The organism is uncultured Allobosea sp., from assembly GCF_945957345.1.
Classification (GTDB): domain Bacteria; phylum Pseudomonadota; class Alphaproteobacteria; order Rhizobiales; family Beijerinckiaceae; genus Allobosea.
In genome coordinates this window covers 1-112,412 of record NZ_CAMFKW010000010.1, presented here as the reverse complement: position 1 = coordinate 112,412, position 112,412 = coordinate 1, and the positions used below count along the sequence as shown (strand labels likewise).

The 112,412-nt window shown below is 67.2% G+C and carries 103 protein-coding genes, 1 tRNA gene and 1 pseudogene (1 of these 105 running past the window's edge); 44 read left to right on the top strand and 61 right to left on the bottom strand.

The features are described from left to right. A protein-coding gene (locus Q0Q36_RS07470) for an L-2-amino-thiazoline-4-carboxylic acid hydrolase (protein WP_293796875.1) crosses the window boundary here: on the bottom strand, window positions 1-162 show its beginning. 363 nt of this gene lie to the left of the window's left edge; only the first 162 of its 525 coding nucleotides appear in the window; the start codon lies at window positions 160-162; its stop codon lies off the left edge, out of view. Between the two features lie 256 nt (window positions 163-418). Here Q0Q36_RS07470 and Q0Q36_RS07465 point away from each other — a divergent pair, with 256 nt between their 5' ends. Further along, window positions 419-2,020: a gamma-glutamyltransferase family protein gene (locus Q0Q36_RS07465; RefSeq protein ID WP_293796874.1), complete on the top strand. Its 1,602-nt coding sequence runs from the start codon at window positions 419-421 to the stop codon at window positions 2,018-2,020. On the opposite strand, the gene Q0Q36_RS07460 is transcribed toward Q0Q36_RS07465, so the two are convergent. From Q0Q36_RS07460 to Q0Q36_RS07355, 22 genes are all read right to left on the bottom strand, one after another. Then, the gene (locus Q0Q36_RS07460; RefSeq protein ID WP_293796873.1) at window positions 2,017-3,855 is read right to left on the bottom strand and encodes an ABC transporter ATP-binding protein; all 1,839 of its coding nucleotides are present in this window, start codon (window positions 3,853-3,855) and stop codon (window positions 2,017-2,019) included. The genes Q0Q36_RS07465 and Q0Q36_RS07460 overlap by 4 nt on opposite strands. After that, window positions 3,852-4,742, bottom strand: a complete 891-nt coding sequence (locus tag Q0Q36_RS07455; RefSeq protein ID WP_293796871.1) for an ABC transporter permease — start codon at window positions 4,740-4,742, stop codon at window positions 3,852-3,854. The genes Q0Q36_RS07460 and Q0Q36_RS07455 overlap by 4 nt, the downstream gene beginning before the upstream one ends. Next, entirely contained in the window at window positions 4,739-5,677 is a 939-nt protein-coding gene (locus tag Q0Q36_RS07450; RefSeq protein ID WP_293796868.1) for an ABC transporter permease, read from the bottom strand. Before Q0Q36_RS07450 ends, Q0Q36_RS07455 begins: the two co-directional genes overlap by 4 nt. Window positions 5,678-5,865: 188 nt before the next feature. Continuing rightward, entirely contained in the window at window positions 5,866-7,419 is a 1,554-nt protein-coding gene (locus Q0Q36_RS07445) for an ABC transporter substrate-binding protein (RefSeq protein WP_293796866.1), read from the bottom strand. 71 nt (window positions 7,420-7,490) lie between these two features. Next, on the bottom strand, window positions 7,491-8,204 hold the full coding sequence (locus tag Q0Q36_RS07440; protein WP_293796865.1) for an SDR family NAD(P)-dependent oxidoreductase: 714 nt from the start codon (window positions 8,202-8,204) through the stop codon (window positions 7,491-7,493). Between the two features lie 14 nt (window positions 8,205-8,218). Beyond that, window positions 8,219-9,445, bottom strand: a complete 1,227-nt coding sequence (locus tag Q0Q36_RS07435) for an FAD-binding oxidoreductase (RefSeq protein WP_293796910.1) — start codon at window positions 9,443-9,445, stop codon at window positions 8,219-8,221. Next, complete coding sequence (locus Q0Q36_RS07430) at window positions 9,390-9,818, bottom strand: RidA family protein (protein ID WP_293796863.1); 429 nt, start codon at window positions 9,816-9,818, stop codon at window positions 9,390-9,392. The genes Q0Q36_RS07435 and Q0Q36_RS07430 overlap by 56 nt, the downstream gene beginning before the upstream one ends. Window positions 9,819-10,111: 293 nt before the next feature. After that, the gene (locus tag Q0Q36_RS07425; protein WP_293796861.1) at window positions 10,112-11,134 is read right to left on the bottom strand and encodes an Ldh family oxidoreductase; all 1,023 of its coding nucleotides are present in this window, start codon (window positions 11,132-11,134) and stop codon (window positions 10,112-10,114) included. Then, window positions 11,131-12,831, bottom strand: a complete 1,701-nt coding sequence (locus tag Q0Q36_RS07420; RefSeq protein WP_293796859.1) for a hydantoinase B/oxoprolinase family protein — start codon at window positions 12,829-12,831, stop codon at window positions 11,131-11,133. The genes Q0Q36_RS07425 and Q0Q36_RS07420 overlap by 4 nt, the downstream gene beginning before the upstream one ends. 11 nt (window positions 12,832-12,842) lie before the next feature. After that, window positions 12,843-14,891, bottom strand: a complete 2,049-nt coding sequence (locus tag Q0Q36_RS07415; RefSeq protein WP_293796856.1) for a hydantoinase/oxoprolinase family protein — start codon at window positions 14,889-14,891, stop codon at window positions 12,843-12,845. Between the two features lie 108 nt (window positions 14,892-14,999). Continuing rightward, on the bottom strand, window positions 15,000-15,794 hold the full coding sequence (locus Q0Q36_RS07410) for an ABC transporter permease (RefSeq protein WP_293796854.1): 795 nt from the start codon (window positions 15,792-15,794) through the stop codon (window positions 15,000-15,002). A 12-nt stretch (window positions 15,795-15,806) separates the two neighbouring features. Beyond that, window positions 15,807-16,691 carry an ABC transporter permease gene (locus tag Q0Q36_RS07405; protein ID WP_293796852.1) on the bottom strand — a complete coding sequence of 295 codons (885 nt, stop codon included), beginning with the start codon at window positions 16,689-16,691 and terminating at the stop codon, window positions 15,807-15,809. Next, window positions 16,688-17,731, bottom strand: a complete 1,044-nt coding sequence (locus Q0Q36_RS07400; protein WP_293796849.1) for an ABC transporter ATP-binding protein — start codon at window positions 17,729-17,731, stop codon at window positions 16,688-16,690. Before Q0Q36_RS07400 ends, Q0Q36_RS07405 begins: the two co-directional genes overlap by 4 nt. A gap of 22 nt (window positions 17,732-17,753) precedes the next feature. Next, window positions 17,754-18,800 (bottom strand): ABC transporter substrate-binding protein, encoded by a 1,047-nt coding sequence (locus tag Q0Q36_RS07395; protein WP_293796848.1) that lies wholly within the window; start codon window positions 18,798-18,800, stop codon window positions 17,754-17,756. A gap of 90 nt (window positions 18,801-18,890) precedes the next feature. Continuing rightward, window positions 18,891-19,559, bottom strand: a complete 669-nt coding sequence (locus Q0Q36_RS07390; RefSeq protein WP_293796846.1) for an RraA family protein — start codon at window positions 19,557-19,559, stop codon at window positions 18,891-18,893. A gap of 14 nt (window positions 19,560-19,573) precedes the next feature. Beyond that, window positions 19,574-20,380: a carbon-nitrogen hydrolase family protein gene (locus tag Q0Q36_RS07385; protein WP_293796844.1), complete on the bottom strand. Its 807-nt coding sequence runs from the start codon at window positions 20,378-20,380 to the stop codon at window positions 19,574-19,576. Between the two features lie 395 nt (window positions 20,381-20,775). Beyond that, window positions 20,776-21,672, bottom strand: a complete 897-nt coding sequence (locus Q0Q36_RS07380; RefSeq protein WP_293796843.1) for a LysR family transcriptional regulator — start codon at window positions 21,670-21,672, stop codon at window positions 20,776-20,778. Between the two features lie 50 nt (window positions 21,673-21,722). Then, a complete protein-coding gene (purU, locus tag Q0Q36_RS07375; protein WP_293796842.1) occupies window positions 21,723-22,607 on the bottom strand; it encodes a formyltetrahydrofolate deformylase in 885 nt (294 codons plus the stop codon). A 91-nt stretch (window positions 22,608-22,698) separates the two neighbouring features. Further along, window positions 22,699-23,343 carry a sarcosine oxidase subunit gamma gene (locus tag Q0Q36_RS07370; protein ID WP_293796840.1) on the bottom strand — a complete coding sequence of 215 codons (645 nt, stop codon included), beginning with the start codon at window positions 23,341-23,343 and terminating at the stop codon, window positions 22,699-22,701. Further along, the gene (locus Q0Q36_RS07365) at window positions 23,336-26,320 is read right to left on the bottom strand and encodes a sarcosine oxidase subunit alpha family protein (RefSeq protein WP_293796839.1); all 2,985 of its coding nucleotides are present in this window, start codon (window positions 26,318-26,320) and stop codon (window positions 23,336-23,338) included. Before Q0Q36_RS07365 ends, Q0Q36_RS07370 begins: the two co-directional genes overlap by 8 nt. Then, window positions 26,317-26,592: a sarcosine oxidase subunit delta gene (locus Q0Q36_RS07360; protein ID WP_293796908.1), complete on the bottom strand. Its 276-nt coding sequence runs from the start codon at window positions 26,590-26,592 to the stop codon at window positions 26,317-26,319. The genes Q0Q36_RS07365 and Q0Q36_RS07360 overlap by 4 nt, the downstream gene beginning before the upstream one ends. 159 nt (window positions 26,593-26,751) lie before the next feature. Beyond that, the gene (locus tag Q0Q36_RS07355; RefSeq protein ID WP_293796838.1) at window positions 26,752-28,002 is read right to left on the bottom strand and encodes a sarcosine oxidase subunit beta family protein; all 1,251 of its coding nucleotides are present in this window, start codon (window positions 28,000-28,002) and stop codon (window positions 26,752-26,754) included. Window positions 28,003-28,057: 55 nt separating this feature from the next. Between Q0Q36_RS07355 and Q0Q36_RS07350 the strand changes: the two genes are divergently transcribed. Continuing rightward, the gene (locus Q0Q36_RS07350; protein WP_293796837.1) at window positions 28,058-29,059 is read left to right on the top strand and encodes a GlxA family transcriptional regulator; all 1,002 of its coding nucleotides are present in this window, start codon (window positions 28,058-28,060) and stop codon (window positions 29,057-29,059) included. A 238-nt stretch (window positions 29,060-29,297) separates the two neighbouring features. On the opposite strand, the gene Q0Q36_RS07345 is transcribed toward Q0Q36_RS07350, so the two are convergent. After that, window positions 29,298-29,453 carry a DUF1127 domain-containing protein gene (locus tag Q0Q36_RS07345; protein ID WP_265055887.1) on the bottom strand — a complete coding sequence of 52 codons (156 nt, stop codon included), beginning with the start codon at window positions 29,451-29,453 and terminating at the stop codon, window positions 29,298-29,300. 264 nt (window positions 29,454-29,717) lie between these two features. Here Q0Q36_RS07345 and Q0Q36_RS07340 point away from each other — a divergent pair, with 264 nt between their 5' ends. Beyond that, on the top strand, window positions 29,718-30,371 hold the full coding sequence (locus Q0Q36_RS07340; protein WP_293796836.1) for a phosphatase PAP2 family protein: 654 nt from the start codon (window positions 29,718-29,720) through the stop codon (window positions 30,369-30,371). 116 nt (window positions 30,372-30,487) lie between these two features. Here Q0Q36_RS07340 and Q0Q36_RS07335 read toward each other — a convergent pair whose 3' ends face one another. Next, on the bottom strand, window positions 30,488-31,360 hold the full coding sequence (locus Q0Q36_RS07335; RefSeq protein ID WP_293796835.1) for a DeoR/GlpR family DNA-binding transcription regulator: 873 nt from the start codon (window positions 31,358-31,360) through the stop codon (window positions 30,488-30,490). A gap of 46 nt (window positions 31,361-31,406) precedes the next feature. On the opposite strand from Q0Q36_RS07335, the gene Q0Q36_RS07330 reads away from it, so the two are divergent. The 5 genes from Q0Q36_RS07330 to Q0Q36_RS07310 all read left to right on the top strand — a co-directional run bounded on the left by Q0Q36_RS07330 (window position 31,407) and on the right by Q0Q36_RS07310 (window position 36,964). After that, a complete protein-coding gene (locus tag Q0Q36_RS07330) occupies window positions 31,407-32,201 on the top strand; it encodes an inositol monophosphatase family protein (protein ID WP_293796834.1) in 795 nt (264 codons plus the stop codon). Window positions 32,202-32,272: 71 nt separating this feature from the next. After that, window positions 32,273-33,331 (top strand): ABC transporter ATP-binding protein, encoded by a 1,059-nt coding sequence (locus Q0Q36_RS07325; RefSeq protein ID WP_293796833.1) that lies wholly within the window; start codon window positions 32,273-32,275, stop codon window positions 33,329-33,331. Next, on the top strand, window positions 33,328-34,968 hold the full coding sequence (locus tag Q0Q36_RS07320; protein ID WP_293796832.1) for an iron ABC transporter permease: 1,641 nt from the start codon (window positions 33,328-33,330) through the stop codon (window positions 34,966-34,968). The genes Q0Q36_RS07325 and Q0Q36_RS07320 overlap by 4 nt, the downstream gene beginning before the upstream one ends. Before the next feature lie 74 nt (window positions 34,969-35,042). After that, entirely contained in the window at window positions 35,043-36,041 is a 999-nt protein-coding gene (locus tag Q0Q36_RS07315) for an extracellular solute-binding protein (RefSeq protein ID WP_293796831.1), read from the top strand. A gap of 317 nt (window positions 36,042-36,358) precedes the next feature. Next, window positions 36,359-36,964 (top strand): hypothetical protein, encoded by a 606-nt coding sequence (locus Q0Q36_RS07310; RefSeq protein ID WP_293796830.1) that lies wholly within the window; start codon window positions 36,359-36,361, stop codon window positions 36,962-36,964. Window positions 36,965-37,122: 158 nt separating this feature from the next. Here the strand turns inward: Q0Q36_RS07310 and Q0Q36_RS07305 are convergent. The 3 genes from Q0Q36_RS07305 to mnmA form a co-directional block, all read right to left on the bottom strand. After that, window positions 37,123-37,199 (bottom strand) — tRNA-Met (locus Q0Q36_RS07305). A 67-nt stretch (window positions 37,200-37,266) separates the two neighbouring features. Then, window positions 37,267-37,923 (bottom strand): class I SAM-dependent methyltransferase, encoded by a 657-nt coding sequence (locus tag Q0Q36_RS07300; RefSeq protein WP_293796828.1) that lies wholly within the window; start codon window positions 37,921-37,923, stop codon window positions 37,267-37,269. Between the two features lie 38 nt (window positions 37,924-37,961). After that, window positions 37,962-39,080: a tRNA 2-thiouridine(34) synthase MnmA gene (mnmA, locus tag Q0Q36_RS07295; protein ID WP_293796826.1), complete on the bottom strand. Its 1,119-nt coding sequence runs from the start codon at window positions 39,078-39,080 to the stop codon at window positions 37,962-37,964. On the opposite strand from mnmA, the gene Q0Q36_RS07290 reads away from it, so the two are divergent. From Q0Q36_RS07290 to Q0Q36_RS07255, 8 genes are all read left to right on the top strand, one after another. Next, entirely contained in the window at window positions 38,973-40,904 is a 1,932-nt protein-coding gene (locus Q0Q36_RS07290) for a flagellar hook-length control protein FliK (RefSeq protein ID WP_293796825.1), read from the top strand. The genes mnmA and Q0Q36_RS07290 overlap by 108 nt on opposite strands. A gap of 15 nt (window positions 40,905-40,919) precedes the next feature. Further along, window positions 40,920-41,591 carry a flagellar hook capping FlgD N-terminal domain-containing protein gene (locus Q0Q36_RS07285; RefSeq protein WP_293796824.1) on the top strand — a complete coding sequence of 224 codons (672 nt, stop codon included), beginning with the start codon at window positions 40,920-40,922 and terminating at the stop codon, window positions 41,589-41,591. A 107-nt stretch (window positions 41,592-41,698) separates the two neighbouring features. Next, entirely contained in the window at window positions 41,699-41,974 is a 276-nt protein-coding gene (locus tag Q0Q36_RS07280) for a DUF1153 domain-containing protein (RefSeq protein WP_038359348.1), read from the top strand. Window positions 41,975-42,176: 202 nt separating this feature from the next. Further along, a complete protein-coding gene (fliF, locus tag Q0Q36_RS07275; RefSeq protein WP_293796816.1) occupies window positions 42,177-43,874 on the top strand; it encodes a flagellar basal-body MS-ring/collar protein FliF in 1,698 nt (565 codons plus the stop codon). A gap of 14 nt (window positions 43,875-43,888) precedes the next feature. Further along, window positions 43,889-44,968, top strand: a complete 1,080-nt coding sequence (fliG, locus tag Q0Q36_RS07270) for a flagellar motor switch protein FliG (protein ID WP_293796815.1) — start codon at window positions 43,889-43,891, stop codon at window positions 44,966-44,968. A gap of 22 nt (window positions 44,969-44,990) precedes the next feature. Beyond that, complete coding sequence (locus tag Q0Q36_RS07265) at window positions 44,991-45,554, top strand: FliH/SctL family protein (protein WP_293796814.1); 564 nt, start codon at window positions 44,991-44,993, stop codon at window positions 45,552-45,554. A gap of 80 nt (window positions 45,555-45,634) precedes the next feature. Further along, window positions 45,635-45,916 (top strand): flagellar motor switch protein FliN, encoded by a 282-nt coding sequence (fliN, locus tag Q0Q36_RS07260; RefSeq protein ID WP_257731529.1) that lies wholly within the window; start codon window positions 45,635-45,637, stop codon window positions 45,914-45,916. Between the two features lie 41 nt (window positions 45,917-45,957). After that, window positions 45,958-47,322, top strand: coding sequence for a sigma-54-dependent Fis family transcriptional regulator (locus Q0Q36_RS07255; protein ID WP_293796813.1), 1,365 nt, complete (start codon window positions 45,958-45,960; stop codon window positions 47,320-47,322). 16 nt (window positions 47,323-47,338) lie between these two features. Here the strand turns inward: Q0Q36_RS07255 and Q0Q36_RS07250 are convergent, their stop codons facing one another. The 3 genes from Q0Q36_RS07250 to Q0Q36_RS07240 all read right to left on the bottom strand — a co-directional run bounded on the left by Q0Q36_RS07250 (window position 47,339) and on the right by Q0Q36_RS07240 (window position 49,636). Continuing rightward, window positions 47,339-47,647 (bottom strand): hypothetical protein, encoded by a 309-nt coding sequence (locus tag Q0Q36_RS07250; protein ID WP_293796811.1) that lies wholly within the window; start codon window positions 47,645-47,647, stop codon window positions 47,339-47,341. A 134-nt stretch (window positions 47,648-47,781) separates the two neighbouring features. Continuing rightward, on the bottom strand, window positions 47,782-49,230 hold the full coding sequence (locus Q0Q36_RS07245) for an MFS transporter (protein WP_293796809.1): 1,449 nt from the start codon (window positions 49,228-49,230) through the stop codon (window positions 47,782-47,784). Window positions 49,231-49,306: 76 nt separating this feature from the next. Continuing rightward, on the bottom strand, window positions 49,307-49,636 hold the full coding sequence (locus Q0Q36_RS07240; RefSeq protein ID WP_293796807.1) for a hypothetical protein: 330 nt from the start codon (window positions 49,634-49,636) through the stop codon (window positions 49,307-49,309). Window positions 49,637-49,860: 224 nt separating this feature from the next. Between Q0Q36_RS07240 and flhA the strand changes: the two genes are divergently transcribed. Both flhA and Q0Q36_RS07230 read left to right on the top strand, forming a co-directional pair. Next, window positions 49,861-51,990 carry a flagellar biosynthesis protein FlhA gene (gene flhA, locus Q0Q36_RS07235; protein ID WP_293796805.1) on the top strand — a complete coding sequence of 710 codons (2,130 nt, stop codon included), beginning with the start codon at window positions 49,861-49,863 and terminating at the stop codon, window positions 51,988-51,990. A gap of 83 nt (window positions 51,991-52,073) precedes the next feature. Beyond that, window positions 52,074-52,961 carry an EamA family transporter gene (locus Q0Q36_RS07230; RefSeq protein ID WP_265055843.1) on the top strand — a complete coding sequence of 296 codons (888 nt, stop codon included), beginning with the start codon at window positions 52,074-52,076 and terminating at the stop codon, window positions 52,959-52,961. 58 nt (window positions 52,962-53,019) lie between these two features. Here the strand turns inward: Q0Q36_RS07230 and Q0Q36_RS07225 are convergent, their stop codons facing one another. Both Q0Q36_RS07225 and Q0Q36_RS07220 read right to left on the bottom strand, forming a co-directional pair. After that, window positions 53,020-54,057 (bottom strand): YbhN family protein, encoded by a 1,038-nt coding sequence (locus Q0Q36_RS07225; protein WP_293796802.1) that lies wholly within the window; start codon window positions 54,055-54,057, stop codon window positions 53,020-53,022. Between the two features lie 159 nt (window positions 54,058-54,216). Then, on the bottom strand, window positions 54,217-54,591 hold the full coding sequence (locus Q0Q36_RS07220; protein ID WP_293796801.1) for a DUF305 domain-containing protein: 375 nt from the start codon (window positions 54,589-54,591) through the stop codon (window positions 54,217-54,219). A gap of 577 nt (window positions 54,592-55,168) precedes the next feature. Here Q0Q36_RS07220 and Q0Q36_RS07215 point away from each other — a divergent pair. Beyond that, entirely contained in the window at window positions 55,169-55,783 is a 615-nt protein-coding gene (locus tag Q0Q36_RS07215; RefSeq protein ID WP_293796800.1) for a GNAT family N-acetyltransferase, read from the top strand. A gap of 52 nt (window positions 55,784-55,835) precedes the next feature. On the opposite strand, the gene fliJ is transcribed toward Q0Q36_RS07215, so the two are convergent. After that, on the bottom strand, window positions 55,836-56,240 hold the full coding sequence (gene fliJ, locus Q0Q36_RS07210) for a flagellar export protein FliJ (RefSeq protein WP_047574070.1): 405 nt from the start codon (window positions 56,238-56,240) through the stop codon (window positions 55,836-55,838). Window positions 56,241-56,474: 234 nt separating this feature from the next. On the opposite strand from fliJ, the gene Q0Q36_RS07205 reads away from it, so the two are divergent. Then, the gene (locus tag Q0Q36_RS07205; RefSeq protein WP_293796798.1) at window positions 56,475-57,692 is read left to right on the top strand and encodes an MFS transporter; all 1,218 of its coding nucleotides are present in this window, start codon (window positions 56,475-56,477) and stop codon (window positions 57,690-57,692) included. 7 nt (window positions 57,693-57,699) lie between these two features. Here the strand turns inward: Q0Q36_RS07205 and Q0Q36_RS07200 are convergent, their stop codons facing one another. Both Q0Q36_RS07200 and fliI read right to left on the bottom strand, forming a co-directional pair. After that, window positions 57,700-58,053, bottom strand: a complete 354-nt coding sequence (locus tag Q0Q36_RS07200; protein WP_293796796.1) for a DUF1304 domain-containing protein — start codon at window positions 58,051-58,053, stop codon at window positions 57,700-57,702. Next, window positions 58,053-59,399, bottom strand: coding sequence for a flagellar protein export ATPase FliI (gene fliI, locus Q0Q36_RS07195; protein WP_293796794.1), 1,347 nt, complete (start codon window positions 59,397-59,399; stop codon window positions 58,053-58,055). Before fliI ends, Q0Q36_RS07200 begins: the two co-directional genes overlap by 1 nt. 435 nt (window positions 59,400-59,834) lie before the next feature. Here fliI and ctrA point away from each other — a divergent pair, with 435 nt between their 5' ends. Continuing rightward, window positions 59,835-60,536, top strand: coding sequence for a response regulator transcription factor CtrA (gene ctrA / locus Q0Q36_RS07190; RefSeq protein WP_056711445.1), 702 nt, complete (start codon window positions 59,835-59,837; stop codon window positions 60,534-60,536). A 320-nt stretch (window positions 60,537-60,856) separates the two neighbouring features. Here ctrA and Q0Q36_RS07185 read toward each other — a convergent pair whose 3' ends face one another. The 6 genes from Q0Q36_RS07185 to chpT form a co-directional block, all read right to left on the bottom strand. After that, window positions 60,857-61,744, bottom strand: coding sequence for a protein-glutamate O-methyltransferase CheR (locus Q0Q36_RS07185; RefSeq protein ID WP_293796790.1), 888 nt, complete (start codon window positions 61,742-61,744; stop codon window positions 60,857-60,859). After that, window positions 61,741-62,856, bottom strand: a complete 1,116-nt coding sequence (gene cheB / locus Q0Q36_RS07180; protein WP_293796788.1) for a chemotaxis-specific protein-glutamate methyltransferase CheB — start codon at window positions 62,854-62,856, stop codon at window positions 61,741-61,743. Before cheB ends, Q0Q36_RS07185 begins: the two co-directional genes overlap by 4 nt. Window positions 62,857-62,944: 88 nt before the next feature. Next, a complete protein-coding gene (locus Q0Q36_RS07175; protein ID WP_038359309.1) occupies window positions 62,945-63,310 on the bottom strand; it encodes a PleD family two-component system response regulator in 366 nt (121 codons plus the stop codon). A 31-nt stretch (window positions 63,311-63,341) separates the two neighbouring features. Then, on the bottom strand, window positions 63,342-63,845 hold the full coding sequence (locus Q0Q36_RS07170; RefSeq protein WP_293796784.1) for a chemotaxis protein CheW: 504 nt from the start codon (window positions 63,843-63,845) through the stop codon (window positions 63,342-63,344). Beyond that, entirely contained in the window at window positions 63,842-66,466 is a 2,625-nt protein-coding gene (locus tag Q0Q36_RS07165; RefSeq protein WP_293796782.1) for a chemotaxis protein CheW, read from the bottom strand. The genes Q0Q36_RS07170 and Q0Q36_RS07165 overlap by 4 nt, the downstream gene beginning before the upstream one ends. 92 nt (window positions 66,467-66,558) lie before the next feature. Beyond that, window positions 66,559-67,200, bottom strand: a complete 642-nt coding sequence (gene chpT, locus Q0Q36_RS07160) for a histidine phosphotransferase ChpT (RefSeq protein ID WP_293796780.1) — start codon at window positions 67,198-67,200, stop codon at window positions 66,559-66,561. Between the two features lie 126 nt (window positions 67,201-67,326). On the opposite strand from chpT, the gene Q0Q36_RS07155 reads away from it, so the two are divergent. Beyond that, complete coding sequence (locus Q0Q36_RS07155; protein WP_293796778.1) at window positions 67,327-68,160, top strand: 3'(2'),5'-bisphosphate nucleotidase CysQ; 834 nt, start codon at window positions 67,327-67,329, stop codon at window positions 68,158-68,160. 3 nt (window positions 68,161-68,163) lie between these two features. On the opposite strand, the gene Q0Q36_RS07150 is transcribed toward Q0Q36_RS07155, so the two are convergent. Next, on the bottom strand, window positions 68,164-68,715 hold the full coding sequence (locus Q0Q36_RS07150; protein WP_293796776.1) for a YHS domain-containing (seleno)protein: 552 nt from the start codon (window positions 68,713-68,715) through the stop codon (window positions 68,164-68,166). A 360-nt stretch (window positions 68,716-69,075) separates the two neighbouring features. Here Q0Q36_RS07150 and Q0Q36_RS07145 point away from each other — a divergent pair, with 360 nt between their 5' ends. The 4 genes from Q0Q36_RS07145 (at window position 69,076) to Q0Q36_RS07130 (ending at window position 72,880) form a co-directional block, all read left to right on the top strand. After that, the gene (locus Q0Q36_RS07145; RefSeq protein WP_293796906.1) at window positions 69,076-69,597 is read left to right on the top strand and encodes a DUF1134 domain-containing protein; all 522 of its coding nucleotides are present in this window, start codon (window positions 69,076-69,078) and stop codon (window positions 69,595-69,597) included. A 113-nt stretch (window positions 69,598-69,710) separates the two neighbouring features. Next, the gene (locus tag Q0Q36_RS07140) at window positions 69,711-70,955 is read left to right on the top strand and encodes a hypothetical protein (protein ID WP_293796774.1); all 1,245 of its coding nucleotides are present in this window, start codon (window positions 69,711-69,713) and stop codon (window positions 70,953-70,955) included. Window positions 70,956-71,081: 126 nt separating this feature from the next. After that, on the top strand, window positions 71,082-72,020 hold the full coding sequence (locus Q0Q36_RS07135; protein WP_293796772.1) for a sugar kinase: 939 nt from the start codon (window positions 71,082-71,084) through the stop codon (window positions 72,018-72,020). Further along, window positions 72,020-72,880, top strand: a complete 861-nt coding sequence (locus tag Q0Q36_RS07130; RefSeq protein WP_293796771.1) for a TIGR01459 family HAD-type hydrolase — start codon at window positions 72,020-72,022, stop codon at window positions 72,878-72,880. Before Q0Q36_RS07135 ends, Q0Q36_RS07130 begins: the two co-directional genes overlap by 1 nt. A 9-nt stretch (window positions 72,881-72,889) precedes the next feature. Here Q0Q36_RS07130 and Q0Q36_RS07125 read toward each other — a convergent pair whose 3' ends face one another. The 3 genes from Q0Q36_RS07125 to ribA form a co-directional block, all read right to left on the bottom strand. Further along, entirely contained in the window at window positions 72,890-74,422 is a 1,533-nt protein-coding gene (locus tag Q0Q36_RS07125) for an MFS transporter (protein ID WP_293796769.1), read from the bottom strand. A gap of 101 nt (window positions 74,423-74,523) precedes the next feature. Further along, window positions 74,524-76,917: a glycosyltransferase family 39 protein gene (locus Q0Q36_RS07120; protein ID WP_293796768.1), complete on the bottom strand. Its 2,394-nt coding sequence runs from the start codon at window positions 76,915-76,917 to the stop codon at window positions 74,524-74,526. A gap of 31 nt (window positions 76,918-76,948) precedes the next feature. Next, the gene (gene ribA / locus Q0Q36_RS07115; protein WP_293796765.1) at window positions 76,949-78,076 is read right to left on the bottom strand and encodes a GTP cyclohydrolase II RibA; all 1,128 of its coding nucleotides are present in this window, start codon (window positions 78,074-78,076) and stop codon (window positions 76,949-76,951) included. A gap of 255 nt (window positions 78,077-78,331) precedes the next feature. Here ribA and Q0Q36_RS07110 point away from each other — a divergent pair, with 255 nt between their 5' ends. Next, the gene (locus Q0Q36_RS07110; protein ID WP_293796763.1) at window positions 78,332-78,895 is read left to right on the top strand and encodes a cytochrome b; all 564 of its coding nucleotides are present in this window, start codon (window positions 78,332-78,334) and stop codon (window positions 78,893-78,895) included. Window positions 78,896-78,902: 7 nt separating this feature from the next. Here Q0Q36_RS07110 and Q0Q36_RS07105 read toward each other — a convergent pair whose 3' ends face one another. From Q0Q36_RS07105 to Q0Q36_RS07090, 4 genes are read right to left on the bottom strand one after another with little or no spacing between them, the layout of a single operon-like run. Beyond that, a complete protein-coding gene (locus Q0Q36_RS07105; protein ID WP_293796762.1) occupies window positions 78,903-79,742 on the bottom strand; it encodes a class I SAM-dependent methyltransferase in 840 nt (279 codons plus the stop codon). Then, on the bottom strand, window positions 79,742-80,806 hold the full coding sequence (locus tag Q0Q36_RS07100) for a glycosyltransferase family 4 protein (RefSeq protein ID WP_293796761.1): 1,065 nt from the start codon (window positions 80,804-80,806) through the stop codon (window positions 79,742-79,744). Before Q0Q36_RS07100 ends, Q0Q36_RS07105 begins: the two co-directional genes overlap by 1 nt. Further along, on the bottom strand, window positions 80,803-81,204 hold the full coding sequence (locus Q0Q36_RS07095) for a 6-carboxytetrahydropterin synthase (RefSeq protein WP_293796760.1): 402 nt from the start codon (window positions 81,202-81,204) through the stop codon (window positions 80,803-80,805). The genes Q0Q36_RS07100 and Q0Q36_RS07095 overlap by 4 nt, the downstream gene beginning before the upstream one ends. A 36-nt stretch (window positions 81,205-81,240) precedes the next feature. Further along, the gene (locus Q0Q36_RS07090; RefSeq protein WP_293796905.1) at window positions 81,241-82,173 is read right to left on the bottom strand and encodes a zinc-binding alcohol dehydrogenase; all 933 of its coding nucleotides are present in this window, start codon (window positions 82,171-82,173) and stop codon (window positions 81,241-81,243) included. Window positions 82,174-82,314: 141 nt separating this feature from the next. Here Q0Q36_RS07090 and mdoH point away from each other — a divergent pair, with 141 nt between their 5' ends. Both mdoH and Q0Q36_RS07080 read left to right on the top strand, forming a co-directional pair. Then, complete coding sequence (gene mdoH, locus Q0Q36_RS07085) at window positions 82,315-84,129, top strand: glucans biosynthesis glucosyltransferase MdoH (protein ID WP_293796759.1); 1,815 nt, start codon at window positions 82,315-82,317, stop codon at window positions 84,127-84,129. Beyond that, a complete protein-coding gene (locus Q0Q36_RS07080; RefSeq protein ID WP_293796757.1) occupies window positions 84,126-84,884 on the top strand; it encodes an FkbM family methyltransferase in 759 nt (252 codons plus the stop codon). Before mdoH ends, Q0Q36_RS07080 begins: the two co-directional genes overlap by 4 nt. Before the next feature lie 8 nt (window positions 84,885-84,892). Here the strand turns inward: Q0Q36_RS07080 and Q0Q36_RS07075 are convergent, their stop codons facing one another. Continuing rightward, entirely contained in the window at window positions 84,893-85,285 is a 393-nt protein-coding gene (locus tag Q0Q36_RS07075; protein WP_293796756.1) for a hypothetical protein, read from the bottom strand. A 190-nt stretch (window positions 85,286-85,475) separates the two neighbouring features. Between Q0Q36_RS07075 and Q0Q36_RS07070 the strand changes: the two genes are divergently transcribed. From Q0Q36_RS07070 to Q0Q36_RS07055, 4 genes are all read left to right on the top strand, one after another. Then, window positions 85,476-86,453 carry a hypothetical protein gene (locus Q0Q36_RS07070; protein ID WP_293796755.1) on the top strand — a complete coding sequence of 326 codons (978 nt, stop codon included), beginning with the start codon at window positions 85,476-85,478 and terminating at the stop codon, window positions 86,451-86,453. A 114-nt stretch (window positions 86,454-86,567) separates the two neighbouring features. Then, window positions 86,568-87,347, top strand: coding sequence for a 2-oxo-tetronate isomerase (otnI, locus tag Q0Q36_RS07065; RefSeq protein ID WP_293796754.1), 780 nt, complete (start codon window positions 86,568-86,570; stop codon window positions 87,345-87,347). Continuing rightward, window positions 87,347-88,351 (top strand): glucokinase, encoded by a 1,005-nt coding sequence (locus Q0Q36_RS07060; RefSeq protein ID WP_293796753.1) that lies wholly within the window; start codon window positions 87,347-87,349, stop codon window positions 88,349-88,351. Before otnI ends, Q0Q36_RS07060 begins: the two co-directional genes overlap by 1 nt. 34 nt (window positions 88,352-88,385) lie before the next feature. After that, the gene (locus Q0Q36_RS07055; protein ID WP_293796751.1) at window positions 88,386-89,432 is read left to right on the top strand and encodes an acyltransferase; all 1,047 of its coding nucleotides are present in this window, start codon (window positions 88,386-88,388) and stop codon (window positions 89,430-89,432) included. Between the two features lie 3 nt (window positions 89,433-89,435). On the opposite strand, the gene Q0Q36_RS07050 is transcribed toward Q0Q36_RS07055, so the two are convergent. After that, window positions 89,436-89,774, bottom strand: coding sequence for a hypothetical protein (locus Q0Q36_RS07050; protein ID WP_293796750.1), 339 nt, complete (start codon window positions 89,772-89,774; stop codon window positions 89,436-89,438). A 133-nt stretch (window positions 89,775-89,907) separates the two neighbouring features. Between Q0Q36_RS07050 and Q0Q36_RS07045 the strand changes: the two genes are divergently transcribed. Both Q0Q36_RS07045 and Q0Q36_RS07040 read left to right on the top strand, forming a co-directional pair. Beyond that, window positions 89,908-91,716, top strand: coding sequence for an ATP-binding cassette domain-containing protein (locus Q0Q36_RS07045; protein WP_293796904.1), 1,809 nt, complete (start codon window positions 89,908-89,910; stop codon window positions 91,714-91,716). 102 nt (window positions 91,717-91,818) lie between these two features. Beyond that, window positions 91,819-92,565 carry a glucose 1-dehydrogenase gene (locus tag Q0Q36_RS07040; protein ID WP_293796748.1) on the top strand — a complete coding sequence of 249 codons (747 nt, stop codon included), beginning with the start codon at window positions 91,819-91,821 and terminating at the stop codon, window positions 92,563-92,565. A 172-nt stretch (window positions 92,566-92,737) separates the two neighbouring features. On the opposite strand, the gene Q0Q36_RS07035 is transcribed toward Q0Q36_RS07040, so the two are convergent. After that, entirely contained in the window at window positions 92,738-93,628 is an 891-nt protein-coding gene (locus tag Q0Q36_RS07035) for a metallophosphoesterase (protein ID WP_293796902.1), read from the bottom strand. Between the two features lie 331 nt (window positions 93,629-93,959). Here Q0Q36_RS07035 and Q0Q36_RS07030 point away from each other — a divergent pair, with 331 nt between their 5' ends. Beyond that, window positions 93,960-94,469 (top strand): NUDIX domain-containing protein, encoded by a 510-nt coding sequence (locus Q0Q36_RS07030; RefSeq protein ID WP_293796746.1) that lies wholly within the window; start codon window positions 93,960-93,962, stop codon window positions 94,467-94,469. A gap of 13 nt (window positions 94,470-94,482) precedes the next feature. On the opposite strand, the gene Q0Q36_RS07025 is transcribed toward Q0Q36_RS07030, so the two are convergent. Further along, the gene (locus tag Q0Q36_RS07025; RefSeq protein WP_293796744.1) at window positions 94,483-96,021 is read right to left on the bottom strand and encodes a lyase family protein; all 1,539 of its coding nucleotides are present in this window, start codon (window positions 96,019-96,021) and stop codon (window positions 94,483-94,485) included. 344 nt (window positions 96,022-96,365) lie between these two features. On the opposite strand from Q0Q36_RS07025, the gene Q0Q36_RS07020 reads away from it, so the two are divergent. Continuing rightward, window positions 96,366-96,881, top strand: coding sequence for a GNAT family N-acetyltransferase (locus Q0Q36_RS07020; protein ID WP_291654345.1), 516 nt, complete (start codon window positions 96,366-96,368; stop codon window positions 96,879-96,881). On the opposite strand, the gene Q0Q36_RS07015 is transcribed toward Q0Q36_RS07020, so the two are convergent. The 4 genes from Q0Q36_RS07015 to Q0Q36_RS07000 are packed head-to-tail and all read right to left on the bottom strand — an operon-like array spanning window position 96,865 to window position 103,742. Further along, window positions 96,865-98,955 (bottom strand): hypothetical protein, encoded by a 2,091-nt coding sequence (locus Q0Q36_RS07015; RefSeq protein ID WP_293796742.1) that lies wholly within the window; start codon window positions 98,953-98,955, stop codon window positions 96,865-96,867. The two genes, Q0Q36_RS07020 and Q0Q36_RS07015, sit on opposite strands and share 17 nt — an antisense overlap. A 2-nt stretch (window positions 98,956-98,957) precedes the next feature. Beyond that, window positions 98,958-101,786: a DUF4159 domain-containing protein gene (locus tag Q0Q36_RS07010; protein WP_293796740.1), complete on the bottom strand. Its 2,829-nt coding sequence runs from the start codon at window positions 101,784-101,786 to the stop codon at window positions 98,958-98,960. 11 nt (window positions 101,787-101,797) lie between these two features. Further along, on the bottom strand, window positions 101,798-102,715 hold the full coding sequence (locus tag Q0Q36_RS07005) for a DUF58 domain-containing protein (RefSeq protein WP_293796738.1): 918 nt from the start codon (window positions 102,713-102,715) through the stop codon (window positions 101,798-101,800). A gap of 4 nt (window positions 102,716-102,719) precedes the next feature. Then, window positions 102,720-103,742, bottom strand: coding sequence for a MoxR family ATPase (locus tag Q0Q36_RS07000; RefSeq protein WP_293796736.1), 1,023 nt, complete (start codon window positions 103,740-103,742; stop codon window positions 102,720-102,722). A gap of 202 nt (window positions 103,743-103,944) precedes the next feature. On the opposite strand from Q0Q36_RS07000, the gene Q0Q36_RS06995 reads away from it, so the two are divergent. The 4 genes from Q0Q36_RS06995 (at window position 103,945) to Q0Q36_RS06980 (ending at window position 106,765) form a co-directional block, all read left to right on the top strand. Then, a complete protein-coding gene (locus tag Q0Q36_RS06995) occupies window positions 103,945-104,532 on the top strand; it encodes a DUF1285 domain-containing protein (protein ID WP_293796735.1) in 588 nt (195 codons plus the stop codon). Then, the gene (locus Q0Q36_RS06990) at window positions 104,526-105,185 is read left to right on the top strand and encodes a CoA pyrophosphatase (protein ID WP_367187161.1); all 660 of its coding nucleotides are present in this window, start codon (window positions 104,526-104,528) and stop codon (window positions 105,183-105,185) included. Before Q0Q36_RS06995 ends, Q0Q36_RS06990 begins: the two co-directional genes overlap by 7 nt. Before the next feature lie 69 nt (window positions 105,186-105,254). Continuing rightward, window positions 105,255-105,539, top strand: a complete 285-nt coding sequence (locus Q0Q36_RS06985) for a DUF6111 family protein (RefSeq protein ID WP_293796733.1) — start codon at window positions 105,255-105,257, stop codon at window positions 105,537-105,539. Further along, window positions 105,536-106,765: a CCA tRNA nucleotidyltransferase gene (locus Q0Q36_RS06980; RefSeq protein ID WP_293796731.1), complete on the top strand. Its 1,230-nt coding sequence runs from the start codon at window positions 105,536-105,538 to the stop codon at window positions 106,763-106,765. Before Q0Q36_RS06985 ends, Q0Q36_RS06980 begins: the two co-directional genes overlap by 4 nt. Before the next feature lie 188 nt (window positions 106,766-106,953). Here Q0Q36_RS06980 and hemF read toward each other — a convergent pair whose 3' ends face one another. The 3 genes from hemF to Q0Q36_RS06965 form a co-directional block, all read right to left on the bottom strand. After that, entirely contained in the window at window positions 106,954-107,880 is a 927-nt protein-coding gene (gene hemF, locus Q0Q36_RS06975; protein WP_293796730.1) for an oxygen-dependent coproporphyrinogen oxidase, read from the bottom strand. Next, window positions 107,858-108,355, bottom strand: a complete 498-nt coding sequence (locus Q0Q36_RS06970) for a tRNA (cytidine(34)-2'-O)-methyltransferase (RefSeq protein WP_293796729.1) — start codon at window positions 108,353-108,355, stop codon at window positions 107,858-107,860. Before Q0Q36_RS06970 ends, hemF begins: the two co-directional genes overlap by 23 nt. Window positions 108,356-108,454: 99 nt before the next feature. Then, window positions 108,455-109,165, bottom strand: coding sequence for a hypothetical protein (locus Q0Q36_RS06965; protein ID WP_293796728.1), 711 nt, complete (start codon window positions 109,163-109,165; stop codon window positions 108,455-108,457). A 308-nt stretch (window positions 109,166-109,473) separates the two neighbouring features. Between Q0Q36_RS06965 and Q0Q36_RS06960 the strand changes: the two genes are divergently transcribed. From Q0Q36_RS06960 to Q0Q36_RS06950, 3 genes and pseudogenes are all read left to right on the top strand, one after another. Continuing rightward, complete coding sequence (locus Q0Q36_RS06960) at window positions 109,474-111,339, top strand: ABC transporter ATP-binding protein (RefSeq protein ID WP_293796726.1); 1,866 nt, start codon at window positions 109,474-109,476, stop codon at window positions 111,337-111,339. Window positions 111,340-111,530: 191 nt separating this feature from the next. After that, window positions 111,531-112,079, top strand: coding sequence for a ubiquinol-cytochrome c reductase iron-sulfur subunit (petA, locus tag Q0Q36_RS06955; protein WP_293796725.1), 549 nt, complete (start codon window positions 111,531-111,533; stop codon window positions 112,077-112,079). A gap of 53 nt (window positions 112,080-112,132) precedes the next feature. Further along, window positions 112,133-112,412, top strand: a pseudogene (locus Q0Q36_RS06950) (cytochrome b); the annotation flags it as partial.

Here is a 112,412-nt window from a genome sequence, read left to right as displayed (position 1 = left end):
CTGGTCGAGAATCGATTGCGCCAGCTCCTCGCCGAGGCGCTCGCGCATCTCCTCGTAGATCAGCGCGATGATGCCAGCTTCGATGCGCCTGCGGGCGAGGATACCGATCTCGCCGTCGAAGACCGGATTGCCGGCTTGCGTCGGTTGCTTGGCTTCGCTCATGTCTCTCCCCTCGCGCGGCATCGATCTGCTCTGTCGCTCCGCGCCGACGCATCACACGATCGAGTTCTTCGCTCGGCGGCCTGGAGATCGTGGCTCCATCCGGTCGCGCCGTCCAGGTTCCTTCCAGCTGCCGTGCATCGCAGGATCGGTTCGGCTGGCGTCGCGCCATGGCGCTCGCCGAAGCAACCGGCGATCGGTTGCTCCCAGGGAGGAGCGGCCTCTAACCTGACCGGACGGTTCGACGATGGAGCGAAGCATGGCGGGTACGATTGTCGCAGCGCAGCCCGAGGCCGCCGAGGCAGGCGCGCTCATCCTTAGCCAGGGTGGCAATGCGGTCGATGCGGCGGTGGCCTGCGCGCTCGTCCAGGGCGTGGTCGACCCGCAGATGGTCGGTATCGCGGGCTTCGGCACCGTGCAGATCTATATGCCGTCGAGGGGCATCCACGAGTGCATCGATTTCCACGGCACCTGTCCGGGCCGGTCGACGCCGGAGATGTGGGAGCATCTGCTGGAGGGCGAGACCCGCGACGGCTTCGGCTTCCTGCTCAAGGGCAAGATCAACGATGCCGGCTACGCTTCCGTCGCCGTGCCGGGCAGCCTGCGCGCCTATGAAGAACTCGCAGGCTACGGAACCTTCGCCTGGAAGGACCTCCTCGCGCCGGCGATCCGGCAGGCTCGCGAGGGTTTCGTCGTCAGGCCGAACGTCCGCGCCATGTGGCTGATGAAGGAGAGCCAGTTCGGCCGCGTCGACATGGTCGACAAGCTGAAGCTCTCGGCGACCGGGAGAGCCGCGTATTTTCGTGCCGACGGTGGCCTCAAGGAGGTCGGCGAGCGGGTCAGCAATCCGGATCTGGCGGCGTCCCTCGCGGAGATCGCCGAGAAGGGGGCGGATGTCTTCTATCGCGGCTGGATTGCGGAGCGCATTGCAGAAGACATGGCCGCCAATGGCGGCTTGCTCACCTACGATGATCTGGCGGGATACCGGACGCGCCGAAGCAGGCCCTTGCGCGGCACCTACCGTGGCCTCGACATCGCTTCGAGCGCTCCTCCGGCCGGCGGCGTCATGCTGATCGAGATGCTGAATTTCCTCGAGCATTTCGAGGTGTCGGCGCAGAGGCACAATTCAGTGGAGCATTTGCAACGGCTCACCGAGGCGATGAAGTTCGCCACGCGTGACAAGGAGCTGCATGTCGGTGATCCCGCTTTCGTCGATATTCCGCTGGAACGCCTGCTGTCGAAGGAGCACGCGGCGAATGCAGCTCGGGCCTATGATCACGGCGAGCGCATTTCGATCGAGCGCCTCGGGACGCCGGAATCGACGAACACGACCCAGTTCTGCGTCGCCGACGATGAAGGGAATATCGTCACGATGACCCATTCGCTCGGCACGGCGTCGGGCATCATCACCGATGGGCTCGGCTTCATGTACAATGCCTGCATGAACGTCTTCGACCCGCGGCCGGGCAGGCCGGGATCGATCGCTCCCGGCAAAAGCCGCTTCACTGCGATGGCTCCGACCATCGTGTTCGACGGCGGGGAGCCGAAGATCGTCATCGGCGCACCGGGCGGGGCTCATATCGCCGGCGCGCTGTTCCAGGCCCTCGTCAACATCGTCGATTACGGCATGTCCGCTGTCGAAGCGGTCTCCGCGCCGCGCATCTCCGTGACCAGCAATATCGTCGACGTCTGCAACCGCATCCCGCGCTTCGTGACGGACAAGCTGGCGGAAGCCGGGCACCCGATCGCGCGCTCCCCGCAGAGTTTCGCCTTCGGTGCGCCCCATGCGCTGCTGCGCCGGGCGGGAAGCTGGACCGGCGGCGCCGATCCGCAGCGCGATGGCGTGTGCATCACCGTCTAGGCCGTCCCGGCTCGGCCGGCCTCCGTCGGCTGGCGGATGAAATGGCCGGGCGCGATCTCGACCAGCGCTGTTGGTGGCGCCCGCCAATCGAGCTTGCGGATCGGGCTCGGCAACTCGTCGACGGCGAGCTCACGCCTGAATGCGCGGCGGCTTGGATCGGGGACCGGAACCGCCGCGAGCAGCTTGCGCGTGTAGGGATGGCGCGGATCGGAGAACACCGCCTCGCGCGGGCCGATCTCGACGATCTCGCCGAGATACATCACCGCGACGCGATGGCTGACGCGTTCGACCACCGCCATGTCGTGCGAGATAAAGAGATAGGCGAGGCCGAGCTCGGCCTGCAGGTCGAGCATCAGGTTCAGCACCTGCGCCTTGACCGAGACGTCGAGCGCCGAGACCGCCTCATCTGCCACCACGAGCTTGGGCGATAGCGCCAGCGCACGGGCGATCGCGATGCGCTGGCGCTGGCCGCCGGAGAATTCATGCGGGAAGCGCACATGCATCTCCGGCGCGAGCCCGACCTTGCGCAGCAGTTCCGCGACGCGATCCTGCGCTTCCGCGCCCTTGGCGAGGCCATGGACGAGGATCGGCTCCGCCAGCGCGCTGCCGACACTCTTGCGCGGATTGAGGCTCGCGAAGGGGTCCTGAAAGATCATCTGCATGTCGCGGCGGACATCGCGCAGATCGCTCTTGCCGAGCCCGGTGACGTCTCGCCCGCCGAAGCGGACGCTGCCGAAAGAGGGCTCGACCAGCCGCAGGATCGAGCGCCCCGTTGTCGACTTGCCGCAGCCGGATTCGCCGACCAGCGCCAGCGTCTCGCCGCGCCGCAGGCTGAAACTGACGTCCTCGACGGCATGGACCTGCCCGCGCAACCGGCCGAGCATGCCGCCGCGGATGCCGAAGCGGGTCGTGAGCCCCGCGACTTCGAGCAGCGGCGGCTCGGCCGCCTGCACGGTGTCGGGCTGCTCGACCGGCTTGCCCTCGACCTTGCCGTCATCGGGATCGATGCGCGGGAAGCGCAGCGGACGGGCATGGCCATTCATGTCGCCGAGCTTGGGCACCGCCGCCAGCAGCGCCTTGGTGTAGCCGTGGACAGGGTTGTTGAAGACCTGCGCTGCCGGCGCATCCTCCAGCTTGCGGCCCTTCCACATCACCACGACGCGGTCGGCGATCTCGGCGACGACGCCCATGTCATGGGTGATGAAGAGCACCGACATGCGCTCCTCGTCCTGCAGCGTCTTGATCAGCTCGAGAATCTGCGCCTGGATCGTCACGTCGAGCGCTGTCGTCGGCTCGTCGGCGATCAGAAGCTTGGGCTTGCAGGCGAGCGCGGTCGCGATCATCACGCGCTGGCGCATGCCGCCGGACAATTGGTGCGGATAATTGTCGAAGCGCGTCTTCGCCGAGGGAATGCGCACCTTGTCGAGCATGCGCAGGGCTTCGGCCATGGCCGCGCCGGCATCGAGCCCGCGATGGTAGCGCAGCGCCTCGGCGATCTGGAAGCCGACGGTGAGCACCGGGTTCAGGCTCGTCATCGGCTCCTGGAAGATCATCGCTACATCGTTGCCGCGGACCTTGCGCATCTCTTCCTCGCTGAGCGCGAGCAGGTCGCGGCCCTCCAGCGCGATCCGTCCCTGGATGCGGCCGTTGGCGGCCGAGACCAGTCGCATCACCGAGAGCGCGGTCACGCTCTTGCCCGAGCCGGATTCACCGACGATCGCGACGGTCTCGCCGGGCGCGACGTCGAAGCTCAGGTCCTCGACGGCCCAGCGCCATTGGCCGCCGACGCGGAAGGCGGTCTGGAGGTTCTCGACGGAAAGGACGGGGCCACTCATCGCTCGCCCTTCAGCTTGGGGTCGATGGCGTCGCGCAGGCCGTCGCCGAGGACGTTGAGCGCGAAGACGACGACGAGGATCGCGAGCGAGGGCGCCAGCACCAGCCAGTAGCTGTCGAGGATGTTTTCGAAGCCCTCGCGGATCATGCCGCCCCAGGTCGCGATCGGCGGCTTGACGCCGAGCCCGATGAAGGCGAGCGAGGCTTCGGTGCGGATGGCGTTGGCGAGCCAGAGCGAGGCCATCACCAGGATTTCGGGGAAGATGTTCGGCAGGATGTGGCCGGCCATGATGCGCGCATCGGAGAAGGCGAGCGCGCGGCCGGCGCCGATATAGTCGCGTTCCTTGACCGTGATCGTCGGCGCGCGCGCGATGCGGGCGAAGGACGGGATCGAGGTCAGCGCGATCGCGATGGTGATGTTCTCCATCGAAGGGCCGAGCATCGCGACGAGGATCAGGCCGAGGATCAGCGAGGGGAAGGCGAGGAGGATGTCCATCGCCTGCATCACGACGATGTCGAAGCGCCCGCCATAATAGCCGGCGAGCAATCCGATCAGCGAGCCGACGACCATGGCGATGACGGTCGAGGCGATGCCGATCACCAGCGAGATCCGGGCGCCGTAGAGCAGCCGGGAGAGGATGTCGCGGCCGAAATAATCGGTGCCGAGATAGAAATCGTCATGCGGCGGCTGGAGCCGCGACAGGATGTTCTGCTCCAGCGGGTCGTGCGGGGCAATGACCGGCGCGAGCACTGCCGCGAGGATCACGGCCAAGACGATGGTGAGCCCCACCCAGGAGGTCTTGTTGGCGTTGAAGGCCCCGATCGTCGCCTTCAGCCAGCGCAGGCGCGGCGGGGCGGCAGGGGCGGCATCATGGACGGAGGTGCTCATGACAGCTTCACCCTGGGATCGACGAGGGCGTAGGTGATGTCGGTCGCGATGTTCACGAGCACGACGATCAGCGTGTAGATCACCATCATGCCCTGCAGCATCGTGTAGTCGCGCTGGTTCAGCGCGCCGACGATCAGCTTGCCGAGGCCCGGCCGGTTGAAGACGATCTCGGTCAGCACCGAATTGCCGATGAGGATGCCGAGATAAAGGCCGACGATGGTGATGATCGGGATCAGCGCGTTGCGTAGCGCATGGCGCCAGATCACCACGCGCCAGGGCACGCCCTTGGCGCGGGCGCTGCGGACATAATCCTCCTGCATCACCTCCAGCATCGCCGAGCGGGCCACACGGGTGATGTAGGCCGCCATGATCAGCCCGAGATTGAGCGCCGGCAGCGCCATCGACTGGAACCAGGCCGAGGCCGAACCGCTGCCGGCCGAGATCACCGGGAACCAGCGCAGCATGATCGCAAAAACGATCAGCAGGATGATAGCCGAGACGAAGGGCGGGAAGGACAGGCCGAGCAGCGAGGCGATGCGGGTGACATAGTCCGGCATGCGGTTGCGGTTGACCGCCGCCCAGACGCCGAGCGGCACGCCGATGACGATGCCGATCGCCAGCGAGACGATGGTGAGCTCGATCGTCCAGGGCAGGACGGCGAGAACCTCCTGGATCACCGGCCGGCCGGTAACCAGCGAGACGCCCCAGTCGCCGCGCACGGCGCCGCCGAGGAAGCTGAAATATTGCTCGCTCATCGAGGCATCGAGGCCGAGCCGCGTGCGCATGGCGGCGATGGCCGTGGCGTCGGCCTGGTCGCCGAGGATGACCTGAGCGGGGTCGCCCGGGACGATGCGCACGACGACGAAGACCAGCGACAGCACGGCCCAGAGCGTGACGATGGCGAAGCCGAGGCGTTTGACGAGAAAGGCGCTCATGATGCCGCCGGGTTGGAGTGGGAGCTGCAGCGGCTGGCCGCTGCGCCGAAGCCATTTCCACCTCACGCCGTCATCCCGGGCGGAGCGAAGCGGAGACCCGGGATCCATTCCTGATCGGTTCCGGAATGAATCCCGGATCAACGCGACTGGCGCCGCTTGTCCGGGATGACGCCGTGGAGTTTGTCAGCTCACTTCGTGAAACGCGTTGTCTCCAGCACCGGCGGGCCGAGATTGAGCGAGGCCTTGAGCTCGTAGCCGAGGTCGAGGCTGTCCTTGTAGGCCCAGAGCTGCATCATCTCGTTGACCGGGATCGCGCAGACTTCCTTGATGATCTTCTCCTGAGCGGTCTTCCAGAGCGCGAGCTGCTTCGCCTTGTCGGTCTCGGAGCGGGCAGCGTCGATTTCCGCATCCGCCACCTTGCAATGCGAGAAGTTGGTCACCGCCGTCGGCGTCTTCACGATCGCCCGCGAGTGGAAGAACTGCGATAGATAGACATCGGCCACCGGGAAGCGCGCCGCCTGGAAATGCACGACCTGCGACAGGTCCTGCCGGATCTGCTGGTGGAAGGTGGCGTGCTCCACCGGCTGGATCTCCAGGGTGATGTTCGCCTTCTTCAGCAGCGCCTGCACCGCTTCGGTGAAGCTCAGCATCGAGGGCAGGGTGGTGTTGATCGCCTTGATGGTGACGCCGTTGGGGAAGCCGGCCTCCGCCAGCAGCGCCTTGGACTTGGCGAGGTCGAAGGGCAGGAGCGGGGCCTTCTCGTCCGTGCCGAGATAGCCCGACGGCACGACCGAGACGGCCGGGCGCGAGATGTTCTTGCCGCGGAACTGCCAGATCGCATTGCGGTCGATGGCATAGGCGATGGCCTGCCGGACCTTGATGTTGTCGAGCGGCGGCTGACTCATGTTGAGATGCAGCACGGACATCTCGGCCGGGCCCATCGCCACGACCTTGACGCCGGGCAGCGCCGTCATGCGGTCGACCCAGGCCTGCTCCTGCCGCCCGAGCATCATGTCGAGCTCGCCGGACTGGAAGGCGAGGTCGCGCGAGGAATCCGAGGGGATGAAGCGATAGAGGATCTCGGTCAGCTTCGGCTTGCCGCGGAAGTAGTTCGGATTGGCGACGAGCTTGGCGTATTGCTGCGGAACGTATTCCTGGAACATGAACGGACCGGTGCCGATCGGCTTCTTGGCGAAGCCGTCCTTGCCCAGTTCCTCGGCGGCCTTCTTACAGACCATGTTGCCGCCATGGTAGTTCATGACGATGCCGAGCAGGCTCGGGATCGGCTCCTTCAACGTGATCTTGACGGTATACTTGTCCGGAGCCTCGATCGACTGCACCGCGCTGTAGTCCGACGAGAAAGCGGAACTGTCCTTGGAGGAAGCCCGCTTGAGCGAATAGACCGCGTCCTCCGCGGTGAACTCGCCATAGCCGTGATGGCACTGCACGCCCTGGCGCAGCTTGAAGGTCCATTCCTTGCCGTCGGCGGAAGATGTCCAGCTTTCGGCGAGATCGGGCTCCATGAACTCGGGCGACAGCTCGCCGGGCTTGATGCGAACGAGCCCGTTGAACATCCATTGCAGCATTGCCTTGCCGGGCGTGCCGGAATTGAGATGCGGGTCGAGAACGCCGGCATCCGAGCTCTGCATGCCGACGGTGAGCACGGTCTTCTGCGCGAGGGCCGGACTGGCCATCAACGCGCCGGCCAATAAGGCGGCGAGGATCGAAAAGGGTCTCTTCATGGCTCTTCCCCTGCTTTTATCGTTGAGCGTGATGATCGAGATCGGATGTCGGCGCTCTCCCGGCGCCGTCGTCAGAGCGTGTCCTCCAGCCTGCAATTGACCAGCAATTCCGCGACGGTGGCATTGTTGGGCAGCGCCAGCACGGTGGCAACCAGTTCGGCGAGATCGGCCGGTTGAGTCATCGCTTCTGGCGGCAGTGCGGTGCTCGCGGCCGTCATGTCGGTGCGCACGAAGGAGGGGCAGAGCGCGGTGGCGCGCACGCCCTTGTCCCAGGCGATGCGCCGCGCCGCATGGTTGAGTGCGATCATGGCGTGCTTGGTCATGTTGTAGGCGACGTGGTCGTTGCGCACGCGCTTGCCCGACATCGAGGCGACATTGACGATGCGCCCGGCGCCGGAGGCTTCGAGATGCGGCAGCGCGCAATGGATCAGGTTGAGCGGCCCCTTGCAGTTCGCCGCCCAGATCGCGTCGAGCGTGGCTTCGTCCGGCGCGCGCAGGGTCATGTGGCTGCTCATGCCGGCATTGTTGACGAGCCCGTCGATGCGGCCGAACCGGGCTGCCGCGGCATCGACCCAGGCGCGATGGCTCGCCCAGTCGGTCGCATCGTAGCGGGCGATATGGAGGCGCGACGGGTCCCAATCGGCGCTCATCGTCTTCAGGGAGTTCAGGTCGCGGCCGCCGAGGCTTAAGCTGTAGCCCTGCGCCTGCAGCCGCTCGGCGATGGCGCGGCCGATGCCGCGATTGGCACCGGAAATCAGGATGACGCGTCCATCGGGGGGCAGCATGGCGGGGCGATATCCTATCCGTGCAGGGTGAGTTCGGCGGTCTGACGGCCGCCTTCGGCAAAGCGGTTCAGCTTGAAGGGCGAGAGATCGAAGCGCGATCGCCATTCAAGCGCGAGATCGGCCAGAATCTCGCCAGTGACGGGGCCAATGCCGAAGCCGTGTCCCGAGAAGCCGGCGGCGACGACGAGCCCGTCGAGGCCGGTCTCGGCATCGATCGCGGGCAGGGCGTCCGGTGTGAGGTCGATCAATCCGCCCCAGAGCCGGGCGATGCCGGCCTCCGCCAGCGCTGGCAGGACCTGCGTCGTGCGCGCGATCAGCGCCGCGACGTCGCGGCTGCGCGGGGCGAGCGAGGCCTCGGTCCAGCTCGTGGGATCATGCGGCCAGTCGCCGATGCCGGTGGTGACGCGCAGGCGCCCATCGATCTCCTGCCGCCCGGCACAATCGGCGTTGGCGACGCCGAAGACCGGCGCGAGCAGCGGCCGCAGCGGCACGCTCTGCATGACGCAGACCAGCTTGACGATAAGCGGAAGGGCAAGTCCGAGCGGCGCCAGCAGCTCGGGCGTGTGGATGCCCGTTGCCACGATGACGCGGTCGGCGGCGATGATTTCGCCGGCTTGCGTCTCGACGCCCGTGATCCGCTCGCCCGAACGGGTCAGCGCGCGAACCGGCACGCCTTCGCGGATGACTGCGCCATGCCGGCGGGCGGCATCGGCGTAGGCGCGCACGGCCGGGACCGGATCGGCATGGCCGTCGCCAGGGCAAAACGAGGCGGCGAGGATACCCGGCCCGATCGCTGTTGCCCTGGCCCGCACCGCCGCATTGTCCGGCAGGTATTCGATGGTCAGGCCGAGCTCACTTTGTTGCGCGACCAGCTCGCGGATGACTGCGACTTCCGCCTCGGTACGGGCAAGCCGCAGGTTGCCGTGGCGGCGGTAGCCGGTCGGCGCGCCGAGCTCTTCGTCGAGCCCACCCCAGCGTTCGACCGCGGCCTTTGCCAGCGGCAATTCGGCGGGATCGCGCCCGGATTGGCGGACGCCGCCGAGCGTCCAGCTCGACGCCATCGCCGCGAGACTGCGCGCTTCGAGCAGCGTGACGGAATGGCCGGCGCGCGCGATCTCGTAGGCGGCTGAAACCCCGCTGATTCCGCCTCCGACGATGACGACGTCCGGCATGGTGGCGTGGTCCTCAGGAGAGGTCGACGCTGATGCGCTGCTCGGGCTGGTCCGGCTTGCGCCGCTTATAGGCGGTGACCTCGAACTCGACCTTGAGTTCGGGCTGGCCGAGCGGCGTGCAGGTCGTGGTGTTGGCGGGGTCGATGCCCCTGAACTTGCGGCCTACGACCTCGTTGACCTCGTCCAAATCGGCGATATCCGGCACGAAGACCTTGACCGCCACGACATCCTTCAGGGAGGCGCCGACAGCGGCGAGCGCGCCCTCGATATTGCTGAAGGCCTGTTCGGCCTGGCCCCTGGCGTCGGGCGCAATGGCGCGGGTCTTGTAGTTCCGCCCCGCCGTGTTCGAGACGAAGATCATGTCGCCGGCGACGACGACGCGCGAATAGCTGTTCAGCGTCTCGTATTTGCTGCCGGATTTGACTTTGACGATCTCGCTCATGACGGTCTCCGGAGGGTCGAACCTGCCTTGCCGGAGCCCTTTACCGGCAGGCATTCAATGATTGATATTGGTGTATACCATTCGAGTTGGCGTAGGCTGTCAAGGGCGCGGCGCGGGTGGCGAAAGCCCGGTGCCTCTCGATGGATATCGCATTGATAAAGCTCCGGCGCAGCAACGCAGGCGCGCCTCGCGGCCGCCGCCGAAGAGGCCGCTGCGGCGACGTTGGGGGGCGACGCAGGATGGGGGGTATTTGGTATATACCAGAACCGTCGCGCTATGGCTCGCTACCTGTTTCAGCCATAGGCCGCGATCTTGTCGTGCAGCGCGCGTGGTATGGCAATGCCGTCGCGTGCCGTCCGCCCGCGGGCCTCGGCACGCCTGCTGCCGGGTAGGCGGGCTCCGGGCTGGTCGGTGATCGCGGCGAAGAGCCGTTCCAGCCGTTCGCCGGCCTGCGGCCCGGCCAGCGCCTCGCTATGGATCGCAATGAAGAACTGCCCCGTTTGCGGCGAGCCGCCGAGATTGTCGGCGAAGGAGGAGGCCTCGATCGAGAGATGCGCGTCGGTCAGCCAGGCCGCGAGCAATTCGACGATCAGGGCGAGGCCGGCCCCCTTGTAGCCGCCGGAAGGCACCATCGTGCCCCCGGCGAGTGCCGCGGCGGGGTCGGTCGTCGGATTCCCGTCCTTGTCGAGAGCCCAGCCGAGCGGGATCGCCTCGCCGCGCTGCTGGTGGACGACGATCTCGCTCTTGGCGACGACGCTCGACGACTGGTCGAGGACCAGAGGCGGCCGGCCGGGGCGCGGCACGGCGAAGGCGATCGGATTGGTGCCGAAGACCGGCCTCGTACCGCCGGCGGGTGCGATCGAGGCCGGCGCATTGACGAAGCCGAGCGCGACCATGCCCTCGGCGGCGATGCGCTCGACATGGTAACCGACGACGCCGCAATTATAGGAATTGGTTACGGCCAGCGCTGCGATGCCCTGTGCCTTGGCCGCGGCCAGCAGCGCCGGCAGGCCGAATTCGATGGCGGGATGGGCGAAGCCGCATTTGGCGTCGACGCGCACGATGCCGGGGCGGGGGCTGTCGAGCACCGGCCGCGCCTTGCCGTAGATCTTGCCGACCTTGGCGTGCTCGCAATAGGTCGGCAGCCGGGCGAGGCCGTGGCTGTGGACCCCGTCGGCCTCGGCTGCGACCACCGAGGCGGTGATCGCGGGCTCGTTGCGGGGATCGACGCCGCAGGCGAGCAGGACGCGCCGGGTCAGCGCCGCGACATCGGCGAGGCTGAGATGGACGGCGTCGGTGGTTGCGGGGGCGCTCATGCGGCTTTCTCCGTGCCAGCGGCCGCGCCGTAGAGCCGTGCCGCCTGTTCGGGTGTCACCAGCCCCTCGGCCAGGTCATGGGCGATGCGGGCCGGGTCGCGCTTCGCCGGATCGCCGAAGCCGCCGCCGCCCGAGGTCGCGACGGTGACGACATCGCCCTGCTTCAGCGGTATGCCGGATATCTTCGAGCGCAGCGCCGTCCGCGAGCCGTCGGGATGGGTGACGGTCATGCTGCTGAGCGAGCCCGGCCCGCCGCCATGGACGCCATGCGGCGGGAAGCGGAAGCGCTCGAAATGCGCGCTGAGCGTGCCCATATCGGCATCGAGCCGCCATTCGCGCACGAGGCCGAGCCCGCCGCGGAATTCGCCCGCGCCGCCGGAATCCGGGATCAGCCCGTAGCGCATGAAGGTGACCGGATACTTGGCCTCGACCATCTCGATCGGCGCGTTGGTGTTGTTGTGCAGGCCGCAGGAGAGGGCGCTGGCGCCGTCGCCGCCGGCATGGCCGCCCCAGCCGCCGACCTCGATGTCGAAATAGACCCGACCCTTGCCCTGCGGGGTCCGGGTCTGCAGGGCGTAGACATAGGAGATCGCGTAATAGGCGGCGGGAATGCGCGTCGGCGCGATCTCCGCCAGGGCGCCGAAGACGGCGATGGCGATGCGGTGGTTGACGACCATGCGCCCGGCGACCGGGGCCGGGAAGGAGGCATTGACGATGCTGCCTTCCGGGAGTTTCACCGTCACCGGCCGGTAGCAGCCGGAATTCGCGGGGATGTCGCCGCCGAGCGCCGCGAGCAGGGCGTAATAGACGGCCGAGCAGGTCATGGCCGGCGTGTTGTTCACGGGGCCGCTGACCTGCGGGCTCGAGCCCGCGAAGTCGAGCGTGATGGCCTCGCCCTTCTTGGTGATCTTCACCTCCAGTCGGATCGGCTTGTCGGACTGGCCGTCATCGTCGACGAGCTCGACGAAAGAGGCTTCGCCGTCTGGCAGAGCGGCGAGCCCGGCCCGCATCATCTTCTCCGAGCCGTCGAGGATCGCCGCCATGGCGGCGGTCAGCGCCTCGGCGCCGTATTTGCGCGCCATGCGGGCGACAGCGCGCTCGCCGATGCCGAGCGCGGCGATCTGGGCGTTGAGGTCGCCGCGGGTCTCGTCGGGCTGGCGGACATTGTGCAGCAGCATCTCGAAGACGCCGCGATTGAGCACGCCCTTCTCGGCGAGCCGGAGCGGCGGGATGCGGATGCCCTCCTGGAAGACCTCGGTCGCGGCGGCGAAGAAGCTGCCGGCCGCGCCGCCGCCGACATCGACATGGTGGCAAAGCGTGCCGACGATGGCGACGCGCCTGCCGTCGACGAAGACCGGCCGGAAGGTCTGGATGTCCGAAAGATGCTGGCCGCCCGAATAGGGATCGTTGGTGACGATGACGTCGCCGTCCTGCCACTCCTCCAGCGGGATGAAGCGGTCGAGGATGGTGCGCAGGCAGTCCGACATCGAATTGAGATGCACGGGGATGCGGGCCGACTGGGCGATGTTGTTGCCCTGCGCATCGAAGACGGCGGTGGAGAAATCGAGGATCTCGCGCACCACGGTCGAGCGGCTGGTGCGCCAGATCGTGATGCTCATTTCTTCGGAGGCCGCGACCAGCGCGTTGCGGATGACTTCGAGGCGGATCGGGTCGATGCCCGGCGTGAGGTCGGTCATGGCTGTGTCCCTCAATGGCTGGCGAGGCGGTCGGCGATCAGCGCGCCCGAGGCATGCGTCAGGATCGTCCAGCCGGCCGGCAGATAGATGGAGGTGTAGGCTTCCTCGACGATGGCGGGCCCGGCGACCGGCTTGCTCGCACTGACCGCTTCGCGTGCCAGCACCGGGGTCGGCACGAAGCCGCTGCGGCCATGGACGGGCCGCTGCTGCGCGGAATGCCCGGCTTCCGTCGCTTCCGAATGGGCCGGCACCGGCTTGGCGAGGCCGCCGACCGCCTTGAGCCTGAGCGCCACCACCTCGACCGGCACGGAGGGCTCGTCATAGGAGAAGCGCTGGCGGTGTAGGGCGTGGAAGGCCGCCGTCGCCTTCGCCACCCCCGAGGCCGAGAAATCGGCGCCTTCGAGAGGGACGCGCAGGTCGAAGGCTTGGCCGGCATAGCGCAGGTCGAGCGCCCATTCGAAGCGCTGGGCTGCTTCCGGCACGCCGTCCTCGGCGAGCAGGGTCCTGGCCTCGGCGACGAGGCGCTTGCCGGTCTCGGCCAGCGCGGGCGCCATCGCGTCGAGCAGGCCGATCTGCGTCGCGCTGAGGTCGTGGGCGATGTCGGACCAGAGGATGCCCCAGGCCGAGAGCGTCGAGGCATGGGCCGGGAAGACGACGCGGCGAATGCCGAGCTCGTCGGCGACCTCGCAGGCATGGACGCCGCCGGCGCCGCCGAAAGAGAGCAGGGCGAAATCCTCGGGGTCCATGCCCTTCTCGAAGAGCGAGAGCCGCGTCGCGGTGGCGAGCGCCGAATTGGCGACGTCGATCACGCCGGCAGCGACCTGGTCGACGGAGAGGCCGAGCTTCGCGGCGATCGGCTCGGCCGCCTTGCGGGCGGCTTCGCGGTCGAGCGGCATGGCGCCCCCCATGAAGCTCTCGCCGTCGAGCCGGCCGAGCACGAGATTGGCATCGGTGACGGTGAACTGCGTGCCGCCCTTGCCGTAGCAGGCGGGGCCGGGATCGGCGCCGGCCGAATGCGGGCCGATGCGCAGGCGCCCGCCCTCGTCGACCCAGGCGATCGAGCCGCCGCCCGCGCCGATGGTGCGCATCTCGATCATCGGCAGGCGCACGGGCAGCCCGTCGACCTCGCCCTCGTTGACCATCGCGACCTCGCCCTCATGGACGACCGAGATGTCGAAGGAGGTGCCGCCCATGTCGACGGCGACGAGATTGGCTTCGCCGAGCTCGGCCGCGAGGCGCTTGGCCGCCGCAGCCCCGCCGCTTGGGCCGGAGAGCAGGAGGCGTGCCGGTTCGCGGCCGGCCTTGGCGAGGCCGGAGACGCCGCCATTCGACTGCACCAGGTAGACCTGCGCTTCGGGCAATTCGTCCTTCAGCCGCCCCGCGAGCCTGTCGGTGTAGCGCTGGACGATCGGGACCAGCATGGCGTTGAGCGCGGTCGTCGACATGCGCTCGTATTCGCGGATCTCGGGCGAGATGTCGGAGGCGAGCGTGATCGCGGCGTCCGGCAGCAGCTCGGCGAGGATCGCACCGACGCGCTGCTCATGCGCCGGGTTGGCATATGCGTGCAGCAGGCAGATGGCGACCGACTTCACGCCGGCCTCGGCGAGCTCCGTCGCGACGCGTCTGACCCCCTCCTCGTCGAGGGGCACCGCGATCTCGCCGGCCGCATTGACGCGCTCGGTCACGCCGAAGCAGAGCCGGCGCGCCACCAGAGGCTGCGGCTGGGCGAGTGTGATCGCATAGACGTCGCTGCGGCCATGGCGGCCGATCTGCATCACGTCCTCGAAGCCGGCGGTGGTGACGACGGCACCGAGCGGCAGCTTGCGCTCCAACACGGCATTGGTCGCGATCGTGGTGCCGTGCAGGAGGTATTGCACCGCCTCAAGCGGGAAACCGAAGCGCTCGGAAGCCTGCTTGATGCCGGTGAGCAGGCCGATGGAGGGGTCGGCGGGCGTGCTCGGCGTCTTGATCTGATGGATCGCGCCGGAATTGGCATCGAGGATCTCGATATCGGTGAAGGTGCCGCCGATGTCGACGGCGATGCGGATGTCGGGTTCCAAGGCAAAGCTCCAGGGTTCCCGCTCGCGTGGTTCGCGAGCGGGTCAGGTTGGTTCGAAAGCGGTGTCCGGTCGAGCTAGCGCGCGCTCGGTATGGCTGCGGGCATGGCGTTACTTGACGAAGGTTTTGGCGAGGCCGGAGGTCCGGTCCACCACCAGAACGACGATGAGGGTGAGGGCGACGAGCAAGACCGAGAGCGCCGCGACGAGCGGATCGGCCTGCTGCTCGACATGGTGGTACATCGCGACCGGCAGGGTCTGAATGCGCGGGCCGGTCATGAAGAGCGAGAGCACGACCTCGTCGAAGGAGACGAGGAAACACAGCGCCGTGGTGCCGACCAGCCCTGACTTCATCATCGGCAGGGTGATGCGGCGGAAGACGGTGAAGGGCGAGGCGCCGAGCGTCGCCGCCGCCTCCTCGACCGCGATCGGCAAGGTGGAGAGTGCCGTCGCCAGAACCCTGAGCGCATAGGGCAGCGTCACCACGAGATGGGCGGCGACCAGGCCCGGGAAGGTCGCGAGCAGGCCGAGCCTGGCGAAGACGATGAGGATGGCGAGGCCGAGAACGATGGTCGGCAGCAGGAGCGGCGCGGTGAAGAAGCTCGACAAGGCCTCGGCGCCGGGCGGCTTGAGCCGGACCAGTGCAAAGGCTGCCGGCAGCGCGATGGCGAGGCTGAGCACGGTGACGACCGTGGCGAGCACGAGGCTCGTCCAGAACGCGGCCGCCATCTTGCCGTCGGCGAAGATCGCCGGATACCACTTGGTACTCCAGCTCGATGGCGGGAACATCATGTAGGCGTCGCCGGAGAAGGAGATCGGCACGACGACGATCAGCGGCGCGAGCAGGAAGGCGAACATCACCAGCGCGCCAAGCTTGAGCGGCAGGGAAGCGGGACGTTCATCCATGGTCGACCTCCCTCACAGAATGGCGCGCAGGGCGCGGCTGTAGAGCATCAGCGCGCCGCCGAAGATGATCAGCACGAGGATCGAGAGCGTGGCCGCCAGCGGCCAGTTCAGCGTCACGATGGCCTCGTCGTAGATCTCGGTCGCGAGCAGGAAGACGCGCCCGCCGCCGAGCAGCTTCGGCGTGATGAAGGACGACACCGCCAGCACGAAGCAGAGCAGGCAGCCGAGCGCGATGCCGGGCAGGGTCAGCGGCAGGATGATGCGGCGGAAGATGGTGAAAGGCGGGGCGCCCAGCGTCGCGGCCGCTTCCTCGACGCGCGGGTCGAGCCGCCCGAAGCCGGCGAGCAACGCCAGGATCATGTAGGGCATCAGGATTTCGGTGAGGCCGATGGTGACGCCGGTGGCGTTGAACATCAGCTTGAGCTTGGCGAGGCCGAGCGTGGCGAGCGCGTTGTTGACGAGGCCGTTCTCGGCGAGGATCGCGATCCAGCCATAGGTACGCACCACCGCCGAGGTCAGCAGCGGCGAGATCACCAGCACGAGCAGAATCGTGCGCCAGGTGCCGCTGGAGCGATGCAGGTAGAGCGCGATCGGATAGGAGCAGAGCAGGGTCAGCAGGGTGATACCCAGGCTGACCGTGATGCTGTCGAAGATCAGCCCGGCATAATAGCCGTCCGAAAACACCTTGGCCCAGGTCGCGAGCGTGTAGACCTCGCGCATCGCGCCGGTCGGCTCGACCTCGTAGAAGGACATCCGGGCGAGGTTCAGGACCGGCGCGAGGAAGCCGACGGCGTTGATCAGCGCGATCGGCGCCAGCAGTGCTACGATCGGAGCGACGCCTCTCCCCCGCTCGCGCGGGGCCGGCGCCGGCAGGGCGATGGCGGCTCCGGCGCTCATGCCGCCGCCCCGTAGACGAAGACGTCCTGCGGGCGCCAGGACAGGCCGACCGCGGTGCCGGGCGAGAGCACCGTCTCGCCGCCGCGCGTGGCGAGCTCGACCGAGAGGATCTGGCCGGCGACCTCGACATCGTATTGCAGGATGTCGCCGGCGAAGACCGCTTTCGCGATTGTGCCGGGAACGCCTTCTCCCGCAGGGGCGAAGGCGATGCGGTGCGGCCGGATCATGACCTCGACCGGGCCGGAGAGGCCGGCAGGGGCGGCGATGCGCTGGCCGGCGATCTCCACGGAGCCGTCCTTCGCCACGGAGGCGAGCCGGTTGGTGCGTCCGACGAAGCTCGCGACGAAGGCGGTGCGCGGCCGCTCGTAGAGATCGACCGGCGTGCCGAGCTGCTCAAGCCGGCCCTGGTTCATGACCACGACCTTGTCGCACATGGTCAGGGCCTCGCCCTGGTCATGGGTGACGAAGATCGCGGTGATGCCGAGGCGCTGCTGGATCTCGCGGATCTCGTTGCGCATCTCGTCGCGCAGCTTGGCGTCGAGATTGGAGAGCGGCTCGTCGAGCAGCAGGATCGAGGGCCTGACCACCAGCGCACGCGCAAGCGCCACGCGCTGTTGCTGGCCGCCGGAGAGCTGCGTTGGACGATGCTCCTCCTTGCCGGTGAGATGGACGAGCGCGATCGCTTCCTTCACCCGCCGGGCGATCTCGTCCTTCGGGACCTTGCGCATCTCCAGGCCGAAGGCGACGTTCCTGGCGATGCTCATATGCGGGAAGAGCGCGTAGCTCTGGAAGACCAGGCCCATGTCGCGGCGATGGGTCGGGACCTCTGTCAGGTCCTTGCCGTCGACGACGATGCGGCCCGAGGTCGCCGGCACCAGGCCGGCGATCATGCGCAGCGAGGTGGTCTTGCCGCAGCCGGAGGGGCCGAGGAAGGCGACGAGCTCTCCCCTGGGCACGTCGAGGTCGAGGTCCTCGACGGCCGTGAAGGCGGCGTAGCGCTTGGTCAGCCCGCGAATGGAGAGGAAGCCCTGCTCGCTCATCGTTCCTGGTCCCGAAAGATGATCAGCGGCTCAGCGGGATCACCTTGCGGCGCCACTGCTCCATGATCGGGTCGCGGACCTTGGCGAGCGCGATCCAGTCGACCGGGATGACCTTGTTCATCGACTTGACCGCGGTGCGGGCGATGGCGGCATCCGAGATCTGGGCCTTGGCGTTGGTGGGGGCGTAGAACATGCTTTCGGTGAAGGCCTTCTGGGCCTCGGCCGAGAGCGCGTAATTGGCGAATTTGGCACCGGCATCCTTGCCCGGGCCGTTGGCGACGAGGCTGATCGTGTTGATCTGGAAGACGCTGCCTTCCTCCGGCAGCACGGCCTTGAGCTTGCCGCCCGAGGCGTCGGCATTGACCTGGGCGCGGGCGTTCCAGCCGGCGCCGATCACGGCCTGACCGGAGATGATCACCGGATAGACCTCGGGCTTCGGCTCCCACGTCTGCACGTTCGGGGCGATCTCGCCGAGCGCGGCGATGCCCTTCTCGACGCTCTTGAGATAGTCGGTGCCGCCGCGCGCCTTGTCCATGATCAGCACGAGCGAGAGGCCCTGGATGTCGGGCATGCCGGGGATCGCGACCTTGCCCTTGAACTCGGGCTTGGCGAGGTCCATCCAGCTCTTCGGCGCGTCCTTCACCGCCTCGCCGTTATAGAGCATGACGAGATTGTCGAAGGTCACGCCGACGCCGTCGACGTCGGGGATGCGGGCGTTGGGATAGAGGTCGGCGACGTTGGGGACGTTCTTCTCGTCGATCTTGGTCAGCAGCTTCTCGTCGGTCGCAGCCTTCGAGACCGAAACGTCCATGATGACGACGTCGGCCTGGGGCGCCGCCTTCTGGGCGCGCAGGTTGCCGAGCATCTGGGCCGAGTTCGGCATCGGGAAATATTCGACCTTGATGCCGGGATTGGCCTTCATGAAGGGCTCGACCACGGCCTTGGCGTAACGCTCCTGGAACAGGCCGGAATAGCCCATCACCGTCACGGTCTGCTGCTGGGCGAAGGCGGCCGGCGCGGACAGGCCGGCCAAGACGACGGCGATGGCGAAGCTGACTGATGTCTTCATGTGCTTGATCCCCTCTCTGTTGTGATCCCGCGGACGGGTCGAGCCGTCCGTCTCCAAGCGATGGTCTTCTGCGATCCTGCCGTGCAAGGCTCAGGCCTTGGCGAGCTTGCCCTCCACCAGCGCCGTGGCGCCCGAGATATCCGGCAGCTTCTCGCCCTTGCGCAGCCGATCGAGCAGGACGAGCTCCTGCTCCTGCATCTGGATGGCGCGGCGCGCGTAGGATTCGGCGGTTGCCGGCTTCAGCACGACGACGCCGCTCTCGTCGCAGAGCACGGCGTCGCCGGGCTCGATCGTCTGGCCGCCGACGCTGACGGGCACGTTGATCGCGCCTTCCGTACCGAGGATCTTGGTGGTGATCGGCGAGGGGCCACGGCACCACATCGGCATGTCGGTCTTGACGATCTCGGAGAAATCGGTGGCCGGGCCGTCGATGACGCCGGCCGCGACGCCTGCGAGCTTCATCGCATGAGTGACGACGCCGCCCCAGCAGGCATGCTTGTCGTCGCCGCAGCGGTCGATCACGACGATGTCGCCCGGCCGCACCAGCTTTGTGAGGTAGTGCAGCGCTGTCGAATCCGCATGCGGGATGCGGATGGTGACGGCGGTGCCGGCGATGCGCTTGCTCGGCAGCACGGCCCTGATCTCACGATCGACGAAGCCGGAATGCAGGACATGGCCGATGGTCGCCACCTCGCATTGCTGCAGCAGGGAGACGAGGTCGCCGGAGATCTGGGCCGGCATCGGGTTGACGATGAACATCAGGCGTTTCCCGTTCAGGCGATGACGTGGTGATTGGCGACGGGCACCGCGGCACGGACCTTGGCGGTGTAGTCGAAATCGAGCCGGCCGCTGGTGGTGCCGATGCCGTCCGAGACCTGCGCGGTGACATGACCCCAGGGGTTGATCACCATGGAATGGCCGTAGCAGGCGTTCTTGCCCTGGGCATGGGTGCCGGTCTGGCCGGTGGCGAGGAACCAGGTCTGGGTCTCGCAGGCGCGCGCCCGGGCCAGCAGTTCCCAATGGTCCTTGCCGGTCATCAGGGTGAAGGCGGCCGGCAGCACGATGACGTCGGCGCCGGCATCGCGCAGCTTGCGGAACAGCTCGGGGAAGCGGATGTCGTAGCAGATCGCGCAGCCGACGGTGGCCTCGCCGACCCGGTAGGTCGCGATCTCCTTGCCGCGCGAGACCATGTTGGACTCGCGATAGCTTGAGCCGCCCGGCGCATCGACGTCGAAGAGATGGATCTTGCGGTAGCGGGCGATCTCCTTGCCGTCCGGGCCGAAGACCACCGTCGTATTGAAATAGTCGTCGCCGTCGCGCTCGCAGACGCTGCCGGCATGGATGGTGACGCCGTGCTTCTCGGCGAGGCCCGACATCAGGCGATAGCTCTCGCCGTTCGGGAAGGTCTCGGCGCTGTCGCGCATCGCCTGTGGGCTGCCGTCGAGAAAGGCGTAATATTCCGGCAAGACGATGAGGTCGGGATTGTCGTCGGCAACCACCTTCTCGACCATGGCGCGGGCGGTCTTGAGGTTCGCAGCCTTGTCGTCCTGCGAATTCATCTGGATGAGAGAGACTTTCAACGGCGCACCCCCTTCTCGGGGCCGGCGGTCCGGGCAGGAAAAGCTGCCCTCCGATCCGGCCGGCGAGGAGGAGACCAAACCCCGCCGCCGGCGGCAAACGCGAAATTCTTGTTCGGCTCAACAAGAATTGCTTATGACGGCGGGAGGTTCGCGCCCGCGCTCCTGGGGAGTTGGGACGGCCTGGCCCTGGATCATCGTCATGCTCGCCCTTGTGGCGAGCATCCATGTCTTGAACACCGCACTGCATCGAAGAAGACGTGGATGGTCGGGACAAGCCTGACCATGACGGCAGGTGGCGTGTTCATGGCTTCCGAGTTCTTCGCTGATGCTAAGCCTCGGAACGACGGAGAGGTTCCGCCTGGACGAGCCGACCCCTGCGCTGCTTGGTTCTCCGCTTATCTTGCGACCGGCGCCGTCGCGATCTCCGCCGCCATGTCGGCGATCAGGGCGGGCAGGGCGTTGCCGGGGTCGTCGTTGAAGACGGCGTGGAAATGCAGGGGTGGCAGCCTGGCGTCGACGTCGAGGACGTGCAGATCGCCGTTGTCGAGAAATTCCTGCACGACGACGCGCGGCAGTGCCGCCACGCCAACGCCGTCGCGGATCAGCCGGGTGATGGTCGCCAGCGAATTCGAGTTGAAGATGCGGATCGTGTCGGTGTCGACGCCGGCGAGCTCGATCGCCCGCACGACCGATTGATGCGGCTGCGAGCCCTTGGAATAGGCGAAGACCGGATAACCGGCGAGATCGGCGACCGCGAGCCGGCCGGGCTTCAGGGCGAGCCTGGGCGAGCCGATCCAGACGCAGTCGAAGGCGCAGAGCTCGATATTGCGGATATGGGGCGCCACCACCGGTCCCATGATCAGGCCGAGATCGATCTGGCCGTCCTGGATCTGGCGGGCGAGGTTGAGGCTGGTATCGACATTGAGGTCGATTGCGACATTCGGATAGGTCGCCTTAACCCGCTCGATCAGGCGCGGCAGCCAGGCGTAGACGATCGAGTCGATGGCGCCGATCATCACGGTGCCGCGCATCTGGCCGGCATCGGCGATCGTGCGCTCCAGCTCGGAGACCATGCGCATGATCGCCTCGGCCTGCGGCAGCGCGCGCTGGCCGTGCGGAGTCAGGCTGACCGTGCGCAGATCGCGCTCGAACAGGCGCACGCCCAGTTCCCGCTCCAGCGTTGCGATCCGGTTCGAGACGGCGGCCTGCGTCGTGCAGAGCTTTTCGGCGGCGAGGGAGAAATTGCGCAGCCGCGCGACCCAGACGAAGGTTTCCAGGAATCTGAGATTCAACGCCGGTGTTCCACTCTCCGTTGCGCGTCAAGAGTCGCCCGGCGCTGCCCTCAGCCCATCCGCTCGGAGGCGAAGGAGCCTGGCGAAGCCGGGAAGACCACCGTCTTGTGGTCGTTGAGGAAGACGCGGCGATGGATATGGGCATGGATCGCCCGCGCCAGCACCTGGCTTTCGACATCCCTTCCCAGGCTCACGTAATCCTCCGGGCTCTGCGCATGCGTGACGCGGATCGTATCCTGCTCGATGATCGGACCTTCGTCGAGATCGGCGGTGACGTAGTGCGAGGTCGCGCCGATCAGCTTCACGCCGCGCTCGAAGGCCTGCTTGTAGGGGTTCGCGCCCTTGAAGGAGGGCAGGAAGGAGTGGTGGATGTTGATGATCCGCCCCGACATCGCCCGGCACATCGCGTCGGACAGAACCTGCATGTAGCGCGCCAGCACGATCAGGTCGGCGCCGGTCTCCTCGACGATGCGCATCTGCTGGGCCTCGGCCGCGACCTTGGTCTCCTTGGTGACGCGGATGTAGTGGAACGGGATGTCGTGGTTCACCACGAGCTTCTGGTAGTCGAGATGGTTGGAGATGACCGCGACGATGTCGATCGGCAGTGCGCCGATGCGCCAGCGATAGAGCAGGTCGTTCAGGCAGTGCCCGAAGCGCGAGACCATGATGACGACCTTCAGGCGCCGGGCTGCATCATGGATGGCCCATTCCATGCCGAAAGGTTCCGCAACGGCGGCAAAGCCTTCCCGCAGGGCGGCGAGGGCGACGCCTTCCTCCGAGGCAAAGCTCACGCGCATGAAGAAGCGGTCGGTCTGCGCGTCGTCGAATTGCGAGCTATCGGTGATGTTGCAGCCGTTCCGGGCTAGAAAACTTGCGATCGCCGCGACGATGCCGCGCTGCGCCGGGCAGGTGACGGTGAGGATGAAGCTGGCCATGAGGTTCTTCCCAGCCGGCGGCCCCGATGGAGCGGCCCTGGTCTAGAGGTTCGATCGAAGGTGAGGGTCTGCCGCGCGCGCTGCGCCGCCGTCAACCTCGATCCGCCGATGAAGCCCGCCTGCTTGTCACGGCATAGCCGAATTCGGCCGCCGAGGCCGAGAGCCAGGACCAGAAGCTGCCGGCCATGCTGCGCGCGACCATGATCTCGAAGACGGGGCCCTCGGGGCTGTCCGCGCTGCGCCAGAGCGTGACGCCGAGATAGGCGATGCTCGTCGATGCGGCCGTGCCAACCGGGAAGGCAGCCGGGTGCAGGTCGAGCATCGCGCCCTTGGCGAGCAGGTCGCGGACGCGTGGGCCCGACAGGCTCAGCACGGCCCGGCCGTCGCTCTGGTCGGAGACGGCCGCAAGGCCGGCGAGCTTCGCCAGATCGCCGCGGAAGCCCTCGCGGCTGTCGGCGACCAGGAGCCATTGCCCGGGGCCGCTCCAGACGGCCTGACGGCTGCCGCTGCGAACCGCCATTGGCGTTCGAGGCAGCGACAGGCGGAAATGCTCGTACATGGCGGCGTCGAGCGCGGCATGGCTGTCTTCGCCGGTGATCAGGGTGGCGATGCCAAGCGCTTCGCGCGTCTGGACCGTGACGCCGGTTTCGTCCGCCTTGCCGAAATGGCCGTCGGCGAGCACGCCTTCCCAGGGACGCCGCGGCAGCCAGCGCGACGGGGTCGCTGTTTCAGCCATGGAGGCGGGCTCCTTCCGGGTCGACGAAGACAGGCGAGCAGATTTCGACGACGATATCGCCGTTGCGGACGGGGTCGTAGGCGCGCACGCGCTCGCCGATGCGGGCCGCGCCTCCCTTGATCAGGCCGAGCCCCATCCAATGTTTCAGATGCGGGGAATAGGCGACCGAGGTCATATAACCCTCGTCGTTCTCCATCACCGTCGCCTTGCCGATGCCGATGAAATGCGCTCCGGCGCGCAGGCGCTGCGCGGGGTCGACCGGCTTGAAGCCGACGAAGGATGGGCGATCCTTCTCGATGAGCGCTGGCCGGCCGGCCATCAAGCGGCCGATATAGTCCTTCTTCGAGGACATCACCTTGCCGAGACCGAGATCGCGCGCCGTGGTCTGGCCGCTGAGCTCGTTGCCGGCGACATGGCCCTTCTCGACGCGCATCACGCCGAGCGCCTCGGTGCCGTAGGGCGTGATGCCGAAGGGCGCGCCGGCTCGCATCAAGGCGCGCATCATCGCGTCGCCGTAGTCGGCGGGGACGGCGAGCTCATAGGCCAGCTCGCCCGAGAAGGAGATCCGAAAAAGCCGGGCCGGAATGCCGCCACCGACGGTGATTTCGCGCACCGCAAGATAGGGGAACGCCTCGTTCGAGATGTCGTGCGCGGAGTCGACGACGCCGCGCAGCGTCTCGCGCGCCTTCGGGCCGGCGATGGAGGCCTGCGCCCATTGCTCGGAGACCGAGACTAGTCGCACGTCGAGTTCCGGCCAGAGCACCTGATGGCAGAACTCCAGATGCTGCATCACCTTGCCGGCATTGGCGGTGGTGGTGGTCATCAGGAAATGGCTCTCGCCGAGGCGCGACGTGGTGCCGTCATCCATGACGAAACCGTCCTCGCGCAGCATCAGGCCGTAACGCGCCTTGCCGACCGGCAGGGCCTTCCAGCCGTTGATGTAGACGCGCTCCAGGAATTCGGCGGCGTCGGTGCCCTGGATGTCGATCTTGCCGAGCGTCGAGACATCGCAGATGCCGACACCGCTGCGGACTGCGAGAACCTCCCGGTTGACGGTGGTCAGCCAGTCGTTCTCACCGGGCTTCGGGTAGTACTGCGCCCGCAGCCATTGGCCGGACTCGACGAAGACGGCTCCCTGCTCCCTCGACCAGTCATGGGTCGGCGCGAGCCGCGTCAGGCGGAAATCCTTGCCGCGGTGATGACCGGCGAGCGCGCCGATCGCGACGGGCGTATAAGGCGGCCGGAAGGTCGTGGTCCCCGTCTGCGGGATCGTCCTGCCGGTCTGCTCGGCCACGACGGCGAGGCCGGCGAGGTTCGAGGTCTTGCCCTGGTCGGTCGCCATGCCGAGCGTGGTGTAGCGCTTGAGATGCTCGACCGGCCGGAAGCCTTCGCGCGCGGCCAGCTCGACATCCTTGTCGGTGACGTCGTTCTGGTAATCGACGAAGGCCTTGCCCTTCGCGCCCTTCACCCGCCAGACCGGCTGCAGCCCATTCGTCTCGGGATCGGTCGCCGGCACGGGACCGGCGCCTGCGGGCGTCAGCCCGGCATCGGCGGCAGCCTCGCGGCCGAGCCGCGCGCCATCCTCCAGCGCTTGCGCAAGGGTGAAACGTCCCGCCGCGCTGCCAGCGACCGAGAGGCCCGCCGGCAAGCTGCCGGGCACGAAGCAGTGCAGGCCGTCATCCCAGACCGGCTTGTCGTTCTGGTGCGAGGTCAGGTGCAGGGTCGGGTTCCAGCCGTTGGAGACCGCCAGCAGATCGCAGGCTACGCTGGCCGTCGCGCCAGAGGCTTCGCGGATGGTGACGCCATCGAGCTGGCGACCGCCGGACGTTCCTTCGACAGCGCCACCCGCGAACAGCCGCGCGCCAAGCTTATCGGCGAGTGCCTTGCGCCCTGCGTCGGCCTCGGGGCGGGAATCGACGATGGCCGCGACCTGACCACCAGCGGAGGCGATGTCGCGGGCCGTTGCCCAGCCGTCATCGCCCGCCGTGAACAGCACGGTCTCGCGACCCGGCAGGGCACCGTAGCGGTTGACATAGGTGCGCGCCGCGCCGGCCAGCATGACGCCCGGCGCGTCGTTGCCGGAGAAGACGATCGGCCGTTCCAGGGCACCCGCGGCGAGGATCGCGCGCTTGGCATAGATACGCCAGCCACGCTGGCGCGGCTGGTGCGGTGCTGGCTCCGGCAGATGGTCGCTCACTCGCTCGACGGCGCCATAGATGCCGTGGTCGTAGAGCCCGAAGATTGTGGTGCGGGGCATGATCCGCACGTCCGGGAGGCTTGCGAGCTCGGCCAGCGTCGCGGCCAGCCATTCGGAGGCTGGCTTGCCGTCGATCTCGCGCTTCTCGGCCAGAAGGCGGCCGCCAAGTCGAAAATCCTCGTCGCAGAGGATGACGCGGGCGCCGCTACGGCCGGCGGCCAGCGCTGCGGCGAGACCGGCTGGGCCGCCGCCGATCACCAGCACGTCGCAGAAGGCGAAGGCCTTTTCGTAATGGTCGGGGTCTTCGGCTCCGGCCGCACGGCCGAGGCCCGCGGCGCGGCGGATCAGGGGCTCGTAGAGCTTCTCCCAGAAGGCCGCCGGCCACATGAATGTCTTGTAGTAGAAGCCCGCGACGAGAGCCGGAGAAACCAGCCCGTTCAGCGAGAGCAGATCGAATGCGAGCGAGGGCCAGCGGTTCTGGCTGGCGGCCTCAAGCCCGTCGAACAGCTCGACGACGGTCGCGCGGGTGTTCGGTTCGCGGCGGGCGCCGGTGCGCAGTTCGACCAGCGCATTCGGCTCCTCCGGGCCGGCCGAAAGGACGCCGCGCGGACGGTGATACTTGAACGAACGGCCGACAAGGCGCACGCCATTGGCCAACAGTGCCGAGGCCAGCGTGTCGCCTGCGTGCCCCTGATAGGACTTGCCGTCGAAGCTGAAATCCAGCGTCCGGCCGCGATCGATCAGGCCGCCGGACGTGAGGCGGAAAGGCTGGCCGCTCATGCCGCCGCTCCCGCCTTACGCGCCTTGGCAGGTTCGACCGATGCGATCGCATGGGTGCGCGTGTCGCGGGTCACGACCAGCCAGGCATGGCAGCCGGCGCCATGATACCAGAGCTCGCGGTGCGGGCCGGCCGGATTGTCGCGCAGATAGACGTAATCGACCATCGCGGCTTCGGTCGCCGCCATGCCGTCGGGCCGCTGCGGATCGGCCGCTCCCAGATAGGTGAATTCCTGGGCGTCGCGCGCGCCGCAATGGGGACAGGTGATGCGCATGGTCAGGCTTCCACGGTTGTCGGGGTGCGGCGCACCGCCGCCGTCATGCTCGCCCTTGTGGCGAGCATCCACGTTTTGAACGCTACGCTCGATGGGCGAATACGCAGATGGTCGGGACAGGCCCGACCGTGACGCGACTGTTGAGCACGGCTCGTCATCTCAATGCAGGTTCGGCTGGGCGCCGGCGCCCTTTTCGTCGATCAGGTGCCCGGTGGCGAAGCGATCGAGCCGATAGGCGCTCGCAACCGGGTGTGGCGCTCCCGTCGCGATCAGATGCGCGAAGCAGAAGCCGGAAGCCGGCGTCGCCTTGAAGCCGCCATAGCACCAGCCGGAATTGAGATAGAGCCCCTCGACCGGGGTGAAATCGATGATCGGCGAGCCGTCCATAGACATGTCCATGATGCCGCCCCAGTGGCGCAGCATGCGCACCCGGCCGAGCCCGGGCCAGAGCCCCATTCCGGCCTCCATCACGTCCTCGATGACAGGCAGGTTGCCGCGCTGGGCATAGGAATTGTAGCCGTCGATATCGCCGCCGAAGACGAGCCCGCCCTTGTCGGACTGGCTGATGTAGAAATGCCCGGCGCCGAAGGTGACGACCGTGTCGATCAGTGGCTTGAGACCCTCGGAGACGAAGGCCTGGAGCACATGGCTTTCGATCGGCAGGCGCAGGCCCGCCATCGCCGCGACCCGCGAGGAGTTGCCGGCCACCGCCATGGCGATCTTCTTCGCCCGGATCGGCCCGCGCGAGGTCTCCACGCCCACGGCCCGCCCATTGACGATGGTGATGCCGGTGACCTCGCAATTCTGGATGAGGTCGACGCCGCGGCTGTCGGCGGCGCGGGCATAGCCCCAGGCGACCGCATCATGCCGGGCCGTGCCGCCGCGGCGCTGCAACAGCCCGCCCTGGATCGGGAAACGGGCATTGTCGTAGTCGAGAAAGGGCAGCATCGCCCGGACCTGCTCGCGGCCGAGCAGTTCGGAATCGACGCCGGCGAGCCGCATCGCGTTGCCGCGCCGGGCGAAGGCGTCGCGCTGCCCGTCGGAGTGATAGAGGTTGATCACGCCGCGCTGGCTGACCATGGCGTTGTAGTTCAGGTCCTGCTCGAGTCCCTCCCAGAGCTTCATCGACAATTCGTAGAAGGGAGTGTTGCCGGGCAGGAGGTAGTTCGAGCGGATGATCGTGGTGTTGCGGCCGACATTGCCGGAGCCGAGATAGCCCTTCTCCAGCACCGCGACATTGGTGATGTCGTGCCGGCTGGCGAGGTAATGCGCGGTCGCCAGCCCATGCCCGCCACCGCCGATGATCACGACATCGTAGTCGGCCTTGGGTTCGGGCTCGCGCCAGGCCGGTGTCCAGCCCTTATGGCCCCTGAAAGCCTGGGCGAGCAGCGAGAAGGCGGAATAGCGCATCGAGGAATCCGATCGGGCTTGTCATCCAGAGTTTGACCGACATAGGCTCGGCGACATGTCTGAAAGCGACATAGATTTGTCCCAAAGCGACAGCGGTAGGCCGACCCATGTCGGCTTCCTGCTGATCCCCGATTTCGCGCTGCTGCCCTATGCCTCCTCGATCGAACCGCTGCGGGCGGCCAACGTCCTGTCAGGGCGTGAGCTCTACCGCTGGAGCCATATCTCGATCGACGGCGCGCCCGCATCGGCCTCGAACGGCGTCGCCATCGCGGCGGATGCCGGGGTCGGAGCGACATTGCGGCTCGACTATCTCTTCGTCTGTGCTGGCGGGAACCCGGCGCTTTTTCGGCACCAGCCGAGCTTTGCCTGGCTGCGCCAGCTCGCGCGACGCGGGGTTCGGATCGGCGGCGTCTCGGGAGGGCCTTATCTGTTGGCGAGGGCCAATCTGCTCTCAGGGTATCGCTTCACTATCCATTGGGAACATGCGTCGGCCCTGCTGGAGGAGCATCCGGCTCTCGACCTGCGCCGCTCGCTCTACGAGATCGACCGCGACCGCCTGACCTGCGGCGGCGGCACGGCTCCGCTCGACATGATGCATGCGGTTATCGCCCGCGAGCATGGCAGCGAACTGGCGCTCACGGTCAGCGAATGGTTCCTGCAGACCCAAGTCCGGGAAGGGGCGGGGCCGCAGCGCATGCCGTTGCGCGAGCGGCTGGGCATCGCGCATGCGCCGCTGCTGCGCGTCATCGCGCGCATGGAACAGACCCTCGAAAGCCCCGTGCCCCGCGCGGAGCTTGCCCGCCTCGCCCAGGTCTCGCTGCGCCAGCTCGAACGCCTCTTCCGCCAGCATCTCGGCCGCTCGCTCGGTGAGCATTATCTCGCCTTGCGACTCGACCGCGCTCGCGACCTGTTGCGTCAAACCAGCCTCTCGGTGCTGGAGATCGCCCTGGCCTGCGGCTTTGCCAGTCCGAGCCATTTTTCGAGGGCCTACAGCCTGCGCTTCGGATATCCGCCGCGTGGGGAACGCGACAGCACAAGCGGGCAGATGCGGGCGTGATCGGAACCGGCCGACGACCTTCGGCCTGGAGAGGTCGACGATGTGATCAGCTAAGCGCGACGATCATCGACAACGCATGTCGCTTCTTCGACTTCAGCCCTGAAACGCAAAATGCCCGCCGGGCGGCGGGCATTCGCTCTTCAACCGAAGCTCAAGGGGAGGGGGGAAACTCGAGCCTCAGGAGAAACTACCTGGAACGCGCTCCGCCCGGTGGCGCAGCGGTTCTCATTCAGATGCTTCAGGCCGCGGCGTGCGAGCGAGCGACGAAGTCGATCTCCGAGCGCGACAGGCCGAGATCGTCGAGCTCACGGTTGGACAGGCGGGAGAGCTCGCGAACGGTCTCGCGATAGCGGAGGAAAGCGCGGATCTTGGCGGCGATCATGGTGACGAACATGGTGATCTTCCTAGCGGATATTCCGGACCGGGGCGGTGCCCACAGCGACAATTTCGTTGTGCGCTGCATATAAAATGATCGGCCTGCCTCAGGTAGGAGCTTAAGCTCAGCTCTGTTATGCATTTAATGCATGATTAGATCGTGTTTTGACGAGTTTTTGGATTTGCCATGCGTTGATCGCAATGGCGGTTTCGCCTGAAACCGATATTTTGCACGGCGAGCAGGCTAGGGAAGGGGACGCCTCGTGGCGCAGCATTTCGAGACATGATCAGCCCCGCGGTCTCCGCTCTCGCCGATGCGGCCCTTCTGCTCCCGGCCTCGATCCTTCTGCTGCTCTATCTTGCGGTGTTGCGCGAGTGGCGGCTCGCCCTGGCGCTGGCAGCCAGCTTTGCCGGCGCTGCGGTCGCGACGATCCTGCTGAAGCTGATCTTCAACGCATGCGGTCCCGGCCTTGCGAACGCCGAGGTCGTCAGTCCGAGTGGGCATGTCAGTTTCAGCACGGTCTTTTACGCCGGGCTGGCGATCCTCCTCTCGGTCGGCCGAGGCCGGGTCGTCCAGTTCGCGGCAGGGATTGCGGCCGCACTCCTCCTGGTCGCTATCGGCATCAGCCGGGTCAGGCTGGGTGCACACAGCATTCCCGAGGTCCTGATCGGCTTCACGGTGGGGGCGCTCGCGGTCGGTTTCTTCATATGGTTGAGCATCAGGGAGGGACTCCCGCATCTGCCCCTCGCTCCCGTGGCCGGCGGCTTCGCTCTCACGCTGGTCATGCTGGGCGGAAGCCAATTCTCGCTGGAGCGGGATATCGCCCTCTACGCCCGCAGCCTTGCGGCGAGCCTTGATGTCTGCGCCCTGCCGCCTGGATATCAACCGTGGGATGCTTCTGGTCAGGCTGCTACACGGGCCGTCGAGGGGGCGTGAATCGCAGAGATCGTGGAAACATCACGGATAGAAGTAGAAGGGTTGCCTGAAGGAGAGGCTTTGAGGGTACGGGGTCTACCCAGCCTGGTTGCGCGAAATCTGAAGGTTTCGTTACACTAGGCATCGGCAACGATCACGCGCCCGACGATGCCCGAAAGAGCCGCCAGTGCAGGCAGCGCTTTTGCCTTCCTGTCCGTGACGAGAGCGGACACGCGATCGAGCTCGCAGAAGCGGACGCGGCTGGTGACGCCGATCTTGGAATGGTCGGCGATCAGGACCACGCTCGTCGTATTGGCGACCATGGCTCGTGCGATCTCGGCCGTGTGCTCGAAGAAATTGGTCGCCCCGCCTTTGATGTCGACTCCGAAAGGCGACAGCAGCGCGAGATCTGCCTTGAAGCGGTAGATGTCGTTGATCGTCGAAGGGCCGCCGGTCTCCGGCGGCTCGTGGACGATCGCGCCGCCCAGCAGGAAGACCCGGCTGCCCATCCTCTGCTGCGTCGACGCCATGGTGGTGGCGACGTCCAGGGAATTGGTCAGGATGTTCAGTTCGGGAACGCTCTTGAGCTCTTCGGCTAAGGCAGCCGTCGTCGTTCCCCCATCGAGGAACAGGGTCTGGCCGCTCTTGACCAGCGCCATTGCGGCCTGTGCGATCGCGCGCTTCTCCTTCAGGCGGACGGTCGAGCGGGCGCCATAGGACGCGTCCTGCTCCGCCGGCAGACTGACGGCCCCACCATGCACCCGGCGCAAGGAACCGTCCTGCTCCATCGCGACGAGATCGCGGCGGATCGATTCGTGGGAAACGCTGAATTCCTGGGCGAGCCGCTCGACTGAAACGCTGCCGAATGTATCGAGAAGCGCGCGGATCCGCTGCTTTCTCTCACCCTGCCACATGCGCTGTCGTCTCCTGCGAACCGGTTCATTGCACCGCTCTCGAGGGTGGCGCAACAGCGATCGATATAAATCGGTCATAAATCCACATTGCCACATATATCCACAAATGCTAAGCCGTCTCCAGAGACAGCGGGGATGGCGAATGCAAAGCGGGGACAATCATGCTGAGTGGCTGGCCTTTGCCATCCAGCTCGCGATGGAAAGCGGTTCGATCCTGCGCGAAGCCGCAACCGTGCGCCCCGATGTCGAGGTCAAGTCCGACAAGAGTTTCGTCACCGCGCTCGACGCCCGCATAGAGCGGCGCATGCGCGAGATGCTGGCGGATCGCTTCCCGGGCCACGGTATCATCGGCGAGGAGGAGGCTCCCTCGGCTGGCGATGCCGATCTGGTCTGGGTGCTCGATCCGATCGATGGCACAGCCGCCTTCATCGCCGGCCTGCCAGTCTACGGCTCGCTGATCGCCCTCATGCAGGAAGGCGAGCCGATCCTGGGGATCATCGACCATCCGATCACCGGCGACCGCTGGATCGGCGTCAAGGGCAGCCCGACCACGCATAATGGCCGCCCCTGCCGCACCCGCGCCTGCGGGACGCTCGGTGAGGCCATCCTCTCCGCCAGCAATCCCGACTTCTTCGACGCGGAAGAAACGCCCGCGCTCGACGCCATGCGCGCCGCGACGGCCTGGCGCATCTGGGGCGGCGCCTGCATGAGCTTCGGCCTGCTGGCCTCGGGGCGCACCGACGCCGCCTTCGACACGCGGCTGAAGCTCTGGGATTTCGCGCCCTTCCGCCCGATCATCGAAGGCGCCGGCGGTGTCATCACCGATTGGGAAGGGCGCCCGGTCGACCACAAGACGGGCAAGCGCATCATGGCGGCCGGCGATCCGGCCCGTCACCGCGAGATGCTGCGCCTCGTCGAGCAAGCCATGAAGCGCTGAGCCGGCCACGGAACATCCGCTCCGAGACGGCGCCGATCCGCCGGAGCTTTCAGTTGAGAGGGGACGACCAGATGGGCATTGTCATTGAGGATTTGGCCGTGGCCTATGGTGGCCAGCGCGTGATCGACGGGCTGGCGCTGACGATCGAGCCTGGCTCGTTCTTCACGCTGCTCGGACCGTCCGGCTGCGGCAAGACCACGCTTCTGCGCACCATCGCCGGCTTCGTCCCCGCCGAGCGCGGACATATGCGCTTCGGCGGCACGGAGGTGACGCATCTGCCGCCGCACAAGCGCGATATCGGCATGTGCTTCCAGGATTACGCGCTCTTCCCCGACAAGACCGTGTTCGACAACGTCGCCTATGGCCTGCGCGCCCGCAAGCAGGCGGAAAGCGCGATCAAGCCCAAGGTCCAGGCGGCGCTGGAGCGCGTCGGCCTCGGTCATCTCGGCGCCCGCCATCCGGCTGCGCTGTCGGGCGGCCAGCGCCAGCGCGTCGCCCTGGCGCGTGCTCTCGTCATCCAGCCGAAGGTGCTGCTGATGGACGAGCCGCTCTCCAATCTCGACGCCAAGCTCAGGCTCCAGGTGCGCGAGACCATCGTCGAGCTGCAACGCGAGGCCAGGATCACCACGGTCTTCGTCACCCATGACCGGGAGGAGGCGCTCGCCATGTCCGACCGGATCGGCGTGATGAACCAGGGCCAGCTCGAGCAGGTCGGCACCCCCGCCCAGATTTATCGCGAGCCGCGCACCGGTTATGTCGCGGATTTCGTCGGCGGCGCCAACATCATCGCGGTCGAGACGCGGGCCAGGCAGGCCGGAGAGACCGGGCTCGTCACGCTCGACGGCATCACGATCGCGGCGCGCGCACCGGCCGCTATCGCGGCCGGCAAGGCGACGCTGGTCGCCCGTCCCGAGGATATTCTGCTGGTCGAGCATGGCACGGCCGACACGCTGCCGGCCCGCATCGCGCATCGCCAGTATCTCGGCGGCAAGACCAGCTACCAGGTCGCGCTCGACAGCGGCCGCATGCTCGCGGTCGACCTGCAAAGCGGCGCCCATGACCGTTTCGAGCCCGGCGCGACTGTGGGCCTCGGCTTCGATCCCACCCGCACGCTGGTGCTCGCGTCATGAGCCCGCAATTCCGCTCGATCTGGTTCTGGCTCTCGGCGCTGGCGTTGGCGATCCTGGCCGTCTTCCTGCTCTATCCGCTGCTCAACGTGCTGACCGGCTCGATCGGCAGCGGCGGCCGCAACGGTTGGGTGACGCTCGCCGGCGATCCCAAATATTTCGCCGCCATCGTCAACACCATCGTGCTCGGCATCGCCGTGACGCTGACGACGACGCTGATCGGCGTGCCGCTGGCCTATTTCACGGCGCGCTTCGACTTTCCCGGCAAGGGCATCGTCGCGGTGCTGCCGTTGATCACGCTCGTCATCCCCGAGGTCATCGCCGCCCAGACCTGGCTGATGATGCTCGGCAATAACGGCTTCATCACCCGCTGGCTCGGCGGCCACGGCATCGACATGCCGAGCTTCTACGGCTGGCCCGGCCTGATCACGGTGATGACCTTCACCTATTACACCTACACCTATATCGGCACGCTGGCGGCCATCCGCGGCTTCGACGTCCAGCTCGAGGAGGCCGCCCAAAGCCTCGGCACCTCGCCGGCCCGCTCGCGCCTCAAGGTCATGCTGCCGGTGGTCCTGCCCTCGGTCCTGGCAAGCGCGCTGCTGGTCTTCACGCTGGTCGTCGGCAATTTCGCCACGGCCACCATCCTCGGCAGCCGCGTGCAATTGCTCTCGGTCCTGACCTATCAGGCGGCCGTCGCCGAGGGCGGCTCCGACCCGGTGATGCAGTCGACGCTGGCCACCGTCTCGATCGCGCTCGTTATGATCGTGCTCTTCGTCCAGCGCTGGATCGTGGCGCGCGGCCGGCACGAGGTCACGCAAGGGCGTGGCGCGCGTGCCGAGAAACTGCGCGGCCTGCCCGGCCTTTTCATCGGCCTCAGCGCCGCCGTCCTGGTCATCGTCTCGCTCCTGCCGCTTGGCTCGATCGTCGTCGGCGCCTTCACGGTCTCGCGCGGTCCGGTGATGCGCTGGGGCGAATGGACCACCGCCCATGTCGAGCGGCTTGTGAAAATCGCGCCCGACCCAGTGATCAACACGCTGCTCTATTCGGCGGCTGCCACCGCAATCGGCATCACCTTCTCGGCCATCGTCAGCTATCTCATCGTCAAGAAGCGCAACATCCTGACCCCCGCGCTCGACTATCTGACGGCGCTGCCGCTGGCGCTCTCCGGCACGATCATCGGCATCGGCCTGATCATGTCCTTCAACATCGGCTTCCTGCCGTTGACGGGCACGGCCAGCATCATCGTGCTCGCCTATATCGTGCGCCGGTTGCCCTTCGGCATCCGTAACTCCTCCTCGACGCTCTACAACATCCCCAACTCGATCGAGGAGGCCTCGATCAGCCTCGGCGTGCCGCCGGTCTCGACCTTCTTCAAGGTCGTGCTGCCGCTGATGCTGCCGGCCGTCGCCGCCGCCGCGGTGCTGACCTGGACGACCACCGTCGCCGAGCTCTCGGCCTCGATCATCGTCTATTCCGGCGGGCGCGAGACCATGCCGATTCAGATCTACAAGCTGATCGACTCCAACCTGATGGCCCCGGCCTCGGCCTATGGCCTGGTGCTGGTCGCGGTGATCCTGATCCCGATCATCGTCGCGACCCGCGTCTTCAAGATCGACCTGTTCTCCTCGAAGAGCTGAACCATCGAACACGGCCGGGCCGGCGCCGCCTGCCGCCCGGATCAGAAGGGGAAGGCGGACAGAAAGGAACGACGATGACCCATCTGATCGACCGCCGCACCGTGCTCGCCGGCCTTGCCGGCATGGCCGCCGCACCCGCATTCGCGCAGAACGCCTCGGGCACTGTGGTGCTCTATACGTCGAACAATGCCCAGTCGGTCGATGCCGTGCTCGGCGTCGTCAAGGAGAAGCAGCCCAACCTCAAGATCAGCACGATCACCGGCGGCTCAGGCCAGCTGCTGCGCCGCATCGAGGCCGAGGCCGCCAAGCCTCAGGCCGACATCTTCTGGAGCTCCAGCGCCAATACGCTCGGCGCCTTCAAGCAGCTCTACGAGCCCTACGCCTCGCCGGAAGCAGCCAAGATCCCGGCAGCGCTGCGTCATCCCGAGAACCTCTGGACCGCCTCGAACCTCCAGGTCGTCGTCGCGATGATCAACAAGAACCAGCTCGGCGGGAAGCCGGCACCCAAGACCTGGAAGGATCTGGTCGACCCTGCCTTCAAGGGCAAGATCATCATCGCCGATCCCACCAACAGCTCGACCGCCTTCACCATCCTCTGGGGCGTCGGCAAGCTGATGGGACCGGAGGGCTTGAAGGCGCTCGCCGCGAACCTGATCGTCTCCAGTGCAGCCTCGACCGTGCTGCGTGCCGTCGGCCAGGGCGAATATGCGGTAGGGCTGACATTCGAGGGCAATGCCTACGCCTATGTCGCCGGCGGCCAGCGCGAGATCTCACTGCTCTACCCGGCCGAGGGCACGTTCTCGACGCCGGAATTCCAGGTCCTGGTCAAGGGCGCCCCGGCCGGCGCCGCCGCCAGGGCGGCCTATGACCTGATGCTGTCGAAGGAGGCGCAGATCGCCTTGCTGGAAAACGCCTTCCGCCGGCCGAGCCGGAGCGACATCGACGTCTCCAAGCATGTCGAATTGCCGGCCCTCGACAGCGTCAAGATCTTCGCCATCGACGAGGACGAGGCCGCTGCCAAGCGCGACGAGTTCCTCAAGCGCTGGCAGTCCTACGGCACCGCGACCAAATAGGCTCACCCTCCTTTTGCCTCCAACAAGCGCTCGACAGCACCGCGGTGGATCGGACATTGATCGACCGCGGGCTGGAAGACCGAGCAAGCACGTCGGTTCCCCATCGACGATTGCGGCTTCCTGCAAGGCGATCCGCTCGAAGGCGCGGATGCGTGCCTGCATTGCGTTCGAGATTGAGCCTCGGATGTCTCCGGCATTGACGCGGCACGCCAAAGCCATGAGTTCTCATCAAGCTCTGCCTTTTTTCTGATTTTCCGCGGCGCTACCAATAGGCACCGAGGCCGCATGGCATGAGCGGACCGGACAGAGGTGCGATAATGCGAACGGTTCCGATCTTCATTGCTCTCGTATCTTTCCTTGGCAGCGCGGGGCAGGCCTTCCCGGCGACGACCGAAACGATCGTGCTGATCCGCCATGGCGAGAAGCCGCCGGGCGGCGAGGGACGACTCGATTGCCATGGATTGAACAGGGCGAACGCGCTGCCTGCGGCGCTGACGAAGCAGTTCGGCCGTTTCGACGCGATCTTCGCCCCCGATCCAGATCAGATGAAGAAGGATGACGGCGTCAAATATCGCTATCTGCGTCCGCTCGAAACGGTGACGCCTCTGTCGAAGGCGACCGGCACCGCTGTCGATACGCGCTTCGGCTACAAGGAGACTGGAGATCTCAGGAGGGAACTGCTGTCGCCACATTATCGGGGGGCTACGCTGCTCGTCGCCTGGGAGCATAAGAAGCTCGTGAAGCTTGCCCGCGATCTCATCGAACATGGCGGCGGCGACCCGGGGCTGGTCGGCAAATGGTCTGGGCGCGACTTCGACAGCATCTACGTCATCCGGATCGTCCGTGACGGCGGCGTGACGAGCGCCAGCTTCGGGCGCAGCAGCGAGGGGCTGAACGCAGAGGGCAGCGCCGATTGTCGCTGAACGGGAAGGATGCGATCGGCTACGCGAAGTCTCGAAAAGGAGAGGACCCGGTTTGAGGTGGCCCTGCGGGATAACTCACAGCCCGCAGGCGCGGGGCGCTCTGAAAATATCGATATAATTCAGAATCTTGAACGCGATCGGAGGTTCAAGAGAGAAAGTGGTAGCGGGAGAGGGACTTGAACCCCCGACACGCGGATTATGATTCCGCTGCTCTAACCAGCTGAGCTACCCCGCCACAGGGCCGAGGCCGGCAGAGCCGGCTCGTCTTCGAGGCGCGATATAGGGGTCGCGCCGGGGCCGCGTCAAGCCTTGGATTGCGCGTTATCGGCAGAAGCATGCTTGCGCAGCCGGACGACCTTGAAATAGCCGCGCCCGACATGGACCGTCTCGTAGCGGCCCGTCGCCTTCGCCCACTCTGTCAGGCGGCTGACCTTGAAGTCGGAGCTCCAGCCGATCGCCTTCGAGAGCGGCGCGACCGCGCTCCAGAACGGCGCCAGCAGGCCGCCATCGTCGACGAGCCGGCTGGAGATGATGATCTCCCCGCCGGGCTTCAGGACACGGTCCATTTCGGCGAGGGCCTGCTCGGGATTGGGGACGAGCGTGATGACGAACTGGGCAGTGACCGCGTCGAAGCGTTCGTCGCCGAAGCCGAGCCGGCAGGCATCCATCACCATCAAGCCGTGGACATGGTCGAGCTTCTGGCTCTCGACCTTGCGATGGGCGACCTTCAGCATGTCGAGCGACAGGTCAGCGCCGAGTACGCGGGAATCGGGCGTGAAATAGGAGAGGGTGAGCCCGGTGCCGACGCCGATCTCCAGGATGTCCGGCCCGCAGGCGCAGGCCGCTTCCACCGCCTCGCGTTGCGGGCGCGCCAGCATGTTCTGGTAGATCCGGTCGTAAAACTTGGCCCAGGTCGCGTAGGCGCGCTTTTGGCCGTCGAGATCGTAGGTCACCGGCATGGGTCTGAAATCCGAACGGAAGAGCGAAGCCTGAGCGATCAGGACAGGGCGAGGGCGGCCGGCGCGGGCGCGGCCGGCAGGGCGAGCGGGCGCCGCAGGATGGTGCCGCCGCCAAGGACGCGGGAGCCGGGGCCGGCATCGGCATAGATCACGCAGGCCTGACCCGGCGAAACGCCTTCCTCGTCGCTGGCGAGTTCGATGCGCAGGCCGTCGGCGTCGCGGAACAGGCGTGCCTCGCGCGGCGCACGGGTCGAGCGCACGCGCACGGCGACGTCGAGCCCCTCCGAAGGAAGGGCGTCGAGCGACACCTCTCCGAGCCAGTTGAGGTCCCGCAGGCGGATTTCGCGGACGCTCAGCGCCTCGCGCGGGCCGACGATGACACGGGCGTCGTCGGCGTCGAGGCGCAGGACGTAAAGCGGCTCGCTGGCGCTGATACCCAAGCCCTTGCGCTGGCCGACGGTGTAATGCAGCACGCCGTCGTGATGGCCGAGGATGCGGCCGTCGAGATGGACGATGTCGCCGGGGCGGGCGGCGCCCGGCTTCAACCGCTCGATGACCTCGGCATAGCGGCCGTTCGGCACGAAGCAGATATCCTGGCTGTCGGGCTTGTCGGCGATGGCGAGGCCGAGCTCGGCCGCGAGCGCGCGGGTCTGCGTCTTGTCGATATGGCCGAGCGGGAAGCGCAGCAGGTCGAGCTGCTCCTGCGTCGTGGCGTAGAGGAAATAGCTCTGGTCGCGGCTCATGTCGGCCGCGCGGAACAGGCCGCGATGGCCATCACCGAGATCGCGGCTGAGCACGTAATGGCCGGTCGCCAGGGCGTCGGCGCCGAGTTCCTTGGCGAGATCCAGCAGGTCGCGGAACTTCACGGTCCGGTTGCACTCGACGCAGGGGATCGGCGTCTCGCCGGCGAGATAGCTTTCGGCGAAGCGCTCGATCACCGCGTCGCGGAAGCGGCTTTCGTAGTCGAGCACGTAATGCGGGATGCCGATCGTCTCGGCGACGCGGCGGGCGTCATGGATATCCTGCCCGGCGCAGCAGGCGCCGGCGCGGTGGACGGCGGCGCCGTGATCGTACAGCTGGAGCGTGACGCCGACGACGTCGTAGCCTTCGCGCTTGAGCAGGGCCGCGACCACCGAGGAATCGACGCCGCCGGACATTGCCGCGACGACGCGTGTCGCCGCGGGCGGCTTGGCGATGTCGAGGGAATTGCGGGTCGCGGTCATTCTCGGCTGTGTCGTCGCTGGCTCGGGGGGCGGGCGCGGGCATCGGCGCATGTGCCGGCTCTATACCGGCTTTGGCCGGATGCCGCCAGCAGGATCGGCAAATCCTGCCGATCCGGGCTGCGAAACCGGGCTCATCTTGCCTGTCTGCCGTGGCGCAACCGCTCTAAGGCCTTGATTCAAAACGGCACGTTTCTGGCTTGCAACTTGCTGGACAGGGTCGGGCGCGTTGTTGCCCGCGTCACGGGACCGTTCATGCCGATCCAGTCTGCGTTCACCAGTCAGGCCACTGCCGACGCTCCGGCTGCCCGGTCGCGCACTGCTCAAACCGAGCAGCGCGAGGGCGGCGAGGTCTTCACGCTGCCCGAGACCGACGCCGTCGACACCGGCGTGGCCAAGGCAGGCACGACAGGGAAGGCGGCTGCTTCCGGCGAGGTCGTGGCGGCCCAGGAAGCCGCGGTTGCCGAGCTGGTCGTCGATCCCGCCAAAGTCCAGGCGCAAGCGAATGCATCTCAAACCGCCGTCGTGCCGGCCGTGCCTGTCACGGCGCCCGCAGCATCCGGCAAACCCGCCCCGCCGGCCGCGAAGGCGGACGCGAGCGGAATCGCCTTCCTGATCGCGATGGCCGCCGCCCAGGCCGGCACTCAGCCCGATGCGGCTGGCGAAGGTGTCGCGACGAAAGCCGGGGAGGCCGTGGGCGAGGCCGGCAAGGACGGGACGAAGAAAGAAGGCAAGGCAGCAGCCGAAGATAAAGGCGAGGCCGCGGCGGCTGGCGCCGTTCCGGTGACCCAAAATCAGGCTGTGGCGACGCCGGTCGCAGTGACGATCGTGCCTGCTCTGCTTCAGCAAGGGGCGCTGATTGCCGTCGATGGAGCCGCCGGCGAGGCCACGGAAGCCGTCTCGGCCGAAGGTGGAGCGAAGAAGGATACCGCGAAGCCGGGCCTTGCCGTCGCGGCCGCCGGGCTGCCGCTGGTTGCGCTCTCAACGCCGGAACAGCCGCAGGCAGGGGCCGCTTCGGCGGCGGATGGCAAGGCAGTGCCGGGCAACGCCCACGCCGCAGGGACGACGGGGCAGGGCGCGCAGGAATTCGCCGACATCCTGGCCAAGGCCGATCAGCCGGCTGCCGCCAAAGGTGCAGCGGCTTCCGCCGATGCGAAGGCGTTCGACGCTCTCCAGCAGCAGCCGGCGGCTCCGTTCGACCTGTCCACCCTGTTGCAAGTGCCCGGAAAGCCTGGACAGGATCGTCTGCTCCAGCCGTTCGATCCGAATGCGGCGGCGGGCACAGCGCCCGGAGCTCCCGGACAGGGTACAGCGAGCAGCCAGCAGCCGACGCCGATCCATGTCGTGCCGATCGAGATCGGCCTGCGGGCGATGTCCGGCTCGCGGCAGTTCGACATCCGGCTTGATCCCGACGAGCTCGGCCGCGTCGACGTCAACCTGTCGATCTCCGACAAGGGCGAGGTCAGCGCTAAGCTGGTTGTGGACCGGGTCGAGACTCTGCATCTCCTGCAGCGCGATGCACGCACGCTGGAGCGCGCCTTCGAGCAGGCGGGCTTGAAGCCGTCCGATGGCGGCGTCGACATCACCTTGCGCGACCCGTCCGATCAATCGGCCTTCCGCCAGAACCGCCAGCAGGACGAGGCGCCGCAGCGCCAGCGGCAGCCCAGCGGTCTCGAACTCACCGAAGACGCCCCCCTTTCGACCGACCCCGCCCCACAGCGCCGCTTTGTCCGGCTCGGCGGCGTCGATCTCAGCATCTGAACGAGGACAAGCGCCATGGCTGTTTCCGGAACATCAGGCACTTCCGGCACATCGGGCACCAGCTCCAGCGGTGTGACCGGCACCACGAGCGGCATCGCCAATAATTTCGACCAGTTCCTGACGCTGCTGACGACGCAGCTCAAGAACCAGTCGCCGCTGGACCCGCTCGACACCAACCAGTTCACCCAGCAGCTCGTGCAGTTCGCCGGCGTCGAGCAGCAGCTCAAGACCAATGAGACGCTGGGCTCCCTGCTCAGCCTCAGCGCGGCGGGGACGGCGACGAACGCGGTCGGCTTCATCGGCTCGACGATCACGGCCGACGGCACCACGACGCGACTGGCCAACGGCAAGGCCGACTGGAAGGTCAACATGGCTTCGGCCGGCACCGGCACGATCACCATCAAGAACTCCAGCGGCAGCGTCGTCCAGACGATGACCCGGACGCTGACCGCTGGCGATCAGACCTTCAGCTGGGACGGCTCGACCTCGCTCGGCACCACCGCGCCGGATGGCGAGTACAGCATCTCGATCGACGCCAAGAATGTGCTGGGCGAGAGCGTCACGGCGAAGACGCAGGTCAGCGGCGTGGTCGACGGCGTCGACTTCACCTCGTCGATCCCGATGCTCAAGATCGGCTCGATCACGGTGCCGATCGACAAGGTCAAGAGCGTGGTGCGCGGCGATTGAGCAGCGGCGAATCAGTCGTGGACATCCGAGGCGATCGTTTTAGCCAATTCTTAAAGCCAGCCTCTTATGCTGCCCTCAGTAGCTCTGTTGAGTTGTGTGAGAGTACCATGACCGAGCCATTGCGACCGCGGGTGAAGTACGTGATCGGACCGGACGGAAGTCCGCTGACGATCGCGGACCTGCCCCCGATGAATACCAGGCGCTGGGTCATCCGGCGAAAGGCCGAGGTGGTGGCTGCCGTGCGCGGCGGGCTGCTGAGCCTCGAAGAGGCGTGCCAGCGCTATACGCTGACCGTCGACGAGTTCCTGAGCTGGCAGATGTCGATCGACCAGCACGGCCTCGCCGGCCTGCGGACGACCCGGATCCAGCACTACCGCCAGTAAGAAGCAGATATTCTCGTTTCTTTTCAAAGGCGTCGGCCCGAACAAGGCCGGCGCCTTTGGCGTTTGCGCGTCAGGCTTTGCGATAAAGTTAACGCCTGGCCCGGAAAAATTAACCAGCCGCTAACCATGCACCGGGAAAAACTTGCCTAGTGGGGCGGGACAGGTGTGCCGTACCCCGCGATTCTGTGGGACGGATGGCGGCGTGAACGGCCTGATCGAGCAGTTTGCCAAATTCGGAGCGGCGCGCCTGGCGGCCATGCTGGCCGTCACGCTGGTGCTCGTCGGCTTCTTCGGCTTCGTCATGCTGCGGATGTCCCAGCCGGCGATGAGCGTGCTGTTCTCGGATCTGGGAAGCCAGGATGTCAGCGCCATCCTCAAGGATCTCGACGCGCGCGGCATCAAATATGAGCTCCGCGGCGACGGGCAGACGGTGCTGGTGCCGAAGGCCGATGTGCCGCGCCTGCGCCTCGACCTCGCCAGCAAGGGTATCCCGGCCGGCGGCGGCGTCGGCTACGAGATCTTCGACAAGGGCGACGCCTTCTCCTCGACCAGCTTCGTCCAGAACATCAATCATCTCCGCGCGCTCGAGGGCGAACTGTCGCGCACCATCCGCTCGATCGGCCGGGTGCAGTCGGCGCGCGTCCATCTCGTCATTCCCGAGCGGCGCCTGTTCGAGCGCGACCGCGAGCCGCCGCGCGCCTCGATCGCGCTCAAGCTCGCGGGCGATCTCGACGCCGCGCAGGTCCGGGCCGTGCGCCATCTCGTCGCCTCGGCCGTCGATGGCCTGAAGCCCGAGCGCGTCTCGATCGTCGACGAGCGCGGCCGGCTTTTGGCGGACGGCGCCCAGAGCGACCAGGGCCTGATCGGCCTCGGCATCGAGGAGCGCCAGACCGCGATCGAGAAGCGCATCAAGTCGCAGGTCGAGGACATCGTCGCCAGCGTCGTCGGCTACGGCCGGGCGCGGGTGCAGGTTTCGGCTGCGCTCGACACCAACCGCGTCGAGAGCCGCTCCGAGAGCTACGATCCGGAAAGCCGCGTCCTGCGCTCCAGCCAGAACCGCACGGAGGCCTCGACCACGACCGAGGGCGGCAACGGCACGGTGACCGTCGGTAACGAGTTGCCCGGCGCGCAGCAGACGCAAGGGGCGCAGCAGAACCAGCGCGAGAACTCCTCGAAGAACGAGGAAGTCGCCAATTACGAGATCTCGCGCACGACCCGCACCGAGGTGCTGGAAGGTGGGCGGGTCAAGAAGCTCTCGGTCGCCGTCCTCGTCGACGGCAACTACACCCGCAGCCCGGCCGGCGAACTGTCCTATCAGCCGCGCAACAACGAGGAACTGGACCGCATCGGCGAGCTCGTGCGCACGGCTGTCGGCTTCGATCAGGGCCGAGGCGACAAGGTCGAGGTCGTCAACCTGCGCTTCGCCGAGGCACCGCCGCCGCCGGCCGAACTCGCCGAGCAGACGCTGCTGCAGCAGCTCACCTCCTTCACCCGCGAGGACCTCGTCCGCTTCGCCGAACTCGGCGTCATCTCGCTGCTCACCGTGATCGTGCTGATGACGGTGGTGCGCCCGCTGCTGAAGCAGGTACTGGCTTCCGACAACAGCAATGTCCGTGCGATCCCCTCCTTCATGCGCAATGGCGGCACCGCCCTGGCCGGGCCTGCCGGTGCGACCGGCGACCCTGCCAGCAGCGTGCGGGCGGTGACGGTCGGTCCCGATGGCGAGCCGCTTCCCATCGAGGTTGATGCGCCGCCTTCCGAGCGGATGCTGGCGATCGCGCAGGTCAAGGGCCAGCTCAAGGCACAGTCCGTGGAAAAGATCGGGGTCCTGGTCTCGCAGAACCCGTCCGATTCGGTCGCGGTTCTGCGGAGCTGGATTCACGAGAAGTCCGCCGCGTGACGGGGCGCTGAACCATGGCCGAATCCCGATCCATCGCACCGCGGAACTCCGGTTTCCAGGACGCCATCGAGGGCGGCGGCTTCGGCGTGACCACCGTCGCCGAGATGAGCGGCCCGCAGCGCGCCGCCGTCATCTTGCTCGTGCTGGGCGAGGATCACGGCCGCGCGATCTGGCAGGAATTCGACGATGACGAGATCCGGATCATCACACGCGCCATGGCGGAGCTCGGGACGGTCGATGCCGACGAGGTCGAAAGGCTGATGCTCGACTTCGTCGGCAAGCTCTCCAGCGCCGGCGCAGTGACGGGATCGTTCGACCGGACCATCTCGCTGCTCGAGAAGATCCTGCCGACCGACCAGGTCGCGCTGATCATGGAGGAGATCCGCGGGCCTGCCGGCCGCAACATGTGGCAGAAGCTCGGCAATATCGACGCCGTGGTGCTCGCGAACTTCCTCAAGAACGAATATCCGCAGACCATTGCGGTGATCCTGTCGAAGATCCGGCCCGAGCATGCCGCCAACGTCCTGCGCAACCTGCCGAACGATCTCTCGATCGAAGTCGTCGGCCGCATGCTGCGGCTGGAATCGGTGCAGAAGGAAGCGCTCGACCATATCGAGAACACGCTGCGCACCGAATTCGTCTCGACCTTGACCCAGACGCGCCGGCGCGATCCGCACGAGATGATGGCCGAGATCTTCAACGGCTTCGACCGGCAGACCGAGCTGCGCTTCCTCGCGGCGCTGGATGCATCGAACCAGGATTCGGCGGAACGCATCCGCGCCCTGATGTTCACCTTCGACGATCTCGCCAAGCTCGATCCCGCCGGGTTGCAGACCCTGGTGAGCCAGGCCGACAAGAGCATGCTGGCGCGCGCGCTCAAGGGCGCCAGCCAGTCGATGCGCGACCTCTTCTTCGGCGCCATGTCACAGCGTGCCGCCAAGAACATGCAGGACGACATGGCGACCCTGGGCCCCTTGCGCCTCAAGGAGGTTGACGAGGCTCAGACGACGCTCGTCCAGATGACCAAGGACCTGGCCGAAAAGGGCGAGATCGTGCTGTCCAAGGGCAGCGCCGACGACGAGTTGGTTTACTGAGATGACGTCCGCGAAGAAATTCATGTTTGGAACCGACTTCCGCGAAGGCAGCCGCAAGGCTGCCGGCGAGGCCGAACTCGCCGCCGCGCGCGCGGAGGGGTTTCACGCCGGGGTCGACCATGCGCATCGCGAGGCGCAGGGCCAGCTTGCCGGCCTGACGGGGCAGCTCGCGCGGTCGGCCGAGCGGCTGTTCGCCCAGGAGGCGGCCCGTACGGCTGCGGTCGAGGAACATGCGGCGCATGTCGCGATCGCGACGGCGAAGGCACTGGCTGGGGCGGCGCTGGCCGAGAAGCCGTTGGCCGCTCTGGAAGGGGCCGTTCGCGAGTGCCTGAGCCATGCCCGCACCGCGCCGCATCTGGTGCTGCGCGTCCATGAGAGCATGGTCGAGGCGGCCGAAGAACTGGTCCGGAAGCTCGCGGCCGAACACGGCTTCGCCGGCAAGCTGATCGTGCTCGGGCAATCCGACATCGTGCCCGGCGACGGGCGTATCGAATGGGCGGAGGGCGGCTTCGTCCTCGACAGCCAGCAACTCACGGCTCTGGTCGAACAGGCGGTCGCGCGCGTGTTCGGCCATGGCCAACCATGAAGGTCTGAGCCATGAGCCCGGAGAACGATCTCAATCTGCCGCCGCTGAACCAGGCCGACCTGTCCTTCGACCAAGGCGACATGTCGGTCGCCCGTTCCGGCCCGGTGCCGGTCAAGACGGCCGAGGATCTCGAGCAGGTCTTCGACGTGCCAGTCACGGTCTCCGCCGTGCTCGGCTCTTCGAAGGTCGCGGTCGGCGACCTCTTGCAGATCGTGCCCGGCGCGGTGCTGGAGCTCGACCGGCGCGTCGGTGAAGCGATCGACATCTTCGTCAACGAGCGGCTGGTCGCACGCGGCGAGGTTGTCGTCGTCGAGGACCGGCTCGGCGTGACCATGACGGAAATCATCAAGGCGGACCGGTGACGGCCCGCCCCATGACATCGACGAACGGAAGGACCTGAGCCATGCGCCTCATCATCGCCGGCGGTCTCAAGGGACAGATCATCGCAGCCGCCAAGATCGCCATGTCGCATGGCGCGGCCGTGACCCATACGGAAAGCCTCGACCAGACGCTGGCCGTGCTGCGCGCCAAGGGTGCCGATTTGCTGATGATCGACGTCGTGCAGCCGATCGCGGCTTATGTCGCGGCGCTGGACAGCGAGCGCATCCGCACGCCGATCGTTGCCTGCGGCACCTCGACCGATACGCGCGCCGCCGTAGCCGCAATCCAGGCTGGCGCCCGCGAATACGTGCCGCTGCCGCCCGATCCGGAATTGATCGCGGCGGTGCTGGAGGCGGTTGCGGCCGACCAGTCCAGCCTGATCTGGCGGGATCCGGCGATGGAGCGCGTCGTGCAGCTCGCCACGCAGATCGCGCGCTCGGAAGCGCCGGTGCTCGTCACCGGCGAGAGCGGCACCGGCAAGGAGGTGATTGCGCGCCACCTCCACCAGAAATCGGGGCGCAAGGACCGGCCCTTCGTTGCGGTGAACTGCGCCGCGATTCCCGACAATCTGCTCGAATCCGAGTTGTTCGGCCATGAGAAGGGCGCCTTCACCGGCGCTATCGCGCGCCGCATCGGCAAGTTCGAGGAGGCTAATGGCGGCACGCTGCTGCTCGACGAAATCTCGGAAATGGATGTCCGCTTGCAGGCCAAGCTTCTGCGCGCGCTGCAGGAGCGCATGATCGACCGCGTCGGCGGCACGCAGCCGGTCAAGGTCGATATCCGGATCATCGCGACCTCGAACCGCAACCTTGCCGACGCCGTGCGCGAAGGCTCGTTCCGCGAGGACCTGCTCTATCGGCTCAATGTCGTGCATCTGCGCCTGCCGGCGTTGCGCGAGCGGCCGGGCGATATCCTGGCGCTGGCCGATCATTTCGCCAAGAAATATGCTGATCTGAACGGGTTGCCGCCCAGGCCGATCGCGGCCGATGCACGCAAGCTGCTGCTCACCAGTGCGTGGCGCGGCAATGTGCGGGAACTTGAGAACACGATGCACCGGGCGGTGCTGTTGGCGAGCGGGCCGGAAATCGCGGCGACCGCCGTGCTCAGCCCGGAAGGGGAGGCGCTGGCGCCGGCCCCGTCACGCGATCCGGCTGCACGCGCGGCCCAAACGGCGGAGGCGATGACGCGCTCGCTGGTCGGACATACCGTCGCCGATGTCGAGCGCGAGCTGATCCTCGATACGCTAGATCACTGCCTTGGCAACCGCACGCATGCCGCCAAGATCCTGGGAATCTCGATCCGCACGCTGCGCAACAAGCTCAGCGAATATACGTCGGCGGGGATCACGGTCGCCGAGCCGGGCCAGACGCGCATCAGCGCTGCCTGACCCGGGCGTTCAGCCGTTACCAGTAGCGCCTGCGGTAATAGTAGCGCGGGCGTGCGTAGTAGCGCGGCCGGTAGTAGTAGCGCGGGCGGTAGTAGTGGCGCCGGTAGTAGCGCGGCCGGCGATAGTAGTAGTACTGGCTGAATTCGGCGTCGGTCTTGTCGAGCGCCTCCTTCATCTCGGCGGTCACGGCTTCCTCGCCCTTGGCGGGCTCGGCGTCCGGAAGCGGTGCCAGCTTGGGCTGGGCCGCTTCGGCAACGGCGATGCCGCCCATGCCGGCTGCGGCAAAACCACCGACCAGTGTCATCAGGAATGAGCGTCTGTCCACGACGGCCTCCAGGCTGTTGTCACCCTATCTCCAGCAGCATTCTTAGTGAGGGAATGCCGGTGGGGAATAATGCATTTAAATGATGCTTTGTTCCATTGGGGCGGTTTTCGCGCGCTATGGTTACGCGCGGCGCGTCAATCGACGGCATTGAGCGGCCTCGCCACGCTTTCGAGCGGCTGGCGCTCGGCCCGGATCGCGAAGCGCGCCGCGATCAGGGCCGCCGCCAGCATCAGGACGGCCCCCAGCAGATAGCCGCCGAAGACGCTGCCACGCGAACCGGTGTCGATGAGGATGCCGAAGAGCCAGGGGCCGGCGATGCCGCCCGCGCCGGTGCCGAGCGCATAGAACATCGCGATGGCGAGCGCGCGCATCTCGACCGGGAAGGTCTCGGAGACGGTGAGATAGGCGGAACTCGCAGCGGCCGAGGCGAAGAAGAAGACGACGCTCCAGCAGAGCGTGAGCTGCGAGGCCGTGAGCCAATCCTTCCAGAAGAGGTAGCCGGTTCCGGTCAGCAACAGCCCCGACAGGGCATAGGTCGCGGCGATCATGACGCGCCGGCCGAGCGTATCGAAGAAGCGGCCGATCAGAAGGGGCCCGAGGAAATTGCCGGCCGCGAAGGGCAGGATGAACCAGCCGATCTTCTGCGAGGGCACGGCGTAGAAATCGGTCAAAATCAGCGCATAGGTGAAGAAGATCGCGTTGTAGAAGAACGCCTGCGACAGCATCAGCATGAGTCCGACCAGGGCGCGCTCGCGATGGACGACGAAAAGCGCCCGGAAGACCTCGCCGAGCGGTGTCGCGGCGCGGGGGCGCAGGCGGGTCAGGGGCAGGACCTCGCCGGCAGGCGAGACGAAGCCGGCCCGGCGCTCGATATCGGCGACGATCGCCGCGGCGCGCTCGGGGTGACCATGGCTGATCAGCCAGCGCGGGCTTTCCGGAATCCATTGCCGCAGGAAGAGAATGACGAGGCCGAGCGCCGCACCGATGAAGAAGGCGAGGCGCCAGCCATATTCGGGGGCGATCAGAGCGGGATCGAGCAGGACGATGGCGCCGAGCGCGCCCAGCGCAGCGCCGATCCAGAACGAGCCGTTGATGACGAGATCGGTCCAGCCGCGCACACGGGCCGGGACCAGTTCCTGGATCGTCGAGTTGATCGCCGTGTATTCGCCGCCGATGCCCATGCCTGTGAAAAAGCGAAAGAGGATGAAGCTCCAGACATTCCAGGAGAAGGCGGTGGCTGCCGCGGCGGTGAGATAAACGAGCACCGTGATCGTGAAGAGCTTCTTGCGGCCCAACCGGTCGGTGAGCCAGCCGAAGAACACCGCGCCAAGCACCGCGCCGGCGATATAGGCGGCACCGGCCATGCCGATCTCGGTATTGGTGAATTTGAGGGCCGGGCTTTCCTTGAGGGCGCCCGAGACCGAGCCGGCGAGCGTGACTTCGAGCCCATCGAGGATCCAGGTGATGCCGAGGGCGACGACCACGAGCGTGTGAAAGCGCGACCAGGGCAGGCGGTCGAGCCGGGCGGGCACGTCGGTTTCGACGATGACAGGCGCTGCGTCTGTCAGGTCAGGGGCCGGCACGACGTCCTCCCATCGAACCGCCGCTCCCGGCGGAAGCGGCGGGGCTTTCCAGGAGCGGGCAGAAGCCCGCGAGGCGTCAGTAGACGCGGCGGCGTGTCACGACGCGGCGCACGGGCCGGCCGAACCGATCGCGCCGCACCACGACGCGCCGATCGACGACGACGGGACGGCCACGGCGGTTATGGCGATAAACCCGTTCACGACGGACGACCTGGGTGAATTCGGCATCGGCCTCATCGAGCTTGCGCGCGGTTTTTGCGTCGAGCGCCTGTGGATCGGCAGGGGGCAAAGGTTGAGGCGCCGGAGCAGCGGCCTTTGCAAGGTCGGTCCCTGCCAGGGCGGCGCCGCCGATGCTGGCGATCGCGAGACCACCGAAAAGGCTGGTGATGAAAGAACGTCTATCCAATTGATCCTCCTCAAGTCCGGCTTGAAACGCCGGTTTGTCGGCCCGTTCCCGAAGTCTCGGGTCGAATGCGGCCGTAACAGGGTCTTTCGATAACAGGGCGTTCAGGAAAAGGTTCCAGATGGAATTTCCTGGGCGGTCTTAACCACTCGTTCACCATATGCCCGGCAAGAATTGCCGAGCTGCGCCCTGCTTCGGGGCGTATGAGGCGTGGGGCGGAGCGGTCGATGACCGATGTGACGGCAGGTCAGGGCGGAGGCTTCGCCATTCCCGATCGCGGCGCGCTCGGGAAGCTGTTCAACCGTCCCGACCTGTTCCTTGCCGTCGGCGTCATGGGCATCCTGGTGGTGCTCATCTTCCCGATGCCGGCGATCCTGCTCGATCTGATGCTGGCACTCTCGATCATTGTGTCGGTGCTGGTGCTGATGACGGCGCTGTTCATCGAGGAGCCGTTGGAATTCTCGGCCTTTCCGACGGTGCTGCTGATCGTCACGATGTTCCGCCTGGCACTGAACCTCGCCTCGACGCGCCTGATCCTGGCCCATGGCCACGAGGGGACTTCCGCTGCGGGCCACGTCATCGAGGCCTTCGCAGGCTTCGTGATGAGCGGCAATTTCGTGATCGGCGTGATCGTCTTCACGATCCTGATCATCGTGAACTTCGTCGTCATCACCAAGGGCTCGGGCCGTATCGCCGAAGTCGCGGCGCGCTTCACCCTCGATGCCATGCCCGGCAAGCAGATGGCGATCGACGCCGACCTTTCCGCCGGCCTCATCGACCAGGATACAGCAAAGGTTCGTCGCAAGGCGCTGGAGGACGAATCCTCCTTCTTCGGCTCGATGGACGGTGCCTCGAAATTCGTCCGCGGCGACGCCATCGCCGCCCTGCTGATCACCTTCATCAACGTGCTCGGCGGCATCGTCATCGGCGTGGCGCAGCAGGGGCTGAGCTTCGGCCAGGCGGCGCATAACTATACCCTGCTCACCGTCGGCGACGGCCTCGTCAGCCAAGTGCCGGCGCTGATCGTCTCGACCGCAGCGGGCCTGCTCGTCTCGAAGGCGGGCGTCCGCGGCGCGGCCGACAAGGCGCTCGGTAAGCAGCTCTCCAGCTATCCCAAGGCGCTCGGCATGTCGGCCGCCGTCATGCTGCTGATCGCGCTGCTACCGGGCATCCCGATGCTGCCCTTCCTGCTGCTGGCGGCCGGTGCGGGCTTCCTGGCCTATCGTTTCGGCAAGGCGGCCAAGGCGCGCGAGGCGCAGCAGGGTGTGCTTGATCCGGCGCAGGCCGGGGGGACGGTCGCGGCGGATGGTACGCCACGCGAGGAGACGCTCAACGACCTCCTCAAGATGGACGAGCTCAAGATCGAGATCGGTTACGGCCTCCTGCCGCTGGTCAACGCGCCGAGCGGGCAGGACCGGCTCACCGATCAGGTCCGGGCCTTGCGCCGGCAGCTGGCGGCCGAACTCGGCTTCGTCATGCCGGCGGTGCGCATCGTCGACAACGTCCAGCTCGAGGCGAACCACTACTTCATCAAGATCAAGGAGATCGATGCCGGCCAGGGCATCGTCTATGCCGGCCAGTACATGGCGATGGATCCCATGGGCGGGGCCGTGAACCTGCCGGGTCACAACGTGCTGGAGCCGACCTTCGGCCTGCCGGCGACCTGGATCGACGCGGCGCTGCAGGACGAGGCGCAGTTGCGCGGCTACACCGTGGTCGACGCCGCGACCGTGATCTCGACGCATCTCACGGAGGTGTTGAAGTCGAACATGCCGGAGTTGCTCTCGCATTCCGAAGTGCAGAAGCTTCTGCGCGAGCTGCCGAAGGACCATGCCGATCTCGTCAAGGAGATCGTGCCGAGCCAGATCTCGACCACCGGCATCCAGCGCGTGTTGCAGCTCCTGCTCTCCGAGCGCATCTCGATCCGCGACCTGCCGACGATCATCGAGGGGATCGCAGAGGTTTCGGCGAGCATGCGCAATCCGCGCGAGATCGCCGAGCATGTCCGCGCGCGCCTCGCCCGCCAAATCTGCGCCCAGTTCTCCAACATGCAGGGCGTGCTGCCGATCATCACGCTGTCGCCGGCCTGGGAAGGCGTCTTCGCCGAGTCGATCATCGGCCAGGGCGAGGATCGCCATCTCGCCATGCAGCCCTCGCGCCTGCAGGAATTCGTGCATCACGTCCGCGACAAGTTCGAGGATGCCGCCCGCATCGGCGAGATGCCGGCGCTGGTCACTTCGGCGATGGCGCGGCCCTTCGCCCGCCAGATCATCGAGCGCTTCCGCCGGGAGACGCCGGTGCTGTCGCAGGCCGAGATTCATCCGCGCGTGCGCCTCAAGACGGTCGGCAGCGTCTGAGCCCTTTGCGCCACCCGTTTCCACGGGGGCGCGATGCCTGCGGCGCAATGGTCAGCGCCATAGGCTGCGGCTAAGCGGACATCATGTCGCGCAACGCTCTCCTCTTCGCCGTCATGTGCCTCGTCTGGGGTCTGACGTGGCTGCCGGTCAAGGTCGGATCGACGCATGTGCCGCCGGTCTTCCTGGCGGCGGTGCGCTTTTCGATCGCCGGTTTCCTGATGCTGGTCTGGGCCGGGCGTGATGCGCCCAAGGTGCCGGCCAGCGCCTGGCCCCGTTTGATCGGCACGGCTCTGCTGCTCAATACCGTCAATTATGCCTTGCTGTTCTGGGGCACGAAACACGCGCCGACCGGGCTCGCGGCCATCGTCAATTTCGCGACCATCCCGATCTATACCCTGCTGGCCAGCCGGGCGATCGAGGGCGTGCACATCGACGGGCGCAAGATCGCCGCGATTGCGCTCGGAACCGTCGGGCTTTGCTTCCTGTTCGCGACGCGGGCGATGGGCGGGCTCTCAGTCGCCCATGGCGATCCGCTTGAAGCGATGGGGCTTGCGGCGGTCGCAGGTGGCACGCTGTTCTACTGCGTCGGCGCGGTGCTCTCCCGGCCGATCGCCAGGACGATGCCGACGCTGACGCTGGCCGGCTGGCAGACGCTGATCGGCGGCATCGGCTTGACCGCGGTTTCGCTCGCGCTGGAGCCGATCAGCTATGCCGATGTCCGAGCACTGGCGAGCTGGCCGGTCCTGCCGGCCGTGGTCTTCCTCGTGATCGGCGGCTCGCTGATGGGCTTCACCATCTATATGCGGCTGCTGCGCGACTGGGGCGCTTTCCGGGCCGGGCTCTATGCCTTCGTCAGCCCGGCCATCGCGGTCGCGGTCGGCGTTCTGGCGCTCAGCGAGCCCTTCGGCTGGTCGGAAGCGATCGGCGCGTTGCTCATGTTCGGCGCGGCGGCGATCGCGCTCAAGCGCTGACGGCCTTTTTTGCGCATCGGCTTGCCCCGAAAGCCGGTTCCCAGTTTTCGAACCGATGCTAGGGCGGCGGGGCGATGCGGGTGCTGCGCTTGAGTTGCGCGCGCTCGAAGGCGAGCACGATCGGCAGCGAGAAGACCAGCGGCAAGATGAGATAGAACAGCCGCCAAATCAGCAGCGCGGCGAAGACGGCCGGTGCCGGCACGGTCGGCATCACCGCCAGGAAGACAGCCTCCATGACGCCGACGCCGCCGGGAACCTGGCTGAGCAGCCCGGCCGAGAAGGAGAGCAGGAAGGCGCCCAGCACGATCAGGAAGCCCGGATTGCCCTGGTCGGGCAGGGCGAAATAGATGATGCCGGCGGCGCCCGCGAGTTCGAGCGGGGCTGCGAGATACTGCCTGAAGACGATGGGCAGCCGCGGATAGATGATCTCGAACTTGCCGATCTTCAGCGGCCTGAAGCGCAGCCACGAGCCGATGGTGTAGAGCGCGACGAAGGCGAGCATGCCGACGCCGATCAGGCGCGCCGTGCCATCGCTGATCGCGAACCATTTCGACATCCGTTCCAGCGGATGCAGGATCTGCGGCTCGTAGAGCAGCACCAGCCCCATCAGAAAGATCGTGCCGAAGGCGAAGGTGAAGGAGCAAAGCGCGACGAGGACGGCGACCTCCGCCGCCGTCAGGCCCTTCGCCGTATAGGCACGGTAGCGCACCATGCCGCCGGAGAAGACCGAGGCGCCGATATTGTGCGAGAGCGCATAGGTCACGAAGGAGCAGAGCGAGATATAGAACCAGGAAATGCCCTTCTCCTTGCCGAGATGGATCAGGGCGATGCGGTCGTACCAGGCGAGCGCGGCATAGGCGACCAGCGTCGCCAGCGCGGCATGGAAGAAGGCTTCCGGCGGGATCACCGCGATCTTGTGGCCGATGCGGTGGGCGATGATCTTGATGCTCTGCCAGAGGCTGGCATCGGCGAGCAGCGCCTCGATCGTGGCGTCGGAGCCGGCTTCGGCCTTGAGCTTGCTCCAGAGCAGTTCGACGGACCAGACGACCGCGACGAGCCCGATGATCGGCCAGAGATAGTCGAGATAACGTTTCATGGAGGCCGCGGGTTCTGAACAGGATGGTGACGGGCAACGGCTGGCCCACGTCGTCACCGCTGCGGCGCGAACCTTTCCCCTCTCTGCCAGTGGGGAAGGGCGAGGGCAAGCATTTGAGACTGCCCGTCCTCACCCAGGGTCAAGGGAGGGAAGGAGCGGCTACTTGCCGTTCTTCTTCAGCCAGTCCTTCATCATCGCGACCTCCTTCTCCTGGTCGCGGATGACGCTTTCGGCGAGCTTGCGGATCTCGGGGTCCTTGCCATGGGCCAGGACGATCCTGGCCATGTCGATCGCGCCCTGATGATGCGGGATCATGCCGCGGACGAAATCGGCATCGGCATCGCCGGAATAGGGGATGTCCATCTCCTTGTGCATCTTCATATTGGCGTCGCGATAGGCCCTGGTCGAGGCGCTGTCGCCAGCCTTCGTGGGCGCGGTGGTGCCATGGCCCGCATGGGACTGCTGGGCCTGGGCGGTGCCGGCAAGCAGGCTGGCGGCAAGCAGGGCGGCGAGGGCAATGGTGTTACGCTTCATCTGTCTAGATCCTTGATCGATGGATAGGCGGACCGTGCCGCGAGGCGGCATCGTGATCCCCTGGAAAATCGGCTTCAGGCGAAACGCGCCGGTCGCGGCGGTCGCTCCGCCGGTTCTGTCGAACGGTCTTGAACCACCGTGGCCGAGGCGGGCGGCAACCGCGACCAGCGGACCGCGATCGGCCGCATGGGCGCGGCAGGGGCTTCGGCGATCAAGCCACAGCCGATGATGCAGCAGGGCGGACCTGCGGCTGCTTGCGCGTCTCCGGTCTTGTGGCAGGGGGCCGGCGCGTGCGCCTGTTCGCCCGAAGTCGCCTGCATGCTCACGGCATGGTGTTCTGGGGCAGGAACCGGCATGCACATCATCGACGCTGCCAGCGTGAGATGCGGCAGCACAGCGAAGCACATCACCAGGAGGCCGAACAGCCAGCTGGCGGGCCGACGACTTTGCGGTCGTCGCCTCGATCCGTCTGTGCTCTCAGGCCGGGCATGCATCATTGCGTCGTGATCTTTCGAACGCGATCATGTCATGATCGCGGCGACGATCCCGATTTTCGAGCCGAGCGCGCCTGCCTTCCATGTCCCAGAGCCTGACCATCACCCTAACCGGAACGACCGACCTGCCGCCCGGCAAGATCGCGACGATCGTGACTTCGCTGGAGATGTTCGCACGGCCGCCGGAGCGGCCCGATCCTCCTGGCATGGAAGGTTTTTCGCTCGAAGGGATCGGCCGCGCCGAGATCGAGCGCTATCTTGCCGTCTACCGGCTGCTCGGCGAGCGCTGGATGTGGTTCAGCCGCCTGACCAAGCCGCGTGCCGAGCTCGGGGCGGTGTTCGCCGACCCGGCCATCGAGGTCTACGCCGTTCGCCATGAGGGGCGCGATGTCGGCTTGCTCGAGCTGGATTTCCGCGTGGCGGGGGAGGGCGAGCTCGCCTTCTTCGGGCTGGACGAGCCCGTGGTCGGCAAGGGTGCGGGGCGCTGGCTGATGAACCGGGCGCTGGCGCTGGCCTGGGCCAAGCCGATCTCGCGCTTCTGGGTGCATACCTGCACGCTCGACCACCCGGCCGCGCTCGCCTTCTACCAGCGCTCGGGCTTCACCGTGTTCAAGCGCGGGGTCGAGGTCGACGACGATCCACGCCTGAGCGGCAAGCTGCGGCGCGACTCCGTCGTGCACCATCCCGTCATTGCATGAAAAAGGCGGCGCCCCGAGGACGCCGCCTTTTTCTGAATTCTTGAAAACGGGCTCAGACGCGCGAGCGCAGCCCGATCGCGTCCATCGTGGCCTGGTCGCGGGCGGCTTCCGCCGCGCGCTCCGAAGCGCGTTCGCGATCGTCGAGAATCTCGACCTTCTTCATGTCCTCGAAGGCTTCCTGCAATTCGGCCTTGGCCTCGTCGAGCTGGCCCTTCAGGTTGTCGGCCGACTGGCGCAGGTTGTCGCGGCGGCCGAGGGCTGCCTTGGCATAGGTCGGATAGGCGAAATGGGCGGGGTCCGCGATGCCGGCGCGCGATTCCTCGGCCTGGATCTCGCGATCGAGATCGCTCGCCATCCGATGAAAATCGGCGATCATCATCTCGATCTGGCTTACCCGGCGACGTTTCTCGTCGACCTGGAAGCGCTTGAGCCGAAGAAGCGTCTCTCGCGACTTCATGTCGTTTTCAACTCCTGATTACGCATCGGCGCTGCCGACCCCTCGGCGCGCGCCCGAACTCCATACGCGAGACGTGGAGCAACATGGCGCAAGGAGGTTGACCTTTCCTTACCGGAACGGGCTGCCTTTTACGCATGATCAGGTCGCGCCCCGGCTGCTGCCACGGGTTGTCGGGATGATCTAGTGAATCGGGAGGCGAGGCCGCCCGGCCTCCTGCTCCGCGGATTCCCTCTCTTGGCTGCCACTTCTCGTTTCGGCGCGCACGGCCCTCTGCTGCTGGGCCTCGCGCTCACACGCATCATCGGCTGGGGCTCGACCTTCTATTCGCCCTCGGTGCTGGTCGGCGCGCTCGATCGCGAGATCGGACTCAATGCCGAGATCGTCTTCGGCGGCATTACCATCCTGCTGATCACAGGTGCTCTTGTCGCCCCCGCGATCGGGCGCGTGCTCGACCGCGAGGGCACGCGGCGCTCGATGTGCGTGGGCGCCGTGATCTGCGCGCTCGGGCTTGGTGTGCTATCGCTGGCGCAGGGACCGGTGAGCTACCTCGCGAGCTGGCTCGTGATCGGGCTCGGCCATGCGATGTCGCTGGCCAATACAGGCAATGTCACCATCGCCCAGTTGATGGGCGAGCGGACGCGGCGCGTCATCGGCCTGATGATGCTGGTCACCGGGCTCGCCTCCAGCGTGTTCTGGCCGTTGACCGCCACGCTGATGAACGCCTTCGGCTGGCGGATCACGCTTATCGTCTTCGCGGCGATGCAGCTCGTCATCGTGCTGCCGATCTATGCGTCGATCCCGCGTTACCGGCATGCGCCGGCGCCCGAGGCCAAGCCGGCTGACGTTGCCGGAGCGACCTCTGCCAGCGAACAAGGCAGCGTGGCAGCGCATTCGCGCAGGGCTGCTTTCTGGCTGGTGGCGCTTGCCTTCTCGGCGAGTGGGCTCGTGTCCTGGGGATTGCCGCTGCATTTGATCACGTTGTTCCAGGAGGCGGGACTGACGCAGTCCGAGGCCGTCTGGGTCGCGACCCTGAGCGGCCCGGCGACGCTTGCCGCACGTGCTATCGACGCGACCTTGGGCGAGCGCCTGCCGGCGGAGAAGGTCTCGCTGTTCGGCCTGCTGCTGGGGCCGGTGCTTTGCCTCGCGCTGCCCTTCGTGCCGATGACGATCACGACCGCGGCGATCTTCATCGCCTTGTTCAGTGCGGCGCTCGGCGTGATCTCGGTGGCGCGGGCGACGCTGCCGCTCGCCCTGTTCGGCCGGAATGGCTTCGCTGCGATGCTCGGCAAGCTCACCGTGCCCCAGAACATGACCTTCGCGGCAGCGCCGCTGCTCTTTGCGGTGATGGTCGAGCGGCTCGGGGTGAACCCGACGCTGATGATCTCGGCAGCGATTCAGGCCGTCGGCTTCGCTGCGATGTTCGCGCTGGTGCGGATGGTGGCGCGAGGCTGAGGCCTGCTCAGAACCGAGCCAGCAGTGCCACAATGGCGAGCGCGGCGGGCAAGGCCTGGATGTAGAGAATCTTGCGGCTGGCCGTCGCCGCGCCGAAGAGCCCGGCGACAAGAACGCAGGCCAGGAAGAACAGCTTGATCGCGAAGCCTTCCGCGCCAAGCCAGAGCCCCCAGACGAGGCCGGCGACGAGGAAGCCGTTATAGAGCCCCTGATTGGCGGCAAGCACCTTCGAGCGTGCGGCGAAGTCCGGCGTGAGACCGAAGGCCTTGTGGCCGCGCGGGGTGTCCCACCACAGCATCTCCAGAATGACGATGTAGACATGGATCAGCGCAACGAGGCCGATCAGGAGCGCTGCGATCATCAGACGGTTCCACTCATGATAGCGGCGAGGCGTGCGTAGCATTCGTGCAGCGGCGTCGCGTCGTCCTTGGCCTGCTTGAGGAAGGCTTCGAGCGCAGGATGGAGACGGATCGCCTCGTCGACCTCGGCCGAGGCACCCTGGCGATAGGCGCCGAGCCGGATCAACTCCTCCATGTCGGCATAGGTCGCGAGCGTCGAGCGCGCCTTCTGCACGACGGGATAATAGGCCGGGTCACAGGAGCGCGGCATCGTGCGCGAGACCGATTTCAGGATGTTGACCGCGGGGTAGCGTCCGCGCTCGGCGATGGAGCGTTCCATGACGATGTGGCCGTCGAGAATGCCGCGCACCGCGTCGGCGACGGGCTCGTCATGGTCGCCGCCATCGACCAGCACGGTGAAGAGGCCGGTGATGGCGCCGTCGCCGGTGCCGGGGCCGGCGCGTTCGAGCAGGCGGGGCAGCTCGGCGAAGACGGTCGGAGTATAACCTTTGGTCGTCGGCGGCTCGCCGGCGGCGAGGCCGATCTCGCGCATCGCCATGGCGAAGCGCGTCACCGAATCCATCAGGCACATCACCTGCAGGCCGCGATCCCGGAAATACTCGGCAAGCGTCAGCGTGGTCAGCGCCGCCTGCTTGCGCATCAGGGCGGGCTCGTCCGAGGTCGCGACCACGACGATCGAGCGGGCGAGGCCCTGCGGGCCGAGATCCTCCTGGAGGAATTCCTGCACCTCGCGGCCGCGTTCGCCGACGAGGCCGATGATGTTGACGTCGGCCTGGGCATAGCGGGCGAGCATCGAGAGCAGCACGGATTTGCCGACGCCGGAGCCGGCGAAGATGCCCATGCGCTGGCCGATGCAGCAGGTCAGGAAGGTGTTGAGCGCGCGCACGCCGAGATCGAGTGGCCGGCCGACGCGGCGGCGCTTATGGGCATTCGGGGGATCGTTGCGGTATGCGAAGAGCGTGTCGCCCTGCGGCAAGGGCGGTCCGCCATCGACGGGGCGGCCGAGAGCGTCGACGACGCGGCCGAGCCAAGCCGGCGTCGGCCTCAAGCCCGGCTGGGCGCGATCGACATGGACGGGGCAGCCGCGGCGGACGCCGTCGAGCCCGCCGAAGGGCATGACAAGCGCCTTGTCGCCGGAGAAGCCGACAACCTCGCAGGGAACGCGCGTGCCCGGCGCGATCTCAATGCCGACGCGGCCGCCAAGGCTCATCGTGCCGATCGGCCCGGCGACCTCGACCAGCAGGCCGCGCACGCCGATGACGCGGCCATAGATCGTCACGCCTTCGATATTCTCGATGGCGGTCGCGAGGGCGGTGAGGCGGTCATGGCCGTGCGAGGGGGAACTCATCGGGATATTTCGAGGTTATCGGTCATGTGCAGATCAGCGCTATCAGCTGGCGGAACCCCTGTGGATGATTTGGTAAGGGTTCCTAACAAATTGCGCTCATTTACCAGCTGTTAAGCTCTGTGGTTAAGACTGCAGATCGAGGCTGCCGCGTGTCGCAGGGCCATTATCGCCCTGTTTCCCGAGGCAACCCTCCGCGAAAGGCGCTTTCGCGGCCGAGAAGTTCAGCGATCCGTGTCAAATTCGACTCACCTCGACAAGGATCGTTCACTTTCTCTGAGGAAGCGCTTGCGCTCGGGAATCACGGTTTGTTAACCAGTTTCCTCGTAGCGTGTCGCGTGGCGTTTCATTGGGCAAGTGCGTCGTCGCCGAGGGCCGGGAAGGTCCGGGCGGAACAACGGTCAAACCTGCCCTGCGGGCGAAATTGGGGACGTGGACATGCGGGTTCTGCTGATCGAGGACGATAGCGCGACCGCTCAAAGCATCGAGCTCATGCTCAAATCGGAGAGCTTCAACGTCTATACGACGGACCTCGGCGAAGAGGGCGTCGATCTCGGCAAGCTCTACGATTACGACATCATCCTGCTCGACCTGAACCTCCCCGACATGTCGGGTTACGAGGTTCTGCGCAGCCTGCGCGTCGCGAAGGTCAAGACGCCGATCCTGATCCTCTCCGGCCTTGCCGGCATCGAGGACAAGGTGAAGGGCCTCGGCTTCGGCGCCGACGACTACCTCACCAAGCCGTTCCACAAGGATGAGCTGGTCGCCCGCATCCACGCGATCGTGCGCCGCTCGAAGGGCCACGCCCAGTCGGTCATCACGACGGGCGACCTGGTCGTCAATCTCGATACCAAGACCGTGGAAGTCGACGCCGCCCGCGTCCACCTCACCGGCAAGGAATACCAGATGCTGGAGCTGCTCTCGCTCCGCAAGGGTACGACGCTCACCAAGGAGATGTTCCTCAACCATCTCTATGGCGGCATGGACGAGCCCGAGCTCAAGATCATCGACGTCTTCATCTGCAAGCTGCGCAAGAAGCTCGCCAATGCGTCGGACGGCAAGAACTACATCGAGACCGTCTGGGGCCGCGGCTACGTCCTGCGCGAGCCGTCCGATGTCGACGAGCGCATCCCGGCCTGACGCAATTCCGTCGCCCGCCCGTCATCGGGCGGTCATGAAGCGACGCCATACCAGTTCTTGACCTGATCGTCGGATGTACACGACAGGTCGACGGGGACCCCGCCGAGAGGCGGGGTTTTTGTTTGTGCGGTGTTCGGGACGGCGGGCCGGCTATCATACCGTCATGCTCGCCCTTGTGGCGAGCATCCACGTCTTGAACACGGACCTTGATCGGTGAAGACGTGGATGGCCGGGACAAGCCCGACCATGACGGGAAGGCCCGCATTTTGGGGGCGCGGACTTTTCCGGCAGGCGAAGCTCTGGACGACGGACGGGCCGGCTCAGCCGCGCAGGGCGGCCCCGATGGCGGTGCGCGGCCGGAGGCTGGGCGCAGCGGAGGCGGCTATCGGGGCGGCCATCGATGCGTGCCGGTAGAGACCGCGGTGCTGCGGGTCGCAGACGAGCTTCGTCGCCAGTCCCAGCACCGTCTCGGCGGCGCCGAGCACGAAGGCCCCATCCGGTACGAGGCGCGGCGCGATCTGCTCCAGCACCTTCACCTTGGTCGGCACGTCGAAATAGATCAGGACGTTGCGGCAGAAGATCACGTCGAAGCGCCCGAACTGGTCGTTGCGATCCAGCAGGTTGTGCTGCTTGAACTCTACCATCGCGCGAATCCGCTGCGAGACCTGCCATTTGTCGCCGACCTGCTGGAAATGCTTCAGCAGCATCTGGATAGGCAGGCCGCGCTGGATCTCGAATTGGCTGTAGATGCCGGCGCGGGCCTTTTCCAGGATTTCTGCGGAGATATCGGTGCCCAGGATCTCGATCTTCCAGCCGGCGAGCCGATCGCCGAGCTCGTCGATCAGCATGGCCAGCGAGTAGGCCTCCTGGCCGCTGGAGACGGCCGCACACCAGATCCGGAGCGAGCGGCTGGCGGCGTTGGCGGCGAGGCGCTCCGGCAGGATCACGTCCCGGAACAGGTTGAAGGGCGTCTGGTCGCGGAAGAACAGGGTCTCGTTGGTGGTCATGGCATCGACCACGGCGCTTTCCAGACTTGCATCGCGGGAAAGCCTGAGCTGGCGGACGAGCGTCTCGATATCGGCGATGCCGCGCCGGCGGCAGAGAATGCCGAGCCGGCTCTCGGCGAGGTAGCGCTTGTCCGCGGTCAGCGACAGACCGGAGCGCTGCTGCAGCAGGAGGCGCAGGAAGGCGAAATCGGCTTCGGTCATACCGGCTGGACCCCGCGGACGAGGCAGCGGATCGAGGCGCCGATCTCGTCGAGCGCGATCACCGCGCTGGCATGGCGGGCGCGCACGACCGAGCCGGGCATGCCCCAGATCGTGCTGCTCGGCTCGTCCTGGGCGATGACGGCTGCACCGACCTTGCGCAGGGCGCCGGCGCCGTCGGTGCCGTCGCTGCCCATGCCCGTGAGGACGAGACCGAGCGCGGCCGGGCCGAGATGGCGGGCGGCCTCGCCGAAGAGCACGTCGACGGCAGGCCGGCAGAAATTGACGGGCGGTTCGTCGCCGATGCGCGCGACGATATGGCCCAGCCGGCGATCGATGCCGAGATGGCGGCCGCCGGGTGCGATATAGACCGTGCCGCGCATCAGCCGCTCGCCGTCGAAGGGCTCGCGGGCAGGGACGCCGATATGGGCGGCGACCTGCTCGGCGAAGGAGGCGGTGAAGAGCGGCGGCATATGCTGGACGATGATCGTCGTGAGGTCGTTTAAGCCCTCGCCGATATCGAACAGCACCTTGGCGACCGCGCGAGGGCCGCCGGTCGAGGCGCCGATCACAAGATAGCGCGGCATCACCGAGACGAGCGGGCGCAGGTTGACCGGCCCGGCATGCGGCAGGTCGGTGTCGATCTCCGGCGGCAGCGAGCCTGGTTTCATCGGCGTCTGGACGATGTTGCCGAGCTTGAGCAGGAATTCGCTGCGGAAGTCGAGCGACAGCGTCATGCCGCTGCGGCTGTCGGGCTTGGAGACCACATCCATCGCGCCCCGCGTCATGCATTCCAGCGCGAGGCGGGTGTTACGCTCGTTCAGGGTCGCTGCGAGCAGGATGCCGGTATTGGGGCTTTCCTTGAGAATCTGGGGCAGGGCGGTGGCGCCGTCGACGCCGGGCATGTCGAGGTCGAGCACCATCACGTCCGGCTTGAAGCGGGTGGCGTGGGCGACGGCGGTCTCGCCGTCGCCGGCGACCGCGACGACATGGAAATTGCCGGCCTCGCCCAGCCAGCGCGCAAAAAGCCCGCGGACGACGACGGAATCGTCGGCAATCACCACGGTCTTGTGCCGCGATGAGGGGCCTGCGGGATTCGCGCGTGGAGACAACATGAGGATGTTTCTCACTGGATCGGCGAGATGGGCGAAGATATTTCAGACCCGGCGTGCCCGATGCGCGGCCGCACCGGAACGCATCTGCTCAGAGCAGCCCGACCTGATGGAATTTGGAAGCCACGATCTCCTTGTCGAAGGGCTTCATGATGTACTCGTCCGCACCGGCATGCATGGCGCGCGCGATATGGGCGATATCGTTCTCGGTGGTGCAGAAGACCACCTTGGGGCGCTTGCCACCCGGCATCTGGCGCAAGGTGCGCAGGAATTCGTAGCCGTCCATGATCGGCATGTTCCAGTCGAGCAGGACCGCATCCGGCATCTCGCCCTTGCAGGCGTCGATGGCACGCGCGCCGTCCTCGGCCTCGGCAATGCGGAACTGCAGCCCTTCGAGGATGCGGCGGGCCACCTTGCGGATCACCGCCGAGTCGTCGACGACGAGACAGTATTTCATGACTTTTGTCTCCAGAATTGGGGCGCCGCCGTCAGGCCGCGCTGCGAAGATCGAGATCGAGAACGGCGTCGAGGTCGAGAACGACGAGCAATTCGTCGGCGAGGCGATGGATACCTGTCCCCAGCGCCGCCCAAACGCGATCGAGATGGACCGGAAGCGGCTCGAAGGTGGACCGGTCGAGCCGGATGACCTCGCCGACCGCGTCGACGATAAGCGCGTAGGCCTCGCCGTGGTGGTCGATACCGATCGCGGTCAATTCGTCGCTGCCCTGGCAGCCGCGCTTGAACTCGACCGGACGCCCCAGACGCTTGCGCAGGCAGATGGCCGTGACGATGCGGCCGCGCAGGTTGATCAGGCCGACGATCTCGTCCGGCGCGCGCGGAACCACGGTGATGCGGTTGGTGATGAACACGTCCTGGACGCGGCCGATCGGCAGGCCGAGAAGCTGCTCGCCGATGCGGATCGTCACATAGTCCAGCGAGTCGCTGAAGCCGGGAGCCGCGGGTTCTGGGATGTGGGGTGCGTTCGCCGTCATGCCGCATGCCTCAGGTCGGCGCCGGCCGTGTTGAGTTCGCTCAGCACGGCTCGGCGGTCGAATTTCGCGATGACGTCGTCGAGACCGGCCTGGACCGCGCGCATATGCAGGTCCGGCGTGGCGCAGGTGGTGAGGCCGAGTATGCGCAGGCGCTCGCCCTTGGTGCGCTCGCGCAGCAATGCGGCAAAGGCGAAGGCGGCTTCGCTGTCGCTGTCGAGGTCGAGCAGCGCGAGCATGATCGGTTCGCCGGCCGAGGCGAGACTGGCCTCCGTAAAATCCGCCAGCGGCGCGATGATCCGGCCGGAGGCCTTCAGGACCGGGCTGAGCATGTCGCGCAGGAAGTCGGACGGCTCGACCAGCAGGATGCGGCCGGGGAGTTCGGCGTTGCGGCCCGCTCCGAACCAGCCGGGCTCGTTCAGCGGCAGGTAATGAGCGAGATCGAGGATGTCGGTGGCTCGCCCGCGGATCATGGCCGAGCCGATGATGCCGCGCCCCTCCGTCGCTGCCATCTCCAGCTCGAAGGTCTCCTCGACGATGTCGACGATCTCCTCGACGGCGAGCGCGACGGTGAGGTCCCCATTAGAGATGATGACCAGCGGCTGGATGCCCTCAGAGCGCAACTGGGTGCCCGCCACCGGCGTCACCGAGACCAGGCGTCCGCGATAGTGCAGCAGCGTCCGGCCGCCGCTGCGCTGGAACTCGCCGGCCTCGATCTCCTCCAGCCGCGTCACCAGCGACAGCGGCAGGGCCTGCAACCCGTCGGCGCCGGCACGGAAGACGAGCATCGTCGTGCGTTCGCCGCGATGGACCTGAGCGGCAGCCTGGCGCGGCTCCGCCTCCACGCTTTCGGAGATGGCCGCTCCCACCAGCCGCGCGACGCCGTTGGGGTCGACGATCAGCACCACCGTGCCGTCGCCGAGGATGGTGTTGCCGGAAAACAGATGGATGTGGCGAAGCTTGCTCGACATCGGCTTCACCACGATTTCCTCGGTGTGGAAGACGCTGTCGACGAGGATACCGAACTGCCGCTCACCGATCTGGGTGACGACGATGAAACCCTCGCCATCCACCCGCGGGGCCGGTTCCCGGCCGGGGCAGGCCATGAGCCCGGGCAAGGACACGATCGGCAGCAGGCGCCCGCGCAACCGCAGGACCGGAGCGCCGTTGATCTCCTCGATGCGGTGGTCGCCGCCGGCCTTGGCCCGGACCAGTTCGCGTACCGCGATCTGGGGGATTGCGTAGCGATCCTCGCCCGCGACCACGATCAGCGCCGAGATGATCGCGAGCGTGAGCGGGATCTTGATGGTGATGGTCGTGCCGAGGCCGGGACGGCTGGCGACATCGACCGTGCCGCCGATCGAATCGACATTGGCCTTGACGACATCCATGCCGACACCGCGGCCGGAGACCGCGGTGACGCTGTCGGCCGTGGAGAAGCCGGGGTGGAAGATGAAGCGGCCGATCTGCGCGTCGCTGAGCTTGTCCAGCTCCGCTTCGGCCGCGAGGCCCTTGGCGATGGCCTTGCTGCGGATGCGCTCGATGTCGAGGCCGCGACCGTCGTCGGCGATGGAGATCGTGACCGATCCGCCCTCGTGATAGGCGGCGAGCCGAATGCTGCCGTGCTCGGGCTTGCCGGCCTCGCGCCGGTCGGCCGGCAATTCGATCGCATGATCGGCGCAGTTGCGGACCATGTGGATCAGCGGGTCCTTGATCAGGTCGAGGATCTGGCGGTCGAGCTCGGTCTCGGCGCCTTCCGTCAGCAATTCGATACGCTTGCCCAGTTCGGCGCTGAGATCGCGCACGATGCGCGGCAGCTTCGACCAGGCGTTGCCGATCGGCTGCATGCGCGTCTTCATCACACCGTCCTGCAATTCGGCGGTGATGAGCGACAGGCGCTGGAGCGGGGCCTTGAGGCCGGCATCCTCCTGCCGCCTGGCGACCTCGAGGAGCTGGTTGCGCGTCAGCACGAGCTCAGAGACCATCGTCATCAGATGCTCGATGGTGTCGACATTGACGCGCAGCGTCGCCGGGCCGCTGCTGCGGACGGGGCCGGGCGCGTCCTCGGCGGCGGCAGGGGCCTCGAGCCCCTCGATCCGGCCGTCGCGCCCGCGCTGCGGCCCTGGTGCGCTGCGGAAGACGATGTCCTCCGCGCTCGTCTCGGGAACAGCCTGACCGTGGCGGGCGAGATAGGCAGCAACCGGATCGAGCGAGGCCTCCGAAGGCGGCTGCTGCTTGAGCTCGCCCTTGGCGCGATCGGCCAGGGCGAGAAGCTCGCCGATCAGCGTCTCGTCGTTGCCCTCGGGCTCCTGCCCCTTCTCGGCGAGTTCGGCAAGGATGTCCTTGATCCGGTCGATGGTCTCGAGGATCGCGGTGACGGCAGTGGGCTTGACGGTGGCGCCATCACGGAACTGCCCGATCACCGATTCCGCGGCATGGGTCAGTGCTTCCAGCCGGGGCAGACCGATGAAGCCGCAGGTACCCTTGACGGTGTGGACCAGCCGAAAAATATTCCGCAGGACGTCGCGGTCGTTGGGGTCCTGCTCGAAGCGGACGAGTTCCCGGTCGACCGTGTCGAGATTCTCGCCGGTCTCCGTCAGGAACTCTTGCAGCAACTCGTCCATGCAGGCTTCACTCAACGCGGCACGCTGCAGGAACTAAAGCAGGAGAACGGTTTATGATCGGTTGAGATCGCGCCTCGACCGGTAACGATCGTTCAGGCCGCCTTGGCGGCCTTTATCGTCACGGTATCGCCCTCGATGGCGAAGGTGATGCCCATCTGGGCGGCGCGGGCGACCATGCCGGCATAGAGCGGCTGGACGGCATGGGCGTCGATCGTTCCGGTCTCGGAACGGCCGGCCAGAAGCTCCTCGACATGGGCGGGGATACGGGCATGCGAGCCGGTCGCGGTGATCTCGAACGTGCCCTGCTCGCCCTCGACGGTTGCGCGCGAGACGAGCTTGCCGCCCCGCGGCACGGCCTGGGTGGCGATAACCAGAAGGTTGAGCAGCAGCTTGACCTGGTTCTTCGGCAGCAGGGCGCGCGGCGCTTCCCAGTCGAGCGAGAGCTTCTCGTCGTTGAGGAAGCCGTTGGCGACGTTGCCGGCATCGCCGAGATCGATCATCGCGCCGGCGGAACCGGCCGCGCCGAAGGCGAGACGGGCGAATTGCAGGCGGGCGGAGGCGGCCCGCGCGCTCTTCTTGATCAGCTCCAACGCGAAATCGCGCATTGAGGGATCGTCTTCTTCCAGAACTTCGAGAGCGTTGACAATCGCGCCAACCGGGCTGATCACGTCATGACAGACGCGGCTGCAGAGAAGCGCAGCCAGATCGAGCGGCTCGAGCGAGATGTCGGTCATGGGGGCGAGGTCCTGGAAGCGGGGGCGCGCCGGATTGCGGCGTCGTTCTCACCCGATATGCTGCTATCTTGGTTTTCATGTGGTTAATCGCCATATCAGGGGCGATTACTGGAAGGATGGGCCGCGATGATCGGCCATGACGATCCCCGCCTGCGCGATCGCGACGGGCTGGGGCGGAAACTTGCGGAAGCTGCCGGGTTGAGTGCCGCCGTCCTGCTGGCCAAGCGGGCGGCGCGCGACGTCAAGCTCAAAAGCGACGGTTCGCCGGTCTGCTCCGCCGATCTTGCGGCCGACTATGCCGCCAAGGTGGCGTTGACGCGCCTGCTGCCTGGCTTTCCGATCGTCAGCGAAGAAACGGCGCAGGATGCGGCGCCCGGCGCGATCTTCATCCTGCTCGACCCGCTCGACGGCACGCGCGAGTTCCTCGCGGGTGGCGACAGCTATTGCGTTGCGATCGCGGTGGTCAGTGACGGGCGGCCGATCGCAGGCGCAATCGCTGCGCCGGCGCTGGGGCGGCTCTGGTTCTCCGGCACGCATGCCTATGCGCAGGATTTCGACCGCGATGGCACCCTTCTGGGTGGGGCCAAGCGCACGAGCGTCCGGGCAGTGCCGGGCGAAGGGCCGGTCGCGCTGGTCAGTCGCTTCCATGGCGATGGCCGCAGCGACGGCATCGCGGCGTCGATGTGCTGCAGCAAGGGCATTCCGGTTTCGTCGGCCGTGAAGTTCGGGATGATCGCCTCGGGTGAGGCCGATATCCATGTCCGCTGCGGCCAGACGATGGAATGGGACATCGCGGCCGGCGATGCGATCCTGTCCGCGGCGGGCGGCATCGTGCTGACGCTGGAGGGCACCTTGCCCGATTACGGCCGCAGCGAGCGCCAGTTCCGCAACCCGCCCTTCGTCGCGGCGTCGAGCGAGGCGCTGGCGCGCCGGGCCATCGCCGGGGATTGCGGCGGCTAAGGCCTAGCGGGCGATCAAGCGCAGCACCGCGTCCCAGCGATTTTCCGCCTGCGCCAGCAATTCGGCATTTTGCAGGAACCGCTGCCGGTTGTCGGCGGAGCGGAACAGATACAGACGCGATCCGATAACCGCGAATTGGCTCGGGTCGCTCTCGACCGCGACACCCTTGGCGATGCCGGTCGGGTCGAACCCGCCGAAAGCAGGCGTGTAGACATCGGGGGCGTCCCGGAAAGCTTCGAGATTGGCCTGCGAGGCGAAGCGCCAGACGAACCGATCCTGGAGGAGTTCGTATTCGGGACGTCCGGCCGCAGGCTTTGCCCCTAGCCGGTAGGAAACCGGATCGAAGCCGTTGATAGCGAGGCCGGTGCTCAGGTTCCGCTGCATCACCTCGCCGAGCGAAGGCAGGCCCGGCAGGCCCGAGGGCAGGGTCGAGGAGAGGGCGGGGGTCTCGGGCGCGGCCAGCGGTGCGCTGGCGAGCGCCATCTGGCCGATCGGGGAGAGCGCGAGGAAGCCTGCGGCGAGCGAGAGCCAACGCTGCCTTGTTGCGGCCTTCATCGCACCAAATCCTTTGGCAAGTCCCGTCCCGGGCCAAATGGCTCTCCGGAATCTTCACGCCTTGGATAGATTTGCAGCGTATCAAATTCGTTACCGAATTGATTCGCATTCGCCGGACGTCCCGTTTCGACGTTCGGTCGGGCGGCGGATGGCCCAGGATCGGCCCGCCTCCCGGCCCGTGCCGCATCCATCCCGAGCCGGCTGCCACGCAGCCGCCGCCGGTGCCGGGCGGACGGACGATCGAACCGCCCCGGCGTCCTGCCTTGTCTGGCGCCCTGCCTGGAGATGTCGCTGATGACCCAGACCCGCCGCAACCTGATCACGGGCGGTCTCGCCGTGGCCGGCGCGAGCCTGAGCGGAATGCCGCTTGCCGCGCGCGCCCAGAACTACCAGAACCAGCAGTCGTTCAGCCAGAACGAGTTGGTCGGCTCCGGCCACAAGTTCTTCGGCAACGTGTCGCGCGGCCTCGCGCTGACGATCGAGGAGGCGGTGCGCCGCTGGGGCGAGCCGAACGGCTATGTCCTCGGCCAGGAAGCCTCCGGCGCCTTCGTCGGCGGCCTGCGCTATGGCGAGGGCCAGCTCTATACGCGCAATGCCGGCGATCGCCGTGTGTTCTGGCAGGGGCCGTCGATCGGCTTCGATTTCGGCGGCGAGGGCGCCCGCACGATGATGCTGGTCTACAACCTGCCGGTGGTCGACGCGCTCTACCAGCGCTTCGCGGGGGTGGACGGTTCGGCCTATTTCATCGGCGGCTTCGGCTTCACCGCGTTGACGGCGGAAGGCATCATGGTCGTCCCGATCCGTACCGGTGTCGGCTGGCGTCTCGGCGTCAATCTCGGCTATCTCAAGTTCACGCAGCAGGCGACCTGGAACCCGTTCTAGCCGTTGGCCGGCGGAAGTTTCAGGAACGTCCTGATATCGGACGGACTGTCTCTGGTCATAACGCGGCCGTCATGGCAGATTCGACCTCAGCCCTCATGCGGGAGCCCTGAGACTTGATCGAAGCCGCCATGCTGTTCGCGCTCGGCTTCCTCTGTGCCGCCTTGCTGGCCCTCGCGGCCGTGCCGGCGCTGGCGCGGCGGGCCGACAGGCTGGCGCGCAAGCGGGCCGAAGCTGCATTCCCGTTGTCGCTTGCCGAAATCGCCGCCGATCGCGATCACCTGCGCGCCGAGCTTGCGCTGCGCATGCGCTCGGCCGAGCAGGATGCGGAGCGCGGCTTTGCCGCCAAGGCCGGAGCCATGCAGGAGCTGGGCCGGCGCGACATGACGATCGGCCGGCTGGAACGCGAGCTCGGTGAGCGTGACGGCCGTATCGATGGGCTCGAAACCGATCTGGCGAGGACACGCAGCGACCTTTCCAACACGCGGGCCGCGCTTGCGAGCGAGCGTACAAACCACGGCGAAACGACCGCGGCGCTGGAGAAGCGGGTCGCCGATCTCGCAAGCGTCGAACGCAGCCTGGAAGAAGTTCGCTCGGCCTTGACCGGCACCGGCGCAGACCTGAACACGCGCAATGACGAGCTGGCCAGGGAACGCGAGACCGTTGGGCGGATCGAAGCGCTTCTGGCTGAGCGTGAACGGGAATTGGCCGAGAGCCGCAGCACTGCCGAAAAGCTGCGCGTCGAGCATGTCGAGGACGGGACCCGCATTCTGGTTCTGCAAGGCAAGGGCGACGATCTTGCCGATAAGCTCGCCCTGACCGAAAAGCGCCTTGCAGGCAGCGAGGCAGCCCTTTCCGCGATGACCGGCGAGCGCGACGGCGAGCGGGTGCGGGCCGATGCCTTTGACGCGCGCGCCGCACAGGCCGAAGCCGGGCTTGCCGCGGCCGATGCCCGCGCCAGCGCGGCGGGTGTCGCGGCGCAGCAGCTCGACACGCAGCTTCGGCAGGAACAGGCCGAGCATGCCGCGACCAGGGACATGCGCGGAGCGCTGGACTTGGCGCTGACCGCCGCAAAGGACGATCATGAGGCGGCCAAGCGGCGGAACCGGGAGGAGATCGCGACCTTGCAGGACGCCCAAAACGAACGCGAGAGCCAGATCGCGATATTGCGGGCCGAGCTCCAGACCCTGCAGGGTGCTCTGACCCAGGCGAGAACCGACCGGACCCAGCTCATGGACGAGATTTCGGCCTTGCGCAAAGCCGGGGGGGCGGGAGCCAAGGACACGGCTCTGCGCCAGGAAATCGTCAAGCTGGCCGACCGACTCATGAATGCGGCGCCGAAGCGCGAAGCGGCGGAATAGGCGCGGCCATTTGCCATCGCCGACCGACTGTCGAATTCTTCGCCGACACCGGATTTCACTTTGCCATTCGATGCTCTAGGAAGGCTGTATTCCCTGGCATTCCGCGCCATCTGAATGGTTTGAAACGTGACCGACAGCCGCTTCGATCTCCTTTGCCTCGGCGAACCGCTCGGCGAGTTCAACGCGACCCACGCCGAGAGCGGCGGCTTCCTGTTCGGCCATGGCGGCGATACCTCGAACTGCGCGGTCGCGGCGGCGCGGCAGGGCATGTCGGTCGGCTATCTCGGGGCGCTGGGCGATGACAGCGCCGGGCATTCGATCCGTGGCCTGTGGAAGCGCGAAGGCGTCGACGACACGCATGTCGCCACCCATCCGAGCGCGCCGACCGGGCTCTATTTCGTCGATCACGGCCCTTCCGGCCACGTCTTCTCCTATCTGCGTGCCGGCTCGGCCGCGAGCCTCTACGGGCCGCGCGACCTGCCGCGCGACCTGATCCGTTCCGCACGGATCATCCAGGCCTCCGGCATCAGCCAGGCGATCTCGGCCAGCGCCTGCGATGCCGTGTTCGAGGCTTTCGACACCGCGCGCAAGGCCGGCGTGCTCACCGCATATGACACCAACCTGCGCCTGAAGCTCTGGCCGCTGACCCGGGCCAAGGCGATCATTCATGCCGCCTGCGCCATGGCCGACATCATCCTGCCCGGCCTCGACGACGCGACGCAGCTCACGGGCCTGAACAATCCCGACGCCATCGTCGATTTCTATCTCGGGCTCGGCGCGCGCGTGGTCGCGCTGACGCTCGGCCATGAGGGTTCGCTGGTGGCGACGCCGGTGCGGCGTGAGCGGTTCCGGCCGATCAAGGTCGATGCGATCGACGCGACCGGTGCGGGCGATTGCTATGACGGCGCCTTCCTCGCCGAGTATCTGCGCACGGGCGATGCCTTCGCGGCCGGTGCCTATGCCAATGTCGCGGCGGCCTTGTCGACGCTGGGCTATGGGGCGGTGGCGCCGCTGCCGCGCCGCGCCGATGTCGAGGCGCGCATCGCCGCGGAGGCGCGGTCCTGATGAACGTGCGGGTTCTGAAGCGGGCGGGCGATCTCCTCGCCGGCTACGATGTGCTGATCAGCGATGTCTGGGGCGTCGTGCATGACGGGCTCTGGGCTCTGGAGCCGGCCTGCGACGCGCTGATGGCCTTCCGCGAGCGCGGCGGCACGGTGGTGCTGCTCTCGAATGCGCCGGGGCCGTCGCAGCAGGTCGCCGGACTGCTCGACGCCAAGCGCGTGCCGCGCGAGGCCTGGGACCGGCTCGTCACCTCCGGCGACGTGACGCGTGCGCTGATCGCGCAAAGCCACCACAAGCGCGCCTATCATATCGGCTGGCAGAGCGATCGGGCCGTTTTCGAGGGTCTCGATGTCGAGCTGGTCGACGAGGACAAGGCCGATATCGTCGTCGCGACCGAGCTCAACGACTACCGCACCGAGACGCCGGAGCAGTATCGGCCGCTATTGGAGCGCTTCGCCCGGCGCGGCCTGCCCTTCATCTGCGGCAATCCCGATCTCGTCGTGCATGTCGGCGAGGACCTGCTGCCCTGCGCTGGCGCGCTCGCGACGATCTACGAGCAGCTCGGTGGCTCCGTCGCCTGGGCCGGCAAACCCTATCGCCCGGCCTATGACCTCGCGCTCGCGGCAGCGGCCGATGCGCGGGGCGGCCGTTCGGTCGAGCCCGGCAAGGTGCTGGTGATCGGCGACGCCGTGCGCACCGATTTGGCCGGCGCGCGCCTGATGGGCTTCGATAGCCTGTTCATTGCCGGTGGCATCCACCGCGACGAGACGATGCGCGGCGGGGAGGTCGAACCGGCCGGCCTCGCCAAGGTGCTGGACGGGCTCCCCGTCCAGCCGATCGCGGCGATGGGTGCGCTGGCCTGAAGCCGACGCTCAGTGCGCGCCGCCGGACTTGGCGTCGCGCAAGCTCGTCAGGATGACGGCAATACAGAACAGCATGCCGACGATCGAGAGCATGGCGGAGGCCCGGAAGCCGGCCATGAAGGCCTCGCTGGCGCGCGCCAGCATCGGCGCGGCCTGATCCGCCGACAGTCCTGAAGCCAGCGCCAGCGCGCCGCCCAGCGTCGAGCGCGCGGGGGCGAGCGCATCCGTGCCGATGCCGGGCACTGCGATATCCGCCATGCGGCTGCGATAGAGCGCGGCGCCGAGGCTGCCGAGCACGGCGATGCCGAGCGCTCCGCCAAGTTCCACTGAGGTTTCCGACATGGCCGACGCTGCCCCGGTTCGCTCGGGCGGAGCCGAGCCAACGACGATGCCGGTCGTCAGCGTGATCACCGGCGTGAAGCCGATCGAGAACACGACCGAGGCCGCGACAATCTGCACCAGGCCTGGCGCGAAGACGAGCCAGACGAAGCCGAGTGCCGAAACCGCCATGCCGCCGGCCATCAGCGTCGCCAGCTTGTAGCGGCCGACCAGCGCCGGCGTGACGATGGAGGCGAGGGTGAAGGCGATCGCCGAGGGCAGGGACCAGAACCCGGCCTGCAATGGCGTCAAGCCGGCGACGAGCTGGAAATACTGCGCCACGAAGATGAAGCTGCCGAACATGAAGAGGATGCCGGCGAGGTTGATCGCCAGCGCCGCCCGAAAGGCCGGGATGCGGAACATGGCGAGATCGACCATCGGATCGGGGAGCCGCTTCTGACGGCGAATGAAGATCCCGACGAAGGCGAGCCCGACGAGGATCGCGGCTGCGCCCACCCAGTCGAAGCCGTCGGCCGCCCAGTGCTTGATGCCGTAGATCAGGCCGAGCACGGCAGCGAGCGAGAGCAGGGCGCTGAGGATGTCGATGCGACCGGCATCCGGAGCGCGGTACTCCGGCAGCAACACCGGACCGATCGCGAGCAGGAGCAGCATCGGCGGCACCGCGATCAGGAAGACCGAGCCCCACCAGAAATACTCGATCAGGAAACCGCCCGCGACCGGGCCGACAATGGCACCGACCGAGAAGCTGGCGATCCACATCGAGATCGCGAAGGTGCGCTCCTTCTCGTCGGTGAACATCACGGTGATCAGCGAAAGCGTCGAGGGCGCCAGCGTCGCGCCGGCGATGCCGAGCACGGCACGCATCGCGATCAGCATCTCGGCGCTGTTCGAGAAGGCGGCGACGGTCGAGGCGACGCCGAAGAAGGCGGCGCCGATCATCAGCAGGCGGCGACGGCCGATACGGTCCCCCAGCGTGCCCATGGTCATCAGGAAGCCTGCGACCATGAAGCCGTAGATGTCGATGATCCAGAGGAGCTGGCTGGCGCTCGGCTTCAACTCGCGCGTCAGCGTCGGCACCGCGAGATTCAGCACCGTCAGATCCATCGAATAGATCATGCAGGGCAGGGCGATCGCGATCAGGCCGATCCATTCGCGCCGCGTCGCTTTCCTCTCGCTCTGGGTCGAAGCGGTCGTCGCCGTCATCGTCGTCTCACAGGTATCGATCGTCTGCGGGGCTGCCTGCCACGCGATAGCGGCGGAACCTGGCAGGAGTGGGAATTTCGCCTGCTGGCGATGCCCGGCCGCTAGCCCGGCTGCCTTGCCTGAGGCTTGCGCAGATAGGCGACGATATCGTGCCAGAGCCCGTCCAGCGGACGGAAGACGAAGCGCACCGTCGATTTGCCGGGCGGCACGACGACAGCACGGAACAGGACGTTGGCGCGCAGCAATTCGGCGGGCTGGCCGTCGATCTCGACCTGCCACCAATGGTGCCAGACATCGTTGAGCACGAGATAGCCGCCGCGCGGCGCATCGGCTTCGAGCAGGACCTGCGTCGTGCCGTAGTCGACGATCCGGGCCGACCCGGGTAGCTCGCGGCCGCCCCGGTCCAGCAGCGGCAGGGCCGGGCTCGGGAGAGGCGGAGGTACGGCGTGGTCCAGCAGCGCGGTCCGGGTGGGGTCGAAGCCCTGGGGCCATTGCCCGCTTGCCAGGATCGCATCGAAATCGGCCGTCTGCGCCTGCGGGACGAGCAGCACACGGGGCAGGGCGCGCGGGTTCTCGTAGACGAAGGCGTCCTTGGTGCGGGCGATCTGCTTGAGGTCGCCGGGCTTGAGGCGCTTGTCGATCTCCTCGACGGGGACGCCGGTCGCGATGAAGCGCAGGCCGAGCATGTCGGCGAGCAACGAGCGATAGCCCGGCATCAGCGGGGAGAAGGTGCGCTGGTCGGGCAGGGCGACATGGTCACCGGCGCCGGTCGCCTTAGTGTAGAGGCCGAGCCGGAGCGGGTTGTAACCCAGCGTGTTGTCGAGATCGTGGACGAGGCTGGCATTGGGCCAGTGGAAGCCGATGCCGGCGAGTTCGATGCGGTCGCGCCGATCAGGCGCCATGGTGCGGGCCGTCTCGCGCTTCAAAAGGGCGATGGTGTCGTTGGTGCTGTCCTTGCGCAGCACATCATAGGTTTGCGCGGGCAGGGCGGTGGACTCGCTCGGGCCGTTATTGACCGCGAGGTCGATGGTCAGCGTCGCGGCGAGAATCAAGGTCGCGGCGAGCACGGAGCCCCGCTTCGCCAGGCCGTGAGCGGCGACGAGGCTACCGAGCGAGAGCATTCCGCATAGCGCGGCCATGACGAGGGGCATGATCGCGACAGGGATGCGCCCGACCGTCCAGGCCAGCCAGAGCGCAAGCGCGAGCGCGCCGATGAAGATCAGGGCCTCGAGCGCGATCTGCCAGGGTCGCGCCTTCGGAGCGGCTCCCGTCATGACGAGATGGGTCAGGTAGCCGCCGAGCAGGGCGAGCAGGGCGCCGAGAATGAAGAGAGCGTCGGCCGGGCGGCGGTAGAAGCTGATGCCGGGCAGCTCGAACAGCACCCTGAAGGCCGGCGTATAGCGGCCGAGCGCGAAGAGCAGGACGACGATCGCCGCGACGGTGAGTGGGACGATCTCGCGTCGCCAGAGCGCGCCGCGGACGAAGCCGATGGTGAGGATCAGGCCCATCGGCAGCAGGCCGAGATAGAGCTGGCTCATGTTGCGGGCGAGGAAGAGGCTGAGCGGGCCGAAGCGCGCTTCCCAGGCCGGGCTCGGTGCACCCCAGAAATCGGCGAGCGGGCCGGCCGCGCCATAGAGATTGGCGAAGAGCCCGGTCAGCAGGGCCGCCGGGTGGAGCGAGCCCTTGCCGGCCTCGACGAAATCGATGGCGGGACGGTTCGATTCCTGCGCGATGAAGGCGGTCAGCAGGATCGGGATCGTAGCAACCAGAATGGCGCCGACCGTGCCGGCGATGAGCGGCGGCAGGCTGGCGCGGAAAGCGCGCCAAGGGCTTTGCGCCATCAGGATCGCGGTGATGGTGAGGCCGGCGAGCACATAGACGCCAAGAAGCGCGACCTGATCACGGCCCAGAACCATGAAGCCTGAGATGATGCCGGCGGCGAAGCCATAGCCGATCGAGCCGCGTTCCAGCGCCCGCGAGAGCAGGAACAGCGTGATCGCGAAATAGCTGAGGCTCAGGACCTGCCCGACATGCTGGATGCGCCAGGCTGCGGCCGCGCCGAAAGCGAAGGAGAGGGCGGCGACGACGGCACCGGCCGGATGCCAGCCGCGGTCGCGGAAGATCACGACGATCGCGAGTGCGCCGAGCAGCAAGGTGCCGAGCAGGGCGCCGTCGCTCCAGCGGAAATCGGGAGCGGGGTTCAGCGCGGCGATCAAGGCGAAGGAGGGCGAGAAGATTAGAGATTGCGGATCGGCGACTTGCGGCGAACCGGAAAAGACATAGGGCGTCCAGAAGGGCGAGAGGCCCTTGTGCCAGGCATCGGCGAGGAACTGGAGCTGCGGATGGAAATGCGCTTTGGCGTCCCAGGGAATGGTGACGGTGCCCGACAGCCAGGGCCAGGACAAGGCGAGCCAGGCGATGAACACGATCGCGCAGACGCTGGCGAGCGGCCAGCGTCCCGGACTGTCGAGCAGGGTCTTGTCGGGCTCGGGCATCGGCCAGGCCTGATCGCAAACGAGCCCGCGGTCAATCCGTCGGCGCGGCGCGCGCCATCAGCGCGTCCATGTCGATGAAATGCCCGGCACGGTCGCGCTTGGAGGCGAGATAGCGGACATTATGCGCGTTCGGACGACCGAGCACGCGCTGGGTCGCGGCGACCTCGAGACCTGCTGCCTCGATCGCACCGATCTTCTGCGGGTTGTTGGTCAGCGCGACAACGCGGGAGACGCCGAGTTGCGTCAGCATGGTCGCGGCGAAGTCGAAATGGCGCTGGTCGAGATCGAAACCGAGCACCTCGTCGGCATCGTAGGTGTCCCAGCCCTGGCTCTGCAGCTTGTAGGCCCGCATCTTGTTGGAGATGCCGTTGCCGCGGCCTTCCTGGTCCAGATAGAGCAGGACGCCGCCCTCGTTCTCTGCCATCCACTGCACGGTCTCGCGGAGCTGATCGCCGCAATCGCATTTCAGCGAGCCGAAGAGATCCCCCGTCAGGCAGGCCGAATGCAGGCGCACAGGCACGGCCGCCGCCAGATCGGGCTTGCCGACGATGATCGCGACCTGGTCGCGCAGGCCTTCGCCGCCGCGGAAGACGACGAACTCGGTGTCGGGCGCGCCCTCGAGCGGCACCGGCGCACGGCCGACGATCTTGAGCGTCGCGGCCTGCTCGGCGCGGTAGCCGTTCACGGCGGCGATGACGACCTCGACGAGCGGCTCGTTCGCGACCGCCTCGGCACTCACCGACACGAGGATCACCGCAGGCAGCACGAGCGACAGCCGCGCCAGTTCCAGCGCAGCCTCATCCAGCGCTGAAGCCGGGGCGACGGGTGCGTCCATACGGCCGTCGATCTTGAGCGCGAGCGTTTCGATGCGGGCGGTGTCGATGGTCGGCAAGGCGAAGATGCCGGTCTCAAGGCGCCCCTTGGCGCCGAGGCGGCGCAGACGTGCGGCGCTGAGCACGAGATGACCGCGCCCCTGCGCGAGTGTGTCGAAGCGGTGCGCGAGTTCAGCGTCGGCCAGCTCTGCGGAGAGGGCGAGCGCCAGCCGCTCGCCATCGCGAAGCAGCACGGGCCGACCAGCGCGAAACTCGGCGATCGCGCGTTCGACCTTCACGAGATCCGTCTGGAGGGATGGGCCGAAGAGCGTACGCGACTCAGGCATCGAAAAGTCCGTCAGATTGGGCCGGCGACCGGCCGAGGAGCATCCAGGGCACCATCGGGTATCGATATAGGGCGTTGCAGTGCACTCTGCCAGCAACGTGGCCGGGACAGTGCAGGTTCCATGATCAAAACCACGTCAGATGGTGTCCGGCGGCAAACAAAAACGGGAACTTCCGGAGCGTCTCGCCGTCCTATGGGCGCATAGGCTTGAACGTGAGATGAATATCACTCAGGCCGCAGGATAGGAGGCTTTCCGATGCAGGGCGAAATGCCGGCAACCCGCGCCTACAGCCCGGTCGCCCGGACGTTGCATTGGATCGCGGTGGCTGCGGTTCTGGTGATGATCCCGGTCGGCCTTACGATGAGCTATCGCGGCAATGTGCTAGATATCTGGGACGGGCTGACCAACGGGCTCTACAGCGCGCATAAGCTCACCGGGTTTCTGCTGCTTTGGCTGATGGTCGGACGGCTCGCCTATCGGCTCGTGCACGGCGCGCCGCCGGACGAGCCGACGCTGGCCTGGTGGCAGAAGGCGGCCTCGCATCTCGTGCATTGGCTGCTCTATGGGCTGCTCATCGTCGTGCCGCTGCTGGGCTGGATCGGGGTGTCGCTGTTTCCGGCGCTGACGATCTTCGACCTGTTCGACCTGCCGGCGCTGGCCAAGCCCAACGAAGAGGCGGCCAAGCGGGTGCTCTCCATCCATGGCAAGCTTGCGTTGGCGACCGGCGCGCTTGCGCTCGTGCATATCGGCGCGGCGCTGCACCACTACCTGATCCTCAAAGACGGCGTGATGCGGCGGATGCTGCCTTGGGCGAAGTAGCGCTTTCCTAGATCGGCCGGGCCCAGAGGTCCTGATGGCCGATCATCGCGGACTGCGCCTCGCGCCGTGCCGCGAGCCATTCCGAGATCGTCCTGGCATCCAGGCGATCGGTCTCGCCAACGGCTGCAGCGATGCCTTCGGCGAGCGCTTCCTGCAAGGAGCGGCGCTTCGCGTCGAGCAGCCAGTTGCTGTCCCCGCTCGAAACCGCGAAGCCCGACTTCCGGAAGGCTTCCGCCATGATCTCGGTAGCCTCCGGGCCGGCGGCGGGGCCAAAGCCCTTGTCGCGATGCTGGTGGCCGGTGAAGGCGGCATGGATGCCGGCATCGGCCGGATGCTCCGGCAGCCAGGCTTCGCGGCCGTCATGAGTGAGCACGGCGTAGAGCGGCAGGTGCTGGCTGGCGAGCGCCGCGACGAAGCGTTCGATCCAGCGCTTCGAGGCGAGGTCGAACAGCGCGGCAGCGGTGACGAGGTCGGGTTGCCAGCCCAGTACCCATTCGAGATCGGTGTTCAGGTCGACCTTGCGGGTGTCGACCGTGATCGACTTGCTGTCCTTGGCGAGCACGAGCTCCTCGCCCTGCTCGCGCGCCTCGTCGGCCCAATCGGCAAGGCGCTCACGGGCGAAGGCAAGCAGGTCGGCATCGTGATCGACGAGCGTCCAGTGCTGGCGATCGGGCAGGGCCGCATAGGTCGCGCGCAGGTTGGAGCCGGCACCGCAACCGAGATCGAGCACCGAGAGCGAGGTCTTGTCGGCGAAATAGCCGCCAACCGCCGCGAGAACCTGCGGGTTGCGTGCCGCATGATCCGCCGGCTCGCGCAATGCGAGCCATTCCGGAGAGAAACCAGCCATTATCCCACCTTTCGGCCGCCGTCGTGCAGGCAGGCCTGCGCGACGATGCGCGCGGTCTCACTCCAACGCGGCAGATCACCGGCTGCGGCCCACGCGGCATCGGCACGCTGCCGACGCTCTGCCGGCGCATCAATCAGCCTCGCGAGGGCCTTGGCAAGTGCCGCAGCGTCGCCGGGTGGCACCTTGAGGGCGGCGGCATCGGGCAGCGCCTCGGCGCCGGCGCCGCTCAGCGTGGTGACGATCGGCAGGCCGCGCGCCAGCGCCTCGGTCAGCACCATGCCGTAGCCTTCGTAGAGCGACGACATGATGAAAAGATCAGACTCGTCATAGAGTTGGGCGAGCCTGTCCGCTCCCACGCCGCCCGTCATCGCAATGCGGTCCGCGAGGCCCGCGCGGGCGATGCTGTTACGCAAGTCGGCTGCCGTTGCTGGCGCGTGATCGGGCGAGCCGGCGATGGTCAGCGTCCAGGGCCGGTCCGCGATCGACGCCAAAGCATCGACGAGGAAGCCGTATCCCTTGCGGGGAATGAGCGAGCCGACCGCGAGCATGTGCAGCGCTTCGCGGCGTCCGGACCCCTGAGCGCGCGGCGCCGAATCGGTGCCGGGAATCGCGACGGCGATCTTGTTGGCGGGGACTTCGAATTCCGCTTCCAGCGTCAGCTTCGTTGCAGGGCTGGTGACGATGACGGCGCGTGCACTGCTGAGCGCCAGCGTTTCGCTCCGCCGCAGCTTCTCGGAGGCTTCCGGACTGTGGCCCGTTTCCAGCGCCAGCGGATGATGCACCAGCGCGACCAGTCGATCCGCGAAACGTGCCGTGAGCGCTTCCGGGAAGGCGCCATAGGCGAGGCCGTCGACGAGCAGGGTGTCGTCGGATGCGGTCGCTGCGAGGAGCTGTTCCGTCGCCGCGAGATTCTCGGCCGTCGGGAAGGGGAAGGAGCCGGGCAGGGCGAGGTGTCGGGCTTCGATGCCCGCCTCGCGCCACTCGCGCAGGAGGCGTCGGTCATAGCCGTAGCCGCCGGTAGGCGCGTCGATATCGCCGGGGATGGCGAAGACGATGCCGCTCACGCGAGCGCGCCCTCGTAGCTGGCGCGAGCGAGGTCGGTTTCGTGAAGGGTCACGCGAATTTTGCTCAGTCCTGTGCCATCGGCGCCCAGCGCGCCGGATTTCGCCGCCGCCGCCATGGCGTCGAAGATGTGCTTGCAGAGGAATTCGGTGGTGGTCAGCACGCCCGCGAATTGCGGGAGAGCGTCGAGGTTCTGGTACTTCAAAGGCTTCAGCGTCTCAGCGAGGGTGTCGAGCGCCGCGCCGATATCGACGACGACGTTCTGCCGGTTCAGCGTCTCCCGGAAGAAGGCGACATCGACCACGAAGGTGGCGCCGTGCATGTTCTGCGCCGGACCGAAGAAGGGATCGGGCAGGGAATGGCCGATCATGATGCGGTCGCGGACTTCGACGGAAAACATGCGATCTCCCGGAGATGGGTTGGCGATGCGGCCCGGTCAGGGCCGCGTTTCATAGCAAATCGCGGCGGTCAGGCCAGCCGCGCCGGGCGCGAGCAGACCGGGCAGACGCTGTGGCAGCTCGTTGAAGGCGATCTCGTCGGTGATCAGCGCATCGAGCCTGTCGTCCATCAGCAGGGCCATGGCGGCTTCAGCCCTGCGGGCATAGCTCCAACGTGCGCGGCGGGATGCCGAGACCAGGCCGACCTGCGAGGAGACGAGTTGCAGGCGGCGGGCATGGAAGGCGCCGCCGAGCGGGGCGGGAACGGCGCCTTCGCCATACCAGCTCAGCTCGACGATGCGCGCCTCGGTGCCGGCTGCGGCGATAGCGGTCGTGAGACCGGCTGCCGTCGCACTGGCATGGAAGACGATGTCGGCGTCGCGCGGCGCGGCATCGGGCGGTGAGAAGTTGACGCCAAGATTTGCGGCGAGAGGAGCCCGGCTTGGCTCGACATCGACAAGCGTGACGTCTGCCCCGGGCAATCGAGCGGCCAGCCAGGCGACCAGCAGGCCGAGGACGCCGCCCCCGACGATCACGATCCTGTCACCGGGGCCGGAGCCGGCGTCCCAGTGGGCGTTGAGCGCCGTCTCCATGTTGGCGGCAAGGATGGCGCGGCGGGCGGGAACGTCCTCCGGCACCGGGACGAGCCTGTCGCGCGGCGCGACGAAGCGGTCCTGATGCGGGTGAAGGCAGAAGGCTATGCGGCCGAGCATGTCCTGCGGGCCGGCATCGATCCTCCCGACGGCGCAATAGCCGTATTTGACCGGAAACGGGAAACTGCCTTCCTGGAAGGGCGCCCGCATGCGCTCGTGCTCTGAGCAGGGCACGCGGCCTTCGCAGACCAATCGCTCGGTGCCGCGGCTGACACCGCTCCAGAGCGTGGTGAGCAGGCAGTCCTCCGGCCCGAGGGTGGGCAGCGTGACCTCATTCAGGTTGCATTCACGGGGCGCTGTATACCAAAGCGCAAGAGCCTTTGTCCTTGCGTCAATCGGTGTTGCAGGCTTTAGCTCCCGCGCCATTCGCGTCCGATCCCGTCTGTCCGAGCCTGTCTGCCTACCATGACAGAGACCGCCATGAACCAGCGTCCCGCTCCGACCACGTTCCGGCGGGCGACGCAAGAGGCCGGGCCGAACGGCCTGACCCCGGCCGGGCTGCAAGCGGAAACGGTGCTGCGCCGCCGGCGGTTCCTTGTCCTCGCCATGAATCTCGTCACCCTGGCCCTGCTGCTCGCCGGATTGGCGCGCGTGCTCGGTGCGGGCGGCTGGAGTGTCGCGGATGTCGCGATCTTCATCGCCTTCCTGTTCGGCGCGCCCTGGACCGTGCTCGGCTTCTGGAACGCTGCGATCGGGCTCTGGCTCCTCCACGGCAAGACGGAAGGGCTTGCCGAGGTCGCGCCCTTCGCCGCCGCCAGGGAGCAGGAGACGCCGCTTACCCTGCGCACCGCCGTGCTGATGACTTTGCGCAATGAGGACCCGGCGCGGGCCTTCCGCCGGCTCAAGGTGGTCAAGAACAGCTTCGATGCGACCGGCGCGGGTGTCTGGTTTGATTATTTCGTGCTGTCGGACAGCAATGATCCGGCGGTTGCCGAAGCCGAGAAAAGGCTGGCCGAAGCCTGGGCGCGCGAGATCGGCGAGCCGGCGCGGGTGACCTATCGCCGCCGCAGCGACAATGCCGGTTTCAAGGCCGGCAATCTCCGCGATTTCTGCGAACACTGGGGCGAGCGTTACGAATTGATGTTGCCGCTCGATGCCGACAGCGTGATGGCAGGCGAGACGATCCTCGGCATGGCCCGAATGATGCAGGCCCATCCGAAGCTCGGAATCCTGCAGAGTCTCGTGGTCGGCATGCCCAGCAATTCGGCCTTCGCCCGCATCTTCCAGTTCGGCATGCGCCACGGCATGCGGCCCTACACCATGGGTTCGGCCTGGTGGGGCGGCGATTGCGGGCCATTCTGGGGGCATAACGCGCTGGTGCGGATCGCGCCGTTCCGTGATCACTGCCATCTGCCGGTGCTGCCCGGCGGGCCGCCTCTGGGCGGGGCGGTGATGAGCCATGACCAGGTCGAGGCGACCTTGATGCGCCGCGCCGGCTACGAGGTGCGGGTGCTGCCGGTCGAGGGCGGAAGCTGGGAGGAGAACCCGCCGACCATGCTCGAATTCGCCAAGCGCGACCTGCGCTGGTGCCTCGGCAACCTGCAATATCTCAAGCTGCTCGATATCCCTGGTCTCAAGCCGATGAGCCGCTTCCAGCTGATCTGGGCGATCCTGATGTTCCTCGGCCTGCCGGCCTGGACGCTGATGATCGCGCTCTTGCCGCTGAAGGTCTTCGAGGATCGGGCGATCGCCGATTATCCGATCGTGACGGCTGCCGGGCTCTATCTACTGTTCCTCGCGATGTATCTCTCGCCCAAGCTCGCCGGTTTCGCCGACATCCTGCTCACGCGGGGTGGCGTCGTTCGCTATGGCGGCAAGGCGCGCTTCCTGACCTCGGCTGCGATCGAACTCGCCTTCTCGTTCCTGCAAGGCGCCGTGTCGAGCTTTCGGACCACGCTGTTCATGATCGGGCTCGCCTTCGGGCGGGCGAGGATCGGCTGGAACGGGCAGGCGCGCGATGTGCATGCCCTGTCGTTCGCGACGGCCTTCGCGGGCCTGTGGCCGCATCTGCTGTTCGGGGCCTATCTGTTCGTCACGCTGGGCCTGATGGCGCCTGCGGTGCTGATCTGGTCGCTGCCTTTGACCGCGGGCTATGTGCTGGCGATCCCCTTCGCCATGCTGACGGCGGCGCCGGCTTGCGGCGCCTGGCTGGCGCGGCGTGGGCTCTGCGGCGTCCCCGAAGATTTCGACCTGCCGCCGGTGTTGGCCGCGATCCGCGACATTGAGGCGGCATGAACGCCGTCACCTATCCGAAGGGGACGGTGAAGGCGCTCTCGCGCTCGCTGCGTGTCTATCACGGCGACAAGGAGCGCAACGCGGCGATGGACCGGCTCTACGGGGCGTTCCTGGCGCCGGGCGATCTCGCTTTCGATATTGGCGCCCATGTCGGCGACCGGGTCTCGTCCTTCCGCCGGCTGGGTGCGCGCGTGGTCGCGCTCGAGCCGCAGCCTGGGCCGGCCCGCGTCACGCGACTGATCCATCGGCGGGACCCGCTGGTGATGCTGATCGAGGCGGCCTGCGGCGACCATGAGGGCTCGATCGCACTGCGGATCAACAGTCGGAACCCGACCGTCTCGACCGCGTCGGCCGCCTTCATCGGCGCGGCCGTGGGCGCTCGGGGCTGGGAAGGGCAGATATGGGACCATGAGATCACGGTTCCCTGCACGACGCTCGATCGCTTGATCCAGCGCTACGGCCTGCCGAAGCTGCTCAAGATCGATGTCGAGGGCTTCGAAGCGCATGTGCTGGCCGGCCTGACCAAGGTGGTGCCGGTGATCTCCTTCGAGTTCACGACGATTCAGCGCGACGTCGCCGAGGCTTGCCTCGTCCTGTTGGAGACGCTCGGCCCGTATCGTTTCAATGTCGCGATCGGCGAGAGCCAGATGCTCGAACTCGGCGAGCCGGCAAGCGCGGAGGCGATGGGCGATTACCTGCGCAGCCTGCCGCATGAGGCCAATTCGGGCGATGTCTACGCCATCCTGACGGGCTGAGGCTCCTTCTACAGGCTGCTGCTGCCGAGCCAGGCCAGGATCGCCGCCACGAGCAGACTGAGCCATCCGGGATGACGGCCGCGCGTCGCAAATAGCACGAGCACTGAGCCGGCAAGCGTGCCGGCGATTGTGACCTTCAGCAGCCATGTGTTCGGCAGAGGCTCACCTGGCGTCTGCGCCATCGCGATCAAGATCGCGGCGAATGCCAGGCCGAGGATGCTGACGAGATGCCAGCTTGCCCAGAGTATCCGGACATGACGCTCTCTCAGCAAGGGGCCGCCTTGCGTCGGAACGATGCCGCCGTTCCGCAGTTGCCGGAAGATCAGGATCTCGCCGACGACCGAATGGACCAGTGCCGTCAACGCCATCACCACGCCGGCCCCGAGAAGCAGCGGTTGCATCGATCGCCCCATCGGTAGCAGAGGGAGAAGCGTCCTCGTCCGCTATTGCTACCAGTGCCGTGATGCGCGGCGAGAGTGGCGCGTTGTCGCGGTTGCCGTCGCTTTCCCGCCCATTCCTGCCGCAGCTTTGGTCAGCCGGCGTTCATCTCGCCGTGATCAGGTTGTTTCCAAACTCTTGCTAGGGATCGCCATGACCAGCCTTCTTCGCCCGCTCGCGGTTTCCATCGCTCTTCTCGCCTCGCTGACGATAGCGCGGGCAGCAGGCGAGGTCGCCGTCGAGGTGAAGAACGAATCCGAGCCGGTGCTCTGCGCCGAGAAGGACAATGTCACGATCAAGGTGGTCTCGCCCGAGGTCAGGCGCTTCCAGATCGAGGCGGCGCATCCGGCCTATGTCGCGGGGCTCGTGCGCGACAATTGGGATGCCGACTGGACGAATTGCGACATGAAGGGCGATCCGTCCTTCTCGCCGCCGACGCCGCCGCGCCGCGTCACCTTCTACGAATCGATCGACTACTGGCTGGTCGGCTACACCTTCCCGAGCTTCTGGCGCCCGGCGGAGGCGACCTTCCGCGTCGGCGACCGCGTGGAGAAGAACCTGCATCTCGTCCAACTCTGGAAGCTCGGCAAAGACAAGTCGCACGAAGTGCTCGTCGTCTATCCACAGGACGGTAACTGGCGCGCCCGGCCGCTGCCGCCGGAGCATCTCGGTTTCTCGTCCTACGGTTCCTCCTTCCTGTTCGGGCCAATCGAGCAGGAGGGGCGCCCGGTCGTGAATATCAAGGAGATTGCGTTCGATCCCGCGACGCTGACCTTCAAGCTCAGCTTCAAGGACGGCTCATCCGGCAGCCTCAAGCTCGACAGCGTCGACGAGAACCGGATGGTGCTCGATGCCGTCCTCGACAAGCCGGTGACGGGGGGCAAGGGCTTTCTGGCGCTGCGCTCGATGTATGTTACCGAGTTCAACAACGATGTCGCCCGCATCGCGCTGCGCGAGCCCGGCGCCAAGGGCTGGCGCGAGGAGGCGCTGATGTCCTATCCCGGTGGCAGGGCGACCGATATCTGGATGGGGCGCACGACGCATTCGCGCCACAACACATCCTCGCCCGACATGGTGTTCCGGCGCTTCTCCAGCGATCCCAACCCGCCGCCGAAGCCGGAGAGGAAGTAACGGCCGGACGGCCGTAGCGGAACGCATTGCCTCCCTGTCGCGTTTGGCCATGACGCGGCGGGCGCATCAGTTTAGCCTGTGGCGATCGATCGTGCCCAGCCTGCAGAGATTTCCATGCCGCGTTTTGCCACCAACCTGTCGATGATGTTCACCGAATGGGAATTCCTCGACCGCTTCAAGGCTGCCGCCGAGGCGGGGTTCGAGGCAGTCGAGTTTCTCTTCCCCTATGAGCATACGCCCGAGCAGGTCGGGCTTGCGCTGGCGGGAGGCAATCTCACCCAGGCGCTCTATAATCTCCCGCCCGGCGATTTCGCCAAGGGCGAGCGCGGCATAGCCTCATTGGCAGGCCGCGAGGCCGAGTTCCGGGCGTCGGTCGATACCGCGCTGGCTTACGTCCATGAAACCGGGGTCAAGCGCCTGCACATGATGGCGGGGCTCGCCGATCCCAACGATCCCGTCGCGCAGAAGACCTATCGGGCTTCGCTGGCCTACGCCGCCGACAAGCTCGGCGAGCAGGGCATCGACCTTCTGGTGGAGCCGATCAACGGCAAGGACATGCCGGGCTATTTCCTCAACGATTTCGAGCAGGCCGCGGCCTATGTCCGCGAATCCGGCAGGCCGAACGTGCGGCTGCAATTCGACATGTATCATTGCGAACTGATCCATGGCGACGTCTCGGCGAAGCTGAAGGCGCTCTATCCGCTCGTCGGACATGTCCAGATCGCCCGCGCCAATGGCCGGCACGAGCCGGATGCCTCGGGGCCTGACTATCCGACGCTGTTCGCCGAGCTCGACGGTCTCGGCTATGACGGCTTCGTCGGCTGCGAATATCGACCGGAAGCCGGCACGCTCGAAGGGCTCGGCTGGTTCGCACCCTGGCGGAAGCCGCTCTGATGCGTCCGCCCTCGATCTCCTACCCGGTTCTGGTCGCCGATATCGGCGGCACGAACTGCCGCTTGTCGCTGGTGAACGATGCTGACTGCGCGCCCCAGCCATTGGCGCGGATCGGCACGGGCAGCTATCCGACGCCCGAAGCGGCCTTCAGTGCCGTTCTCGCGGACGTGGCGGAGAAGCCGCGCTCCGCTGTGCTCGCCGTCGCCGGCCCCCTTGAAGGACGGGAGGCGCAACTGACCAATGCCGTCTGGCATTTGGAGGGGCCGCGAATCGCGGGTGCGCTCGGCCTGACTCAAGGCCTGATGGTCAATGATTTCGAGGCGCTTTCGGCCTCGCTCGCCGTGCTGAAGTCTGATGATCTCACCACATTGGTCGAGGGCGAGCCCGAGCCGGATGGCGTGAAGCTCGTGCTCGGGCCGGGGACCGGTTTCGGCGCTGCGGCGCTGCTGATGCGCGGCGAGCGCGGCGTGCTGATTCCGACCGAATCCGGCCATATCGGCATCGGACCGGAGGACCAGACCGAGCAGAAAATCTGGCCGGCGTTGAGCGAAGGCATCCCGCGCCTGACGGTCGAGCATCTCTTGAGCGGCGATGGGCTCGTGCGTCTGCACAAGGCGGTCGCCCGCACCTCCGGCATGCTGGAGGCCGAGGTCAGCGCGGCCGACGTCTCCCGGCTCGCCCATGATGGCGATCCGGCGTCGCTGATGGCGGTGGTCTGCTTCTGGCGCCTGCTGGCGCGGGTGGCCGGCGACCTTGCGCTGGTCTTCAAGGCAACGGGCGGCGTCTACATCGCAGGCGGCATCGCGCCGCATCTGCTGCCGCTCGGGGATAAGGCGGCGATTCGTGCGGCCTTCGCCGGCAAGCCGCCGATGGAGGATCTGGCCGAGCGTTTCGCCCTGCATGTGATCACCGCGACGGATGCGGCCGAGCAGGGGTTGGCGGCGATCGCCGCCAATCTCCATCGCTTCGGGCTCGACGATCCCAAGCGGCTGTGGTTTGGCTGAGCGGTCTTTCCGCTCAGCATCTCTTCAGGTTCGCGTGCAGCCCATCCATTCGATCCAGGTTCTGCGCGCGCTCGCGGCATTCATGGTCGCGATCCATCATGTCCAGCCGGATGCTGCCATCGTGGCGGCGCAGGCTGGCCTGAGCTTCACGCGCAGCGATTTGCTGCCCTGGATGGCGGGCGTCGACATCTTCTTCGTCGTCTCCGGCTTCATCATGGTCCATGCCTCGCAGGACCTGTTCGGGCGCGACGGCGCCGCGCGCCTGTTCCTGAAGCGGAGGCTCGCGCGCATCGTGCCGCTCTACTGGGCGATGACGACGCTGTTCCTGCTGGTCGGACTCGCGGTTCCGGCCCTGCTCAATTCCGGAACGCCGAGCCTCCAGCAGATCCTCGGCTCCTACCTGTTCTGGCCAGTGATCTCGACCCAAGGCTTCGTCCAGCCGGTCTATTCGCTGGGCTGGACGCTGAACTACGAGATGCTGTTCTACGCCCTGTTCGCCGCCGGGCTGATGGTGCCGCGGCGCTGGACCTTGCCGGCGATCACGCTCGTGCTGGTGCTGCTGGTCGGGGCGGAAAGCCTGAGCGGCCCACTGGCGCTGCCCTTCGGCTTCTGGGGGCAGCCGATCGTGCTCGAATTCGCAGCAGGGATGGGTATCGCGGTCCTCCGGCAGAAGGGCTTGCGTTTTCACGGTGCGCTGCGGATCGCCGTCGCGATGGCGGGTGCTGGTTTGCTGGTCGCTGCTGCCCATTTTCCGGGCACGGATGGCCCCTGGAGTAGCGTCTTGTGGCGCGGCAGCGCGGCGGTTCTGCTGATGCTCGCCGCCGGCTGCGGCCGCGAGGGGATCGTGCCGCTGCCGCCAATCAAGGCCCTGGCTGCGGTCGGTGACGCCTCTTATGCGCTCTATCTCGTCCATCCCTTCGTGATCCGCGGGATGCGCGAGGTCGTGCTGAGGCTCGGGCTGCATTCGCCGGCGCTCTATATAGCGCTGGCGCTTGCCGGTTCGGTGGTTGCAGCGCTGCTGCTCTACCGCTTCTTCGAGAAGCCGGCGACGCGCCTTGTCCGGCGCTGGCTTGGCGGGTGAACCTCAGCTCAGCTTCATGCCCTTCAGCGACTGGCCGACCACGCCGCCATCCTTGCGGCGCTGGGCGCGCTTCGACTTGATCGTCTCGACATGCTCGGGCTGCGGGTAATAGCCGCGCTCCATGACCTCCAGCGAATATTCCTCATAGGTGAGGCCCAAGGCCGAGGCCTTCTCCTCGCGCCGCAGCGCGACGTCGCGGGGCTTCTTCCAGGCCTTGCGATGGGCGAAGCGCCAGTCGAAATAGCGGCCGATATTGCCGGAGCCGGTGGCGGAGCGGCGCTTTCGCTCCTTCAGCGGCGGGCCGCCATTATGGCCGATCCCGATCGGGCGTTCGCTGAACATCGCTCTTGGACTCATCAGGCCACAATTCCGGTCACGATAAGGGGCATATCGGTGCTGGCAAGCGTCGTGCCATGGCTTGCGGACGTGACAGCGGAGCAGTGGCGGTCTATCCCGCAGGCCGAACACAGGACGGATCATGGCTCCCTTGCTGCATCTGCGCGACGTCGCGCTCACCTTCGGCGGACAGCCGCTGCTTGAAGCTGCCGAGATCGCGGTTTCGGCCGGGGAGCGCGTCTGCCTCGTCGGCCGCAACGGTTCGGGCAAGTCGACTTTGCTCAAGATCGCCGCGGGGATCGTGGAGCCCGATCATGCCGAGCGCTTCGTCCAACCGGGCGCGACCATCCGCTATCTGCCGCAGGAGCCGGATTTCACCGGGTTCGACACGGCGCTCGCCTATGTCGAGGCCGGCTTGGGACCGGGCGACGATGCCTATCGCGCGCAATACCTGCTGACCGAGCTCGGCCTGACCGGGCAGGAGAACCCGGCTTCGATGTCGGGTGGCGAGGGTCGTCGCGCGGCACTGGCCCGCGTGCTGGCGCCGGAGCCGGACATCCTGCTGCTGGACGAGCCGACCAACCATCTCGACCTGCCGGTCATCGAGTGGCTGGAGCAGGAGCTGAAATCGCTGCGCTCGGCCATGGTGCTGATCAGCCACGACAGACGCTTCCTGACCTCGCTGTCGCGCGCGACGATCTGGCTCGATCGCGGCGTGACCAGGCGGGCGGAGCGAGGTTTCGGCGAGTTCGAGGCCTGGCGTGACGAGGTGCTGGCGCAGGAGGAACTCGACCGCCACAAGCTCGACCGCAAGATCGCCCGGGAGGAGGACTGGCTGCGCTATGGCGTCAGCGCCCGCCGGACTCGTAACCAGCGCCGCCTGGGCGAGCTGCATGCGCTGCGCGACCAGCGCCGTACCGCGCGCGCCGCGCAAGGCAATGTCCGGCTGGAAGCCAGCGAGGCGCAGAGCTCCGGCAAGCTCGTCATCGACGCGATCGACGTCGCCAAGGCCTATGGCGACAACACGATCGTCAAGAACCTGTCGCTGCGCGTCGCGCGCGGCGACCGGATCGGCATCGTCGGGCCGAACGGCGCCGGCAAGACCACGTTGATCAACCTGCTAACCGGGGCGCTCAAGCCCGATTCCGGCAAGGTGAAGCTCGGCACGGCGCTGGAGATGGTGACGCTCGACCAGCGCCGCGAGAGCCTCGATCCGGAGACGCCGCTCGGCGATGCGCTGACCGGTGGCGGCTCGGACCAGGTCATGGTCGGCGGCCAGCCGCGCCATGTCATCTCCTACATGAAGGACTTCCTGTTCCAGCCGATCCAGCGCGGCACGCCGGTCGGCGCGCTCTCGGGCGGCGAGCGCGGGCGATTGATGCTGGCTCGCGCGCTGGCCAAGCCCTCGAACCTCCTGGTGCTCGACGAGCCGACCAACGATCTCGATCTCGAGACGCTCGACCTGCTGCAGGAACTGCTGGCCGACTATCAGGGCACCGTCCTGCTGGTCAGCCATGACCGCGACTTCATCGACCGCGTCGTCTCCTCGGTGCTGATCTCGGATGGCGACGGCGTCTGGACCGAGTTCGCCGGCGGCTATTCCGACATGCTGGCGCAGCGCGGGCGCGGCGTCGGGGCCAAGGCACGGCCGATCGAGAAGGCGGTGCCTGCCGAGCCCAAGGCTGCCGCAGTGCCCGCCGCGTCCGCGTCCAAACGCAAGCTCTCCTTCAACGAGAAGCATGCGCTGGAGACACTGCCGAAGAAGATCGAGACGTTGCAGGCCGAGGCGGCGAAACTCAACACGGCGGTGGCCGGCGATCTCTACACGCGCGATCCAAAACTCTTCGCTAAGGCGACGGCGCGGCTCGAAGAGGTGGCACGCGAGATCGGCGAGGCCGAGGAGCGCTGGCTGGAGCTCGAGATGCTGCGCGAGGAGATCGGGGCTTAAGGCCCGCCATCCCATTTCCGCATCCGCCCGCGCGCAAAAGCGCATTTACCGCTGTGCTCAATCGTTTCAAACATCGTGGCCACAAGACCGCGAGGGACGACCATGAGACTCAAAGGCAAGACGGCGCTGGTGACCGGCGCGGCGCAGGGGTTCGGCTTCGGCATCGCCGAGACCTTCGTGCGGGAGGGCGCGCGCGTCGCGGTGCTGGACATCAACGGCGACAAGGCCAAGGAAGCCGCCAAGGCGATCGGCCGCAAGGCCTTTGCCGTGACCTGCGATGTCGGCAAGGCCAAGAGTGTCGACAAGGCGGTCGAGAAGATCCTGGCCAAGGTCGGGCGGCTCGACATCGTCGTGAACAATGCCGGCACCACCCATCGCAACAAGCCGATGATCGAGGTGACCGAGGAGGAGTTCGACCGGATCTTCGCGGTGAACGTGAAGTCGATCTATCTGATGGCACGCGCGACCGTGCCGCATTTCCGGCAGCATGGCGGCGGCGTGATCCTGAACATCGGCTCGACGGCCGGCGTGCGTCCGCGTCCGGGCCTGACCTGGTACAACGGCTCGAAGGGCGCGGCGAACCTGATCTCGCAGTCGATGGCGGTCGAGCTCGCGCCGGACAAGATCCGCGTTAACGCGATCGCGCCGGTCGCCGGCGAGACGCCGCTGCTCGCCACCTTCATGGGCGAGGACACGCCCGAGCGGCGCGAGCAGTTCACGGCTTCGATCCCGTGGGGCCGGTTCTCGACGCCGCAGGACATCGCCAATGCCGCTCTGTTCCTGTGCTCGGACGAGGCCGACATGGTGACGGGCTCGGTGCTCGCCGTCGACGGTGGCCGCTGCGTCTGAGGACCGCGTGTTCCCGTGCGCGCTGCGGCACGCAGTGCGGCTCCGCAGACACGGGACCGTTCTCAGAAAAGGGCACACTGTTGGGTGTGCGACGGCGGGAGCCTCTGTCGTCGCGCGGTCCCGTGTCTGCGCCGCAGCGTTGCACGCTGCAGCGCGCACGGGATGACACCCTTCAGGTCGCTTTCGTCAGAATGATCTCCTGGCGATGGATGACGGTGCCGTCCGGCTCGAAGCCGCGCTGTTCCAGCGTGATCCGCGGTGCATCGGCAGCGCCTTCGATGTGGAACAGGTGCCAGGTGCCAAGCTCGCCATGGCCGCGAGGGCCGATCGAGGCCGAGGGCACGCCGACGATCGGCACGTCGCGGCTGAGACCAGGCCGCCAGGCCAGCGAGAAACTGTGATTATGGCCGTGCAGGACGAGGTCCGCGCCCTTGCGCTTCAGCATCGCCTCGAAGGAGGCGGCATCGACCAATTCGCGGCCGCGCTTGGCGCCGCCGACATAGGGGGGATGATGGATCAGCACGACGCGGATCAGTCCCTCGTCGCGGGCACGGTCCAGCAGCGCCTCGGTCCGGGCGATCTGCTCGCTGCCGACGCGGCCTGTCGCCATCAGGGGGAGGGTGGGCACGCCACTATTGACGCCGATCAGAGCGACGGGGCCGCGGCGGCGATACCAGGGATAGCCGGCCTTGCCCTCGTCATCGGCTGTCCAGGGTGCAAGTAGGCCCGCCAGAGGCTTCAACGAGGAGCGGGCATAGGTATCGTGGTTGCCCGGCACGAAGCTGACCGTTTCGCGCGGGCCAAGCGTGTCGAGGAAGGCGATGGCGGTCTTGAATTCGTCGGGCAGGCCGATATGGGCGACATCGCCGGTACAGGCGACGTGATCTGGACCCTGGGCATGGATGTCGGCGACGATACGCGCCAGGATATCCATGTCATGGGCATGCCTGCGCTTGCGCCGCCAATTGACATAGCCGGTCGCGCGCTTGCCGATGAGCTGATGCAGCGAAAACCCGGCGAGTGGGCCGAGATGCGGGTCGGACAGATGCGCGAGCTTGAACACGCTCAAGCGCTTGCCTCCGCAGGAGGCCGTCAGTCAAGCGCGCCGTGGCGCGCCTGGACTGCGGAAAGGTCCAAAGACCTTAGTTGGCGGCGCCGGTCAGTTCCGACACGATGCGGGAATCGGTCAGCGTGACGGCGGGCTTCCAGACATAGGCCGGCTTGGCCTTGAAGCGGGCGATGATGAAAGAGAGAAGCATCGTCTTGGGGTCCTGATGTTGCAGTGCGATATCTGCCTCATTTGGGGCGCGTTTGTGGCAGAACAATTGAGGTGCTTGACGGTCCGTCATGCGTTTTTTGCATAGACAATTAACGTGCCCTTGAGAATCGATCGGATGCAATCAGCGACGCCTCAGCCGAATGCCGATCCGGACAGGCCGCGGACTCTCGCGCAGCGTCTCGTGACCCGGCTGCTGCATGCCTATTTCCGCTTCGCGCGCGGCATGACTTTTGGCGTGCGCGCCGTCGTCCTGAACGAGCGCGGCGAGGTCTTCCTGATCCGCCACACCTATGTGCCCGGCTGGCATTTTCCGGGCGGCGGGGTCGAGGTCGGCGAGACGGCGGAATTGTCGCTGGAGCGCGAATTGTCGGAGGAGGCGGGCATCGCTCCGACCGAACGGCCGATCCTGCACGGGCTCTTCTTCAATCGCAGGATTTCGCGGCGCGACCATGTCGCGGTCTATGTGCTGCGGCAGTTCCGGGTTGACCATGTCAAGCAGCCGGATCGTGAAATCGCGGAAGCCGGCTTTTTTCCGCTCGATCGCCTGCCGGAAGGGACGACGCCGGCGACGCGGCGGCGGCTGGCGGAGATCCTCTCCGGGCAGCCGCCTGCGGCGGAGTGGTGAGGCACCCGGCCCCTCAGTTCGCGCTTTTTGCCAGCGTCGCGAAATCGGCGTCGAGCTTGGCCAGTCCCGCCGCGATCTTGGCGCGCCGGTCCTTGATCCAGGCATCCTGCCGGTCGATGCGCTGCTTCGCTTCGGCCAGCATCCGGTCCATCTCGGCCGGCTGCGGGCCGCCGGAGGTGGCGCGGTTCTTCACGATCGCGACGGGATCGAGTGTCGAGCGGAACTCGGCCTCGCTCATCGGCAGCTCCGTCGCCGCCAGACCCAGCTCCGTCGCCGCCTTGCGATAGATCGCCTGCGCCTGCGCATAGGGGAAATCGGTCGGCTTGATATTGTTGAGCTTGGCGTAGTCGACGACTTCCGACGCGAAATGATGGCCGGCGCGGAAGGGCAGCTTGTATTTCCGCATCAGCACGTCGGCGAGCTCCTGCGACGCCGTCCAGTCGCTATTGAGCTCTTCCAGCGCGCGTTCGGGATCGATGGCGAGTGCCTTCAGGATGCGATCCAGTCCCTGCAGTGACCTGGCCGCGCTGTCGACCATCGCGCTGTTGGTCTTGGCGTCCTTGGCGTCGGGCATGCCGGGCGGGATGTTATGCGCCCTGAACACGGGGCCCATTGCCAGCGAGAGCGCGGTCGAGGCGTCCTCGCGTGTGCCGTTGAGCAGGCCGGGATTGCGCTTCTGCGGCATGGCGCTGGAGACATAGGTGTTGCCGCTGCCGGTCGTGCCGCCGCCTTCGCGCAGCAGGATCCAGGGCCGCGCCTGGGCATATTGCGTCATCACGTCCTCGATGAAGCCGCCGACATGCAGCGCGATGCCGGTGACGATGCCACTGACTTCGACCGGCAGGTCGGCCGCCGCGATCTGCGAGGCGTCGTAGGCATTGTCGACGAGGGCGGCGAAGCCGAGATAATCCGCCATGCGCTGGCGATCGAGCGGCCAGCTCGTGCCGTTGAGCACGGTCGTGCCCATCGGCGAGCGGTCGACGCGGGCATAGGTCTCGCGGATGCGCTGGGCGTCGCGATCGAGCCCGGCAACGAGGCCGAGAAGGTAGTGGCCGTAGCTGTTGGGCTGGGCGGCGACGCCGTTGGTGTAGTTGGGTACGACCGTGTCGCGATGCGCCGCGGCGAGCTCGACCATCGTCCGCGTTGCCTGGTTGAGGCGGTCGGCCAGGGTCAGGAGCCGGTCGCGCATGATCGCGGCGCGGTAGGTCGCGTGCATGTCCTGGCTGGAGCGGCCGGCATGGATCAGCGTGACCTCGACGCCGGCTTCCTTGATCATCAGCGGCTCGAAGGTGATGACCGTGGAGGGCCGTTTGGCGCCGGGCTTATTGCCGGCCTCGATCACCCTCGCGATGCCCTGCGCGAGCTTCGGCGCCAGTTCCCGATCGAGCAGGCCCTGCTCGGCGTTGATGACGGTGCTCGCCTTGTTCATCTCGCCGAGCCAGAAGAACTCGTCCCGAACCGGCTCCTTCGGCGGGGCCGGCTGCTGGGCCAGCGCCGGCAGGCACAGGGCCGCGAGAAGAAGGGCAGGGGCGAGCGGCTTCGATCGGGACATCGGCTTCCTCCGTTCCGAAGAGCGAGATCGCCTCCGGTTTGCGTGACCTGTTCCCCCGCTTGTAGACCGGAGTTGAGACCAATCCGGCAAGGCCGGCAAGTCTCCCCAGGAGATCGATACGAGATGGGTGGACACCGCGCGGGAGTCCTATTGCGTCGCATCAGATTTTTCCTAAAGGCGGATTTCCCTTTCCGGCCCGATGCTGTAGAGGCGCTTTCATGATGATCCGGCTGAGCCTGCGAGACCTGCGACGACCGGCGCGCTGAATGCGCCCTCCCGGTAGTGCGCCCGCACGCGCCTGCCCTCGCTCAGCCGACCTGCCTCCCGCTTAAGCGTCGATCATCATGACATCCCTGCCTCTGACCATCCGCCACGAGCTCCCCGTGGACGCCGCCGCGATCGAGCGCCTGCATGAGCGCGCCTTCGGCCCCGGCCGCTTCGCCCGCACCGCCTTCCGCCTGCGCGAGGGCGTGCCGCCGGATCATGCCCTGTCTTTCGCAGCCCATGTCGGCACCTTCCTCGTCGGCTCCGTGAAAGTGACGGCGGTCCTGGCCGGCGGCCACAAGGCGCTGATGCTAGGGCCGCTGACCGTCGATCCCGCCTTCGAAGGCCGGGGCATCGGCGCTGCGCTGATGAACCGCTCGATTGAGGCGGCACGCGAGACCGGGCATGACCTGATCATGCTGATCGGGGACGCGCCCTATTACGCTCGCTTCGGCTTCAAGGTCCTGCCGCCCGGCCAACTCGTGCTGCCGGGGCCGGCCGATCCGGCGCGCTTCCTGGCGCTGGAGTTGGTCGAGGGCGTGCTGAAGCAGCGCAGCGGGGCGGTGACCTCGATGCGCTTCAGCTCTGACGCCTGAGGCGCCTGCCGCTCTCGCCGAGCCAACCGGCGACGAGTGCGCCGAACAGCACGGCGAGGCCGATCAGCCCGATGAAGAGCGGCGAGATGCGCACGCCGCGCACGATGCCGGAATCGCTGATCCTGAGGCCGATCCAGTCATTGCCGGCGAACTGGCTGCCTGAGCGCACCGGCACGATGCGCGGCACGTTGACGGCTGAGCTGCTCTCGCGGCCGATGCGCCGGGAAGAGCCGCCGGTCGCCTGTGCCAATGCCTGAAGCGCGGTGGGGTCGCTGACCACTTCCATCAGTTCGCGCGGGTTCTCGGGGCCGACGCTGGCGAAGGCGGTGAGATTGTCGGCGGTCAGCCGGTAGAGACCGAGTTCGCTGGTCGGGATCCGAGCCGTGAACAGGCCGGGGCGCCCGGCTTCGAGCGTCACTGTCCGCGACTGGCCGTCCGGCCCGGTGATGGTGACAGGCGAGGGGTTGTCGCGCAGCGTCTGGCGCTCGACCTCGACGGTCGCGCCGCGGACGGTGGCGCGCAGGGCCTCTTCCTCCAGCTCCGGCTCCTTCATCAGCCAGTGGCTCAGGCGGCGCAGCAGGTCGAGATAGGGGCCGCCATCGCGGAAGCCGCGAGCCCAGAGCCAGGCATGGTCGGAGAGGAAGAGCGCGACGCGGCCCTTCTGCTCGCGCGCCAGCATCAGCAAGGGGCGGTCTCCCGGGCCAGTCATGACCGGCGCGCTGCCAGCCCGCGCCTGGGCGCCAACCATGCGCAGCCACTCGCCCCAGCGCGGGGGCGAGACTTCCGAGCCCGGCAGGTCGCGGGTGACGGGGTGGCGCTTGCCGGGTTCGCTGACTTCGGCGCGATAGGCCTCGTCGATGACGCTGCCGTCGGGCAGGGCCGGCAGGATCTGGCCGAGCGGCGTGCGCGCCAGCGTCTGGGAGCCCGCATATTCGGGCCCTGCCGCGACGAGCAGCGCGCCGCCGTCGCGGACATAGCGGACGATATTCTCGAAATAGAGCAGCGGCAGGATCGACTGGTTGGCGTAGCGGTCGAAGATGATCAGGTCGAATTCCTTGATCTTGACCTGGAACAGCTCGCGCGTCGGGAAGGCGATCAGCGAGAGCTCGTTGATCGGCGTGCCGTCCTGCTTCTCCGGCGGGCGCAGGATGGTGAAATGCACGAGGTCGACATTGGCGTCGGCCTTGAGGAGATTGCGCCAGGTACGCTCGCCCGGATGCGGCTCGCCCGAGACCAGCAGCACGCGAAGTTTGTCGCGGACGCCTTCGATGGTGATGACGGCGCGATTGTTCGCCAGCGTCAATTCGTTGTTGAGCGGAGCGGCCTCTATCTCGACCACGTTCGGCCCGCCCCGGTCGATGCGAACGGGAACCTGTACGGTCTGGCCGGTCGCGACTTCGCGGCGGGCAATGATCTCGCCATCGCGGCGGATCGTGAGGCCAGCGCGGCCGGGGCCGCCCTTGTCGACGACGCGCAGCCGGATGATCTGGTCCTTGCCGACGATGCCGAAGCGCGGCGAATCGACCAGCACGATGCGGCGGTCGATCTCGGCATTGCGGCCGGTGGTCAGGACATGCAGCGGCGCACGCAGGCCGAGGGCCTCGGCATTGGCTGGCGCGTCATGGGCGAGGCCGTCGGTGATCGCGATGGCGCCGGCGACACGCTCGGAGGGCACGTCGGCGAGGCTGTTCGACAGCGCTTCGAACAGGCGGGTGCCGTCATTGGTCCCTTGGGCGTCCCGCAGGTCGACGATCCGGGGCTCGATATTGGGGATGCCGCGCAATTGCCGCTCGATCTCGGCGACGGCGGCATCGGTCTGGGCCGCGCGATCGGCGAGGCGGTTCGAGGCCGAGCGATCGACCACCACCGAGACCACGTCCTTGACCGGCTCGCGATCCTCGAAGACGAGCGAGGGATCGGCCAGCGCCGTCGTCAGCACGACGAGCGCGAGCGCGCGCAGGATGGCGCTGCGGCCGGCCAGCACGATGGCCGCACCGGCAGCCAGCGCCGCGAGCACGGCCAAGCCGATCAGCAGCGGCAAGGGCACTAGCGGGGCGAGTGAGACGCTCCACATGGCTATTGTCCCAGCCGCTCGAGCAGGGCCGGGACATGGACCTGATCGGCCTTGTAGTTGCCGGTGAGCGCATACATCACGAGATTGATGCCGCCGCGCAGGGCCAGTTCGCGCTGGCGTGGATCGCCGCCCGAAAGCGGCACCAGCCCTTCGCCGCGCCGATCGATCGCCCAGGCGGAGGCGAGGTCGTTGGCGGTGATGACGATGGGCGAGACGTTATCTCCGGCGCGCGCCGGGCGGCGCCCGTCGCTGTCGGCCGGCGGCAGCGTCTCGACCCAGGTCGTACCGGTATCGTAGCGGCCGACAAGCTCGTCGAGGATGTAGAAGGTCTTGGTCAGGACGTGGTCGCGCGGCAGCGGCTCCAGCTCGGGGATGTCGAGCGTCTGCAGCATGCGTTTGAGCTGGTCGCCCTCGGGCGTGGTGCCGCCGCCGGGGCGGGCACTCATCGCGTCGCGGGTGTCGAAAATCACGAGGCCGCCGCCCTTCATATAGGCTTCGAGCTTGCGCAACGTCTCGGCCGAAGGCAGAGGCCGGCCGGCGACGATCGGCCAGTACAGAACCGGGAAGAAGGCGAGCTCGTCGCGCTCGACGCTGACGCCGACAGGCTCGCCGGGCTCCAGCGCCGTGCGGGCGCCGAGCACCGTGTTGAGGCCCGTGAGGCCGGCCTTGGACATGTCGTCGACCGCCTTGTCGCCGGTCACGACATAGGCGAGCCGCGTCTGCGCGCCATTGGCGAGCAGGGCGCGCGGGATCGGCGGGCGGGTGTCGGCTTGCGGGGTTGGCGCGGGTTGCTGGGCGCGAGCATGATCGGGCGCCAGCGCGAATGAGGCTCCGAGTGCGAGCAGGATCGCGGCGGGCGCGGCCGCCTTGCGCAGGCGGGCGAAGCTGAGGCGTCCGCCGAGCCAGAGCGTCGCCAGCGTGTCGGCGACGAGCAGGAGCAGGGCGAGCACGAGAAGCGGCGGGCGGATATCGCGCGCGACCGGCTCGTCGATCGGCAAGACGGCGACGCCGAGGCTCGCGAGGTCGAGCGCGGCAAGCGTGTCGGTCGGCGTCAGTGCGTTGACCGCGAGCGAGCCGTCGGTCGGGCCGTAGAGGCCAGGCGGGTGAGCAAGCGTCGCGCGGCCGGCATAGTTGCGCGCCACCGGCTGGGCGGTCGCGGGCGCCGAGCGGAACTGGCCGATACCGTCGAGCACGCGGGTCGGCGAGAGAGTCTCGACGCGCTTGTCGTCGCCCTGGGTTTCAGCCGCGGCGGGGCCGTTGCCGGCGAGGTTCACGATCTTGCGGAGCATGTCGACGAAGAGGCCCGAGAGCGGAAGGTTCGACCAGGTGGTGTCGGCGGTGACATGGACCATGGCGACGAGGCCGTCGCCGCGCCGCTCGGCGGTGACGACGGGCGTGCCGTCCTCAAGCGCCGCCCAGGTCTTGCGGGAGAGGTTCGGTTCCGGCTCGGCCAGGATCTGACGGCTGACGCGGATGTCGTCGCTGATGGCCAGGCCGAAGAAGGGGCTCTCGCGGGTGAAGGGCGCGAGCTTGCGCGGCGTCTCCCAGGACAGGCCGCCGCCGAGCGTGCGACCGCCGCGGCGCAAACGCACCGGCGTCAGGTCGTCGGATGCGGCGGCGAGACGAGCGCCGGCGAAACGCAGCAGCACGCCGCCGCGCTCGACGAAGCTCGTGACCTTATCGGCCGTTTCGCGATCGAGCGCGCCAATATCGGCAAGGACGAGCACGGAGAGATTCTGCGCCAGCATTTCGCCGATCGGGTCGGTCGAGCCTTGGCGCGGCTCGCGGATTTCGGCGAAGGGCTGGAGGGCGCGGGAGAGGTAATAGGTCGGTGACAGCAGGGGCTGCGCGGTATCGGCGGTTGCGCCTGAGACCAGGCCGACGCGGCGGCGCTTGGCGCTGTCGTCGAGCAGCGCCACGGCGCCGGCGCTGCGCTCGCCGATGATCTCCAACCGCGAGACGGCGTTGCGGACCTCGATCGGCAAGGTCAGGCGCGCGGTGGTTTCAAGGCCGCTGCCCTCGAAGATGAAGGGCGCGTTGCCGAGCGGCAGGCCCTTGAGATCGAGCGCGCGGACCTGGCCCGTCGCTGGCGCACTGGCGCTCGGGCGCAGCACCTTGACGGTCAGGGCGCCCGCGAGATTTTCGGGCGCGGAGAGGGCGAGTTGCGTGGCTGGATCGGCATGAACAGCGAGGCGGCGGGCCTGCGCATCCTGCTTCAGCCGGGCGAGGAAGCTGCCATCGTCGGAAACGCCCAGCCCATCGGCGACCCAGACGATCTCGGCACTGGGCGAGCTTTGCAGGAAGGCCTCGATACGCTGGAGATGAGCGGCGCGGTCCGGCGCATGCGGTTGCAGGGCGAGCGCGCGCAACCGGTCGAGCGCGGTGCGCGGCTCGGCGAGTGTGATCGCGGCCGGCGCTTCGGCGAGACCGAGCACGGCGACCGGGCGGCCTTCGCGGGTAGCTGCAGCGATGCGCGATTCGGCGACCGCGACGCGCTCCGACCAGTCGGTCGCGGCGCCGAAGCCGTTGTCGATCAGCAGCAGGACGGGGCCGCGCGAGGGCTCGGCATCGCGAACCGGGTTCCAGACCGGACCGGCGACGGCGAGGATCGCGAGCGCGGCCACCGCCATGCGCAGGGCGAGCAGCCACCAGGGCGTATGGGCCGGCGTCTCGCGCTTGGCGATCAGATCCGCCATGATCTTGAGCGGCGGGAAATCGATCCGGCGCGGGCGCGGCGGCGTTACGCGCAGGATCAGCCAGAGCGCCGGCAGCAAAGCGAGCGCCGCGAGGGCGAGCGGGGCGGAGAAGCTGAAGGGCAGGGCGCTCAACATCGGCGTTCCCCTCAGAAGCCCGAGGCGCTGCGCGAGGCGGCGACGAGACTCGCGATGCGCAGTACCGCTTCGCTGGCCGGCCGGTCAGTGCGATGCAGCGTCAGGGTCCAGCCGGCCTTGCGACAGGCTTCGGTGATCGCCTCGCGATGGGCGGCGAGGCGCTGGCGATACTCATCGCCCCAGGCGCCGGCATCGCCGACGCGCAAGGTCAGCCCATCCTCCAGATCGAACAATTCAGCCTGGCCGCTGAAGGGGAAGGTCTCCTCGATCGGATCGGCGATCAGCAGGACATGGCCGCGCGCGCCCGACGAGGCCAGCGTCGCGATCCGCTGGGTCAGCGCCGTGGCGGGCGAGAGACCGTCGGTGATGATGATCGCTTCCGCCAATCGGGGCAGCGGCGCTTCAGGCGGCAGGTCGGAGGAGGCGTTGCGTTCATCCGCAAGGATCGCCTGCGCCAGCATCTCGACGATGCGGCGCGACGCCAGCGCCCGCGTCAGCCCGAGATGGCCGACGCGCTCGCCGCCTTCGACCATCGTCTCGGCCAGGGCGAAACCGGCGACGAGCGCGCGGTCGAGCTTCGAGGCCATGGCCAGCGAGGAGGCGAAGCCCATCGAGGGCGAGCGGTCGATCCAGAGCCAGATCGAATGCGAGGCTTCCCATTCGCGCTCGCGGACGAAGAGATGGCCGTCGCGGGCGGAGCGGCGCCAATCGATGCGCGAGGCCGATTCGCCGGCGACCAGCGGGCGGTATTGCCAGAAGGTCTCGCCCGGGCCGGAGCGGCGGCGGCCATGGATGCCATGGATGCTGGCGGAAACGCGCCGCGCCTCCAGGATCAGGCGCGGCAGGCGCGCGGCGAGGTCGAGCGACTCCGTAAGGACCGGCCGTGATGGCCGTCTTTCGCCCGGACCCAGAACGCGCGTGCGCAACATCGGCCTATCCCAGCCGTTCCACGAGCTTGCCGATCAGCCCCTCGACCGTCTCACCATCGGCGCGGGCGGCGAAGGTCAGGGCAACGCGGTGCTTCAAGACGGGAATCGCAAGCGCCGCGACATCGTCGATGGAAGGAGCGAGCCGGCCCTCGACGAGCGCGCGGGCGCGCACGGCCAGCGTCAGCGACTGGCTGGCGCGCGGGCCGGGGCCCCAGGAGAGCTTGTCGGTGACCGAGGCCTCGCCCTCGCCGGGACGGGCGGAGCGGACGAGGTCGAGGATCGCATCGACGACGGCCTCGCCGACGGGGAGGCGGCGGACGAGGCGCTGGATCGACATCAGCGTCTCCGCGGTCATCGCCTGCGTGGGCTTGTATTCTGCGGCTCCGGTCGTCTCCAGCAGGATGCGGCGCTCGGCCTCGCGGTCGGGATAACCGACATCGATCTCGAGCAGGAAGCGGTCGAGCTGGGCCTCGGGCAGGGGATAGGTGCCTTCCTGCTCGATCGGGTTCTGGGTCGCCAGCACATGGAAGGGAGCCGGCAGGTCATAGCGCTCGCCAGCCACCGTGACATGGTGTTCCTGCATCGCCTGCAGCAGCGCGGACTGGGTGCGCGGCGAGGCGCGGTTGATCTCGTCCGCCATCAGGAGCTGGGCGAAGACCGGGCCCTTGATGAAGCGGAAATGGCGCTTGCCGTCGCTCGATTCGTCGAGAACCTCGGAGCCGAGGATGTCCGAGGGCATCAGATCCGGCGTGAACTGGACGCGCCGGGCTGCGAGCCCCAGCACCGTGCCCATCGCCTCGACGAGCTTGGTCTTGGCCAGGCCGGGCACGCCGACGAGCAGGCCGTGGCCGCCGGAAAACAGCGTCACCAGCGAGAGATCGACGACCTTCTGCTGCCCGAAGATGACCTGGCCGATTTCCTTGCGCGCCGCGCCGATGGCACCGAGGGCCGCTTCCGCCGCCTCGACGATGCCGCTGTCGAGATCGATCGTGGAGTTGCTCTCGCTTGCACGGGCTTGCGCCGCCATGTCGGTCTCCTTCACTGTCGCGGGCCGTTGCGCCGTCCTGCGAACCGTCGATGCGTTCGGCCGTTCAGTGTGGACGGGCCATCACGGCGGCTCAAGCGCCGAATGGAACGGTACACATCATCTCGGCTTCACGATTATGTGGAGTTCAAGGCGGAAACGCGATGCGCGCACGATGCCGCAGCCAGGGGCCAGGGAGGATCAGATGACGGGACCGGGCCAGGCGATGGAGCGCCTGATGGCCTCGCTCGGCGACGGCAAGACCCGCGGCCTGCCGCCGGTCGAGCGCTGGAACCCGCCCTTCTGCGGCGATCTCGACATGCGCATCGCCGCTGACGGCACCTGGTTCTACATGGGCACGCCGATCGGCCGGCCGGCGCTGGTGAAGCTGTTCTCCTCGGTCCTAAAGCGCGAGGACGACGATTACTTTCTCGTGACCCCGGTCGAGAAAGTCGGGATCACCGTCGAGGATGCGCCGTTCCAGGCGGTCGAGATGCAGGTCGATGGCGAGGGCGATGGCCGGACCATCGCCTTCCGGACGCAGGTCGACGATCTGGTCTGCGTGGGGCCGGAGCATGGCTTGCGTTTCGCGCGGGCTGCGAAGGACGGGCTGACACCTTATGTCCATGTCCGGCGCGGCCTCTGGGCCCGGCTGACGCGGGCGCTGACTTATGACCTGCTGGCATTGGGCGACGTGCGGGATGTCGAAGGTGAGGCGATGTTCGGGGTCGCCGCCGCACGCGAATTCTATCCGGTGGTGCCGGCGAGCGAGATCGAGGGCCTAGCGTGCTGACGACGATGGAAACCGCCCTCGACCTGAGCGCCGAGGGTTTCGCGGCTCTGGCGCGCAAACGGCTGCGGCCCGAGCCGCCGGCGCTCGGCGACGTGATCAGCCGGCCGCGCGGCGACCATGAGAATCAGCCCGCGCCCGTGCCGATCCCCGACGAGAAGCGAGCGGTGCCGGCAGCGGTGCTGATCGGCATCGTGCCGCGCCCGTCCGGGCCGACCGTGCTGCTGACCCAGCGTGCCGCGGCGCTCCGCAACCATTCGGCGCAGGTCGCCTTTCCCGGCGGGCGGGTCGATGCCGTCGACGGCTCGCCGGTGGTTACAGCGTTGCGCGAGACGGAGGAGGAGATTGGCCTGTCACGCTCGCATATCCGCACGCTCGGCTTTCTCGACGCCTATCTGACCGGCACGGGCTATCGGATCGTGCCGGTGGTCGCGCTGATCGAGCCACCCTTCTCGCTGACGATCAACCATAACGAGGTCGACGAGACCTTCGAGACGCCGCTCTCCTTCCTGCTCGATCCCGCCAATCACAAGCGCGAGGGGCGCGAGTGGAAGGGCCATTTCCGCACCTACTATGCGATGCCCTTCGAGGGTCGCTATATCTGGGGGGCGACGGCCGGCATGATCCGCAATCTCTACGAGCGGCTGGTCGGCTAGAGCATCGGACCGAAAAGTGGAATGCACTTTCGGACGAATCCGATGCGACGATGAAACGAGTCTGCGCGGATGCCGCGCCTGGGAACGACGAAGCCGATGCTGCGCGCGATCATCGAAGAGGTCCTGCTCTTCGTCCTGCCCTTCTGCATCTTCGCGGCCTATCTCGTCGTCAACCGGCGCAACCCGTTCGATGTCGAGCATTGGAGCCCGCATGCCTTCCGCCTGGCGGTCGCGGGCTTCCTGCTGGCGATCGCGGTACTGGTCTACGGCGGCTTCATCGCGCCGCGCAGCCGGGGTACCTACGAGCCGCCGCATATGGAGAACGGGGTTCTGGTGCACGGCCGCTTCAAATGATGCGGGAGCGTGCCGGTGAGATCGCGCGCTTCCTGGCTCAGCCGGTTCTTGCGCGGCTGCTTCAGGCGCTCGACGGAGAGGGCGAAGAGACCCGCGTCGTCGGCGGCGCTGTGCGCAATCTTCTGCTCGGCGAGCCGGCAAGCGATGTCGACCTCGCCACGACGGCTCTGCCGCAGGAGACGATGCGACGGGGGCGGGCGGCCGGCTTCAAGGCGGTGCCGACCGGGATCGAGCATGGTACGGTCACGCTCGTCGCGGATGGCATGAGCTTCGAGGTCACGACGCTGCGACGCGATGTCGAGACGGACGGGCGCCGCGCCAAGGTCGTGTTCGGCCGCGATTTCGCGGCCGATGCGTTGCGCCGCGACTTCACCATCAACGCTCTCGGGCTCGGGCGGGACGGCCGTGTCCACGACTATTGCGGCGGTCTCGATGATCTCGCGCAGCGGCGTGTACGCTTCATCGGCGATGCCGCAATGCGCATCCGAGAGGATTACCTGCGCATCCTGCGTTTCTTCCGCTTCCACGCCCGCTACGGCGTCGGAGCGCCCGATGCCGAGGGCCTGCACGCCTGCATCGCCGGCCGCGACGGACTCACCGGTCTGTCGCGCGAGCGGGTGCGGGCAGAACTGCTGAAGCTCCTCGTCGCGCCGGGCGTCGCCTCGACGCTAGGGGCGATGGCAGGTGCGGGGCTATTGATGCCGGTGATCGGCGGTGTGCCGCATCTTTCGCGCTTCGCGGCGATCGCTGAAAATGACGGAGCCGGCGTCCATCCGGCGTTTCGGCTGGCGGCGCTGGCGGTTTCGGTCGGCGAAGATGCGTCGCGCCTGCGCGAGCGGCTGCGGCTTTCGAACGAGGAGTTCGACCGGATCGAGCGGATTGCGCGAGCGCTGGAAGGCCTGGGTGGCCGCGCTGGCCTGCCTGCCATCGCCGCGTTGCGCCATGTCGCGCATGCCGCCGGAAACGACGCGGCGGCTGCGGCGCTGGTTCTGCTCAACGCATCGACCGGAGCCGAGGGGCGTGTGCAGGAGCTCATCGCCGAGCTCGGCCGGACGCCGCGCTTCGAACCGACGGGCAAGGATGTCATCGGTTTCGGCATCCCGCCCGGCCCGCGCGTCGGGCAGGTGCTGGAGGCGGCGCGGCAGAGCTGGATCGAGGCCGGTTGCCCGGCCGGAGCGGACGAGCAGATGGAGTTTGTGCGGATGGCCTCAACCGGCCTTCGTTAGGCTCGGATAGGGTGGGGAACCCTTCTCCCAAAGGGATAGGGGCAGGGGTGAGGGGATGGCCGTTCACCGATTTGCCGTGAATTGGTCGCTGCCGCGGTGCGGCCGTGCTGGACTGGTCCAAGGGCCGACACCTCACCCCTACCCCTTTCCTTACAGGAGAGGGGACCCTCCGCCTTTTGCGGGCAACCTCATGGCCAGCGCACCGTCGGCGGCATTGAGGACAGGATCGAATCGACATTGCCGCCGGTCTTCAAGCCGAAGATCGTGCCGCGATCGTAGAGCAGGTTGAACTCGACATAGCGGCCGCGCCGGACCTGCTGCTCGTGACGTTCGGCCTCGCTCCAGGGCTTGCCGATATTGCGGCAGAGGATGTTCGGATAGCTGTCGAGGAAGGCCTCGCCGACGGCGCGGGTGAAGGCGAAATCGGCCTCGACATCGCCCGTCCAGACATAGTCGTAGAAGATGCCGCCGATGCCGCGCGGCTCGTTGCGGTGCTTCAGGAAGAAATACTCGTCGCACCAGGTCTTGAAGCGCGGGTAGTCGGCCACGGCCGGGAAGGCGTCACAGGGTCGGCGTAGCGCGGCGTGGAAATCGCGTGCGTCGGGATCGTCCTGATTGCGGCGTGCATCGAGGACCGGTGTCAGGTCGGCGCCGCCGCCGAACCAGGGCTTGGTCGTGACGACGAAGCGCGTGTTCATGTGCACGGTCGGCGCATGCGGGTTCCAGGGATGGGCGATCAGCGAGATGCCGGTAGCGTGGAAGCGCGGGTCCTGCGCCGCGCCGGGAATCTGGGCGGCGAAATCGGGATGGAAGCTGCCATGCACCGTCGAGACGTGGACACCGACCTTCTCGAAGACGCGGCCTTTCATGATCGACATGACGCCGCCGCCGCCGGGCGCGCCGTCATGGTTGGTGCGCTGCCAGGGCGTCCGGACGAAGCGGCCGGGCTTGTTCGCCTCGGGCGGGAAGGGACCGGCGGCCTCTTCCTCGACGGCCTCGAAGGCGGCACAGATGCGGTCGCGCAGGCTCTCGAACCAGGCGGCGGCGCGCGGCTTGAGCGCTTCGACGACAGCCGGATCGGCGGGCGGGGCTTCAGCGGGTTTCGAGGTGGTCATCATCTGTTCCATTGCGGCCCGGGAAGCCGCCTGTCTGGCGCAATGCCTCGCCCATTACCATTGCAGCCGCCAGCGCGACATTGAGCGAGCGCAAATTCGGGCGCATCGGAATATGCAGGCTGGTCTCGGCGGCGGAACGGGCCTCGGGCGTCACCCCGGCCGATTCGCGCCCGACCAGGACGACATCGCCGGGCCGGAAAACGAAATCGGGCAGGGGCACGGCGCCGTCGGTCTCGGCCAGGACGAGGCGATGGCCTTCCGCTCTACGCCAACCGTCGAAGGCGGCGAAGGAATCATGGCGCCTGACGGCGGCGCGTTCGAGGTAATCCATGCCCGAGCGGCGGAAATGCCGGTCCGAGACATCGAATGCAGTGGGCTCGACGATGTCGACGGCAATGCCGAGGCATGCGGCCATGCGGATCATCGTGCCGGCATTCTGCGGGATGTCCGGCTGGAACAGGGCGAGGCGAAGCATCAGCCGGTGATGAGCCAACGCCGCCGCCGGTGCAAGCACAGTTGGGCGCAGGCGACAGCAGGCCCGGCACTCGCCGGGCCTGCGATCCGCACATCGGTCTTACTGCCCGCTGGCGCCCGAGACGCCGCCGCCATTGCCGCCAGCGCCGCTACCGGCGCCCACGCCGGCACTGACGCCGCCGCCGCTGACACCCACACCGGCGCCGAGGCCACCTCCGTTACCGCCGAGGCCGGCAACAAGGCCCGCCCCGATGCCGTTGCCGTCGGCGGAAACGCCTGCGGCGGCGCCGAGCCCGCTTGCCGTGTTGCCGAGGCCAGCGCCCAATCCGGCGCCGAGCCCACCATTGTTGACGCCCGCGCCGAGGCCTGCATTGGCATTGGTGCTGCCTGCCGTCACACCCGTTCCGACGCCCGCGCCGAGACCGTTGCTGCCGACATTCGCAGCAGCTCCGACATTGGCGCCGACGGAACTGCCGACACCGGCCGAAACGCCGGCGCCGAGCCCGATGCCGCCGGGTGTTCCGGGATTACCTGGAGTACCGGGAGTACCCGGTGTCCCGGGCACGCCCGGATTGCCGGGTGTCCCGGGAAGGCCTGAGCTGCCCGACAGGGCTGCGGTGCGCGCGCCGACCGAACCGACCGAGCCGCGCGAGCCGATGACCGGGCTTTGCAGTGCAGCGAGCCGCAGGCAGCGCTTCAGCTGCGCGCCGCGCAGGCCGTCGCAGCCATCGAACGAGGCGTATTCGGACGTGCTGTTGCAAGCAGCGAGAAGTGCGCAGACGCCGATGGCGCCGAGTATTTGCAGTCGCATAACTCTCTCCTTGGCGAGGTTGTCTATGCGGCCGAAAACCAGTGTCGTTACTTGCGAGTTCCTTGGCGGGGTTTCAGAAGGATATCAGCAGTTATACGCTATCGATCTGATTTTATGATCATTCTATCTTCTTGCTTGCTTCGGTGCCGACCGGCTGCTGTTCGCCGCCCCAATCCCGCCACCCGCTGCGCCTAGCGTCCCGACGGCATTGTCCGCCCGGGCTGCTCCTGACAAGGGGTGGCATGGGGAAAGCCGGTATCCCGAATTGTCGTTTGTTCAGCACCCTCATTCCCGGTAGCGAAACAGACATGTTCGCTCCGCTCTTCCGCTGGCTCGAAAGCCGTATCGACGTCTTCGCTTCGTTCGACGAGCGGGAGACGCCGCCGCGCGGCGTCTGGCCCTTCATGTGGCATCACATCAAGGGCGTGAAGGGCTGGATGGCCCTCATCATGATCACGGGCCTGGGCTTCAGCGGCATCGAGGCGGCGATGTATCTGATGGTCGGCTGGTTCGTCGACCTGCTCTCGACGCAGTCGCCGCAGACGATCTTCCGCGACCATGGCTGGCTGCTGGCGGGGGCGGCCTTCCTGCTCGTCGTCGTCCGGCCGCTGATCTATTTCGCGAACCACGCCATCGTCGACCAGGTCGTGGTGCCGCAGATCACCAACCAGATCCGCTGGCGCAACCATGTCTACACGCTCGGCCATGCGCTGGGTTACTTCCAGAACGATTTCGCCGGGCGTCTCTCCGCCCGCGTCATCCAGGCCGGCCAGTCGATCCGCGGCGCGACGATCGAGGTCATCGACGATCTCTGGTATGCGCTGGTCTTCGCCACGGTGGCGATCGGCTTCTTCGGCAAGACAAGCCTGTGGCTGGCGCTGCCGGTGATCCTGTGGCTTGCGGCCTATGTGACGCTGCTGATCTATTTCGTGCCGCGCGCGAAGCAGCGCTCGGAGGCGAATTCCTTCGGCCGTTCGACGACGACGGGGCGCATCGTCGATTCCTACACCAACATCCTGACGGTGAAGCTGTTCGCGCGGGCCGATGCCGAGCGCTCCGCCGTCCGCGACTCGTTGACGCGGTGGAACGCTTCCTTCCTCAACCTGTCGCGCCTGATCACCGGCGTCAGCGTCATCCTGCAGGCGATGAACAGCCTGCTCGTCGTGGCCACAGCCTGGCTCGCACTGCTGCTCTGGAGCCAGGGCGAGATGACGCCGGGCGCGGTCGCCGCCGCCATCGGCCTCGTCCTCCGCCTGGTGCAGATGTCAGGCTGGCTGATCCATCTCGTGCGCGGCATCTTCGAGAATATCGGCTCTGTGCAGGAGAGCATGGAGACGATCGCCAAGCCCCATGACCTGCCCGATGCGCCCGACGCCAAGCCGCTCGTCGTCGACAAGGGGGCGATCAGCTTCGAGGCGATCCGCTTCAATTACGGCCGGGGGCAGGGGCTGTTCGAGGGGCTCGATCTGCAGATCAGGCCGGGCGAGCGGGTCGGTCTGGTGGGGCCGTCGGGCGCCGGCAAGTCGACGCTGGTGAACCTGCTGCTCCGGCTCTATCCGCTTGAGGGCGGGCGTATTCTGGTCGACGGGCAGGACATCGCCCATGTCACGCAGGATAGCTTGCGCGCCCAGATCGGCATGGTGACGCAGGATAATTCGCTGCTGCACCGCTCGATCGGCGACAATATCGCCTATGGCCGCATCGGCGCCGGCGAGGCGGAGATCGCGCGGGCGGCGCAGCAGGCCGAGGCGCATGAGTTCATCCTCGGCCTCGGCGACCAGGACGGCCGCAAGGGCTTCGATTCGCGCGTCGGCGAGCGCGGCGTGAAGCTCTCGGGCGGCCAGCGCCAGCGCATCGCGATCGCCCGCGTCCTGCTCAAGGACGCGCCGATCCTGATCCTCGACGAGGCGACCTCAGCGCTCGATTCGGAGGTCGAGGCGGCGATCCAGCAGCAGCTCGCCGCTCTGATGCAGGGCAAGACGGTCATCGCGATCGCGCACCGGCTCTCGACCATTGCCGCGCTCGACCGCCTGATCGTGCTCGATCAGGGCCGGATCGCCGATATCGGCAGCCATGACGAGCTGATCGCGCGAGGCGGGCTCTATGCCCGGCTCTGGGCGCGCCAATCGGGCGGTTTCCTGGCGGCTGCCGACCCGGAAAAGCTCGCCGTCTGACGTCTACGCCGGAGGACTGTGCGCCATGCATGGCCGGGGCGTTCCAGACAGTAGACTTCGTCCAATCTGCATGTCAAAGAGCCGAAGGTGACGCGCCGCCGCATTGCGGTGGCCGCGGCGCGCCCCTATGAGGGCGAGAGGCGATAATTTCGAGCTGTTCCAGCTCGCAAGACGTGTAAGAGGATTGGATCGTGGCGCACGCGACCGATACATCGACCGGAACAACCCGCCGCGATTTCCTGATGCTGGCGACCGGCGCGGCAGGCGCCGTAGGGCTCGGCGCCGTCGTCGTTCCCCTGATCAGCCAGCTCGCGCCCGACGCGCAGACGGTCGCGGCCGGCGCGCCGATCGACGTCGATCTGGCGCCGATCGCCGAAGGCCAGGCCATCAAGTTGTTCTGGCGCGGCAAGCTGATCTTCGTGCGCCATCGCACCAAGAAGGAAATCGACGAAGCCAAGGCGGTCGATATCACCACGCTGCGCGACCCGCAGACCGACGAGCAGCGCACCAAGCCCGGGCACGAGCCCTTCCTGATCATCTATGGCAACTGCACCCATCTCGGCTGCGTGCCGCTGGGCAACGCGCCCGGCGATCCGAAGGGCGATTTCGACGGCTGGTTCTGCCCCTGCCACGGCTCGCACTACGATTCCTCCGGCCGCATCCGCAAGGGCCCGGCACCGCTCAACCTGCCGGTGCCGCCTTACGCCTTCACGGCGGACACCAAGATCAAGATCGGCTGAGCAATGCGCTCGACGCTTTCCCGCCAAGATGAGACAGCCTTGAGGCATTCTTCATGAGTGGTCACAGTTCCTACGTCCCGAAGACCGGCATCGAACGCTGGCTCGACGCGCGCCTGCCGATCATCCGGCTCGCCCATGATTCGGCGGTCTCCTACCCGGTGCCGCGCAATCTGAACTACCTGTGGACCTTCGGTGGCATCCTCGTGTTCATGCTGGTGGCGCAGATCGTCACCGGCATCATCCTGGCGATGCACTACACGGCCAACTCGATGCTGGCCTTCAACTCCGTCGAGCACATCATGCGCGACGTGAACTACGGCTGGCTCCTGCGCT

Coding starts and splice junctions, on each gene's coding strand:
- Q0Q36_RS07145 (WP_293796906.1), top strand. CDS start 69,076: ATGCCGCTTGCCGCGCGCGCCCAGAACTACCAGAACCAGCAGTCGTTC.
- Q0Q36_RS07125 (WP_293796769.1), bottom strand. CDS start 74,422: ATGACGGCGACGACCGCTTCGACCCAGAGCGAGAGGAAAGCGACGCGG.
- Q0Q36_RS07425 (WP_293796861.1), bottom strand. CDS start 11,134: ATGAGCGCCCCCGCAACCACCGACGCCGTCCATCTCAGCCTCGCCGAT.
- Q0Q36_RS07315 (WP_293796831.1), top strand. CDS start 35,043: ATGACCCATCTGATCGACCGCCGCACCGTGCTCGCCGGCCTTGCCGGC.
- Q0Q36_RS07215 (WP_293796800.1), top strand. CDS start 55,169: ATGTCCCAGAGCCTGACCATCACCCTAACCGGAACGACCGACCTGCCG.
- fliG (WP_293796815.1), top strand. CDS start 43,889: ATGGCCGAATCCCGATCCATCGCACCGCGGAACTCCGGTTTCCAGGAC.
- Q0Q36_RS07025 (WP_293796744.1), bottom strand. CDS start 96,021: ATGTCCCGATCGAAGCCGCTCGCCCCTGCCCTTCTTCTCGCGGCCCTG.
- Q0Q36_RS07070 (WP_293796755.1), top strand. CDS start 85,476: ATGACCAGCCTTCTTCGCCCGCTCGCGGTTTCCATCGCTCTTCTCGCC.
- Q0Q36_RS07030 (WP_293796746.1), top strand. CDS start 93,960: ATGCAATCAGCGACGCCTCAGCCGAATGCCGATCCGGACAGGCCGCGG.
- flhA (WP_293796805.1), top strand. CDS start 49,861: ATGACCGATGTGACGGCAGGTCAGGGCGGAGGCTTCGCCATTCCCGAT.
- Q0Q36_RS07000 (WP_293796736.1), bottom strand. CDS start 103,742: ATGGCGGCGCAAGCCCGTGCAAGCGAGAGCAACTCCACGATCGATCTC.
- ribA (WP_293796765.1), bottom strand. CDS start 78,076: ATGCCTGAGTCGCGTACGCTCTTCGGCCCATCCCTCCAGACGGATCTC.
- Q0Q36_RS07365 (WP_293796839.1), bottom strand. CDS start 26,320: ATGAGCGGCCAGCCTTTCCGCCTCACGTCCGGCGGCCTGATCGATCGC.
- Q0Q36_RS07465 (WP_293796874.1), top strand. CDS start 419: ATGGCGGGTACGATTGTCGCAGCGCAGCCCGAGGCCGCCGAGGCAGGC.
- Q0Q36_RS07310 (WP_293796830.1), top strand. CDS start 36,359: ATGCGAACGGTTCCGATCTTCATTGCTCTCGTATCTTTCCTTGGCAGC.
- Q0Q36_RS07155 (WP_293796778.1), top strand. CDS start 67,327: ATGATCGGCCATGACGATCCCCGCCTGCGCGATCGCGACGGGCTGGGG.
- Q0Q36_RS07360 (WP_293796908.1), bottom strand. CDS start 26,592: ATGCGCATCACCTGTCCCCATTGCGGCGCGCGCGACGCCCAGGAATTC.
- Q0Q36_RS07460 (WP_293796873.1), bottom strand. CDS start 3,855: ATGAGTGGCCCCGTCCTTTCCGTCGAGAACCTCCAGACCGCCTTCCGC.
- Q0Q36_RS07400 (WP_293796849.1), bottom strand. CDS start 17,731: ATGAGCGAGCAGGGCTTCCTCTCCATTCGCGGGCTGACCAAGCGCTAC.
- Q0Q36_RS07390 (WP_293796846.1), bottom strand. CDS start 19,559: ATGTTCATCGTCAACCCGATGCCGGCCCAGATCTCCGGCGACCTCGTC.
- otnI (WP_293796754.1), top strand. CDS start 86,568: ATGCCGCGTTTTGCCACCAACCTGTCGATGATGTTCACCGAATGGGAA.
- Q0Q36_RS07015 (WP_293796742.1), bottom strand. CDS start 98,955: ATGTGGAGCGTCTCACTCGCCCCGCTAGTGCCCTTGCCGCTGCTGATC.
- cheB (WP_293796788.1), bottom strand. CDS start 62,856: ATGTTGTCTCCACGCGCGAATCCCGCAGGCCCCTCATCGCGGCACAAG.
- Q0Q36_RS07440 (WP_293796865.1), bottom strand. CDS start 8,204: ATGCTGCCCCCCGATGGACGCGTCATCCTGATTTCCGGTGCCAATCGC.
- Q0Q36_RS07130 (WP_293796771.1), top strand. CDS start 72,020: ATGAACGTGCGGGTTCTGAAGCGGGCGGGCGATCTCCTCGCCGGCTAC.
- Q0Q36_RS07165 (WP_293796782.1), bottom strand. CDS start 66,466: ATGGACGAGTTGCTGCAAGAGTTCCTGACGGAGACCGGCGAGAATCTC.
- Q0Q36_RS07420 (WP_293796859.1), bottom strand. CDS start 12,831: ATGACCGACCTCACGCCGGGCATCGACCCGATCCGCCTCGAAGTCATC.
- Q0Q36_RS07150 (WP_293796776.1), bottom strand. CDS start 68,715: ATGAAGGCCGCAACAAGGCAGCGTTGGCTCTCGCTCGCCGCAGGCTTC.
- Q0Q36_RS07395 (WP_293796848.1), bottom strand. CDS start 18,800: ATGAAGACATCAGTCAGCTTCGCCATCGCCGTCGTCTTGGCCGGCCTG.
- Q0Q36_RS06965 (WP_293796728.1), bottom strand. CDS start 109,165: ATGCGACTGCAAATACTCGGCGCCATCGGCGTCTGCGCACTTCTCGCT.
- Q0Q36_RS07120 (WP_293796768.1), bottom strand. CDS start 76,917: ATGCCCGAGCCCGACAAGACCCTGCTCGACAGTCCGGGACGCTGGCCG.
- Q0Q36_RS07370 (WP_293796840.1), bottom strand. CDS start 23,343: ATGGCTGAAACAGCGACCCCGTCGCGCTGGCTGCCGCGGCGTCCCTGG.
- Q0Q36_RS07010 (WP_293796740.1), bottom strand. CDS start 101,786: ATGTTGAGCGCCCTGCCCTTCAGCTTCTCCGCCCCGCTCGCCCTCGCG.
- Q0Q36_RS07445 (WP_293796866.1), bottom strand. CDS start 7,419: ATGAAGAGACCCTTTTCGATCCTCGCCGCCTTATTGGCCGGCGCGTTG.
- Q0Q36_RS07220 (WP_293796801.1), bottom strand. CDS start 54,591: ATGAAGCGTAACACCATTGCCCTCGCCGCCCTGCTTGCCGCCAGCCTG.
- fliN (WP_257731529.1), top strand. CDS start 45,635: ATGTCGGTCGCCCGTTCCGGCCCGGTGCCGGTCAAGACGGCCGAGGAT.
- Q0Q36_RS07040 (WP_293796748.1), top strand. CDS start 91,819: ATGAGACTCAAAGGCAAGACGGCGCTGGTGACCGGCGCGGCGCAGGGG.
- Q0Q36_RS07355 (WP_293796838.1), bottom strand. CDS start 28,002: ATGCGCTATTCCGCCTTCTCGCTGCTCGCCCAGGCTTTCAGGGGCCAT.
- ctrA (WP_056711445.1), top strand. CDS start 59,835: ATGCGGGTTCTGCTGATCGAGGACGATAGCGCGACCGCTCAAAGCATC.
- Q0Q36_RS07005 (WP_293796738.1), bottom strand. CDS start 102,715: ATGTTGCGCACGCGCGTTCTGGGTCCGGGCGAAAGACGGCCATCACGG.
- Q0Q36_RS06960 (WP_293796726.1), top strand. CDS start 109,474: ATGTTCGCTCCGCTCTTCCGCTGGCTCGAAAGCCGTATCGACGTCTTC.
- Q0Q36_RS07285 (WP_293796824.1), top strand. CDS start 40,920: ATGGCTGTTTCCGGAACATCAGGCACTTCCGGCACATCGGGCACCAGC.
- Q0Q36_RS07110 (WP_293796763.1), top strand. CDS start 78,332: ATGCAGGGCGAAATGCCGGCAACCCGCGCCTACAGCCCGGTCGCCCGG.
- Q0Q36_RS07020 (WP_291654345.1), top strand. CDS start 96,366: ATGACATCCCTGCCTCTGACCATCCGCCACGAGCTCCCCGTGGACGCC.
- Q0Q36_RS07175 (WP_038359309.1), bottom strand. CDS start 63,310: ATGAAATACTGTCTCGTCGTCGACGACTCGGCGGTGATCCGCAAGGTG.
- Q0Q36_RS07450 (WP_293796868.1), bottom strand. CDS start 5,677: ATGAGCGCCTTTCTCGTCAAACGCCTCGGCTTCGCCATCGTCACGCTC.
- Q0Q36_RS07335 (WP_293796835.1), bottom strand. CDS start 31,360: ATGTGGCAATGTGGATTTATGACCGATTTATATCGATCGCTGTTGCGC.
- mnmA (WP_293796826.1), bottom strand. CDS start 39,080: ATGTCCGGCGGCGTCGATTCCTCGGTGGTCGCGGCCCTGCTCAAGCGC.
- Q0Q36_RS07350 (WP_293796837.1), top strand. CDS start 28,058: ATGTCTGAAAGCGACATAGATTTGTCCCAAAGCGACAGCGGTAGGCCG.
- Q0Q36_RS07345 (WP_265055887.1), bottom strand. CDS start 29,453: ATGTTCGTCACCATGATCGCCGCCAAGATCCGCGCTTTCCTCCGCTAT.
- Q0Q36_RS06970 (WP_293796729.1), bottom strand. CDS start 108,355: ATGCTTCGCCTCGCCCTGTTCCAGCCGGACATCCCGCAGAATGCCGGC.
- purU (WP_293796842.1), bottom strand. CDS start 22,607: ATGGCCAGCTTCATCCTCACCGTCACCTGCCCGGCGCAGCGCGGCATC.
- Q0Q36_RS07410 (WP_293796854.1), bottom strand. CDS start 15,794: ATGGATGAACGTCCCGCTTCCCTGCCGCTCAAGCTTGGCGCGCTGGTG.
- Q0Q36_RS07255 (WP_293796813.1), top strand. CDS start 45,958: ATGCGCCTCATCATCGCCGGCGGTCTCAAGGGACAGATCATCGCAGCC.
- Q0Q36_RS07075 (WP_293796756.1), bottom strand. CDS start 85,285: ATGCAACCGCTGCTTCTCGGGGCCGGCGTGGTGATGGCGTTGACGGCA.
- fliI (WP_293796794.1), bottom strand. CDS start 59,399: ATGAGTTCCCCCTCGCACGGCCATGACCGCCTCACCGCCCTCGCGACC.
- Q0Q36_RS07325 (WP_293796833.1), top strand. CDS start 32,273: ATGGGCATTGTCATTGAGGATTTGGCCGTGGCCTATGGTGGCCAGCGC.
- Q0Q36_RS07080 (WP_293796757.1), top strand. CDS start 84,126: ATGAACGCCGTCACCTATCCGAAGGGGACGGTGAAGGCGCTCTCGCGC.
- Q0Q36_RS07200 (WP_293796796.1), bottom strand. CDS start 58,053: ATGATCGCAGCGCTCCTGATCGGCCTCGTTGCGCTGATCCATGTCTAC.
- Q0Q36_RS07230 (WP_265055843.1), top strand. CDS start 52,074: ATGTCGCGCAACGCTCTCCTCTTCGCCGTCATGTGCCTCGTCTGGGGT.
- fliJ (WP_047574070.1), bottom strand. CDS start 56,240: ATGAAGTCGCGAGAGACGCTTCTTCGGCTCAAGCGCTTCCAGGTCGAC.
- Q0Q36_RS06980 (WP_293796731.1), top strand. CDS start 105,536: ATGATGCGGGAGCGTGCCGGTGAGATCGCGCGCTTCCTGGCTCAGCCG.
- Q0Q36_RS07095 (WP_293796760.1), bottom strand. CDS start 81,204: ATGTTTTCCGTCGAAGTCCGCGACCGCATCATGATCGGCCATTCCCTG.
- Q0Q36_RS06985 (WP_293796733.1), top strand. CDS start 105,255: ATGCCGCGCCTGGGAACGACGAAGCCGATGCTGCGCGCGATCATCGAA.
- Q0Q36_RS07330 (WP_293796834.1), top strand. CDS start 31,407: ATGCAAAGCGGGGACAATCATGCTGAGTGGCTGGCCTTTGCCATCCAG.
- Q0Q36_RS07050 (WP_293796750.1), bottom strand. CDS start 89,774: ATGTTCAGCGAACGCCCGATCGGGATCGGCCATAATGGCGGCCCGCCG.
- Q0Q36_RS07340 (WP_293796836.1), top strand. CDS start 29,718: ATGATCAGCCCCGCGGTCTCCGCTCTCGCCGATGCGGCCCTTCTGCTC.
- Q0Q36_RS07280 (WP_038359348.1), top strand. CDS start 41,699: ATGACCGAGCCATTGCGACCGCGGGTGAAGTACGTGATCGGACCGGAC.
- chpT (WP_293796780.1), bottom strand. CDS start 67,200: ATGACCGACATCTCGCTCGAGCCGCTCGATCTGGCTGCGCTTCTCTGC.
- Q0Q36_RS07105 (WP_293796762.1), bottom strand. CDS start 79,742: ATGGCTGGTTTCTCTCCGGAATGGCTCGCATTGCGCGAGCCGGCGGAT.
- Q0Q36_RS07060 (WP_293796753.1), top strand. CDS start 87,347: ATGCGTCCGCCCTCGATCTCCTACCCGGTTCTGGTCGCCGATATCGGC.
- Q0Q36_RS07225 (WP_293796802.1), bottom strand. CDS start 54,057: ATGAAACGTTATCTCGACTATCTCTGGCCGATCATCGGGCTCGTCGCG.
- Q0Q36_RS07170 (WP_293796784.1), bottom strand. CDS start 63,845: ATGACGGCGAACGCACCCCACATCCCAGAACCCGCGGCTCCCGGCTTC.
- Q0Q36_RS07265 (WP_293796814.1), top strand. CDS start 44,991: ATGTTTGGAACCGACTTCCGCGAAGGCAGCCGCAAGGCTGCCGGCGAG.
- Q0Q36_RS07405 (WP_293796852.1), bottom strand. CDS start 16,691: ATGAGCGCCGGAGCCGCCATCGCCCTGCCGGCGCCGGCCCCGCGCGAG.
- mdoH (WP_293796759.1), top strand. CDS start 82,315: ATGAACCAGCGTCCCGCTCCGACCACGTTCCGGCGGGCGACGCAAGAG.
- Q0Q36_RS06995 (WP_293796735.1), top strand. CDS start 103,945: ATGACGGGACCGGGCCAGGCGATGGAGCGCCTGATGGCCTCGCTCGGC.
- Q0Q36_RS07455 (WP_293796871.1), bottom strand. CDS start 4,742: ATGAGCACCTCCGTCCATGATGCCGCCCCTGCCGCCCCGCCGCGCCTG.
- Q0Q36_RS07300 (WP_293796828.1), bottom strand. CDS start 37,923: ATGCCGGTGACCTACGATCTCGACGGCCAAAAGCGCGCCTACGCGACC.
- hemF (WP_293796730.1), bottom strand. CDS start 107,880: ATGACCACCTCGAAACCCGCTGAAGCCCCGCCCGCCGATCCGGCTGTC.
- Q0Q36_RS07320 (WP_293796832.1), top strand. CDS start 33,328: ATGAGCCCGCAATTCCGCTCGATCTGGTTCTGGCTCTCGGCGCTGGCG.
- Q0Q36_RS07185 (WP_293796790.1), bottom strand. CDS start 61,744: ATGACCGAAGCCGATTTCGCCTTCCTGCGCCTCCTGCTGCAGCAGCGC.
- Q0Q36_RS07430 (WP_293796863.1), bottom strand. CDS start 9,818: ATGAGCGAGATCGTCAAAGTCAAATCCGGCAGCAAATACGAGACGCTG.